Origin of the sequence: Chryseotalea sp. WA131a, from assembly GCA_025370075.1 — a bacterium.
GTDB lineage: Bacteria > Bacteroidota > Bacteroidia > Cytophagales > Cyclobacteriaceae > ELB16-189.
On the sequence record CP073016.1, the window covers coordinates 1787819 to 1903161 of the forward strand.

Annotated in this window: 100 protein-coding genes, 1 tRNA gene and 2 pseudogenes (2 of these 103 running past the window's edge); 45 read left to right on the forward strand and 58 right to left on the reverse strand. The window is 41.9% G+C overall.

Features of this window, described 5'->3' with window-relative positions:
* Positions 1-576: the 3' portion of a lipid-binding protein gene (locus KA713_08025; GenBank protein ID UXE68509.1), read on the forward strand. 54 nt of this gene lie to the left of the window's left edge; the window shows 576 of its 630 coding nt (coding positions 55-630); its start codon lies beyond the left edge, outside the window; its stop codon occupies positions 574-576.
* A 7-nt stretch (positions 577-583) separates the two neighbouring features.
* Here the strand turns inward: KA713_08025 and KA713_08030 are convergent, their stop codons facing one another.
* The 14 genes and pseudogenes from KA713_08030 to KA713_08095 form a co-directional block, all read right to left on the reverse strand.
* Positions 584-802 (reverse strand): DUF2132 domain-containing protein, encoded by a 219-nt coding sequence (locus tag KA713_08030; GenBank protein ID UXE68510.1) that lies wholly within the window; start codon positions 800-802, stop codon positions 584-586.
* Positions 803-931: 129 nt separating this feature from the next.
* Positions 932-1624 (reverse strand): HAD family hydrolase, encoded by a 693-nt coding sequence (locus KA713_08035; protein ID UXE68511.1) that lies wholly within the window; start codon positions 1622-1624, stop codon positions 932-934.
* A 66-nt stretch (positions 1625-1690) separates the two neighbouring features.
* Positions 1691-2674, reverse strand: a complete 984-nt coding sequence (locus KA713_08040; protein UXE69075.1) for a nitronate monooxygenase — start codon at positions 2672-2674, stop codon at positions 1691-1693.
* A 10-nt stretch (positions 2675-2684) separates the two neighbouring features.
* Positions 2685-3035: a hypothetical protein gene (locus tag KA713_08045; protein UXE68512.1), complete on the reverse strand. Its 351-nt coding sequence runs from the start codon at positions 3033-3035 to the stop codon at positions 2685-2687.
* A complete protein-coding gene (locus KA713_08050) occupies positions 3008-3268 on the reverse strand; it encodes a hypothetical protein (GenBank protein UXE68513.1) in 261 nt (86 codons plus the stop codon). The genes KA713_08045 and KA713_08050 overlap by 28 nt, the downstream gene beginning before the upstream one ends.
* 60 nt (positions 3269-3328) lie before the next feature.
* Positions 3329-4093 (reverse strand): S1/P1 nuclease, encoded by a 765-nt coding sequence (locus KA713_08055; protein UXE68514.1) that lies wholly within the window; start codon positions 4091-4093, stop codon positions 3329-3331.
* A gap of 173 nt (positions 4094-4266) precedes the next feature.
* On the reverse strand, positions 4267-5115 hold the full coding sequence (locus KA713_08060; GenBank protein UXE68515.1) for a universal stress protein: 849 nt from the start codon (positions 5113-5115) through the stop codon (positions 4267-4269).
* A 71-nt stretch (positions 5116-5186) separates the two neighbouring features.
* The gene (locus KA713_08065) at positions 5187-5864 is read right to left on the reverse strand and encodes a sulfite exporter TauE/SafE family protein (GenBank protein UXE68516.1); all 678 of its coding nucleotides are present in this window, start codon (positions 5862-5864) and stop codon (positions 5187-5189) included.
* Positions 5864-6283: a FixH family protein gene (locus KA713_08070; GenBank protein UXE68517.1), complete on the reverse strand. Its 420-nt coding sequence runs from the start codon at positions 6281-6283 to the stop codon at positions 5864-5866. The genes KA713_08065 and KA713_08070 overlap by 1 nt, the downstream gene beginning before the upstream one ends.
* Positions 6280-7716 carry a cytochrome c oxidase accessory protein CcoG gene (ccoG, locus tag KA713_08075; protein ID UXE68518.1) on the reverse strand — a complete coding sequence of 479 codons (1437 nt, stop codon included), beginning with the start codon at positions 7714-7716 and terminating at the stop codon, positions 6280-6282. The genes KA713_08070 and ccoG overlap by 4 nt, the downstream gene beginning before the upstream one ends.
* Before the next feature lie 28 nt (positions 7717-7744).
* The gene (locus tag KA713_08080) at positions 7745-8668 is read right to left on the reverse strand and encodes a c-type cytochrome (protein ID UXE68519.1); all 924 of its coding nucleotides are present in this window, start codon (positions 8666-8668) and stop codon (positions 7745-7747) included.
* Positions 8665-8859, reverse strand: coding sequence for a cbb3-type cytochrome c oxidase subunit 3 (locus KA713_08085; GenBank protein UXE68520.1), 195 nt, complete (start codon positions 8857-8859; stop codon positions 8665-8667). The genes KA713_08080 and KA713_08085 overlap by 4 nt, the downstream gene beginning before the upstream one ends.
* A gap of 31 nt (positions 8860-8890) precedes the next feature.
* Complete coding sequence (ccoN, locus tag KA713_08090; GenBank protein UXE68521.1) at positions 8891-11026, reverse strand: cytochrome-c oxidase, cbb3-type subunit I; 2136 nt, start codon at positions 11024-11026, stop codon at positions 8891-8893.
* Between the two features lie 675 nt (positions 11027-11701).
* Positions 11702-12922 (reverse strand): annotated as a pseudogene (locus KA713_08095) (ATP-binding protein).
* A 38-nt stretch (positions 12923-12960) separates the two neighbouring features.
* Here KA713_08095 and KA713_08100 point away from each other — a divergent pair.
* A complete protein-coding gene (locus KA713_08100) occupies positions 12961-13122 on the forward strand; it encodes a hypothetical protein (protein ID UXE68522.1) in 162 nt (53 codons plus the stop codon).
* Positions 13123-13276: 154 nt separating this feature from the next.
* On the opposite strand, the gene KA713_08105 is transcribed toward KA713_08100, so the two are convergent.
* The 10 genes from KA713_08105 to KA713_08150 form a co-directional block, all read right to left on the reverse strand.
* Complete coding sequence (locus tag KA713_08105; protein UXE68523.1) at positions 13277-13861, reverse strand: hypothetical protein; 585 nt, start codon at positions 13859-13861, stop codon at positions 13277-13279.
* A 266-nt stretch (positions 13862-14127) separates the two neighbouring features.
* Positions 14128-14700: a hypothetical protein gene (locus KA713_08110; protein UXE68524.1), complete on the reverse strand. Its 573-nt coding sequence runs from the start codon at positions 14698-14700 to the stop codon at positions 14128-14130.
* A 160-nt stretch (positions 14701-14860) separates the two neighbouring features.
* Complete coding sequence (locus tag KA713_08115; GenBank protein UXE68525.1) at positions 14861-15448, reverse strand: LON peptidase substrate-binding domain-containing protein; 588 nt, start codon at positions 15446-15448, stop codon at positions 14861-14863.
* 39 nt (positions 15449-15487) lie between these two features.
* A complete protein-coding gene (locus KA713_08120) occupies positions 15488-16732 on the reverse strand; it encodes a metallophosphoesterase (protein ID UXE68526.1) in 1245 nt (414 codons plus the stop codon).
* Positions 16733-16786: 54 nt separating this feature from the next.
* The gene (locus tag KA713_08125) at positions 16787-20188 is read right to left on the reverse strand and encodes an efflux RND transporter permease subunit (protein UXE68527.1); all 3402 of its coding nucleotides are present in this window, start codon (positions 20186-20188) and stop codon (positions 16787-16789) included.
* 87 nt (positions 20189-20275) lie between these two features.
* Positions 20276-21403, reverse strand: a complete 1128-nt coding sequence (locus KA713_08130; protein UXE68528.1) for an efflux RND transporter periplasmic adaptor subunit — start codon at positions 21401-21403, stop codon at positions 20276-20278.
* A gap of 19 nt (positions 21404-21422) precedes the next feature.
* The gene (locus tag KA713_08135) at positions 21423-22859 is read right to left on the reverse strand and encodes a TolC family protein (GenBank protein UXE68529.1); all 1437 of its coding nucleotides are present in this window, start codon (positions 22857-22859) and stop codon (positions 21423-21425) included.
* Entirely contained in the window at positions 22843-23502 is a 660-nt protein-coding gene (locus tag KA713_08140; GenBank protein UXE68530.1) for a TetR/AcrR family transcriptional regulator, read from the reverse strand. Before KA713_08140 ends, KA713_08135 begins: the two co-directional genes overlap by 17 nt.
* A 140-nt stretch (positions 23503-23642) precedes the next feature.
* A complete protein-coding gene (locus KA713_08145) occupies positions 23643-23990 on the reverse strand; it encodes a hypothetical protein (GenBank protein ID UXE68531.1) in 348 nt (115 codons plus the stop codon).
* A gap of 134 nt (positions 23991-24124) precedes the next feature.
* Positions 24125-24679: an RNA polymerase sigma factor gene (locus tag KA713_08150; GenBank protein UXE68532.1), complete on the reverse strand. Its 555-nt coding sequence runs from the start codon at positions 24677-24679 to the stop codon at positions 24125-24127.
* 279 nt (positions 24680-24958) lie between these two features.
* Here KA713_08150 and KA713_08155 point away from each other — a divergent pair, with 279 nt between their 5' ends.
* Positions 24959-25495 carry an ORF6N domain-containing protein gene (locus tag KA713_08155; GenBank protein ID UXE68533.1) on the forward strand — a complete coding sequence of 179 codons (537 nt, stop codon included), beginning with the start codon at positions 24959-24961 and terminating at the stop codon, positions 25493-25495.
* Positions 25495-26304, forward strand: coding sequence for an alpha/beta hydrolase (locus KA713_08160; protein UXE68534.1), 810 nt, complete (start codon positions 25495-25497; stop codon positions 26302-26304). The genes KA713_08155 and KA713_08160 overlap by 1 nt, the downstream gene beginning before the upstream one ends.
* On the opposite strand, the gene KA713_08165 is transcribed toward KA713_08160, so the two are convergent.
* Entirely contained in the window at positions 26276-27103 is an 828-nt protein-coding gene (locus tag KA713_08165) for a hypothetical protein (protein UXE68535.1), read from the reverse strand. The genes KA713_08160 and KA713_08165 overlap by 29 nt on opposite strands.
* Before the next feature lie 103 nt (positions 27104-27206).
* On the opposite strand from KA713_08165, the gene purL reads away from it, so the two are divergent.
* On the forward strand, positions 27207-30926 hold the full coding sequence (gene purL / locus KA713_08170) for a phosphoribosylformylglycinamidine synthase (protein UXE68536.1): 3720 nt from the start codon (positions 27207-27209) through the stop codon (positions 30924-30926).
* Between the two features lie 253 nt (positions 30927-31179).
* A complete protein-coding gene (locus KA713_08175) occupies positions 31180-31350 on the forward strand; it encodes a hypothetical protein (protein ID UXE68537.1) in 171 nt (56 codons plus the stop codon).
* On the opposite strand, the gene KA713_08180 is transcribed toward KA713_08175, so the two are convergent.
* Positions 31343-31624 carry a hypothetical protein gene (locus KA713_08180; GenBank protein UXE68538.1) on the reverse strand — a complete coding sequence of 94 codons (282 nt, stop codon included), beginning with the start codon at positions 31622-31624 and terminating at the stop codon, positions 31343-31345. The genes KA713_08175 and KA713_08180 overlap by 8 nt on opposite strands.
* An 18-nt stretch (positions 31625-31642) precedes the next feature.
* On the opposite strand from KA713_08180, the gene KA713_08185 reads away from it, so the two are divergent.
* Both KA713_08185 and KA713_08190 read left to right on the forward strand, forming a co-directional pair.
* Entirely contained in the window at positions 31643-32500 is an 858-nt protein-coding gene (locus tag KA713_08185) for a transposase (protein UXE68539.1), read from the forward strand.
* Positions 32457-32960, forward strand: coding sequence for a transposase (locus KA713_08190; protein ID UXE68540.1), 504 nt, complete (start codon positions 32457-32459; stop codon positions 32958-32960). Before KA713_08185 ends, KA713_08190 begins: the two co-directional genes overlap by 44 nt.
* Here KA713_08190 and KA713_08195 read toward each other — a convergent pair.
* Entirely contained in the window at positions 32943-33170 is a 228-nt protein-coding gene (locus KA713_08195) for a hypothetical protein (protein UXE68541.1), read from the reverse strand. The genes KA713_08190 and KA713_08195 overlap by 18 nt on opposite strands.
* Positions 33171-33429: 259 nt before the next feature.
* Between KA713_08195 and KA713_08200 the strand changes: the two genes are divergently transcribed.
* Positions 33430-34125: an energy transducer TonB gene (locus tag KA713_08200; GenBank protein UXE68542.1), complete on the forward strand. Its 696-nt coding sequence runs from the start codon at positions 33430-33432 to the stop codon at positions 34123-34125.
* 165 nt (positions 34126-34290) lie between these two features.
* Here KA713_08200 and KA713_08205 read toward each other — a convergent pair whose 3' ends face one another.
* The 5 genes from KA713_08205 to KA713_08225 all read right to left on the reverse strand — a co-directional run bounded on the left by KA713_08205 (position 34291) and on the right by KA713_08225 (position 45426).
* Entirely contained in the window at positions 34291-36549 is a 2259-nt protein-coding gene (locus KA713_08205) for a TonB-dependent receptor (GenBank protein ID UXE68543.1), read from the reverse strand.
* 22 nt (positions 36550-36571) lie between these two features.
* Entirely contained in the window at positions 36572-39364 is a 2793-nt protein-coding gene (locus tag KA713_08210) for a bifunctional YncE family protein/alkaline phosphatase family protein (GenBank protein ID UXE68544.1), read from the reverse strand.
* Positions 39365-39421: 57 nt separating this feature from the next.
* The gene (locus tag KA713_08215; GenBank protein UXE69076.1) at positions 39422-40495 is read right to left on the reverse strand and encodes an alkaline phosphatase family protein; all 1074 of its coding nucleotides are present in this window, start codon (positions 40493-40495) and stop codon (positions 39422-39424) included.
* A gap of 84 nt (positions 40496-40579) precedes the next feature.
* Positions 40580-42154: a SusD/RagB family nutrient-binding outer membrane lipoprotein gene (locus KA713_08220; GenBank protein UXE68545.1), complete on the reverse strand. Its 1575-nt coding sequence runs from the start codon at positions 42152-42154 to the stop codon at positions 40580-40582.
* Between the two features lie 29 nt (positions 42155-42183).
* Positions 42184-45426, reverse strand: a complete 3243-nt coding sequence (locus KA713_08225) for a SusC/RagA family TonB-linked outer membrane protein (GenBank protein ID UXE69077.1) — start codon at positions 45424-45426, stop codon at positions 42184-42186.
* Positions 45427-45725: 299 nt separating this feature from the next.
* Here KA713_08225 and KA713_08230 point away from each other — a divergent pair, with 299 nt between their 5' ends.
* Positions 45726-46319: a helix-turn-helix transcriptional regulator gene (locus KA713_08230; protein UXE68546.1), complete on the forward strand. Its 594-nt coding sequence runs from the start codon at positions 45726-45728 to the stop codon at positions 46317-46319.
* Positions 46320-46366: 47 nt separating this feature from the next.
* On the opposite strand, the gene KA713_08235 is transcribed toward KA713_08230, so the two are convergent.
* Complete coding sequence (locus KA713_08235; GenBank protein ID UXE68547.1) at positions 46367-47668, reverse strand: metallophosphoesterase family protein; 1302 nt, start codon at positions 47666-47668, stop codon at positions 46367-46369.
* 190 nt (positions 47669-47858) lie between these two features.
* On the opposite strand from KA713_08235, the gene KA713_08240 reads away from it, so the two are divergent.
* The 3 genes from KA713_08240 (at position 47859) to KA713_08250 (ending at position 51237) form a co-directional block, all read left to right on the forward strand.
* On the forward strand, positions 47859-49010 hold the full coding sequence (locus KA713_08240) for a TIGR03364 family FAD-dependent oxidoreductase (protein UXE68548.1): 1152 nt from the start codon (positions 47859-47861) through the stop codon (positions 49008-49010).
* Positions 49011-49102: 92 nt separating this feature from the next.
* On the forward strand, positions 49103-49948 hold the full coding sequence (locus KA713_08245) for a histidinol-phosphatase (protein ID UXE68549.1): 846 nt from the start codon (positions 49103-49105) through the stop codon (positions 49946-49948).
* A 14-nt stretch (positions 49949-49962) separates the two neighbouring features.
* On the forward strand, positions 49963-51237 hold the full coding sequence (locus tag KA713_08250; protein UXE69078.1) for a hypothetical protein: 1275 nt from the start codon (positions 49963-49965) through the stop codon (positions 51235-51237).
* Positions 51238-51370: 133 nt separating this feature from the next.
* Here the strand turns inward: KA713_08250 and KA713_08255 are convergent, their stop codons facing one another.
* On the reverse strand, positions 51371-52051 hold the full coding sequence (locus KA713_08255; protein ID UXE68550.1) for an HAD hydrolase-like protein: 681 nt from the start codon (positions 52049-52051) through the stop codon (positions 51371-51373).
* Positions 52052-52190: 139 nt separating this feature from the next.
* Here KA713_08255 and KA713_08260 point away from each other — a divergent pair, with 139 nt between their 5' ends.
* Positions 52191-52763, forward strand: a complete 573-nt coding sequence (locus KA713_08260; GenBank protein UXE68551.1) for an HDIG domain-containing protein — start codon at positions 52191-52193, stop codon at positions 52761-52763.
* 30 nt (positions 52764-52793) lie between these two features.
* Here the strand turns inward: KA713_08260 and KA713_08265 are convergent, their stop codons facing one another.
* The 3 genes from KA713_08265 to KA713_08275 all read right to left on the reverse strand — a co-directional run bounded on the left by KA713_08265 (position 52794) and on the right by KA713_08275 (position 55411).
* Complete coding sequence (locus KA713_08265) at positions 52794-53849, reverse strand: galactose oxidase (GenBank protein UXE68552.1); 1056 nt, start codon at positions 53847-53849, stop codon at positions 52794-52796.
* A 7-nt stretch (positions 53850-53856) separates the two neighbouring features.
* Positions 53857-55224, reverse strand: coding sequence for a DUF4270 family protein (locus tag KA713_08270; GenBank protein ID UXE68553.1), 1368 nt, complete (start codon positions 55222-55224; stop codon positions 53857-53859).
* A gap of 113 nt (positions 55225-55337) precedes the next feature.
* Positions 55338-55411: transfer RNA gene (locus KA713_08275), tRNA-Arg, on the reverse strand.
* A 192-nt stretch (positions 55412-55603) separates the two neighbouring features.
* Here KA713_08275 and KA713_08280 point away from each other — a divergent pair.
* On the forward strand, positions 55604-56326 hold the full coding sequence (locus KA713_08280) for a PorT family protein (protein ID UXE68554.1): 723 nt from the start codon (positions 55604-55606) through the stop codon (positions 56324-56326).
* Between the two features lie 18 nt (positions 56327-56344).
* Here the strand turns inward: KA713_08280 and KA713_08285 are convergent, their stop codons facing one another.
* Genes KA713_08285 through rpoN form a run of 3 tightly spaced genes read right to left on the reverse strand, consistent with a single transcriptional unit; the run spans position 56345 to position 59247 of the window.
* Positions 56345-57127 (reverse strand): enoyl-CoA hydratase/isomerase family protein, encoded by a 783-nt coding sequence (locus tag KA713_08285; GenBank protein ID UXE68555.1) that lies wholly within the window; start codon positions 57125-57127, stop codon positions 56345-56347.
* A gap of 27 nt (positions 57128-57154) precedes the next feature.
* Positions 57155-57772: a hypothetical protein gene (locus KA713_08290; GenBank protein ID UXE68556.1), complete on the reverse strand. Its 618-nt coding sequence runs from the start codon at positions 57770-57772 to the stop codon at positions 57155-57157.
* Positions 57772-59247, reverse strand: a complete 1476-nt coding sequence (rpoN, locus tag KA713_08295) for an RNA polymerase factor sigma-54 (protein ID UXE68557.1) — start codon at positions 59245-59247, stop codon at positions 57772-57774. Before rpoN ends, KA713_08290 begins: the two co-directional genes overlap by 1 nt.
* A 211-nt stretch (positions 59248-59458) precedes the next feature.
* Between rpoN and asnS the strand changes: the two genes are divergently transcribed.
* Together asnS and KA713_08305 are read left to right on the forward strand one after the other, a co-directional pair.
* Positions 59459-60895, forward strand: coding sequence for an asparagine--tRNA ligase (gene asnS / locus KA713_08300; GenBank protein ID UXE68558.1), 1437 nt, complete (start codon positions 59459-59461; stop codon positions 60893-60895).
* A 149-nt stretch (positions 60896-61044) separates the two neighbouring features.
* Positions 61045-61584 (forward strand): ferric reductase-like transmembrane domain-containing protein, encoded by a 540-nt coding sequence (locus tag KA713_08305; GenBank protein ID UXE68559.1) that lies wholly within the window; start codon positions 61045-61047, stop codon positions 61582-61584.
* Positions 61585-61640: 56 nt separating this feature from the next.
* Here KA713_08305 and KA713_08310 read toward each other — a convergent pair whose 3' ends face one another.
* Complete coding sequence (locus tag KA713_08310; GenBank protein ID UXE68560.1) at positions 61641-62471, reverse strand: universal stress protein; 831 nt, start codon at positions 62469-62471, stop codon at positions 61641-61643.
* 86 nt (positions 62472-62557) lie between these two features.
* Here KA713_08310 and KA713_08315 point away from each other — a divergent pair, with 86 nt between their 5' ends.
* From KA713_08315 to KA713_08325, 3 genes and pseudogenes are all read left to right on the forward strand, one after another.
* Positions 62558-63778: a M20/M25/M40 family metallo-hydrolase gene (locus KA713_08315; protein ID UXE68561.1), complete on the forward strand. Its 1221-nt coding sequence runs from the start codon at positions 62558-62560 to the stop codon at positions 63776-63778.
* An 81-nt stretch (positions 63779-63859) separates the two neighbouring features.
* A pseudogene (locus KA713_08320) lies at positions 63860-64376 on the forward strand (neutral zinc metallopeptidase).
* 58 nt (positions 64377-64434) lie between these two features.
* Entirely contained in the window at positions 64435-65142 is a 708-nt protein-coding gene (locus KA713_08325) for a YebC/PmpR family DNA-binding transcriptional regulator (protein UXE68562.1), read from the forward strand.
* A 68-nt stretch (positions 65143-65210) separates the two neighbouring features.
* On the opposite strand, the gene KA713_08330 is transcribed toward KA713_08325, so the two are convergent.
* From KA713_08330 to KA713_08350, 5 genes are all read right to left on the reverse strand, one after another.
* Positions 65211-67175: a sulfatase-like hydrolase/transferase gene (locus KA713_08330; protein ID UXE68563.1), complete on the reverse strand. Its 1965-nt coding sequence runs from the start codon at positions 67173-67175 to the stop codon at positions 65211-65213.
* A 158-nt stretch (positions 67176-67333) separates the two neighbouring features.
* Positions 67334-67564, reverse strand: a complete 231-nt coding sequence (locus tag KA713_08335; protein UXE68564.1) for a hypothetical protein — start codon at positions 67562-67564, stop codon at positions 67334-67336.
* A 14-nt stretch (positions 67565-67578) separates the two neighbouring features.
* Positions 67579-68016 carry a hypothetical protein gene (locus KA713_08340; GenBank protein UXE68565.1) on the reverse strand — a complete coding sequence of 146 codons (438 nt, stop codon included), beginning with the start codon at positions 68014-68016 and terminating at the stop codon, positions 67579-67581.
* 52 nt (positions 68017-68068) lie between these two features.
* Positions 68069-69124, reverse strand: coding sequence for an aminoglycoside phosphotransferase family protein (locus KA713_08345; protein UXE68566.1), 1056 nt, complete (start codon positions 69122-69124; stop codon positions 68069-68071).
* A 78-nt stretch (positions 69125-69202) separates the two neighbouring features.
* On the reverse strand, positions 69203-72652 hold the full coding sequence (locus KA713_08350; protein UXE68567.1) for a leucine--tRNA ligase: 3450 nt from the start codon (positions 72650-72652) through the stop codon (positions 69203-69205).
* A 288-nt stretch (positions 72653-72940) separates the two neighbouring features.
* Between KA713_08350 and KA713_08355 the strand changes: the two genes are divergently transcribed.
* Positions 72941-73165, forward strand: a complete 225-nt coding sequence (locus KA713_08355) for a hypothetical protein (GenBank protein UXE68568.1) — start codon at positions 72941-72943, stop codon at positions 73163-73165.
* A 64-nt stretch (positions 73166-73229) separates the two neighbouring features.
* Here KA713_08355 and KA713_08360 read toward each other — a convergent pair whose 3' ends face one another.
* Both KA713_08360 and crtI read right to left on the reverse strand, forming a co-directional pair.
* Complete coding sequence (locus tag KA713_08360; protein ID UXE68569.1) at positions 73230-73859, reverse strand: carotenoid biosynthesis protein; 630 nt, start codon at positions 73857-73859, stop codon at positions 73230-73232.
* Between the two features lie 136 nt (positions 73860-73995).
* Positions 73996-75468, reverse strand: a complete 1473-nt coding sequence (gene crtI, locus KA713_08365; protein ID UXE68570.1) for a phytoene desaturase — start codon at positions 75466-75468, stop codon at positions 73996-73998.
* Between the two features lie 539 nt (positions 75469-76007).
* Here crtI and KA713_08370 point away from each other — a divergent pair.
* The 9 genes from KA713_08370 (at position 76008) to KA713_08410 (ending at position 85321) form a co-directional block, all read left to right on the forward strand.
* Positions 76008-78452 (forward strand): DNA translocase FtsK 4TM domain-containing protein, encoded by a 2445-nt coding sequence (locus tag KA713_08370; GenBank protein UXE68571.1) that lies wholly within the window; start codon positions 76008-76010, stop codon positions 78450-78452.
* Between the two features lie 65 nt (positions 78453-78517).
* A complete protein-coding gene (locus tag KA713_08375) occupies positions 78518-79114 on the forward strand; it encodes an outer membrane lipoprotein carrier protein LolA (GenBank protein UXE69079.1) in 597 nt (198 codons plus the stop codon).
* Positions 79115-79220: 106 nt separating this feature from the next.
* Positions 79221-80033 (forward strand): orotidine-5'-phosphate decarboxylase, encoded by an 813-nt coding sequence (pyrF, locus tag KA713_08380; GenBank protein ID UXE68572.1) that lies wholly within the window; start codon positions 79221-79223, stop codon positions 80031-80033.
* A 252-nt stretch (positions 80034-80285) separates the two neighbouring features.
* Entirely contained in the window at positions 80286-81572 is a 1287-nt protein-coding gene (locus KA713_08385) for a DUF2851 family protein (GenBank protein ID UXE69080.1), read from the forward strand.
* The gene (locus KA713_08390; GenBank protein UXE68573.1) at positions 81569-82828 is read left to right on the forward strand and encodes a hypothetical protein; all 1260 of its coding nucleotides are present in this window, start codon (positions 81569-81571) and stop codon (positions 82826-82828) included. The genes KA713_08385 and KA713_08390 overlap by 4 nt, the downstream gene beginning before the upstream one ends.
* A 67-nt stretch (positions 82829-82895) precedes the next feature.
* Positions 82896-83531 (forward strand): NeuD/PglB/VioB family sugar acetyltransferase, encoded by a 636-nt coding sequence (locus KA713_08395; GenBank protein UXE68574.1) that lies wholly within the window; start codon positions 82896-82898, stop codon positions 83529-83531.
* 63 nt (positions 83532-83594) lie between these two features.
* A complete protein-coding gene (locus tag KA713_08400; GenBank protein ID UXE68575.1) occupies positions 83595-84452 on the forward strand; it encodes a nucleoside phosphorylase in 858 nt (285 codons plus the stop codon).
* A 20-nt stretch (positions 84453-84472) separates the two neighbouring features.
* On the forward strand, positions 84473-84850 hold the full coding sequence (locus KA713_08405; protein ID UXE68576.1) for a hypothetical protein: 378 nt from the start codon (positions 84473-84475) through the stop codon (positions 84848-84850).
* Positions 84851-84868: 18 nt separating this feature from the next.
* Positions 84869-85321 carry a hypothetical protein gene (locus KA713_08410; GenBank protein UXE68577.1) on the forward strand — a complete coding sequence of 151 codons (453 nt, stop codon included), beginning with the start codon at positions 84869-84871 and terminating at the stop codon, positions 85319-85321.
* 66 nt (positions 85322-85387) lie between these two features.
* Here KA713_08410 and KA713_08415 read toward each other — a convergent pair whose 3' ends face one another.
* Complete coding sequence (locus tag KA713_08415; protein ID UXE68578.1) at positions 85388-88378, reverse strand: hypothetical protein; 2991 nt, start codon at positions 88376-88378, stop codon at positions 85388-85390.
* 253 nt (positions 88379-88631) lie between these two features.
* Between KA713_08415 and KA713_08420 the strand changes: the two genes are divergently transcribed.
* The gene (locus tag KA713_08420; GenBank protein UXE68579.1) at positions 88632-89405 is read left to right on the forward strand and encodes a hypothetical protein; all 774 of its coding nucleotides are present in this window, start codon (positions 88632-88634) and stop codon (positions 89403-89405) included.
* 2 nt (positions 89406-89407) lie between these two features.
* Here KA713_08420 and KA713_08425 read toward each other — a convergent pair whose 3' ends face one another.
* Complete coding sequence (locus KA713_08425) at positions 89408-89824, reverse strand: DoxX family protein (GenBank protein UXE68580.1); 417 nt, start codon at positions 89822-89824, stop codon at positions 89408-89410.
* Positions 89825-89917: 93 nt separating this feature from the next.
* On the opposite strand from KA713_08425, the gene KA713_08430 reads away from it, so the two are divergent.
* The 8 genes from KA713_08430 (at position 89918) to lepB (ending at position 99859) form a co-directional block, all read left to right on the forward strand.
* Entirely contained in the window at positions 89918-91000 is a 1083-nt protein-coding gene (locus KA713_08430; protein ID UXE68581.1) for an aromatic ring-hydroxylating dioxygenase subunit alpha, read from the forward strand.
* 449 nt (positions 91001-91449) lie between these two features.
* Positions 91450-93075: a CTP synthase gene (locus KA713_08435; protein UXE68582.1), complete on the forward strand. Its 1626-nt coding sequence runs from the start codon at positions 91450-91452 to the stop codon at positions 93073-93075.
* A 91-nt stretch (positions 93076-93166) separates the two neighbouring features.
* Positions 93167-94963, forward strand: coding sequence for a membrane protein insertase YidC (yidC, locus tag KA713_08440; GenBank protein UXE68583.1), 1797 nt, complete (start codon positions 93167-93169; stop codon positions 94961-94963).
* 288 nt (positions 94964-95251) lie between these two features.
* The gene (locus KA713_08445) at positions 95252-96025 is read left to right on the forward strand and encodes a ParA family protein (protein UXE68584.1); all 774 of its coding nucleotides are present in this window, start codon (positions 95252-95254) and stop codon (positions 96023-96025) included.
* Positions 96022-96930, forward strand: coding sequence for a ParB/RepB/Spo0J family partition protein (locus KA713_08450; protein ID UXE68585.1), 909 nt, complete (start codon positions 96022-96024; stop codon positions 96928-96930). Before KA713_08445 ends, KA713_08450 begins: the two co-directional genes overlap by 4 nt.
* Positions 96931-96955: 25 nt before the next feature.
* On the forward strand, positions 96956-97576 hold the full coding sequence (locus KA713_08455; protein ID UXE68586.1) for a hypothetical protein: 621 nt from the start codon (positions 96956-96958) through the stop codon (positions 97574-97576).
* Between the two features lie 27 nt (positions 97577-97603).
* Complete coding sequence (gene dapB / locus KA713_08460) at positions 97604-98323, forward strand: 4-hydroxy-tetrahydrodipicolinate reductase (protein UXE68587.1); 720 nt, start codon at positions 97604-97606, stop codon at positions 98321-98323.
* Between the two features lie 234 nt (positions 98324-98557).
* Positions 98558-99859 (forward strand): signal peptidase I, encoded by a 1302-nt coding sequence (gene lepB / locus KA713_08465; GenBank protein ID UXE69081.1) that lies wholly within the window; start codon positions 98558-98560, stop codon positions 99857-99859.
* A 98-nt stretch (positions 99860-99957) separates the two neighbouring features.
* Here the strand turns inward: lepB and KA713_08470 are convergent, their stop codons facing one another.
* Both KA713_08470 and KA713_08475 read right to left on the reverse strand, forming a co-directional pair.
* A complete protein-coding gene (locus tag KA713_08470; protein UXE69082.1) occupies positions 99958-100335 on the reverse strand; it encodes a DUF2452 domain-containing protein in 378 nt (125 codons plus the stop codon).
* Positions 100336-100821: 486 nt separating this feature from the next.
* Positions 100822-101622, reverse strand: a complete 801-nt coding sequence (locus tag KA713_08475) for a M48 family metallopeptidase (protein UXE68588.1) — start codon at positions 101620-101622, stop codon at positions 100822-100824.
* A 139-nt stretch (positions 101623-101761) separates the two neighbouring features.
* Here KA713_08475 and KA713_08480 point away from each other — a divergent pair, with 139 nt between their 5' ends.
* The 3 genes from KA713_08480 to bcp all read left to right on the forward strand — a co-directional run bounded on the left by KA713_08480 (position 101762) and on the right by bcp (position 105153).
* On the forward strand, positions 101762-102376 hold the full coding sequence (locus KA713_08480) for a fumarylacetoacetate hydrolase family protein (GenBank protein UXE68589.1): 615 nt from the start codon (positions 101762-101764) through the stop codon (positions 102374-102376).
* Positions 102345-104438 carry a M23 family metallopeptidase gene (locus KA713_08485; protein UXE68590.1) on the forward strand — a complete coding sequence of 698 codons (2094 nt, stop codon included), beginning with the start codon at positions 102345-102347 and terminating at the stop codon, positions 104436-104438. Before KA713_08480 ends, KA713_08485 begins: the two co-directional genes overlap by 32 nt.
* A 142-nt stretch (positions 104439-104580) precedes the next feature.
* Positions 104581-105153 carry a thioredoxin-dependent thiol peroxidase gene (gene bcp / locus KA713_08490; GenBank protein UXE68591.1) on the forward strand — a complete coding sequence of 191 codons (573 nt, stop codon included), beginning with the start codon at positions 104581-104583 and terminating at the stop codon, positions 105151-105153.
* A 76-nt stretch (positions 105154-105229) separates the two neighbouring features.
* Here the strand turns inward: bcp and KA713_08495 are convergent, their stop codons facing one another.
* The 4 genes from KA713_08495 to KA713_08510 all read right to left on the reverse strand — a co-directional run bounded on the left by KA713_08495 (position 105230) and on the right by KA713_08510 (position 108517).
* Positions 105230-105595, reverse strand: a complete 366-nt coding sequence (locus KA713_08495) for a CoA-binding protein (protein ID UXE68592.1) — start codon at positions 105593-105595, stop codon at positions 105230-105232.
* A gap of 38 nt (positions 105596-105633) precedes the next feature.
* Positions 105634-107217: an FAD-dependent monooxygenase gene (locus tag KA713_08500; GenBank protein ID UXE68593.1), complete on the reverse strand. Its 1584-nt coding sequence runs from the start codon at positions 107215-107217 to the stop codon at positions 105634-105636.
* A gap of 87 nt (positions 107218-107304) precedes the next feature.
* Complete coding sequence (locus KA713_08505) at positions 107305-107583, reverse strand: cation transporter (GenBank protein ID UXE68594.1); 279 nt, start codon at positions 107581-107583, stop codon at positions 107305-107307.
* Positions 107570-108517 carry a tryptophan 2,3-dioxygenase gene (locus KA713_08510; GenBank protein ID UXE68595.1) on the reverse strand — a complete coding sequence of 316 codons (948 nt, stop codon included), beginning with the start codon at positions 108515-108517 and terminating at the stop codon, positions 107570-107572. Before KA713_08510 ends, KA713_08505 begins: the two co-directional genes overlap by 14 nt.
* A 90-nt stretch (positions 108518-108607) precedes the next feature.
* Between KA713_08510 and KA713_08515 the strand changes: the two genes are divergently transcribed.
* The 3 genes from KA713_08515 to wecB are packed head-to-tail and all read left to right on the forward strand — an operon-like array spanning position 108608 to position 111773.
* Positions 108608-109831, forward strand: a complete 1224-nt coding sequence (locus KA713_08515; protein UXE68596.1) for an acyl-CoA dehydrogenase family protein — start codon at positions 108608-108610, stop codon at positions 109829-109831.
* A 38-nt stretch (positions 109832-109869) separates the two neighbouring features.
* Complete coding sequence (locus KA713_08520) at positions 109870-110682, forward strand: Fic family protein (protein ID UXE68597.1); 813 nt, start codon at positions 109870-109872, stop codon at positions 110680-110682.
* A 14-nt stretch (positions 110683-110696) separates the two neighbouring features.
* Complete coding sequence (gene wecB, locus KA713_08525) at positions 110697-111773, forward strand: UDP-N-acetylglucosamine 2-epimerase (non-hydrolyzing) (protein ID UXE68598.1); 1077 nt, start codon at positions 110697-110699, stop codon at positions 111771-111773.
* A 50-nt stretch (positions 111774-111823) separates the two neighbouring features.
* Here the strand turns inward: wecB and KA713_08530 are convergent, their stop codons facing one another.
* A complete protein-coding gene (locus KA713_08530) occupies positions 111824-112825 on the reverse strand; it encodes a type IX secretion system membrane protein PorP/SprF (GenBank protein ID UXE68599.1) in 1002 nt (333 codons plus the stop codon).
* A gap of 66 nt (positions 112826-112891) precedes the next feature.
* Positions 112892-115343, reverse strand: partial view of a gliding motility-associated C-terminal domain-containing protein gene (locus tag KA713_08535; protein ID UXE68600.1) — the 3' portion only. 4664 nt of this gene lie beyond the right edge of the window; 2452 of the gene's 7116 nt are visible here — the last part of the coding sequence; its start codon lies beyond the right edge, outside the window; the stop codon is at positions 112892-112894.

Sequence of the window (115343 nt, forward strand, 5' to 3'; positions counted from 1 at the left end):
GGAAATTGCAAATTGCAAACCGACAAGGACAGTATCAAAGTTTATACTTGCCCAGTTAAGGAATCAAAATACAAAGCCATAAAAGTAGAGTTTCCTTTAACCGCTACTTATTCGCAAGCAGTAGCTATGATACTGGATATTGACCGATTGCATCGCTGGCAATACAAAACCGTAAGTGCAAAACTATTGAAACAAATTAACGAAAAAGAACTGATCTATCACACCGAAGTGCAAACACCATCGGTAACCAACAATCGTGATTTTGTAATCGACTTATCCATCGAACAAATTGCGAGCACAAAAGAGTTGGTAGTGAAAGCTATTAGCAAACCTGACTATATTCCCACCAAGAAAAAAGTGGTTCGCGTGCCTTTCTCAGAAGCGATTTGGCACATTAAATCCGTTGGCAAGAATAAGTTGTGGGTAGTGTATGAAATCAAAATTGACTTTGGTGGTGAAGTGCCAGCGTGGGTGGTGAACATGGCCGCACCGTTAGCACCTTATGAAACATTCAAAGCCATGCGCGCTGAAATCGTTGACTACCGAAACAAAAAGGTTAGTTTTATTGTAGATTGAATTAGTTCTATCGCAACGAGTTAAGATACAATTCTTCAACTTTTTTTCTGGCCCACTCTGTTTTCCGTAAGAATGCCAAACTCGATTTGATACTGGGGTCATAGCGAAAGCAATTGATGCGGATTAGTTCGCCCAAATCTTCCCAGCCATACATTTCCACCAAATGACGTAAAATCATCTCAAGGGTTTTTCCGTGTAGCGGGTTGTTAGGTTGCTCTTCTTTCATTATTCAAACAATTTGCCGCGAAGGCACAAAGACACAAAGGAAAGTAAATCTTCATAATTTTAAAGACCGTGGTAAAAAATATATAAAATTTAGAAAAAGTAAAGACAAATCTTAGTGACTTCGTGGCAACTATAAATATTCCAAAATCTCTGTCAACTTCTTAAACTCCTTAAAATTACGATGCTCAATTGTCTTTTCAATCTTTTCGTGCCCCCATGTGATGTGATAGGGAACATGAAAGCCATGACCACCAATGGAAATGACGGGCAGCACATCTGACTTCAGCGAATTGCCAACCATTAAAAACTCCGAAGGCTGAATATCCAGATGCTTAATCAATTTTACATAATCTGCTTCTGCCTTCTCTGACATAATTTCGGTGTGATGAAAATAATGCTCCAGTCCGGATTTTTTCAGTTTACGTTCTTGGTCGAGCAGGTCGCCCTTGGTGGCTACCACCAATCTGTATTTTCCTTTTAATGAAAGCAATACTTCATCAACGCCTTCCAACTTTTCAATTGGCTTGTCAAGCATTTCTTTTCCCAATTCAATAATTCTTTCAATCACCGTTACGCGAATGGTACTATCCGAAATGCGAATAGCCGTTTCAATCATGGAGAGCATAAAGGCCTTGATGCCATAGCCATACAAGGAAATGTTATCAATCTCCGTCTTCAACAACTCGCGCTCTACCGTGTGCTGCGGAAGGTATTCTTCAAGCAAAGCGCAAAATTTATGTTCTACTTCTTGAAAATAAGATTCATTGTGCCAGAGTGTGTCATCTGCATCAAAGGCAACAACTTTTATATTTTTTAAACTCATAAGCTAGATACTGGATGCTTGATACTGGTTAACGATAACCAATTAACCAACACCAACCACCACTTACTACCTACCAACAACACCCATCGCCTCTTCAAACTCCTTCGTCAGCGTCTGCACTATCTCCGCCATGGGGCGAATGCTAAGTACATGTTCAATGGCAGGGCCAGCACACCAGACGGTTTTGTACGTGGCGCCAAAGGCCGCTTTCTCCACCGCCTTCATACCCTTAAAGGCAATAATCATTTTTGCATACTTCTTCAATGTCTTGTTGTTGTTCAATATCCACTCCAGCCAATTGGCCTTTGTGCCCAGTTGTTGAACATAGGGAGTATTGATAACGGTGAGTGCTGAACCCGAAAGCTTGGTTGTGCGAACAATATCTTTCTCTCCATAGTCGACCATCGCTTGTTTGTATTCTTGCGAAATCGGTGCCTCATCGCACGCAATAAAAATCGTACCTACCGAAACACCTGCCGCGCCCCAATCCAATGCTTGCTTCACATCTTTGCCATGCGCCACACCACCTGCAGAAATAATAGGCAAGCCACAATTTTCTTTCAATTGCTTGATTAAATCTTGCGGAGAAATATTTCCAGCATGACCACCTGCGCGGGAGTTTACTGCAATGACCGCATCTGCACCAAGCGACTCGACTTTTTTAGCATAGGCCAAATCCACCACATCACAAAAAACCTTAATGCCGAGTGGCTTGCATTTTTCAATCACCTCTTGCGGACTGCCCAACGAAGTGATGATATAGGCAGGCTTCATTTCCAAGAGAACGGACAGCTGTCCTTTGTATTTCGGGTTCGATTTGTTAACAATTAAATTAACACCATAAGGTTTGTCTGAAAACTTCCTAATATCCTCCATCGCAGCCCGAAGCTCTGCATCGGTACGATAATTAAGCGCAGGAAACGCAGCCGACACACCATTGGCCAGTGCAGCCCTTATCATTTTGGTGTTGCTGATCAAAAACATGGGCGCTACAATGATGGGGTAGCGAATGCCTAAAATTTTGTCGATTGTCATTTTGATTTTTTTTATCTTTTCTTACCTATCGTACATTTCGAGCGCCCAAAGCTTTTACATCCATAGAAGTGGGAAAAAAATCAGTTATGTAAACAACACTATCTTTCTTGTCCATGAAATAAATAATTTTTATTACTGCTTTTGACGTACTCTTGAAAAGTATGAATCTGTATTCTCGTTTTAGGCCTTGAAGAGTTGGCTCAATACTTCCTCTGTCAGGAAGTTTAATTAAAGTCAAGGCTAACGAGTAAAGAGCATCTGCTTTACGTTCTGCACTTACCAAAGAACCATATTGGTAGAAATACTCAAGAACCTCAAGAAAATAGATTTTAGCTTTGGAAGTAAGCTCTACTTGATACGTCTTTTGGTCTTCCACGTGTCAATTTCCTTTTTAAAATCTTCGATTTTTGTCGTCCGTCCATATTTGATATCTTCTTCGGAAGCAAGGGTTCTGTCAATCAAATCTTGTGAACTATATTTCGAGAACAGTTTCTTTGAAACTGCGTCATTTTTATCCGCTTGAACCATCCCATAGACAATCTTTACAAAACGATCGTCCGCCTCAATTAAATATTGATAAATTTCATCCTTTAAAGCACTTACGCTCATATCTTTAATTCAATAAATTTAAAGTTAAAGAAATTGTTTGAAAACTCATTGTAAAAAAGATTACTTAAAAACCTCATTTAACACCCCTGCCAATCGTATGCCCGCTTGCAACAATCGATTCTCCACGGTATCTAAATTTTTGAAAGAATACTTATAACCTAAATTGCCATCACCAATGGCATACACTTGCTTTCGATAGCTCATTGACTCGCGCGCCCAATCGCGTACGGTTGCTTTTTGCCATTGGGCCACTGTCGCCTTATCAGGCTGACCCAATGCATCCGCCAACTCCGTGTAACTCAATTTAGTTTCATCAATTATGCTGCTGTCCCACACACTGTGCAGATTGGTTTCGTTTCTTGCCCATTTTACTTTTACGCTGTTGCCACCCCGGTCGTCACAACAGCCTACGTGTAATGGCTGGTGGATATCGCCAACCAAATGCACCAACATCTTTAAATATTCAGCTTGTCTCTTCTCATCTAGTTTATCAGACTTTAGTTCCGCCACCAATCGCTCGATAGTCATGATCACATCGCCATTCGGATTTTTGGGCGACTCTTCATAGGTCTTGCCTGTTTCAACCGTTACCCAATGCCAATCGGCCGTGTAGTTGTAGGTAGAGTCCGAGCGAATTTCATCCATCCACGTACTCACCATTGCAAGCGATTGCTGACCCAACAATTTTTTGATTTTCTTTTTAGCTTTAGCGGTTAGGTAGCGCTCGGCAATCAAACCGGAAGCCCGGTGGCCGGTAACGCCCCAAGCGAGAGAAGATACGTTTATAAAGCATAGAGCTAAAAACAAAAGGGCAATTTTTTTCATAAGAGATTGAAACATTAGATACTCAAAGATGTGAATTTTAAAGGGGAAGCAAATGATTTGGCTAGAAAAAATGGATTGACAGAAAACCGTATTGGTAACGCTGATTTAACACATAATCAAAAAAAAATCGCCCTCTTCTCAAAAGGCGATTGTAAATTTCAAGCGTCAACGTTCTATTTCTTCACCACATACGTAAGCACAGGCCGGCTGGCCATTTTTACCACACTTTCTGCAATGCTGCCAGCAAGTACGTGCGCAAAGCCTGTTCGGCCATGGGTGGCCATGGCAATCATATCAGCATCAATGGAGTCAGCGAAATATTGAATGCCTTCTTCCTCTGTAAGGTCGTTGTACACATTAATGGTATAATTCTTCAACTGCAACGATTTGGCGAATTTGAACATATAGTCTTTCACTATTTTATCGCGCTGAAAATCTCCGGGTGTATTTACACGCACTAAATGGATAGTAGAGTCATAGTATCGTTGAGTTTTCTTTACAATACGCGAAAATATCTCCTCGTCTTTTGACATGGCAGTGGCGTACACGATATTTTTAAAATCAGTAGAAGCAGGTTTTTTGTGCACCGTTAAAATTGGGCAACTTGAGTTACGAACTACTCGCTCCGTATTAGTGCCAATCAACATCGTCTCTAAATTGGTTACCCCGCGTGTGCCCATCACCACTAAGTCTACCTTCTGTTCAGCAATAATGGAGTTCATACCGTGGAAAGGATTTCCCAAACGCAGCTCGCCAATCATCTTCACTGCATCATACTTGGCGTCTTGAACTACCTTAGTTAACTGGTTTTCGGCTCTTTCCAACAACTTATAAATGAATAGTTTTTCTTCCCAGTCTGCTTTCTGCCATTCTCCTGTGATGCGGGTAGAATCTTTTCCTGCTTCTTCCACAACATTGAGCAGGAAAATGCTCGCGCCAGATTTTTTTGCAATGTCAAAAGCTACATCTAACGCTGTAAGCGAGGTTTTAGAAAAATCGGTAGGAACAAGTATTTTCTTCATATGGTGTTTATTTATTTCTAATTTCGATTTTGTGATAAGTAAAAGTACAGATTCAATTGGATTTAAAAAAGCTATTTGCAATCGATCGCCTCTACTTTTTGAGTAGTGAGGCTACTTTGGTGATGGTGGGTAAGAAAAGCGTGCCCCATCAACAACATGCCAGAAAAGACGAATGCCAAAGCAGTAACATTGCTTACCTTAAGGTTTATCTTCTTCACCATCAATTGAATGGTGTAACTAAAGCCAAACATTACTGGCCAGGTGCCCAGCCCAAACATGACCATAAAGAAAAAACCATCGTAAAAATTTGGCAAAATAAAGCAATAAGTAAGTGCCAAGTAGGTAAGCCCGCAGGGCAAGAAGCCATTGGCTAATCCCAAAACAAAAATAGCCCCCGCTCCTCCTTGTTTCAAAAATTTGTTAAAAACAGATTTTAGCCTATTCGAAAAGAATTGAAACGGTCTTTGTAAAAATGGTACTGAAAGATGCCACTGCCCTATGCCTGCGAACAATAACAGCGCACCCAACCCAACCGATAGATAAAATTGATAATCTGAAAGCCCCGCCACACTACCCACAGTGGCGGCCACCATACCCATACTTCCATAGGCAAGAATACGGGCACTATTGTAAATTACTTTTGTAATGGCGAAAGGATTCTGCCCAGACACAGCAGCCAATAGTGGACTGCACATACCTGCACAATGCAGGCTGCCCACTACCCCCAACACGAGTGCTGTCCAAACCATTACAATACAATTGTTTTTTCAACCAAGTATTCCTTGTCGCTCATCTTCCACGAAATGCTGATCCGGTATAAACCTTTCTTCGTGTGTGCCAAGTTAAACGAATGATGGGTGCCCAATTGTTTATCAAATACAAAAGCTTGATCCAAATCGCTATCCGATGGGCGGGTGAGTTTGATCAAACCGCTTTCAACACTCGGCATTTGTTCATACATAATGTTCAATTGATGATCCGCCAACGATACCGCAGGCAATACCTCTAGTTGATCGGCATTTTGTCTGCGGGTTTGTTTTTTTTCGTACTGCAAATCGTCTTCATAATACGTGGCAGACACCAGCGATATGTTTTGATTCACACAAATGGTGACCAACGTTCCGATAAATAGTGCGAAGGCCACAAAAGAAAAAACGATATATTTCATAAGTTAGTTGTTTTGGTAGATATAGGGCCTATAAATTTTGCTTTCGCTGATTGAATTTTTTTTCCGTTTTGATAGATTCCTATTACGACCGTTGTTTTTAGACCGCTGAGGGATTGCTCCGGCAGTTTCACCATAATCATACCTTTCAACAAACTTTCTTTTGGCACTTCTATGTTAGGGTCTCCAATTTTGGTAAGCACTGCATTGGCGGGTAATTCTACTTTCAGGGTAAGGGGTACATCTTCTAATGTTTTGTTAACAAATTCGATGGAATATAAATTGGTAATCAACCCATCATCCGTTTTGGTGTACAGTGTACCCGGCACTTTCAAAATTGTAGTCTCAATATCAGCTCGCGTGAAAATGAAGTACCCCAACACAATAATCAATGCCGTAAGCACCACCGAATAACCAATGACGCGTGGTGTTATCAATTTTTGTTTGCCTTGCTGAATAGCATTGAAGGAAGAATAGCGAATCAGTCCTTTTGGTTTTTCTATTTTAACCATTACCTCATCGCATGCATCAATGCAAGCGGTACAATTCACACATTCTAGTTGGGTGCCATTGCGAATGTCAATGCCCGTTGGACAAACATGAACACATAATTTGCAATCGATGCAATCTCCTTGCTTTTCGGTGATTTTTCGCTGGTCTTTTTTCAGCTTGCCGCGCGGCTCACCGCGCAGCCAATCGTAAGCAACCACAATAGAATTTTTGACTAGCAGCACACTTTGCAATCGACCATAGGGGCACACCACCGTGCATGCTTGCTCACGAAACCAGGCAAACACTCCATAAAATATAAATGTAAAAACAACCAATCCAATAAAACCAGCTAAGTGATCCGCAGGTGGTTGTAACACAATTTTCTTCACCTCCTCAATTCCGATTAGGTACGACATGGCCACGTGAGCGATCAGCACCGAAATCAGCAGAAAAATAAATTGTTTGACTGCCTTTTTGAAAATCTTACCGAGAGTCCACGGTAAGTTGTTGAGTCTTCTTTGCTGGTTGGCATCCCCTTCAATCCAATACTCTATTTTCCTAAATACCATTTCCATAAACAACGTTTGGGGGCAAGCCCAGCCGCACCAAATACGGCCAAACACCACCGTAAACAAAATCACAAATACAAAAAAGGTAATGAGCGTGATGGCCAATAGGAAAAAATCTTGTGGCCAAAATATTTGTCCAAACAAAATGAACTTGCGTTCGAAAATATTGAAAAGCATTAATGGCTTTCCATGCCATGTGATGAAAGGCCCCGCAAAAAAAATGGCCAACAACAAAAAACTTACGATTACGCGCTGTGTATGAAACGAACCTCGAGGTTTTTTTGCGTACACCCATACGCGCTTACCATGTGCATCTACGGTTGCGAGGCTATCGCGAAACTCTTCGTCATATAAATAAAAATTGCTATCGGCCATAATCTTCCCTCCTATTTATCATCACAAATCACAAACTTGCCTGTGTCTTTACCGTATCTGCTTTTACTTCGGGTTTTGTTTCAGGTTTTACTAGATCACCTTCAGGCTTTTTAGGATTGGCTGGGTTTGTGCCGCGCAACGTGAGCACATAGCTAGAAACATTTTTCATTTTTTCAGGACTAATCACACCTTCCCATGCAATCATATTGGTGCCTTGCACACCGTGGCGAACGGTTTTGAAAATATCCTTAATAGTGCCACCGTGCTTCCAATAGTCATCGGTCAAATTAGGACCAATATCCCCACCACCATCTTTGCGATGGCAGGAAGCACACGTGTTTAAAAAAATCTGTTTGCCCTCGGCCAATGCCAGCGCATCGGTGGTGGCCTCTAAATTGGTTTCATCGATGGCAGCCACTGGGTTGGCCGCCTGTAATTTTTTCAATTGCTCTTGGGCAATGGCCACTTCAGTATCGTATTCTGCTTGCTGCGAAGGCAGTGTATTAAAAACGTGATAAAACAATAAGTATACAATTGCGAATGCAATAGTGCCCAAAAAAAGACCTGTCCACCATGGCGGTAAATGATTGTCCAATTCTTTGATGCCATCGTAATTGTGATCAAGCGTAATCGAAGCTTCTTTCTCTACCGGCACAAAGTCGTTTGACTGTTGCCATAGTTTTTCCCAGAAGGTAGGTTCTGGGACATACGGAATGCCGAGCCGCTCCGCTCGCTCTTGAGCCGCTTGCTGGTTCATGTAATTCAACACGCGTAGCATGTATACGGCTACCAATAGCACGAGTATCGCCAACATGAAAATGAAACCCACCACTACATAAAAGGTGAGCAGGGGGTCGTCCCAAATGCTGGTGCTAGCTTCCGCTACGGACTGAGCAAACAAACGGGTGATTGAACCCAACAACATCAAAGGTATAATGAAAAAGTATTTCATGGTTGAGGATTTAATGAGTTAGAAGAAAGTGATTCATCTTGCAGGGGTTTACGTTTCATTTCGTCAATGAATTTTTTATCGGCCGAAAAAGTCCACCACAGTAAGCCGATGAAAAAGGAAAAGAAAATCACAAACGAAATGATGGGCCATATTTCGATGTTGTCGATGGACCGAAGAACTTCTTTGTACATAACTTTTTTGGTTAATTTTTTTTTACCGATACTATTGGTTTTCCGCCATTTTCTCGCCCTTTATATCGATGCCCAAACGTTGCAGGTAGGCAATCAAAGCCACAATTTCTGCTTCGGGTTGTGTTTCATAGCCCTCGGTTTTCAAGCTTGCCGCAATTTTCAGAGCTTGTTTATCCAACTCTTCGTTGGCAACTTCTTCGTATCCATCCGCATAGGGCACTCCAACGGTGCGCAGGGCTTTTATTTTTCCAGCCGTTAGGGACTTGTCAATCAATTGCTCATACAGCCATGGGTATGCTGGCATGATGGATCCAGTGCTTACTTCTTGTGGAGTGAGCATGTGGCGATAGTGCCAACTATCGGCATACTTTCCACCAATTCGGTGTAAATCGGGCCCTGTGCGCTTAGATCCCCACAGGAAAGGATGGTCATACACATACTCACCCGATTTTGAATACTCGCCATTCTTCGGGTCGTAGCGCAGCACCTCGCTGCGGAACGGGCGAATGAGTTGTGAGTGACAGTTCACGCAGCCTTCGCGGATATAAATATCACGCCCATGAATTTCGAGGGGCGTATAGGGTTTCACTGAAGTGATGGTGGGCACATTTGATTTGATTAAAAACGTTGGCACTAATTCAATAATGCCGCCAATTAAAATCGCAATCAACGCAAGGGTAGTAAAGAGTACCGGTTTGTTTTCCAATGCATGGTGCCAGTAGCCATCGTTGTGAGCTACCTTTATCCGAGGTGCAACCATCACTTCTTCGTTGGGTACAAATTTGCCAGCAGCCGCGGTTTTCAAAAGGTTATATACCATAATGAAGACGCCCACTAAGTAAAGCCCACCGCCCACTGCCCGCATCATGTACATCGGCAAAATTTTAGTGGTGGTTTCCAAAAAGTTTTGGTAAGTAAGAAAACCATCTGGATTAAACTCTTTCCACATTAGGCTTTGTACCACACCGGAGACATACATGGGCAATGCGTAAATGACGATGCCCAAAGTGCCTAGCCAAAAGTGGGTGTTTGCCAATTGTACAGAATACAACTTGGTGTTCCACATTTTAGGAACCATCCAATACACAATCCCAAAAATCAGGAAGCCATTCCAACCCAAACCACCCACGTGAACGTGTGCGATAACCCAATCGGTAAAGTGTGCAATGGCGTTTACGTTTTTCAAACTCAAGAGCGGGCCTTCCAGGGTTGCCATACCATAGGCAGTGACGGCCACTACCATAAATTTCAAAACAGGGTCTTCGCGTACACGGTCCCATGCACCACGCAGTGTTAATAATCCATTGAGCATACCGCCCCAGCTTGGCGCGATGAGCATGATGGAGAAAACGACACCCAGTGATTGAGCCCAGTCGGGCAAGGTGCTATATAATAAGTGGTGAGGGCCTGCCCAGATGTAAATGAAAATCAATGACCAAAAGTGAATAATGGACAATCGATACGAATACACTGGGCGGTTGGCGGCTTTAGGCAAGAAGTAATACATGATGCCCAAGTAAGGAGTGGTTAAGAAAAATGCCACCGCATTGTGACCGTACCACCATTGCACCAAGGCATCTTGCACGCCTGCATACCACGAGTAGCTCTTAAAAAAAGTAACGGGCATTTCAAACGAGTTGACAATGTGCAACACTGCTACGGTGACAAACGTGGCGATGTAAAACCAAACCGCCACATACATGTGTTCTTCTCTGCGTTTGATAATGGTTCCAATCATGTTCACGCCAAACATGACCCACACCAACGCAATGGCGATATCAATTGGCCATTCCAACTCAGCATATTCCTTTCCTGAGGAAATGCCCAAGGGCAGTGTGATGGCGGCCGCTAAAATGATCAACTGCCATCCCCAAAAATGCGCCCAACTTAACGTATCGCTAAAAAGGCGGGCCTTTAGCAATCGTTGCAGGCTGTAATACACCCCGGCAAACATGGCATTGCCCACAAAAGCAAAAATCACTGCATTGGTATGCAACGGCCGGATGCGCCCAAACGTGGTGTACTGAAAATCAAAATTGAACGTAGGATAAAATAATTGAATCGCTATCAGCAACCCAACCGTCATCCCCACAATGCCGAAGATAACAGTGGCGATGATAAACGCTTTAACAATCTTGTTGTCGTAGTGTATTTTTTCTAGTTCCATAGCACAGGTTTAGCTTTATTTTATGCCCTAAAAGTAGTCGGCCAAAAAAAAGTTGGGCATGATAGCTATTAGGCCATTACATGATTTTTGTCAGGAATTTTGAATAGGTGAGACAGTAAGCACCACCCTTGGCAATGGCGTAGCCTGCCTTCATCACGAAAGATTGCTATGGAGATGATAAGTATAGAGAGCTTATATAAAGTCTAATAATTATTTTAGGATTCCATACGGGCTCATGTCTTAATCTGTTTTTTTTCCTTGATGATTGAAAAATTTTTAGGGTTGAGTACAAATCTTTCACTCAGGGATATTCGGTCTCTTGTCTGGAGCATAACGGAAACCCACGTACAGGACAAACTCACCAAAGAAATATTTACGTTCCGTTCGCCCACAAAAGATATGATGGAAAGCCCTCTTAGAAAATAGGTGAAAAAATGGAATCTGCTACCGCACTAATTGTCAGAACTCAGGAGTGATTTTTATGTGTTCTAAAATCACCCTTATGGTTAATCTTCCTATAGAATATTCGGATAAGCAAGTGACCCCTTTTGGTGGTATGAGCTTAATGAAACGTTTTTTGGATCAAACCAATATCAGCAGTTTTTTTCAATTGAAGCAAACCGCATTCTTACTCCAAAATTTGCGTAACCCTCCTAAAATGACCGGCCATCCACCTCACCGACTTCCAATAATCGCTTTGGCAATCGACTCCAGATGCTCGTTAAATGAATTCAGCTGCGCTAGCATTTGACCGGAGGAATCTCTTTCGCTCAGCCCCCCGAATTTATTGTTCTTCACAAAGATTTCCTTGATTTGGTTCCACCGTTCCGTTTGCTGTTGAGTAAGGAAACCTGCAATCTCTTTGAGGCGCAGCAAATTTGCCTCTGCATCGGATGTCAACGTTTGTGATTCACCTTCATAATGCGAAAGAATTAAAGTGTTCACTTCTTCCGGAATCATCAGCGGCACCACTTTGCCAGCCATCTTGCTCATGTTTCTGTAGGACCCTTGTAATTTGAACGGAGGCTCGGTACGATAGGCATCTTTCATAGCCGCACTCGCAATGTATTGCTGGTTCACCAGCATGACCACATCCCGAATCCGTATGATGCTACGCAGTACCGCCATAGCATCATCTACTTCCTGCTGGTTATAATTTCCTTCCAACTCCGGCAGCAGTTCTGCCTTGGTCTCGATGTAATTGATGAGTTTATACAAATCTTCAAAACTGCGATTACTGATTTGCTGGAGATAGCGATTTTAAGCAACACAATTTTCAATCAGACTGAGTTTGAATAACTGATCTGAACTACCAATCACATCTCCTAGGTTGTAAACATCCGCACGATTGGCCAACATATCCGGAATCTTAAATTGCTCGCCACTTTCGGTATGGGGATTTCCGGCCATTACTACGCAGAATCGCTTTCCACGCAAATCATAGGTTTTGCTTTCTCCTTCGAAAATACCGTCCATTTTCCGCTGACCATCGGCCAGTGAAATAAACTTCTGCAAAAACTCCGCGCTGCAATGCTGAATATCGTCCACATACAACATCACATTGTCGGCCATTTCAAAAGAAAGATTTATCTTCTTAAGCTCAGCCCTTGCTCCTGACGTGGTGGCTTCGTGTGGGTCAATCGATGTGATGATATGGCCGATGGTTGGCCCATTGATTTTCACAAAGTGAAGCCCCATCGTCTTCGCCAGGTATTCCATTAATGTTGTTTTGCCATAGCCCGGAGGGGAAACCAGCAGCAACATTCCCATTCGGGCCGTACGTTTATCGTCACCGGCTGCACCAATTTGTTTCGAAAGATTGGCACCAATCAATGGAAAGTAAACTTCATTGATCAGGCGATTTCGAACAAATGAACTGAGTACCTTAGGCTCCAGTACGACTCATAAGACTCATTGCAAGCCGATCTTGATCAATGGATCAAGTGGTACAACGAGCAGAGAACGCATACTTGAAAATACTGCTACGGAAGTACCTCGTGGGAAACATTCACTACTTCGAAAGAATTAGCGTTTGCCAAAATGGTGTATCAAAACTATTGGCCAGCATGAACATCCCTTTTGATTTCTCCTCTTAGGCCACTTGCAGCCGCAAGCGAAAAAAAAGTCAAGGGAGGATTGGGATCAGCGGTTAATCGCGCGCGGCCAATCTCGCAGCCCTTGACTTTTTTGGAGATATAACTACCCTTGCCTGTAGGGAAGAAATGCTAAACTTTTAGCTTACAGTTTGGATTACTTTTTTAATACTGTAGTTGCACCTGCATTGTCAGTCACTTCAAAAGTAGGGTTACCAATTACTTGCTCTAAGTTGTAAATCATACCGTAGCTTCCATTGATGTTTCTGCTTTCGCTGTGCACTAAGTTATTAGCACCATCAAAAATGCGGATGTTGATTCTCTGTTTTCCTTCGTTGTTAACAGAGAACAAATACTTTGAGTTATTTGTCATTTTAGCAACGTGAACTCCCTTTACTGCACCTGTTGCAGCAACTACTTCTGCTTTTTTTGCAGCGGCATAATCTATCGTCTGTGATTTTTTACCGTTTTTTCCAGTAATCTCAACTTTATATTCACCATAAGGCAAGCCAGTAAAGTTAACGGGTAACATAAAACCATTTTGTCCTTTAATGGTTTCCGCAAAAACGACTTCACCTGATTGGTTATAAATTTTCAAGCGCACATTCTCGGTAGCTTCAGAACGGTAGATTACTTTTACCACGTTCTCTTTGCTGTTAACCACAGCCAAGCTAGGGTCAGCAGCAAAAGAAGCGCTTGCAACTACTAAACTTAATACAGTTACTAAAGTTGTTGTTTTCATTTTATTTTTTGTTTAATTCATGATGCAAATATACGGGCATCAACTACGCAAGGACGAAACTTGTAAGCAAACTTGATTTTTAAAATAGAAAATCGTTTGCGTTAGTAGCAAAAGAAAAGACAGCATTATCATCGAAGAAAAAAGCCCTTCTACCATCAATTTTAAGACACGCATAAAATCAATCTACCTACAACGATTGCACTGTGAGTAAACAAAAAAGTCTCAATCGCTTGAGACTTTTTTCATTTCGTGCTATTGAGGTAGTGCTAAAATGACTTCGATCCGATTAGACCACTTGCATCGTGTACTTCAATTGTATAGTGAGCCAAATCCTTTAGGTTGTATAGTCTTCCAAACCCACCTTGTACAAATTGCGATTCCTCAAAAACCGTTTCTTTTGCTTCGTTTAATACCTTGATGATAACCTCCCCTTTTCGCAATGAGTATACCGTGAGTGCAACTTTGTTTCGTTCTGTATCGACAGCACTAATTCGAACAGATTTTTTAGAATTGACTTCTTCATGAGAAATGATTTCTGTCCTTACAGAAACCCCATTATCAATTGTCACTGAATAATTACCTTTAGGCAATGATGAAAAATTGTAAGGTCTTGTAAAACCATCCGTATCCTTAATCAATTCTTTAAAGATCAATTCACCCTGGTCATTTTTAATGCTAATCTTAACGGTACTTTTTTCATCACCCTGGTACATTACTTTAAAAACAGATTCTTTCGCTTGTGATTTTACCACAGCAAAATCCGATTCATTCGTTCCCTTCGCAGACGCAACAGTTGCTACTCCCAACAACACAATTGCCATTACAAAATTTTTGGTCATGGTTTTATTTTTTTTTGTTAGACGTACCAACAACCCATGAAGTTTCAACTTTTTTGTTATTAAAATGTAAAATGATTTTCTGTATTGTTACCGAACAGTGTTCGTATAGAAGTGAACACTTTTTACTCGTCTCTAAAAATAATTAGTGCAGTGTGCGAAACTAATTGAGATGAAATACGTGCTTAGACTTTTCAGTCTTTTCCAGAAGTTGCAATTGGTAATTTAATTGACTAAGCAAGAAGGCTTCTTTCTTCTCATCGGCTTGATTTACAAATTTCAATTTCCCTTCTAAGTCCATGTTTAATTCGTTCGCAATATCGAACGGTGAGATTCGTTTCGGCACGTTCGAAACATTTACATGATGCAGGTACTCTTTGTATTTTTCAAGCAAAGGCGCAGTCGCCTGATTGGTCATATCTACTTCCAATAAATATACATCGGCTCCTGGATATAGTTTATCGCGATGGGTACGATACAAGGCTTCTAACTTGAATAGATCATGGCACTTCACAATAATGTCAGATTCACCCGTTGGGTAGCGCTTGATCACACTCTCCAACTTTACGACCGATCCGAACTTTTGAACATTCGATATATGATTGAAGTAGATACCAAATGATATATCTCGTGTCTCTGCGTCTTGGAGCAATTGCCTGTATCGTGGTTCAAAAATATGAAGCGGAACCATCTCTCCCGGTAACGGGAAAATGGACAGCGGAAACATAGGGATGGAAACCAATTCGCTCATTTGGGTCTTTAACACACAATAACACCAAAAGGTTATTGACTAGGCTCTTTTCAGCTCAAAAATCGTAATCTCTGGCGGCATACCCACCCGCCCGGGGTAGCCAATGTAGCCAAAACCTCTGTTTACATACAAGTATTGATTGTCTTCTTGATAGAGGCCGCCCCATTGTTTGTAGGCATATTGGGCGGGCGTCCAAGTATAATCGCCAATGCTAACCCCGAATTGCGTGCCGTGAGTGTGGCCTGCAAACATCACATCTATGTCTTTAAAAGCAGGCCGAACTTGTGCATCCCAATGGGTGGGGTCATGCGAAAGCAAAAGTCTTACGGCTGCCTCTTCGCTGCCTTTGTATGCTTTCTCAAGATCTCCATGTTTGGAAAAACGTGTTCCCCAATTTTCAACTCCAATTAAAGCGAGCTTCTCTCCTCCTTGTGTGATGATTCGGTTTTCATTTAACATCAAATCATAACCCAATAGGCGATGCGCTTGTATGAGATCATTAAAGTTCTGTTGTTTTTCTTGTTCTGATTTCCATGGTTTGTAATCACCGTAGTCGTGATTGCCCGTAATGGAAAAAACACCAAGCGGTGCACGAACTTTATTGAAGACATCAATGAAGCCATTTACTTCTTTGGTTTCGTTGTTTACCAAATCTCCCGTAAAGAAAATCAAATCTGGTTTTTGTTTGAGGAGCATCTCAATACCCCCCTTCACCGCTGTCTTGTTCCAAAAACTTCCCGAATGAATATCGGAAATCTGACCAATGGTCAATCCATCAAACGATTTTGGAAGATTCGGAAGTTTGATGGCCACTTTGCGAATGCGGTAATCGTGCGCACCAGAAATAACACCCCATGTAAAGGCCGTGAACGGAACAGCCGAGGCCACCAATGCTGCCTTGGACAAAAATTCAGAGCGCGAAATGGCTTCACCAGGCAAGGAAGATGGTTTACTTTGAAATTGAGAAACAATCCATCGCACGCCTCTTTGTAAATCATCTACGAATAAAAACAGAATTCCTACCACTTTTGAAAAGTAAGTGGCGATGATACCCGTAATAATCCAGTTGCGAAAATTTGCACTGTAACGATAAGGGTCATCAAACATCCACCAAAGCAATGCGAGTACACACAATGCAGTAGGAACCCAAAATCCGTAGCGAATAACTGACCGCCCAAGTGGTGACCAGTTCTTACTCACAACCAAAATCCCCTGAAAGAAATAATAGTCAATCAGTAAAAAGAGGAGGATGAAAATGAATACCGTCATAAGCCTGTTTCTCATAAAAAAACTAAGTCGTCCTTTTGAGAGACGACTTAGAGTGATTTTTATTTTAGTTTAACTCAAAACTACTTCTTGCTCCTCGGTCGACAACGGTTTGGGTCTGCTTTTAAATATGCGCTGCTTTAGTTTCGCAACCAGCAGATACATGACCGGTACCAAAAACAAGGTTAAGAATGTACCGAATATCAATCCGAAAATCATTGTCCATGACAAGGGTCCCCAGAAGGCCACGTTATCGCCACCAAAATAAATGTGTGGGTTAAGTTCCGTGAACAAGGTTACAAAGTCGATGTTCAAACCAACGGCCAACGGAATTAATCCGAGTGTGGCCGCCATCGCAGTCAACAATACGGGTGTCATACGCGTCTTCGCTGCTTCGGCAATTGCCTCCCGAAGTTCCATTCCCTGTGCCACTAACAAATCGGTAAACTCCACCAACAAAATACCATTGCGCACCACAATTCCCGCCAAGGCCATGATACCTACACCCGACATCACAATGGAAATCTTCATCATAAACAACGAAAAACCAATCAGCACGCCAATGATACTAAAAAGAATTTCAGCCATGATGATGATGGGCTTACTGGTGGAATTAAACTGCGTTACTAAAATCATAAAGATTAATCCGAACGCAATTAAAAATGCCACTCCCAAAAATGCAGAAGTTTCTGCTTGGTCTTCCTGCTCGCCCGTCATTTTTACGGTTACACCATCGGGTGTAGAGAAGCCAGAAAGTTTATCTTGAATATCAGCCACTACGTTATTGGCATTGTAATCACCCAAAACATTCGAAGAAAGAGTGATCACACGCTTTTGATTGATCCTGCGGATACCCGCGTAGCTATTCGAGTATTCTGTTTTCGCTACTGCCGACATTGGCACTTGGCGCACTTGGCCGCCCATGCTCATATCGCGGTAGGTCAAGGGCAAGTTCATTAACGTGTTGATGTCGTTTCTATATTTTTCATCCACGCGCAAGGTAATTTCGTAATCATCGTTTTCATCGCGGAACTTAGAAACTTCACGGCCGTTGATGGCGGTGTTCAATGCCAGACCTATTTGCGCTGTGGAGATACCTTCGCGGTTGGCTTTTTCACGATCAATCGAAACAATAATTTCGGGTTTATCACTTTGGAAATCTGATTTTAATTCTTCCACACCCGGCACTTGCAGCGAATCTAAATAACGCTTTAATCGGTCAGCAGTAGAAACAAGGACACCAAAATCCTCTGCCGCAACTTCAATATTCACAGGCTTTCCAGTCGGTGGTCCGTTTGCCTCTTGATTAACCGAAATCTCGGCTCCTTTCACACCTTTTACAGCCTCACGAATTTTATCCAAATATATTTTAGTCGATTGGCTATTTCGCTTGGCGAAATTCACGAAGGCCACTGATACTTTCCCCAAATGAGGTTGTGGGTTGGTGCCAGCAAATTGATCTTCAGATGCGCCAATAGAAACATTCGAAATAATTGACTCGACTATAGGATTGTTTCTGCCGACCACACTCACCACCTTCTCCTCTACAATGTTAGTCACCGAATCCGTAACTTTTTGGTCGGTGCCGATTGGCAACGTTACATACGCGAAAATAAAATTAGGGTCGCCTTGCGGGAAAAATACTACGGGTGGTTTTCTCCAAGCGGTAAAACCGATTGAAAGAAAAAACAATGCAATTACTGCTACAACCACCCAAATAGGGCGATAGGCAATCAAAAACTTGCTAACAATTTTCTTGTAGCCTTCTTGCACGCCAGGCCAAAAATCAGTTTGGAAATGAGAAATCACACGTACCAAGTAAAAATGATACAACGCATACACACCAAACATAAAGATGGTGAAGTTGCCCATGCCAAACCAACCCACTACATAACTCATCAGAGCCAAAGAACCCATAACAATGGCTGTCACTTTAAAACCACGGGTGATCTTGCTTTTGTTTTCATGATCGTGATTGTGCTCCGTCATAAAATCTGCCGCAAAAACTGGGTTGATGATATAGGCCACTAGCAACGAAGCCAACAAAGCCACAATCAAGGTGATGGGTAAGTACACCATGAACTTACCAATAACGCCCGGCCAAAAGGCCAGCGGAATAAAAGGTGCCAACACAACCAAGGTACCCGACAATACAGGCAAGAACACTTCACCTGCAGCAATTTTAGCTGCTTTGCGAATGGGCACTTTTCCATTATCAAACACACGGTGCGTGTTTTCAATCACCACAATGGCATCATCCACAACAATTCCCAAAGCCAACAAGAATGAGAACAACGTCATCAAGTTAAATGTGTAGTCCAGAACGGGAAATACCAAAAAAGCAATAAAGCTAGAAATCGGAACCGACATAGCAACGAAGAACGCGTTAGTAGCACCCATGAAGAACATCAAAATAATGACGACCAGCACGAAACCAATGATGATGGTATTGATCAAGTCATGCAAGGTGGTGCGTGTGTTATCTGATTGATCGGCTGTAATCGTAATATCCGTGCCGGGAGGCAAAATATTTGCTCTGAAATTTTCAACAATCGCATTGATTTGATCAGACGCAATAATCAGGTTCTCACCGCTTCTTTTGATTACGTTCAACGTGATTACGTTCTTCTCATCTAAACGTGCATAGCTGTCTTGCTCCTTGTGCGAATCAATTACATCTGCTATATCTTTCAAATAAATTTTACCGCCCTTGGTAGAGCCAACCACGATGTTAGCCAATTGTTCGGCTGATTTAAACTCACCATTTACAGTAAGTGAGCGTTTCATGCCATCGACCGAAAGCTGACCACCCGGAATAATGACGTTCTCACTAGCCACTGCTTGCTGCACGTCATCTAAGCTGACGCCAGCACTGGCCAGCTTAAACATATCGATGTTGATTTGAATCTCGCGAGTTAAAGCTCCAACAATGTCCACTCTTCTGATTTCACGAATGCCTTCGATCGCATCTTGCAGTTGCTCGGCATACTTTTTCAGTGTGGTCAAATCATAATCGCCAGAAAGATTGACGTTCATGATCGGGGCTTGCGAAATATCGATTTCAATTACTTGCGGATCGTCTTTCAAATCAGATGGTAAATTGGGCTTGGCGCGATCGACCGCATCTTTTACTTCTTGCTTCGCTTTGGGTACATCAATATCCGTCTCAAACTCGATAATCACATTTGAAAAACTTTGTACGGAATTGCTTTTTATTTTCTTTACCCCGGAAATCGACTTTACTTCTTTCTCGATTTCTTTCGAAATCAAATTCTCAATATCCGATGGGGAAGCACCCGGATAGATGGTAGCCACAAAAATTTGCGGAAACACTACTTCGGGAAAATTCTCTTTCGGCAAACTTACGTAGGTAAACATACCCGCCAAGCAAACAATGACGGTGGCCACGTAAATGCTCACTTTGTTATCAATCGCCCAACTGGTGGGGCCAAATTCTTTTTCGATGTCTTTCATAAATTCAAGAAGTTAGAAGTTAGAATTTAGAAGTCAGAATTACTCATCAGAAATTCTATATCCTGACTACTGACTTCTATATTCTTTTTAGATTTTAATCAATTCACCATCGTTCAAACCTTGGTAGCCAACGGTAATAATTTTGTCGCCAGCTTTCAAGGTATTCACTTGAGCCAAGTTGCCATAGACACCTACCACCTCTACCACATTTTTCTTAGCCACCAGTTTGCCATCCATGGTTTCAGCGGTGTACACAACTTTTTGTCCGTTGATGTCTTGCACCACGTTAACAGGCACCACAATCGCTGCTGCTTCAGAATGAAATATTACTTTCAACTCTCCCGACATATTGGGCCTAAAATCATTGCTGCTGATCAAAGCTACCTCTACGGGAAACGTGCGCGACAATTGGTTGATGGCTTTGCCAACAAATGTCACTTGCCCACCAACTGTTTTCTTTAAATCGCTAAAGGCGATTTGCACTTTGTTCCCTTTCTTCACTTCGGTAACATACGCTTCAGAAACATTGGCAATAAACTTTAAGCGATCGTTGCTCACCACCCGAAATGCAGGAGCACCGGGAGCCGTGTTTTGGCCAATTTTAACTTCCACTGCATCTACCGAGCCATTGATGGGTGATTTGATGCGCGCCATGTCCAACTGCTCATTGAGCGTGGCCAATCTTCTCTCCAAACTTTCTTTATTGTTTTTTGCTTGCAGGTATTGCACCTCCGTTCCAATTTTTTGGTCCCACAGATTTTTTTGGCGATTGTACACCGTGGTTGCCAAATCTAAACTTGATTTAAGTTCTTCAATTCCACGAAGCGTGAGCGAATTATCGATTTGCGCCAAGGTTTGTCCTTTGGTAACTACATCTCCCTCGCGCACAAATACCTGCACGATAATGCCCATCGTTTTGGCACTCACCATAATGTTATCGACCGCCTCGATGGCACCTTGTGTTTGAATGTAGTGATCAAACGGACGAGGCTGAAGCTCTGCTACGGCCACGTCTTTTGATTTTGCAGTGGATGCCTCCGGATTTGACTTTGAAACTTCTGCTTCAAGGGTTTTAATTTCTTTAGCAAGTTCTGTTTGCTTGGCTTTTAGTTCTTTTAGCAATGCTGCTTTATCATTTGACTTTCCACCACAGGCTGCCAGTATTATAGCAAGGGATGTTCCTAAAATTAGAGTTGAGTATATTTTTGGTTTCATATTGTTGGGATTCTGATTTTTATTTTTGTTGGGGTAATAATTTTCCGAAGGCTTTATCAAGATCTACTTTGGCTACCATGGCATCAAATAGCGCTGAGTAATAATTTGTTTGAGCTTGGCGTAAACTATTTTCAGCATCTACAACCTCTAAGTTAGAGCCAACGCCTTGTTCGTACTTTATCTTAGTTATTCTAGCAATGTTGCTGGCCAATTCCATATTCTCACTCTGCGAGTTCAATGAGGTGATTGCATTTTCAAAACTAATGGAAGCTTGCTTGGTCTGTAGATCAATTCCCTGTTTGAGGCTTTTAAATCCGTTATCAATCTTTTGAAGAGTTAACTTTTCTTGCTGGATTTTAAATTGACGTTGAAAACCTGTGAATATATTCATACTGAGTGTCACTCCGAATAATGAATATCCATACCATTTATCTGGGCCAATCGAGCCATTGTCCTTAACATTTGTATTTGTTGTAAAAATTCCACCAATACCGTTTGATTGAGTGAAGTATCCTAAATTGGCAAATCCAGAGATAGTTGGTAAAGCGCCAGCATATTGATTCTTAATGTTCAATTGCTGAAGGCGTTGGTTTGCTTCAAGGATTTTGTAATCAGGCCTTTGCTTGTAGTCCCATCCATCACGATAATTTACTAGATCCGAATCAATTTTAACTTCTTCTATTTTCCCAATGATGTCAATAGGTTTATCGATTGGATAATTCATTTGGAATTTCAGTAGTTCAGTGCTAAGACTATTTAGCTTTGAAAACTTATCTCGCTCAGACTTTAAATTATTATAGGCCACACGAATTCGATCAACATCTATTCCCTCAGCAAATCCGTTTTTATTAAGTGCGATAGTATTTCTTAGTAAAGAATCAAACCTTGCAAGATTGCTATCGAATAAATCTGTTCTCTCACGATTAATTAGAACAGAATAATAAGCTTTTGTTACTTGTTCTACTATCTGCTCTCTGGTTTGGTTTGCGGTTTTAAAAGATAAATCTTTATAAGCCTTTGATGCTTGCAAGCCCACTAAATAATTTCCACTAAAGATTAATTGATTGATTGTAATACCTGCATCACCAGAGCTTTGAAGCTGAAAGGGACTTTGCTGTGCTAAAATATCTCCATCATTGGCACCTGAGGTTGGAGGAAAAAAACTAAAACCAGTTGTGGAGGTTGAATATCTACCAAAAAATCTTCTCAACTGTTCATTGTGCTGAATCGCAACACTACCACTCACTTGAGGTAAGCCTAAACCAACGGTTTCTCTTACCCTGGCAATGGCTATTTGCTGATCAATCTCCGCATTCTGTGCATTAATAGAGTTCTTCAACGCATACTCAATGCATTGCTCTAATGTAAACGAGGCACTCGCTTGCTCTTGCGAATAGGAGCTAGTTACTGCTCCCCAACTAATGGTAAAAATTACTAATCTATAAAATCGTTTCATGTTTGGGTTGATTTATTTTGGTGTTGTTGATATAATTTTCTTTGTATTTCAAATAAAGTTTCTTTCCTTTTTCGGTGGTCAATCCATATACAAAATGCTCAAACAATTGAGTCTGTACTTCTGCCAAGTTGAATTTTGCCGAAGGGAAAACACGTTCATCAAATGACATTTCAATGACGCCCAACCTTTTGGCCGCCAAGATGTGCGGGTTGATCTCAGGTCGAAAATGCCCGTCTGCAATACCTTGTTTGATATTGCGCACCACCGAATTATAGATATAGCCTGATTTGTATTCTTCCCAAATGGCCCAGGCTTTTGGGTGAAACTTTTGAATATCGTGCAAGAGCGTTGGATTCATGGCCTCCATGTCGCGCTTTAGGCAAATAGCAATCTTGTGCAATTCATCAATAGCGTTCTCGGCATTTTTCGTGATTTCCTCATACTCGCATTTATCGGCTGCCATGTGCGATTTTGAAACCGTGGTTACCAATTCCTCTTTGTCGGCAAAGTATTGGTACAGCGTTTTCTTTGATACCGACAAGTGTCGGGCAATGTCATCCATCGAAATGCTACGAACACCATACTTCATAAAAAGCAGCTCTGCCCCTTTCAATATCTTCTCGCGTGTCTCTTTTTCTTCCATACTAATTTCCAGTAAGCGGGCGTAAAACTATGGAAACTTTTATTATCACAAAAGTTTCCACGGTTTTTTAGTACGGAATTTCAATCGTTAGGTTTCGTGACGCGGGTTATTTTTTTAAGAATTAATCAGCGAAATTGAATTCAACCGATTGTGGAGCCATCTTTCTGCGAAGGCTCGCGATAACACCACTTGTCTTTCATCTTTTGTTTGAACCGTTCACGGTCTTCGGCAGACATGTTTTGCCATTTCTCTTTCCAATGACCACGCCACCTGTGTGGTGCGTGGCCTTTTCCTCCAAAACCAGAGAAAAGAATTTTACTCAATACCAACAATCCAAGTGTTTGCCAGAAAGATATCACCGGTCCGTTAAAGAGCACGGGCACCAACCAATTCCACAAATACATGGTAACCAATGTAAACGCTGCCACTGCAACTATCCCCAACGCTACCATCATCAACACTTTTGCAATCCATTTTCCACGTTTCATAAAATTTCTATTTTAGCTTTTCAATAAATTTAAACATTCATTTTTTCAATCTTCTTGGTCTTGGGGCTTAGGTCTTGGGACTTGGGTACCCAACCACTCCCAATACCTAAGTCCTAAGTCCCAAGTCCAAATCCCTAAGTCCCAACTACATCATCATAAAATTTCTGCAACCTCTTTCTGAGTGCCAGTATCGCATACCGTTTTCGCGAAAGCAAGGTGTTGATGGACACACCTGTCTCTTCGGCTATTTCTCTAAATCCCTTTTCTTCAATTTCATTTTGAATAAAAATCTCGCGCTGATCGGCTGGCAATTCGGCCAATGCATCGGTGATTTCGTCCCAAATGGCTTCGCGCAAAAGAGTGGATTCGGGAGAGTTATCCAAATCAGGTAAAATATCTTGAAGCGTTAGTGGTGCATCTTCATCCTTGCCCGATACCAGTTCAAAATCCGTCTGCTTGGGTCGGCTCGCATCGCGCCTATAGCGGTCAATGATCTTATTGCGCGCCACACTATACAACCACGAGGTCACGCGGTCCAAGGATTCAATTGTTTCGTAGCCTGCCACAAATTGGTAAAACACATCCTGAAGTATATCCTCCGCCTCTTCCAACGTAGACACACGGTTGCGGATAAACCCCAACAGCTTGTCTTTCTCCTTCAGGAATGTGTTTTCTTTTATTTGCTGCATCGCCAAGTCCATCTGCTGCCCCAATTTCCATCATAGACGGGAGTGGGTATGGATTTATTTTACAAAGCTGAAGAAAAAAGTTGGCAGTCCTCCTTCGTTGAAGCCACGGAGGATAAATAGGCAGTAAAGCGGAAAAGCATTTCCCTAAGGTCACAATTTGTGTCCTTAGAAAATTTGAAAGCGCCTAAATCTTGAGGTCACAAATTGTGACCTCAAGACTGGTTAAACAACAAAAGAACTCTTAGAAATTGCTACTTTTAATCGAGTAAACAGAACGTGATGAAGAAGGATTCTCTTTTACCAGAAGAAAGGATTTTAAGAAAAATCATAATTCTTCGTGATCAAAAAGTAATTTTAGATAGTGACTTAGCTGAGTTGTACGGTGTGCCAACGAAAGTACTGAAGCAAGCTGTAAGAAGAAATATGGATCGGTTTCCCAAAGACTTTTTGTTTGAGTTAAATGAATCTGAAACAAGATCTCTAAGGTCACAAATTGTGACCTTAGAGACAGGCAGAGGAAAGTACTCAAAATATAGAGCCTTTGCTTTTACAGAACAGGGGGTCGCCATGTTGTCCAGTGTATTGAATAGCCCAACTGCTGTTTCAGTAAATATTCAAATAATGAGGGTATTCGTAAGAATGAGGCAACTTGTCACTTCGTATAAAACCTTATTAGAAAAGATAGAAAAACTCGAAGCTTCCGATAATGACAAAAACAAGCACATCAGGAATATTTACGGAATTATAAAAGAGCTTTTAGAGCCTGCCATAAAAACAAGAAGGCCAATCGGTTTTAAAACATCAAAATCGAAGTGATGGCCGAGTCTATTTTCTATCAAGATAGTCAGCTACTATTTCATCGCTATGGAACTGGAAAAAAAATACTCTTGCTCTTCCACGGCTTCGGACAAGATAATCGGGTATTTCAATCTTGGGAAGAGATCTTAAAGGAGGACTACATCCTATATGCATTCGATTTGTATTTTCATGGGCAGAGTTATTGGGGGAGCCGAAAGCCGTTGGAAAAATGGGATTGGAAAAATATACTCGAACAATTTATTCGTCAAGAACAACTCACTCGTTTTGAAGTGGCGGGTTTTAGCATGGGCGGCAAATTTGCATTAGCTACACTAGAACTCTTTCCAGAGCGAATAGAAAAAATATACTTGTTGGCACCCGATGGGATTAAAACCAGTTTTTGGTATAGCCTGGCCACCTACCCTATTGCTACACGCTATTTTTTCAAAAGTATGATTTTGCACCCCAGTCGATTACATTCATTGGCCAAATTACTTCGAGCCTTTCGGTTGGTTGATAACGGATTGTTGCGGTTTGCCGAAAACCAAATGAACACCGAAGCGAAACGCAGACAAGTTTATTACACATGGGTGTACTTTAGGCATTTGAAATTTGATTTAGATAAGATTGCTTCGGTCTTGAATCAAAAAGAAATACCCCTCACCATGATTGTGGGAAAATTTGACAAAGTAATTCAACCTAAAAACATGGAAGGCTTTCTATCCAAAATAAGAATCAAGAAGTTCAAAGTTTTAGAAGCCGGGCACAATGATTTGATAGCCAAAAGCGCGGAGGCAATCAAAAAGCAAAATGATAGCCTATGCTAAAGGCTACAGGTAGCAAAGGATTATCTATCCGAACGCCAGGAGTAGATTTCAATACATTATAATAATCAGTAGCCTCTTTAGATCGAAAGGGAACCAATAACTCAAATGCCCAAAATGCGTTTGTGTTTCTTCGTTGCTTCACCATTACTCCCGCACCAACAGACATACCATAGAAGAACTTGTTTAACTGCGATGCCCCAGAAATAGCATAAGCCGCATTGTAACCATACATAACGTTTAAGATAAAAGATGCACGTTTGTCCGGAGTCGCCCGGAAATTTAAACCCGCATTGTAGCCAAACCCGGCAAAGGCATAACCCCCACCAAAAAACACGCCTAAATTTTTAGATGGCAGCAGAGTCAGTCTGCCTCCTATGCCGCCATAGTCTAGGCCTATTCCAATTCCGAAATCGCCCGTAACTGCAGTACTGGCGAAATCAGTATTTGGTCTGTTTGAATATTCATTTATGGTTGTCTTAGCGACTGGCTCAGGTAGCTTCTTTTGTTGATCCAAATTACTGAGGCGTTCGCCTGCGCGGTAAACAGCTATTGGATAGGTACGCAAAATGTTAGCAAACACTTCTTTTTTATCGTACTCTTCCTTGCTTTCAAATCGAATCGAATAAATCTCACTCATATTAAAACTACCAGCTTTTGAAAAAAGTAAATTATCGGATATAGCCGTAATTTCGGTTTTTACCTTCGTGCTATCGTTTAAGGTAATGAGTGTGTTTTGAGCTAAACCATCTAACGTCAAAAATAGATTTAGCAGGATTGAAAGAATGCAAAAGCGTATCATGTAACGGATTAATTATATGGTTCAAATTTAAGAAAATCAAGTACAAATTCTCTCCATTTATTACAAAATACTCCTTACTTTTACAGCTCACTTCTACACTTCCATGATTCTATTTTTTCGCGCAGAATCCAACCTTATCTACGGGGTTGGCACGACACATTTATTTTCCGTTGAAGATATTGAAAAACTGATGTGGCTCTTTGGCGGGGCGAAGCCGCTAGAAGACAAAACGCTGACAGGTCTATTTATTGGCCCGCGAAAAGAAATGATTACTCCTTGGAGTACGAATGCCGTAGAGATCACCCAAACCATGGGCATCAACGGCATCCAACGCATCGAAGAATTTTTTTCGGTAGTGGGTGAACCTCATTACGATCGGATGTTGCAGCATCTTTATAAAAATCTCGATCAAGATCTTTATACCATTCACCTCACGCCTGCACCTATTTTAGAAATTGACGACATCAAAAAATACAGTGACGAAGAAGGACTTGCGCTGAGCGAAGAAGAGATAAAATATCTCACAGATGTAAGTTGGAAGCTAGGCAGAAAACTAACCGACAGCGAAGTATTTGGGTTTAGTCAGGTGAACTCCGAACATTGCCGCCATAAAATTTTTAACGGCACGTTTATCATTGATGGTGTGGAGAAAGAGATGACGCTCTTTCAATTGATTAAAAAAACCTCTAAACAAAACCCCAATCAAATTGTATCTGCCTACAAAGATAACGTTGCCTTCATCAAAGGACCACGTGTAGAACAGTTTGCGCCCACGAAACAAGATGTCCCTGATTTTTTTGCGATAGAAGATTTCGATTCGGTGATTTCGTTAAAAGCGGAAACGCACAACTTCCCGACTACTGTTGAGCCGTTCAATGGTGCCGCTACAGGTTCAGGTGGAGAAATCAGAGATCGGCTTGCAGGTGGCAAAGGCTCGCTGCCCTTGGCGGGAACAGCCGTGTATATGACTTCGTACCCGCGTTTAGAAAAAGGCAAAGCATGGGAAGGAAACGATCCCCGCAAGTGGCTCTATCAAACACCTGCTGAAATTCTGATCAAAGCATCAGATGGAGCGAGTGATTTTGGAAACAAGTTTGGTCAGCCGTTGATCAGTGGAAGCTTGTTCACCTTTGAGCATGAAGAGCAAAAAAAGAAATTCGGTTTCGACAAAGTGATCATGCTGGCGGGCGGCATTGGGTTCGGGAAAGAGAAAGACAGTCAGAAAGAACACCTGCAAGCGGGCGATCAAATCATCATGATGGGTGGCGACAACTACCGCATCGGGATGGGTGGCGCAGCCGTATCATCTGTGACTACTGGCGAATTTGCAAATGCCTTGGAACTTAATGCCATTCAACGCTCGAATCCAGAAATGCAAAAGCGTGTGATGAATGCCATCCGTGCTATGGTGGAGTCGAGTGAAAACCCCATTGTTTCCATTCACGATCACGGAGCGGGTGGTCATTTGAATTGCTTCTCAGAATTGTTAGAAGAAACAGGTGGCACAATAGAAGTGGAGAAAATTCCGGTAGGCGACCCTACCCTATCGGCCAAAGAAATCATCAGCAATGAATCGCAAGAGCGAATGGGCTTGGCGCTCCATAAAAAAGATATTGACACACTGCAACGCGTGGCCGATCGCGAGCGCGCACCCATGTATGTAGTAGGCGAGGCTACAGGCGATAAAAAATTTACGTTCAAAGGGGCGAAGGGTTCTATGAATCCCGTAGAACTTGAAATGAATCATTTGTTTGGTTCATCACCGAAGACCATTTTAAAAGACCAGTCGCAGAAAACAACTTATAAAGACGTAACATACGATGTATGGCAATTGCAATCGTATATCGAGCAAGTGTTGCAATTAGAATCGGTGGCATGCAAAGATTGGTTGACCAACAAAGTAGACCGCTCGGTTTCCGGTAAAGTAGCCACGCAGCAAACGTGTGGCGAAATACAATTGCCATTGAACAATGTGGCCGTGATGGCGATTGATTTTTTGAGCAACAAAGGAATTGCTACTTCCATCGGTCACGCACCTGTGGCCGCCTTGGTGAATCCGGCTAACGGAAGCAAGCTTGCCATTGCCGAAGCGCTCACCAACTTGGTGTGGGCACCACTCACCCACGGACTAAAAGGAGTTTCTTTAAGTGCCAACTGGATGTGGCCGGCAAAAAATGAAGGCGAGAATGCACGACTCTATCACGCTGTTGAGGCCGTGAGTGATTTTGCATGTGCGTTGGGAATCAATATCCCTACTGGCAAAGACTCCCTCTCAATGACACAAAAATATCCGAATGGAGAAGTAGTGTATTCACCCGGCACTGTAATTATTTCGGCTGTGGGCGAAAGCAGTGATATTCGCAAAACAGTCTCACCCGATTTGAAGCACGTAGTTGGCTCAACATTGTTGTATATCGATTTCTCGAAAGATGAGTTGAAATTGGGCGGAAGCAGTTTAAGCCAGGTGTTGAGCACATTGGGCAACGATGCACCAACCGTTACTGACGCAAATTACTTTGCGAAAGCGTTTACAACTATTCAAGAACTGGTCAATCAAAATCTAATCTTGGCAGGTCACGATATTTCTTCGGGTGGGTTGATCACTACTCTATTGGAGATGTGTTTCCCGTCTCAACAAATAGGAATCGATGCGACCTTAGACTTAGGAAAAGATCCGATCAAAACATTGTTTGCTGAAAATCCGGGAGTGGTGATACAAGTGAGCAATGTGAATGCGGTGATAGATGAGCTGAATAAGAATGGCATTGCTTTTAAAGAATTAGGAAAAGTTACTTCTGATAGCGTGTTAAGGCTGCAAGCCTCAGGCAGCAAGCCACAAGCCATGAGCGGCACGGACCAACTTGAGGCTTGGAGCTTGAAGCTTGAGGCTTTGCGCGAAAAATGGTTTCGCACCTCGTACTTGCTCGACAAAATCCAGCGGCCAAAGGGTCATGCGGAAAAACGAAAAGAAAATTTTACCCAACAACCCCTAGTCTATCAATTCCCCATTCACTTTGACGGAACGTTTAAATCGTTGGGCATCGATGCAAAACGCAGAACGCCTTCCGGAATAAAAGCGGCCATCATCCGCGAGAAGGGTGTGAACGGAGATCGCGAAATGGCGTACGCGCTTTATCTCGCGGGCTTTGATGTGAAAGATGTGCACATGACCGACTTGGTTTCGGGGCGTGAAGATTTGACTGGAGTGAACATGATTGTGTTTGTTGGAGGATTTTCCAACTCCGATGTACTGGGTTCTGCCAAAGGTTGGGCAGGCGCATTCTTGTACAATCCAAAAGCCAAAGGAGCGTTGGATAATTTTTATGCACGTCCTGACACGCTGAGCTTAGGTGTTTGCAACGGATGTCAATTAATGATGGAACTTGGTTTGGTTTATCGCGAGATACCAATGCCAGACCATCCAAAAATGCACCATAACGGTTCTGGTAAATTTGAATCGACCTTCATCACCATCGACATTCCCAAAAACAATTCAGTGATGATGAGTTCGCTGGCAGGATCGCGTTTAGGTGTGTGGCTGGCGCATGGCGAAGGAAAATTTGTGTTGGGCAGTTTAGACAATTACCAAGTGGCAGCTACTTATTCCTATCAGCAATATCCGGGCAACCCCAACGATTCTGAGTTTGCAGTCGCCTCGCTCTGCTCAAAAGACGGAAGACACTTGGCGATCATGCCGCACATCGAGCGCACATTGTTCCCGTGGAACTGGCCGCACTACACACGCAACAAACAGCAAGACGAAATTGGGCCGTGGATGGAGGCGTTTGTGAATGCAAGGGAGTGGGTGAAGAAAAGAAGTTAAAAGTTCGAAGTTGTTTGATTACGCCTATACCAGGGGAGGCGGTTCTATTAAAATCTGAGCAAAAGTTTGGGGAGTGGTGGAAAGTGGTTGAATAACTTTCTTGATGCGCAAAACTGTCAGTATAAAAAATTGATGCGGTCAGAATGTTAGATTAATAGAAGGCATCTTAAAAATATGAAATCGAATTAATTATCAGATGATCAGCTTGATGTTTATCTTTGGGTAATCTGTTTTCCAATTTTTTTGCAGATCGATGGATATCAATTATGAACAATGGGAAGTGATTTCAGAAATCCTTCCACGCCATAGGAGTGGGTTGCCGCACGTTATCCCTAACTGCTTCCACTGCACAATGGGTGCTCTTCAATGGACGATGACCATACGAACCGGAATGAACTTTGCTTCCAATCTTGGCTCTATGTAGGTTCATCTCCCTTCAACGTCAACAAAAGCGAGGGAAGTTGAGCCGAAAGATCATCCGTGGTAGTGTCGTACGTTAGCTCATCATGCAGTAACTGCACCATCCGCTCATCAATTGACACCGAGCGGGTGCGATTGGTTTTGCGGAAGAACTCGTTGCACTCGTTCATGGCAATTCGGAACAACCAGGCCGAAAATGGCACACCCCTAAACTGAAACTTACTTAGCGCAAGCAGTGCCTTTAACCCAGATTTTGCAGTAGAATGAAATAGTGACAAGGTGTCTTATATTTGAATATGGAACACCACTATACCGATAAATTAGTAACAGCGTGGGGCGGGATGAAAGAGATGAAAATATTGATTGACCAAACTGGGATCAGCAAGAAGTTGGCCGAGCTTGGTTTGCCTGAGAGCAAGAGTAACAACCGGATAGATGCCGTGGGAATAATAGAGAGTTTTTGGGTGGGCATCTGGATTGGTTGCTTTCGTTTTAGTCACACAGCGGTGGTGCGGGTTGATGAAGTGTTGCGCCAGATATTTGGATGGAAGCGGGTTGCTTCGGGAACCACCTTCGGGCGTTTCTTTAAAAAGTTTACCCCCTCAATGAACCACCAAATTTTCATTGAACTGTACACGTGGTTTTTTGAGCAGATCCAATTTGACAATTACACGTTGGATATGGACAGCAGTGTGATCACCCGCTACGGGGAACAGGAAGGCAGCAAAAAAGGGTACAACCCCAAGAAGCCTGGCCGTGGCAGCCATCATCCCTTGTTTGCTTTTGTCAATGACATACGCATGGTGGCCAATTGCTGGAACCGTAGCGGCAATACAGGGAGCAACAGCAACTGCATCCATTTTTTGGAAGAGACCTTTGCCATCCTCAAAAACAAAACAGTAGGGTTGTTCAGGGCCGATAGTGGGTTTTGTACCGGTACAGTCTTGGATTTCATTGAGCAGAGAAATATCCCCTACGTCATTGCCTGTAAGCTGTATGCCAATTTACAAGCCAGCATTTATGGTATCACCCAATGGAATGCGATAGGCGAAGGCTTATGGGTATCGGAAATAAACTACCAGCAAGGCGGCTGGGGCAAAGCCCGTAGGATTGTGGTCATCAAACAAAGAAATCAGGGCCAGGGCAACGGGTAAGAAGCTCAAGACATTATTCAGCAGCGTGGGCATAGCGGACGAAAAAGTGTACCGCAAAAGGTACCATGCCTTTGTCACTAACCAAGCCCTGCCGGCAACAGAAATATGGGAACAATATAAGCGCAGGGGTGATGCCGAAAACAGGATCAAGGAGTTGAAAGAAGATTTCGGTACAGAAGGCTTTTGCATGGATAGTTTTTGTGCTACTGAAACAGCTATGCGCTTTGTGATGGTAGCCTATAATTTGATGAGCCTATTCCGGCAAATAACCCATCAAAAACAGCCACAGCCCAAGCTTTCCACATTAAGGTTCAACTGCTTTGCAGTTGGAAGTTGGGTGGAGCAGGAAGCCCAAAAATGGGTACTGAAAATGTCCGTCCCACTCAAAAGAAGGCAATGGTATGATGGATTATTCTCAAATGTCCAAAAAATAAACCTGCCACTAAGTCTGACTGGATAGTTCTACTGCAAAATCTGGGTTTAAGAACACCTGTTGGGTGATATCGCCCGCCAGTTCCCGATCAGTTGTTCTGCGATACAAGAAGAGGTACACCTTCTTAAAGTACTTCTCATAAATAGGCCTAAACGCTTGGGCGTCAACTTGAGATTGACGCAAAATAGCTTCCTCGTCTAGGTCGTAATTTGAAGTAACTTGTGCGTGGTCTTCCAAAGCTTTCTGGTTATTACTGCATCTATAAATGCAAGGGTTTGCAAAAGATACATGCAAATGGAATAAAAAACATAAAAAAGATTACGCAAAACGATTTGTCCGATCAATTGCCGAACAATTTAGAATCTCACTAAATTAATTCTCCCGATCGGTGTCTTTCTGAAAGACCATGGCTTATAGGTGTAGAAGCGCTTCTTCTCGACTAAAAAAAATAGTTGAGACATAAATCTTAATTCGTAAATCTTAAATCCTTTTGTTTATGGAAACCAAGAAGAATGCTAACAAAGACCTGCCCTTGCAGCGCAAAAAGTTTTTCATGATCGGACTAAGCATTGCACTTGCATTAGTAATTACTGCTTTTGAATGGAAAACCGAAAAGAAAAAGCCTACTGGCTGTCATCTACCTTACCCTAAAATTGAAGACGTTCAAATCATTTCAGAAGTAAGAACGATTGATTATCCCAAGCCGCCAGCCTTAAAGATGGAAAAAATTAAACTAGAGCCTAAACCAGTCAATCCTATAGAATTTATTCCTGTTGATAATGATAAGCTAGTAGCAGACCCCACGCCTTCTATCGATCAAGATCTTGGAGCCGACACGGGAGCTGTGGTCTTTGCAGATAAGCCAGAACCCGTAGACTCTATTTTTGTAATCGCAGAATTCAATCCTGAGCCGCGAAATGGATATGCTAATTTTTATAAAGACCTTGGTAAAAGTATAAAATATCCGATGCAAGCTCAGCGCACAGGAACAGAGGGCAAAGTGTTTGTACAATTTGTAGTGAGCAAAACAGGTGAACCCACCGATCTAAAAATAACCAAAGGAATTGGGGCAGGCTGTGATGAAGAAGCCATGCGCATAATTGGTAAAACCAAATGGGAACCAGGCAGGCAAAGAGGGCAGCCCGTTCGTGTACGGATGACATTGCCAGTCTATTTCCAATTATCAAATTGAACGCTGCAGATTACTAAAAGCCATCTCAAAAAAAATGAATCGCTGTCAAGTTGAGCTTGGAGAGACCTGTCATTAGTAGTACAAATAGACTTCGCTAGGCTCAAGCTGACATCTGGAAAGTATTTTTGAGATAGGCTTCTAGTATTTAGGACGATGGCCGAGCGGCTAAAACCTAACGCTGACCGAGGCCGTCATGCACCGTCCATAGCCATCAATACCAGAAGCATAGACGCGATAGGCTTTGTCAAATATATTTTGAGCCGAGATTTGGACATTCATAAACTTGTATGAATAACCAGCATATAGATTTATAATATCCCATGCAGGCATGGCTTCATCGATCAATCGGATTTTGATTCGTACGTCTGACTTGTCGCCAGCAGCCAATCGGTCTTGTTTTCCAGCCATCGCCCATTCGGTGCGCACCCAAATGCCGCTCGGGTGCGTATATCGCAAACCAACCTTGCCAAACAAGGGAGGAATCCTTCGCATGGGCTCCTTTTTTGTTTCATTTTCTCCGATGGTGTAAGTGATGCTTCCAAAAATTGAAATAGACTTTATAACCACAGCTTCCCATTCCCCTTCTATTCCTTTCACCAATGCCTCGCCTACATTTTGCTTCTGGTAAACAGTTCTTCCTTCAAAGGTGGGAGAGCCATTGTAGGTAGCCGGCATTCTGTCAATCAAATCAGACAAGTTGGTTTGATAGGCCGCCAGTGCCCACGATAACTTAGAGCTACTGAACTTGATTCCTGTCTCTACGGTGTGTGAACGTTCCGGTGAAAGACCTTCACTTGGAATTTCAAACACGTTTGCTTCTACTGCCCCAAACTTGCTCATATCATCGACATTGGGTGCGCGAAAGCCCGTATTGACCAATCCGATCAATCGCAGTTTGGAGTTAATCTTATACATGATTCCTCCGTTGGCTACCAATGCAGTTGGATTAATTTGTTGATTGCCAAACGTGTTGTCGGTAATGGAAACCGTTACCTGATTGAATCGCGCCCCAGCAGAAAATTGAAATTTGTGAATGTCCAGTTGGTGATTGGTGAAAAGAGCCAAGTTTGATACGTTGGAGCCATCGGCATAGGAGCCGCGCTGAGCAGTTTCTTCGGCTGTAACTGTATTTAGTAAGGTAGCCTTGCTGCTTACATAGTCTGCATAATATTCAATTCCTGATTGAACATGCCAGTTGGGCGTTGGATTTGATTGCACCTCTCCTATTATACCAAGCGTATTTGCTTCATCCAATTGCTTTTTCAGGTCTGCTGAATTATTCTTCTGCGAATTCGTCCCTTCTGACGAGTGGCTCAATGAACCCGTCAATCGGACGGACTGAATCCAAGGGCTCTTGGTTGAAAACTCATAACGTAAATAACTTAGCTGACGCGTTTGCGGTTCGAATTCGTATAAACTGAATCCTCCTTGCACTACTTGATCGTATCGCGGCACGTGACGCTGGGTTGTTTGTTGGAAAGCGGCCGTCAGCACTCCATTCGATCCTGTTCGCAATAATAGCTTGGCATCACCAGATCGTTCAGAATACCCCGTTGGTTTTAACACCCCCAACTCTCCGCCCGCCAAAATATCACCAAAGTTACGAATTGAAAAGCCTCCTAAAAAAGCTACCCGCTTTCCACTTGCCTCAATCTCTGGTCGAATACTCTGCTCCATGCCCGCGCTCATCCATTTTGCCTGAACGCGTCCCTTAACCTTTAACTCTGCGGATGAAAAAGAAGGAGTGGCCGATATCACTTGCACAACACCTCCGAGCGCATCGCTTCCGTACAACACGGATCCACTTCCTCGGTTCACTTCAATCCGATCAATTATACCCGGGTCAACGGTGGAAAGATATTGATTGGGACCATATCGATAAGTAGCGTTATTTAATCGGATGCCATCTACCATTACTAATATTTGATTGCCCACAAGCCCTCTGATAATGGGTGAACCACCACCATGATTTGTTTTTTGAACCCAAACCCCTGTTTCATTCATTAACGATTCGGGGGTTGAGCGCGCGGCCAGCTCCTTCAGTTGTAAAGCATTTACAGTGGAGGTGGATGCAGCTACATCAAAGGACAATCGCTCGCTACGCTGTGCAGTAACGGTGACTGCATTGTTAAGCAGAATGGTAGACGGAGCCAATTGGATAGGACCCGGTTTCCCTTTTACGATTTTATACTCCAGTGTAGCATACCCTACTACGCTAATCCGGATGTTGACGGAATCAGATGACCAATTGTCTAAATTGAAATTGCCGTCATAATCAGTCACCGTGCCGAGGGGCGAGTTGATGATAGATACATGAGCATCAGCAATGGGTTGCTTGGTCACTTGATCAATGACGGTGCCACTAAATTGCGAGTAGGCTAATTGATGGATCAACCCACTAATGATCAGTATATACCACCTCATACAAAATCGAAACAATGGAACATTAGTGGTTCACCTTTGTCCTTCCATCATCTTTCTTCTTGATTTCTTTCTTTATTTCCTCCGGGTCATCTAACTCAGGTGAATCGCGAAAGGCTTTCCAATCAAATTTTTCATCTAATGGAGACATGGCTTTGGTTGGATCGAAAATTCTTGGATCAACACGGAGCGCATTGTACGGAGTGAAGTCAGGCTTGTCGGTAAAACAATCGCCCAAATCGTTCACACCAAAATCATATTGGTTTAGATACGAAGCGCCTAGCACATTCCAAAATGTTTTAAAAATACTACCAAAACTATAATGTTGGTGACTGTTGAAATTCTTTTTTGCGTAGGGAGACATCACCATCAAAATACTACGGTGTGCATCAATATGATCGCGGCCACCTTGCGCATCGTCTTCGGTCACCACAATCATCATGTTTTTCCAATATTCAGTATGGCTCAAAAATTCAACTACTCTACCTAGCGCCAAGTCATTATCGGCCATATAACTTTCGTTAAACGGAAATCCTGCATTCGCACGCTCACCTGCCCCGTGGTCGTTCAGCAATTGGAGTGTTAGCACCGATGGCAATCCCTTCTTGGTATTGATATATTTTTCAGTGATCTCTTTGATGAAAATATCCGCACGAAACTGATCGGGTATGGCCATGTTAAAAGTCGGAAACTGCCGAGACGTACGATTATACAACGGGCCGGGCAATGGATAATTGACTAAGTAACGGACGCCACCGTATTTAAATGTTGAATCAGAAAACCCGCCCGCATCAAACTCGACCCCAAAACCAAAATTATAAAATTCGATTCCATGTCGTTCAAAATTCTCCCACATACTACCGGCTTGGTTGTAACTCTCCGGGAAAATCGCTCCAGCTGCGCCTGTCATACCAAATTTGCCCGGTGCTTTTGATTCTTCTTTCTGCCCACGTTTGCCACCGTATGATGCTGGATGATGTGTCTCCATCCATTGAGTGGGATAGGTATTGGTAAGCCACACATGCCCATCGGCCGAAACATCAGAATCCACATAAAAATTGTCGCTGATAGTAAACTGCTCGGCCAATGCCAAGTGGTTAGGCATCACTGTTGCCTTCTCCACTTTCATCGTTTTCTTGTTGTTGGTAAACGAAACATCTGCTGCATAGTGCGCTAAAGTGGAATCGCCCTCACCACTCTTCAATTGACCAAAAATTTCATCGTACGTTCGGTTTTCTTTAGAGATAAAAACAATGTACTTGATAGGTGATTCCTTTGACATCGGAAAAGTAGGAATCGGACTTTCACTTTTAGAAGAAACAACTTCCTTAAAATTAAAATTGTTAGCGATTACTTTTTCCGTCAATGCCGCAAACTCTTCATCAGCAGGAATATCGATGATGGAAACCGAACCAAACATCAATGCGCCAATGTAGCTTGCATATGGATGATCAAATGGAGGCTTGAAATCCTTGCCCCCATTCGGACCACTTCCGTATCCTTTGGCATTCGAAACAATTAATTGCTTTCCATCGGGTGTTACTTTCAACTTAGAAGGAAACCAGCCCGTAGGGATGTGCCCCAAAACTTTTTTGGTTTCTAAGTCGATCACGCCCACTGCATTTATGCCCGCTTCCGCCACATACAATCTTTTTTGATCTGGCGAAATAGCCAAGCCGAAAGGAATGATGCCTTTTAAATTTTTTAGTCGCATGTCTAATTTCAATTCGATGCTCTCTACTACTTTATTTTGTTGCGCATCAATCACGGATAGGTTGTCGTTGCTTCCATTGCTGACGTATACAAATTGATCGGTAGCAACCATTGAGTTGGGGCTCGATCCGCCCACAGCCGAAATTCCATCAATCTCCTCTCCTACTAACACACCTGTTTTTACTTTCGAAATTACTGTTGGCTTTTCTTTGTTCACATCAATACCCCACACCGAAAAAGATTCCGGTGCGTTAGGGTCGCCCAAGCCAGCAAATTCAATGGAGTCATTTTTCACCCCCTCTTTCATTTCTTTGGATCCATAGGAAGAAGTTGGGTACTTCGCTGCTGTTTCGCTCAGTTTCTTCTTATCAAGACTTTTGATATAAGAATATTCAAACATGCCCACGTTGGCCACATAAACGGTTTTGTTATCTGGCGAAAGTGAAACGCCAAAAGGATAACGGCCTGTCTTTACATTGTGAATTACTTGATTACTCTTTGTATCTATCACCATCATGCGAAAACCAATTTGATCAACAGCATAAAGTTTTGATCCATCATTGCTCAACACCATATCGCCAATGTAGCCATCGCTGTAGTCTGTTCCGTCAAATGATTTGTTGCAATTGATCTCTGTCAATTTTTTATTGGTCTTCAAATCGAAAACATAAATCCTATTCTGCTGTCCTCCCGCCACGAATACTTTTTCATTGTCAGGCGAGATGGCCAAACCCATAAAGGTTGCTTCCAAAAGTCCTTTCTCAGGTGTTAATGTTTCTGGTATTTGTTTTATAATGGGTGAAGCTGAGTTGTAATCGCTGATGATTGAAATTGAAAACGGCCCTACGCCCGAGTTGGCAGTGATGATTGTTTTTCCATCAGGGCTTAAGGTTAAACCAAATGGATGTGGCGCAATTGTGATTTGCTTTCCGATTGGTGTAAGAATGCGACCATTGGGCAAAACCGTTTCGCCATTGCGATCAATTTTTGCATATCGATCGCCTGCTGGGGCAGAAGCCATCCAAATCTTTTCCGTATCCTGTTTATTTTTGGTGGAACAAGAAACCAACAAACAAACATAAAGCGACAAAATGACGTATTTCATAGATTTTTGATTTTGTATACAAGTCTAAGGTAGCGTTGAGTGGCTTACTGCCCAAAACTATTTTGTGAAGGCTGTTGAAACAATGCCTCCAACTTGTTTTTCATTTTTATAGTCAACGCCCAAAAAGGCTGCGAGGCTTTTTGCTACCTGGTTTTGATAAAGCTGCTGTTCCGACTTGATCTCGCCCAAAGCCGAAGTATCTGGCCCTAAAAATGCAAACCAAATTTCATCGGCAAATGGCATCTTGGCTCCGTGGTGTTTCCAGTCCTCATCGTTTACTTTTCCACGACCATGATCGGTGGTGATGATTATCGTAGTTTTATTCTTGTACTGCGGTTGTGATTGAAGCCATTCCCAAAGGGTTTTGATAAATCCATCGGTGTAGTTTGCGGCATGCAGGTATTTGTCATACTCACCTTCATGTGCCCAATGATCGGTTTCATCAAAAGAAAGGAAAAGTACTTTAGGTCTATTTTTCTTGAGGTATTCAAAGGCATAATGGAAAGTCAACGCATCTACCCGCGTTCCGCCAGTGTTGTTGGGAAGTTGAAACATGAGTTCGTCCAATAGCTTTTCAGATTCATTTGGGTTTTGAGATTTGGTTAAACCAGAATTGACCGGAATGCCGTTGCGCTTGGTATTGATGATCCACGGAAATGTTTCCCATGATGTGTAAGCTGCAATTCTCCCTTTAAAATCTTTCTGTTCGTTGAGAAACTCCAGCACATTTTTATTGGGGTTGTCATTGGCATCGTTACTGTTGATTTTTTCATCGTCTGCGAAACCGCAAAGAATTTCATTGTAGCCCGGATAGGAGAACCACATTTTGTTAGCCGTATTCACTTTGCTTCCCAGATTTCTATTTCCGTACAATTGACCTTGCTTGGCAATGGTATTCCAAAAGAAGGGCATCAATTTTTCACGCCTTGCTTCGAGTGTTGTTGCCCAATAAGTATTTACAATACCAGCAGAATCTTTGGCAAACTTCTTTTTAATCAATCGTTGCTCAGCGCCAGAAAAGACTTCTTGCCAACGCATGCCGTCAAGGGTAATCAGGATAACGTTTTCTGTTTTTGTCTTCTGCGCATGGCTGGCCAAACTTATGACAACACTAAGCAGTGTTAGAACAATTCTATTTTTCATTGTTGGTTGGGTTAAAAAAATTCCAGAGGCGGTGAAGCACTCCGGAAAATTTTGACTAAAAACACTGGCAAATTACTTATTGGTCCAAAGATCAGTATTGATGTTTTCGGAAGTGCCTCCAAACTGAGAAGTCAAAGCAGCGTTGTAGTTTGCGGTATTATATTGCTTTTCAGATGTTGGATAATTCCACCTCTTAGGAATACGAGAGCCATTTCCATTACCCGCTAAATCCTTATAGAATGTTGGAACTCCAGTTCTACGTTGGTTATAGAATGCCTCCCATCCAGAATTCTGGAAAAATGCCAGATATTTTTGCATAAGTATCTGATTTAATCCTACTGCATTGTTACCAGCATATTTCACTTTGGCTTGATTATAGTAAGTATCTAAATCAACTGCAACAGTATAAGATTGGTAAGTCCCTAAAGCGTCCCCCTCCTTCAAATAAGTTGCCGTCATAGAACCCGTTTTAATATTATAGAAATCCATGGAAGCAAGAATGCCATTCTTATAAGAAACTTCTGCATCACTAGCCAACTTACCAGAAACCCAGCCTCTGTTGTATGCTTCCGCTATATTGAAACACAACTCAGGATATCCTATTTGAATGGTATTTTCGGCTGTATAGCCATCATAGTACCGTTTGCGGTTTTGGAACGAGTATTTACCTTGTTGGGCTTTGGTAGACATATCTGCTAAATCTTCATCAGGCCTGGCTCCAGCAAAAGAACCAAAATCGCTCAATGTAGCACCAGCTTTTACCTTTTCAATAGTAGGCTCTGCTACTACAAAGATTCTCGGATCATTTAAATCAATCAAAGGATCCATATAAGTTGAAGACATATTTTCGCGCAATGCGTTGAATCCATAGTTATCCTTGTTACGCCCATATTTATTAAAAGCTGCGTTGTAAACATATGACATGTTATCTGAGTTGGATGTCATTACTGGATACTTGCTTGGATTGTTTATCACATCGGAAAACTTTTGTTTGATTGCAAGGTCTGCATCTGTTTCCTTATTACTCAAACTGATCAACACCCGTAGTTTAAATGTATTAACTACTTTTTGCCAAGCTCTTAAGCTGTTATTGGTAGTGTAAATATCTCCTGAAAGCGTGTTATCACCCTTTTTAATCAATGATTCAAGATCAGAATTAGAATCTTCCAACAATTGGAGTGAACGGATATAAACCTCTTTTTGGCTATTATATTTTGGCTTAGTGTTTTCGGAACCAAGAAGAGCTTCATCAACAGGAATATCACCAACCCTAGTGCTCATTTTCACAAAGAAATACGCGCGTAAAAACTTGCCAATGGCACTGTAAGGGTTCACTTTTTCTGCGCCTCTTTTGATGGCTTCCTGCTCCATTTTCACTACATTCTTTAGCGTAGTATAATTCCAAGTAGTGCTGGCCCAATTGTATTCATTGTTAGCATAATAATTATAATTACTGCAATAAAATTGATTCCAGCGCATTACGTCATTCCAAGTAAAATCAGCCAAATCATTCAATACACCATTGAAAACTAGTGATTGATCTACTGAAGTTGGCCTATTAGGGTCTTTTTCTAGCTCTTCAAAGTCTTTGCAGCTAAACGCGGAAATAGACATGACGAACGTAAGGAGTATTGTTAATTTTTTCATTTTTATTCTCATTATTGTTTGATTAATGATTAGAAAGTAACATTAATGTTTACACCGTATCTGCGAGTGGTAGGCGTTTGCAAATCAGCGGAACCTTGACGGGTAGCAAACTGATCGATATCCATATCTTTGCTTTCCGCAAAATACAATAAGTTACGAGCAACAAGCGATACGTTAAAGTTCTTCACCTTATTTCCAAACCAACTTGTTGGAAGGCTATACCCAAGAGTAACTTCTCTCAATTTTACAAAGCTGCGGCTCATCATGTTTCCTTCGAGTGTATTGTAGTAATAGCTGATGTAATCTTGCGCAAACTGTTTAGTTGTATTGGGTGCAAAAGTTAATTCATTGTAATTTGTAATGGCACCGTCAACGTCATAATTGATTTTACCTCCTGTCAATACTACGCCCTCACCAACGTACGACTTTACTCCAATTACATCGTTCGCTCTAGCCGCTCCGTATGCTCCCTCCACAGTACCTATATGGCGTCCTCCACGATATGCCTGACGTTGGATTTGGTTCTCAATAACACCGCCTACTCGGCCATCAAATTGAAAGCTGAATGTAATTCCTTTATACGAAAACTTATTGTTGATACCAAATACGTAGTCAGGGTCAACAAAGCCCAAAAAGCGGGCGTTTGATGTACGTGTAGCCTTGCCTGTATTGTCATGTATAATGTTGCCATTCGGATCCCTTGCAAAAGCCGAGGCGTAGAAGCCATCCACTCTGTCACCTACTTTTATATATCGATTACTAGAGCTACCCGATACAAAATAACTCGTTGGCCATTGTGTTATCGAAGCATCAGGTCCATAAATTTCTTTTAACGTTTCTCTGTAAGAAGACCAGTTAACAAGAACATCCCAATTAAAACCATCAGAGTTTTTAATTGGAGAACCAGATATAGATACTTCCCACCCTTTGCGCTGTGTCCGAATACCGTTTTGCTTGGCAGCAGTATAACCCGTAGACTCTGATTGTGTAAGATCGAAAATCTGAGGTCCAAGATCAGATTGATAGTAGGTTATATCTAAACCTACTCTGTTTTGAATAAATTTTGCGTCCAACCCAACTTCATAGGAAGAATTATAGGAAGGCTGTAAATTAGACTTTGGAAGGGTATTCGTGTATGAAGCTGCCGGAGTATTGTTATAGCGTAAGGAAGTTGTGTACACGCCAGCGTTGCCATAGCTAGGGCCATCATAGGAAGAATTATATTGTTGACCATAATTTAAAAAATAGCTGGCTCCTGGCGTGGCACCAATTGTTGACAATGTCAATGCGTCACCAACCGAAGCATAAGATCCCCTTACCTTCAAGAACGATATTGGCTCTGGTATTTTAATATAATCTGAAATAACTGTGCTTGCAGAAACCGAAGGATAAAAGAAAGTATTCTCTCCTGACGGAAGAGTTGAAAGTTTATCAACCCTACCGGTGGTAGATAGGGTAACAAAATTCTTAAACGAAAAATCAGCAGAGTAATAAACACTACCTACCTGCATTTCTGAATTGAAGCTCGAAGCTCTGATAGGATTTCTTGAGTTACTAAAAGAGAAACCAGCAGGGTTTAATGAAGACGCTGGCACATTCAAATAGTCTGTTGTGGTGTAACTAGAATTGTAGCTTAACGTTCTTAGGCTTCCACCAGCAATGGCCTGAATACTAAAATCAGGTGTTATCTTTTTATCAAACTTTACCAAAATATCTGTAATGTTTTGAAAAAGACCTCTTCTATCTTCTCTATAATCACCTCTAGTTTCTTCACGACTGTAAGATGTTGCAGATGTTGGCATTCGTTCAGGTCTAAATATACCATACGTTGTCACATTTGAGCGCATTGTCACATCTAAGTAGTCTGTAATCTTATAATTCAATGATGCAAAGCCATACACATTCGAGTTATAATGCCCACGCAACCACTCGTAAGTACTAAAGTATGGATTGTTGTAACGCTGATACTCTGCGTAAATCTGTTGCGTGCCTTCCCTACCTTTTTGCCAATAATTTCTCATATCATCAATGTTCCAATCTGCGGCACCCCAAATAATGATGTTATAAATCATACTATTTGGGCCATAATTCACATCTGGGAAGTTTGGGGTAGTTTGGTAATTATAATTTATGTTTGATTCAAATTTTAACTTATCTGTGAACTTATAGCCAATAGATGAATTGAAGTTAAAAATGTCAAGTTTTGTATTAGGAACAAGCCCTCGTTGGTTGGTGTGCGATATTGAAAAACGTATATCTGACTTTTCGGTTGATGAACCTACGCTGATATTGTTAGTCAACAATATTCCATCTTGAAGAAATCTCTTTAAATTGTCCTTACCCCTGTTTGTAAACGGAGTAGGAATCCTTTTTCCAGTTACAGGATCGATCGGGCTGTCGTATTGTGGCAACAACCTACCATCCAAGGGTGGTCCCCAGATATCATAATCATTATCATTTTTTCCACTACCCTTGCCGTCCACGAATTCATAAATACCGTGGTCGCCAGGGCCGTAGCTATCCTGTACTTTAGGAATTGCTAAGAAGCCACTTTCCACCATAGAGCTGGAGTTGAAGCTAGCAGAAAATCCTCTCTTATCTCTCGAACCTTTCTTAGTGGTTAGAAGTATAGCCCCATTTCTGCCCTGAAATCCATAAAGAGCAGAAGCATTAGGTCCCTTTAATATAGTGTAGGTATCAATGTCGTCCGAACTAATATTCCAAGTATCAGAAATTACGGGAATGCCATCGACTACGTACAATATATCAGCGTTACCTCTAAGTAGAATATTTGGCTTGCGCAACAATTCTGCACTAGCACCAATTTGTAAACCAGCAATTTTACCTGCCAAAGAATTGATGGGGTTGGGTTCTCTAGCTTTTGTCAACTCTGAACCTTGAACTTTTTGTTGAGAATAACCCAATTTAGCCACATCCTTCTCAATACCCAAAGCAGTCACTACCACCTCACTCAATTGCTTCGCATCCGTTGCTAACACTACATTGAGACCTGTCTGGTTATTGATGGCCACTTCCTGCGTTAAGAATCCAACAAATGAAAATACCAACACGTCATTGGCAGAATTTGCATTGATGCTAAATGCACCATCTGCATCTGTAATCGTTCCGTTGGTGGTTCCTTTCACCAAAATGTTTACACCCGGCAGCGGGCTTTGATCTTCTCCGGAAGTCACCTTGCCGGATACCGTGTACTGTGCCATGGCCGAAGAAAACGCCATAAAGACAAAAAGTAATGCGCCTAATTTTTGCATCACCATTTGCCTGTTCAATTTTTGTTGTAAAAATTTAAACATAAGATTTTGTTTGGTTTAGTATCGCTAACAATCAATACCTGATTATTTGCTTGCTCAAATATTGATTTAACGTTTGATGTTGAGTGCAAGAAGAAATTATTTAACCGTTAAGATTGAGAGGCTTATTGGATAAAATTTTAACGCGCACGTAAACTCGAAGTAAGTAAAGTGGGTGAATGATTGTTGAAACCGTAAGTTTCTAATAACAATTAGGTAACAATTGGAAATTAGCTTGCATTGTCAACCAAAAGTTGACAATGAGTAAACTAGCTATTATGATACAAGAAGAACAAATCACACTCATTGCAAAAAGGATCAAGAAGTTACGCGTAGAAAAAGGTCTTACGCTGCAATCTCTAAGTGAGCGAACAAACCTTACCAAAGGACTCATTTCAAAAATCGAGAACTCTCGAACGATTCCGTCCTTACCTGTTTTTCTGTCGTTGATAAATGCGTTGGATGTAAGCCCCAATACATTCTTTGAGGATGTCTCTATTTCCGCAAGTAAAAACTATTTCCACATGAAGCGGAGGGAATACAAACACATAAAAAAAGAAAATCGGCCTGGGTTTGATTATCGTTTTATTCTGGCTCAAACCCTTCCAACGTGCACGATGGAAACAGTGGTATTGTCCATTAAGCCAAAAGCCAAAAGCAAGCCAACGGTTACAGATGGTTACGAGTTTAAGTATATCATCTCAGGTGATTGTGATTACTTTATTCAAGATGAAAAAATACAATTACAAGAGGGTGACAGTATCTTCTTTGATGCTTCCAAACCGCACTATCCTCTCAATACAACTAAACGAAAAGTAGTTATGCTAGTGATCTATTTTTTAACCATCAAATAAATTTCTCAAAAATAGCTGCTGAGCACGACCTACTGACCTCACTAAAATTATTTTTCCTTCGTGATCGAGAAACGATCTCTTACTTGTCCGTCAGCACAAATCCATTTTGCCTCCAATCGGTTGTCGTTGAAATCTAGCAGCAAGGAACCACCAACGGTTGTGTTGTAATAAGTGGCAGCCCGTAACGGATAACCTTCGGCTTGACCACCCACTTGCCCACCTGAACCACTAACAATATAGATGACGCCCTGCCCTCCCTTACCAACAAGGTAGTGGTTCGGTGAAGTCGTTCTTTCCACCACATGCTTCTTCGGATCAAAGGAGTTTGCTTCACCATAATGACCACGAAGTGGATGGGTGCGTTCATACACGTGGCTATGACCCGTTAATACCATATCTACCTTATAACGCTCCAGGATAACGAGCAAATTTTCACGAATCTTTACTAGCTCAGCTTCTCGGTCTGAATCGTGCGAGCCTTTCGTGTAAGGCGGGTGATGAAAGTACACAATTGTCCAAGGCAATTTATTAGCGCTCAAATCTTTCTTCAGCCATGTAATTTGCTGGCTCAGGGTATCATAAATTCGAAATCCGCCATCCAACTCCCCTTGCGAGTCAAGCGAAATTAAATGAACGTTTCCATAGTCAACGGAATAGTAAGATTCAGATCCGGAGGGTATCCCTCCTGCCTCGCCATTAGTAGGCATTGTAAAAATTTTAAAGTAGGAGATATCGGTCGGATTGCGTTTGGCTTTACCATAGTCGTGGTTTCCGGGAGCTGGATAAAGATTTGTATTCTTAAAAAAACTTTCCTGATACACCCTAAAGACATGTCGTTGATACTCGTCATCTAAACCCAGGTTATACGCATTATCACCAAGCCAAATCCAAGCATCCGGCCGATGATCATATGTCTCTTTAATGATAGCATCGCGGCATTTTAGTTGATTGGTTGAACCATCGCCAAAATCACCCAACGCCCAAATACGAAGCGGTGAAATAGATCCAACAGTGGGAGCGGTAATCACAAATTGCTCTGGATACATCTTGGCAATGGCACCCGTATCGCCCACCGAATAATAGTACTTGGTGGCAGGTAAAAGACCCGATATTTTTATTTCATGATCGGTCATCAAGTTGGAATCTGATACTTTCGTGTGGTTGGAGTGCTTCTGAAGGTCAATTGAAAGAGTAACTTTACTGGTGGTTGGTTGTTGCGTTCTCCATTTAATGACAGCGGAAGTAGACGTTACGCTGTTCAAATAAGGACCTCGGATGATGTCAGACGATTGGGCATTTGACCTAATTGCCACAGATAACAAAAGAAGGATTACAATTGACTTATTCATGGAATTAGATGATAGGTTTGGTAAAAATATTTTTTCTGCAATTCTAACCAATTCGTCACCAAATCGATAGTGATCTTCTGAATATTAGTATCACCTTCCCCTTGGATTTGAGGTGCATAAAAATATTTTTATTAACCATAACATTCTATTAACACCAAATAACCAAATTGAAAACTTAAAAGTAACTTAAATGCCAAATCAATTCGATGTAGTGGTTGTTGGTGCGGGTGTGCTCGGCACTTTCCATGCCTATCATGCCGCTCGACTGGGAAAAAAAGTGCTACTGGTTGAAAAAGATAATTACCCAGTGCAAGCTACGGTTCGGAATTTTGGGCAAGTAGTGCCCTCTGGCATGGGTAAAGAGTGGTTTGATTATGGCGTGCGAGGAACCGAAATTTATAAAACTATTCAACACGAATTTGATCTTTCGATTCGCTCGAATGGCACCGTGTACATTGCTTCTGATCCTGACGAACAGCAATTGATTCATGAATTAAAATCAAGCATGGATGCACGCGCTTATCCGTCTGTATTGATGACATCCGAACAATGCGTAGCCAAATGGCCCGCATTAAAAAAATCCTATTGCAAAGAAGGATTGTTTTTTGCCCAAGAAGTAAGTGCGGAGCCCGACCGCATGATACATCAGTTGTTAAAATATTGTACAGATAAGTTTAGTAGCCTCCTGTACAAACCGAACACAGCAGTGATCGATTGCCAGGTTACGGGCAGTAGTGTAAAAATAGTTTCTACCGCAAAAGAAGAATTCACATCCGACAAAGTAATTATTTGCAATGGGGGAGAATTTAAACTTCTCTTTCCAGATTTATTCCGCACGAGTGGAATTGTAATCAGTAAATTGCAAATGTTAAAGACACTACCGATGAAAGAAGTTAATTTGGAAGGCAATATTTTAACTGGTCTTACCATCAGGCGCTATGAGTCATTTCAAGAGTGCCCCTACTACTCTACCATTCAAACTCCCGAACATTTAAAAGAGTTAAAGAAGTGGGGGGTCCACATTTTGTTCAAGAAAGCCGCGGATGGTGCTATTATCATTGGCGACTCGCACGAATACGCGGACGTAAGCCAGATCGATGATTTAGGTTTCTCTCAAAATGAATACATTAACCAATTGATGTTACAAGAGGCACAACGGATCGTAAATTTTGATATCACTAAAATAGCAACTACTTGGTCGGGGTTCTATCCACAACATAATGAAAAGGGAATCGTAGAGATTGACATCGAAGATAGAATTCACATCCGCACCGCCATCGGTGGCAAAGGCATGACCACTTCGGCTGGGTATTCAGAACAGAGTATTAAAAAGCTAATTTGAAGATTGCTCAATTTGAAAATTTGAAAATGTCCAAGTTTCATTCAATAGCATCTCATTTTCAAATTAGCTAATTTTCAAATCTTCAAATTGATATGTGGTCCAATTTCCATACTCACAGCACCTATTGCGATGGCAAAAGCACATTGGAAGAACACATTATTAGAGCACAACAACTTGGAATAAAGAGTCTGGGATTTTCGTCTCACGCGCCAATACCATTCGATTGCAAATGGTGCATGGAAAAAGAAGAGTTGGAAAACTACCTGCAATCCATTCAATCGTTAAAAGAAAAAACCTCACTACCACTGTATAGAGGGCTTGAAGTAGATTTTATCCCCAAGATTATCGGCCTAACAGATTTTTCGAAGCAACTGGATTATACCATTGGCTCTGTTCATTTTGTAGATACTTTCAAAGAGGGTGAACACTGGGAAATCGATGGGCTTCATGCCGTATTTTTAAACGGTCTTGAGAAGATATTCCAGAATGATTTTAAAGCAGCATTCATCCGCTATTTTGAACTGACGAGAGAGATGTTGCGTAACTCCCCTCCCACCATTGTTGGCCATCTAGACAAAATGAAAATCCAAAACCCTGAAAACAAATTCTTTGCAGAAACAGAAGACTGGTACCGACATGAAGTAAAGAAAACAATTCTAACAATTAAAGATTCAGGAGCAATTATGGAAGTGAATACGCGCGGACTCTACCAGCGAAAATCCACCACCACCTACCCTAGCCCTTGGATACTGGAATTGATTCATGAACAAAATATCCCCATCACCATCAGCTCCGATGCACACCATGCCGATGACTTGATCAATCAATTTGAGTCCACCGCCCAACTATTGAATAAAATCGGTTTCAAAAAAATCCACATTCTATACGATGGTGAATGGAAACCTTATAACTTTAACGAAAAAGGAATTGAATTTTGAAACCTATTCACCCCATTTCTAAGTGGCTCAGTAATACCCACGGCATTTGGTTTACGATTTATGCCTCGCTCGCAGCTTTTTTGTTGTACACCTGTGTGTATGCTTTCCGCAAAACATTTGCAGCCGCTACATTTGAAGGATTGGTCTTTGCAGGAATCAGCTACAAGGTTTGGTTGGTGACTTTTCAAGTAGTGGGCTACGCGCTTTCAAAATTCATTGGCATTAAAATTATTTCAGAGCTAAAAGCACACTCTCGTTCCTTAGGAATTTTGTTGATGGTAAGTATTGCAGGCATTTCTTGGCTGCTATTTGCGCTAGTGCCACCTCCTTACAATTTCATTTTCCTGTTTACGAATGGCCTTCCACTGGGCATGGTGTGGGGCATGGTGTTTGGCTATTTGGAAGGAAGACGAATGACCGAAGTATTGGGCGCATCGTTGGCCGTGAGTTTTATTTTTTCGGCCGGCTTGTGCCGATCTGTGGGAGCTTACATCATGCGCGACTGGGGCACATCTGAATATTGGATGCCTTTTGTGGCAAGTTGTCTTTTTTTTCTACCACTCTTATTGTTTCTGTACTTGCTCGATAAACTGCCCCCGCCATCTAATCTGGATGAACAACTCCGCACCAAGCGTGCACCTATGAATGCCGAGGAGCGGAAAAAATTTACGTCAACATTTTTACCAGGCATTATTCTATTTGTCCTCTCGTATGTTTTGCTTACTGCCTTTCGCGATTTTAGGGATAACTTCTCCGCTGAAATTTGGAAATCAATGGGTTTAGGAAATGATCCTTCCATTTATACCTCTACGGAAGTGCCCGTTTCATTTGCTGTGCTAATTTGCATGGGAAGTTTAATGCTCATCAAAAACAATAAGCTTGCTTTAATGGTAAACCATATCATCATTGCTTTCGGCATGCTTTTGATTGGTGTGGCTAATTATTTATTCCAGCAACAAATCATCGAACCCAAAATATGGATGGTGTTGATTGGATTGGGTTTGTACCTGGGTTACATTCCTTTCAACAGTATTTTCTTCGATCGATTGATTGCAGCATTCAAATACACCGGCACCGTTGGTTTTATCATGTACGTGGCCGACTCGTTTGGATACTTAGGAAGTGTAGGTGTTCTATTCTTCAAAGAATTTGGATATACCAAACTTAGCTGGCTTAGCTTCTTTATCAGCGGTGGATATTTTCTATCCATCACAGGAACTATTTTGATTTTAAGCTCCATGATTTACTTCCATTACAAACACAAGAGTTGGAAGCATACTAACGCATAACCACGGCCTCCCAGCATAATAGATGTTGAACTTTGTTTTGCCTGATTTATAAACTACAGCAGCAAAGGTTGGCCGCAGAACATGAAATCAACAGATAGATAATATTAAAGAAACATTGAGCGGGGATTTATTTCTAGAAATCTAAAATCGGTAGGATTTCCGGAATCTGATCAATCAGATGGGTATGAGAAACAAGAGCTAATTGTGATTTTGAAAAAGCCCCTGAGGCAATGCCAATCACCCAACCGCAGCCAGCAGCTTGCCCTTCTTGCAAGTCAGAAATAGTATCACCTACTTTGGCAACTGTTTTAACATCCAGAACATCGGTTATTTCCATTGCACGGTATATCAAATCGGGGTAAGGCCTGCCGTGCGCCACTTCATCACTGGTGACGCTTCCATCCATCAAACCATTCGCACTCCATCCCATCCGGTTTAACAGGGCATCTACAATGGGTCGATCAAAACCAGTATCAACCACTACCTTCACTCCTTGTTGCTTTAACTTTTTAAATGTCTCGGTCACACCTACATTCTCTTGTACGGATTGATCATGCTCATAAAAACGGATCATGTCCGTAACAAAGTCGGCATGTATGGTTCGTATGATCTCATCGTTGATAGAATCGTGCTTCACTTGCTCTAACAGTTGACGAATAGCCACTGGCTTAGGAATGCCCATCACTTTGTTTGCTTGCTCGATGGTAATTTCAAGTCTCGCTTTGCCAAATGCGTTTTTTAATATTCGCTGAACATCAAAATTTTCTTTTACGGTAGTCCCCGCCAAATCAAAAACCACTAGTTGAACGCTCATTGTATAGCCATTTAGAAACGAAAGGTAAACGAACTTCAAGTAAGAATCCAACCCACACAAACAAATTAATCATTTGATAACTTCAGTTTCTGTTAAAGAAAATATTCTTCTACTATCTTTCATTTAAATTAGAATAAAAATGAATGCCCAGCAAAAGCAGAATTCAATTGATGAAATCTTTGGAATGTACAAGCAGTTTGGAGTCTCCGAATATGTAGGTGAACCCGTTTCATTGATCGAGCACATGTCGCAATCAGCGCAATTGGCCATGCAGGCGGGCTTCGATGAGGAAATAATACTCGCAGCATTTTTTCATGACATTGGCCATATGTGCGTTTTAAAAAGTGAAGAAAACTCGATGGGCATTTACGGTGCTAAAAGCCATGAAAAGATTGGCGCAGATTATTTGCGCTCAAAAGGCTTTTCAGAAAGGATGGCCAAATTGGTAGAGAACCACGTGCAAGCAAAACGATACCTTACATTCAAACATCCAGAATATTTTAGCAATCTATCAGAGGCAAGCAAAAAAACGTTGGAGTATCAAGGAGGAAGTATGAATGCAGAAGAAGCTGCCCAATTTGAAAGCGATCCGCTTTTTGAAATCAGCATATTAATGCGCAGATGGGATGAAGAAGCGAAGCTAACGGAGATACCTTTGGTCGATCTAGAAAAAATTAAGTCCAGCGCCTTGAAAGCACTGGACTTTGCATAAGTCAGAAAGTAAAATTTATATTCCCTATATCTAGTTGTTGTTCGCTCCGGCCGGATCAAACTTCCAAGTATCGTCAAACCTGAAACCACCCGAGCGGCCAGTTGTAATGTAACCAACATTTCCTATACCAAAACCAACAGCCGCATCGCGTGCGCTACCCCTTATTACTGTGGGTGAAGTGTAAGAGTAATACTGTGTCCAAGTATCAGTAGCAGGATCATATCCCCACGTATCACTTAAAGGAGTTAAATTGAATGATCCACTTGAAATAAACCCGAGAGATCCAATAGTAAATGTACTTGCAAAATCGCGTGGATCGGGTTGGGCAATAGTATTACCATTTTTATCTTTCTTAGTCAATTGTTGCTTTTGAGTCCACACATCATTCACTGGATCATACTGCTCAACCGTTCTGGTGGGTTGTTGATTGTTGGTGCCGAATACTACATAAGCAAAATTATCAATTGTAAAGGCTGCACCATTTACTCGCTTGCCTGAAAGGCCAGCGCGTACAACCCATGTGTTGCTTCCAGGCACATATTCGTACACATCATTTAATTCATTAGAGCCATTAAAACCTGCCCCAACGTAGCCTCTATTTGCCACAGAGAAGGCAACTGCACCATTTCGCCCTTTGGTTCCAGGTAAATCAAGTATTTGCTTCCAAGAACCTAAGCCGCCATTTCCAGCAGGGTCAAACTCCCAAAAATCTTTTAAGTAAACATTGTTTGCCGCCAAGCCAGTACCTACATATCCTTTTGAGCCAATAGCAAAACCAATCGCCCCTGATCGTTCTATGCCGGGAAATTTTGTTTGCTCTGCCCAAGTATCTTTTACGGGATCATATTGATAAACATCTACAACACGAGTGTTAAGCGCATCAAAACCTCCTACCACATAAGCTTTTCCGTTGATCACAAACGAAGCTGCGCCACTTCTTTTACTTCCACTAAAGTCAGCTACCTTATCCCAAGAACCAGGCTTGGCAGTGGTAGTAGTGTTGCTGCTTCCGCCACAGGATGCTAAATAGAGCGTTATGCAACTCAAAACAAAAATTGATGCGAGGGTATTAAAAAACTTATTCATATAGGTATTAATTCGTAACATAAGAATAGAAAATTTTAAGTTTAGTGCTGTTGGGGTTTCCTAGTTTAGAAGTGATGGCAACCCTATTTACTTCTCCAACCAAAGTGGCAGTAGGTGGCGCTACCAGTACTGGAGATAGCTCACCATTGGTAGATAGCAATTCGTTGTTGATGTAGTTGGTCATTGGAAACACATATTTCGTTTCGCGCTGATATTCACGATCATAGCTAATATTTGCCAAAATCGGGGAATTACCTCCTATTTGAAAAATAGGTACGTTAGATGCATCCGTTGCATAAAACTGCAGCGTGCGGGGCGGCCTTACATTATCAACTAGAGCGCTTTGATTGGGATACAATTCCAAAATTGCATCAAGCAAAATTATGTTCTTGTTTTGTAAAAAACCTTTTAAGCGAGGAAACTCCAATTTTGTAACCAAGCCCCCGCCTGATTGAATGAAAGAATTGTTGCCAGTTTCACTAGAACGAAGTTCTTTTCGAGGTGCTAGGTTTGCAAATTGAGTACCCGATCGGTCGTTAACAATATTATTGAAGGCAAGGGTTGTAAGCGGAAAATCGAGAGATGCTGTATCATAACGTGCTTCGGCAAGATTAAGTGCACGATAATAAAATTTCACCCTTGCTCTGTTCGATCTAAACCCAACAATGCTTGCATTCGCAGAGTTGATGGCTAAATGAATGCCCTTGAATAGATTGGTTTGGAACCCACTAAGATTTGATGAGAAATATTGAAGTGTATCTTTTTGAATCCACCTAAACCACTTTTGCCCTAATGATGTAGGGAACTTCAATCGCAAGTTATCTCTACTGATCGGATTAAAAAGCACAGGCTTTGAGAAGATTGGGATTGGGTTGAAATCTGAAGTGTTAGAGTTATAAAAAGAATTCTCGCTATAAAACATAGAGACCCTATCGTCTGTAGGGTATCGATAAGGAACCCTGAAGATAGGTGTCTTTGTCAATTCGTGAACGTTTACATTCACAACGGTTGTTGTATCGCCATACCAATACTTACTGTAAGGAAGAATGAGAGCCACTGAATCAAGAATACGTGTTGTGTCCACCAGTACTGACCTTTGCGGCCCAATTTGGAAATAGTTGGAGGCTGTAACCCTGCCCAATAAATTATCGGTGTAAGATCCCAGCAAAATGGGCGAATTGGTTGAAGGAAGAGAATCTAGTTGAACAGTAGAACTAACAATAGAAAATGTATCGCTAAATACAGTTTTGAGATTGCTACGAATGAAAGATTTGTCAGCCCTCAAAATGCCTGTATCTTCGCAAGAAAGAAGAAAAGTAACAGAAGTAATGGAAGCAACGAACGCAGCCATTTTCCATTTTTTTGCCCCACTCATACCAAAAGAAAAATTGTTCACGCTCTTTGGACTAAAAAAATGACCAGAAAGTTTTATGATTCTAAACTTATTTAACTCCGGCCAATCAAAATTATTGTCCAGCTACTTTAAAGTGGGCTTGGAGGGATTCAAACCCCCAACCTTCTGATCCGTAGTCAGATGCTCTATTCAGTTAAGCTACAGGCCCATATCGTACTTATACTTCAGTTTCGGAATAAAAAAATCAAACTTTTATTCAAAAACCTTCATCCAAGAAGCAAACGTTTTTGCGCTCAAGATGAAACAGCCCGCAAATTTAAGAGAATAATTTCTTTGGCCAAATACTGTTTTTGGCCAATGAGCACTAAAAATGTACTTTTGCCGTTCAAATTTTAAAACCATGATTCAAAAGGCCTTTGCATTTCTCGTTTGTTTGTCAATTTCACTTTCGGCAGTTAGCCAGGAAACAAAAAAAGCGAAGCGGCCCGACCTTCCTGGTTCTTTTATTATTGAATTTGGATTCAACACCGCACAAGGCTCTACTCCCGCTAACTTTGATCAAGGGGTGTGGGGTTCGCGCACACTTAACCTTTATTATCAATACCCGATTCGGTTATGGAAAACGAAATTCAGTTTTAACCCAGCACTGGGCTTAAGTCTTGAACGTTACAAGTTCTCAAACAATTATACGCTCCCCTCGGTGCCTGAACCAAATGGGCAATATGATTTGAAGAGGATAATTGACATCTATCCCAACTCAAGTCCATCAAAAAGTATGTTGATCATGAATTACTTCGACTTTATGCCTGTTGAATTACGCTTTGATACTAAGCCTGAAGACTTGGCCCGAAGTATTCATATTTCGGCAGGCTTACGCGTGGGGTTATTGTTCGACTCACACACCAAAGTTGTATTTGACCAAGGTGGAGAAGAGAAAACGATAAAAGAAAAACAAAAATTTGGGTTGAACACGTTCCGTTATGGATTGTATGGTCGCGTTGGCATTGGTAATTTTAATCTTTTCTATAATTACAACATTACACCCGTATTTGATGCCGCTACAGCTCCTTCTGGATCTCAAATGAATACAGCCACCGTTGGTATTTCGCTCAGTGGGTTTTGAGGTAATTGGTGTTTAGATTTATTTACCTTGAAAAGCAGGCTTACGTTTTTCTAAAAACGCTTGCACACCCTCTTTGTGATCGTGTGTGTCGCCCGCAATCTCTTGCGAATACGCCTCATATTCCAGCATTTCTTCCAATGTTGAGGTACCCGATTTGTTCAACATCTTTTTAATCAAGCCAATGGCTTTGGTAGGCGCTTTTGCGTAATAATCTGTATAACTTTTTACCGCGCTGTCAAGTTCTACCATGGGAACAACTTTATTTACCAAACCAATTTTAAGTGCTTCTGAAGCCAACACTTTGCTGCCCATGCTGCACAATTCAAAAGATTTTGCCATACCCACCAAGCGAGGCAAAAAATAAGCAGAGCCAGAATCCGGCACGAGTCCGATATTGATGAACACTTCAATCAACGTTGACTCTTCTGCTGCCACGATAACATCGCATGCCAATGCCATGGAGCAACCTGCACCGGCCGCTACTCCATTCAATCGGCACACAATGGGCTTGGGCAATTGCCGCATGGCCGTGATGATGGGGTTATAGCGCCTATGCAAAGAATCCAAGAAAGATCGCTTGCCTTGGCTTGCACTGTCCTTTAAATCTTGCCCCGAGCAGAAAGCTTTACCCGCGCCTGTAAGCACAACTACACGCACGGCCTCGTCTTTGGCTACTGCTTTCCACGCATCTTGCAACTCGTAGGTGATGCCGTCATTCAATGCGTTGTACACTTCTGGTCTGTTAAGCGTGATGGTGGCCACGCCATCTGCCACTTGGTAGGTAATGAATTTGAAATCCATATCAATCAAATTTAGTAAGACAACAACTTAAAAAAGCAACATAATACCACTAAACCCAATCACAAAACCAACCAATGCACCATGCAGCACTTCGCGCAACGTGTGGGCACCCAAAACCAATCTGGCTGACATAACCAATCCGGCCAACGCAATCAAAACTACGGTAGGTAGTAACAGCGTGGGCTCATCCTGTGCTTTGTTTAGCGGCAACAATATGCCTACACCACCCGCCATGGCAATGCTGTGTATGCTGATCTTGGAAAAAAAAGTAAAAATGAGCGAGGCCAACACCAACACGAAAATGATGAACATCAACTTATTGAAATCGTTGCTGAAGGGTAACTTGTAATAAAAAAGAAATGCGACCAGTCCATAAATAATGGTGATCAGTGTAAATGGAAACAACCGTTCTTCGCGCGAGTCGAGTGTAAGCGACCGAATGGTTTTGAACGAACGAAGCATAATCAAATTAATAACCGGCATGAGAAATGTAAACACAAATACAAATGCTGCTACATACGTCAATTTTCGTTGATCAATTTTTAACATGCCCGGAAGAAAATATCCCAGCACTAAAACCAAATAAGTTGAAAGCAATAAGGGATGAAAAACGATTGAAACAACTTGTGCTGCACGTTTCACCATCAGATTTCTTTTCTAAGTCTCGCCACCGGTATGTTCAATTGTTCGCGGTATTTGGCCACGGTGCGCCTAGCAATGTTGTACCCTTTCTCGTTGAGCAAGTCTTCTAGCTTATCATCTGGAAAAGGTTTGCTTTTGTCTTCACTCTCAATCAAGTCTTTGATAATCTGTTTCACCTCGCGGCTACTTACTTCTTCTCCCGAATCGGTGGCAATGCCTTCTGAGAAAAAATATTTCAGCGGATAAATACCGAAATCGGTTTGCACGGTTTTGCTGCTGGCCACACGACTCACAGTCGAGATATCCATGCCAATGATTTGCGCAATGTCTTTCAGGATCATCGGCCTAAGTTTCGTTTCATCGCCTTCCAAAAAATAATCGTATTGAAAATCAATGATGGCGCGCATGGTTCGGAGCAAGGTGTGCTGGCGTTGCTTGATAGCATCGATAAACCACTTGGCTGAATCTAACTTCTGCTTCACAAAGGATACAGCTTCTTTGAGCTTGCGATCTTTCTTGTCGCTCTTTTCATAGGCTTGCATCATATTCGAATACGAGCGGCTGATGCGAAGCTCTGGTGCATTTCTTGAGTTTAGCGAAAGCTCGAGTTTGCCGTTGTTGTTCACCAAAATAAAATCTGGAATAACGTATTGGTTTTTCACCATCCCGGACGTCATCTCTCCGCCTGGCTTGGGGTTTAGCCGAACAATCAATTCAATGGCATCTTTAATGTAGTCCTCATCATCCAAATCCAATTTCTTCAAAATTTTTGAATAATGTTTTTTGGTGAACTCTTCGTAGCATTCGCTTAACACACGCTTGGCCACTATTACATCCACATCTTGCCCATCGTCCATCCGCTCCAACTGAAGCAACAAGCACTCTTGCAAGTTGCGAGCCGCAATACCCGATGGATCAAAGGATTGTATTTTTTTTAAAATCCCTTCTACTTCCTCTAATGTGGTTTCAATGCCTTGAGAAAAGGCTAAGTCATTTACAATTGATTCTAACTCTCTGCGGATGTAGCCATCACCTTCAATGCTGCCCACCAACTGTTTGCCGATAATGGTTTGCCGCTCATCCAATCCCAAAAAACCGAGCTGTGTAAGCAAGGTTTCGTGCAATGAGGTGCCCATGGCCATCGGCATTTCGCGCTCTTCCTCATCATCATGTTCCACTTGCGTTTTATAACTGGCATAGTCATCGTCACGCAAATAATCATCAATATCAAGCTCTTCGTTCTTGTCTTCTTTCTCAGGTTCGGGTTCGTCTGTGGTTGGCTCTTCTTGCTCTACCTCAGTGGGTGTTTCATCAGGCCCTTCCTCCTCTTCGCCCTGCTCCAATACGGGGTTTAACTCCAACTCTTCCTCAATTCGTGCTTCTAGCTCAGCGGTGGGCACTTGCAATAGCTTAATAAACTGTATCTGCTGAGGAGATAGTTTTTGTTGTAATGACTGATTTAGTCCGAGACGCTGCATGCTATTGGTTTGACCCTCAAATTTACATCATTGAAGTCGTAAGCAAAATCGCAGCCAGAAAAAAGAGAAAGATTTTAAATTTTAGATTTGGGATTTTAGATTTTAGATTTGCAGGCATTGTGATCAGTCAATAGGCGATGGTAATGCGTTAATTGACCAATGACTAAAGAACTATTGACTATTAACTAATTTCAACTGATTAAAGACCAAGATGAAACGAACAAAGATAAAAGAACTGCTTTCTGCCTTGCCCAGCGGCCAAATTGTAAAAGCCCAGGGTTGGGTGCGCACTTTTCGCAACAATCAGTTTATTTCCATAAATGATGGTTCTACTATCAATAATTTACAAGCTGTTGTCGGATTGAATAGCCTTGAGGAATCAAACTTAAAAAGAATAACTTCAGGAGCTTGCATTTCCATCGTTGGAGAATTGATTCCTTCATTAGGCAAAGGTCAAGCTATAGAAGTAAAAGTTACTCAACTTGATATTTTAGGAGATAGCGATCCTGAAAAGTATCCTTTGCAATTAAAAAATAAACCAAGTCTAGAATATCTGCGCGAAATTGCCCACTTGCGAGGCCGCACCAATACCATCAGTGCGGTGATGCGTGTGCGCCATGCGATGGCGTTTGCCATTCATCAATTCTTTAATGACCGTGGGTTTACTTATATCCATACCCCTATTATCACCGGCTCGGATGCCGAAGGTGCTGGCGATATGTTTCGTGTAACCACGCTTGATGTCAACAACCCTCCTCGCAATGAGCAAGGTCACATCAACCACAAAGAAGATTTTTTTGGAAAGGAAACGAACTTGACTGTTTCCGGGCAATTGGAGGGTGAAACCTATGCCTTGGCGTTGGGAGATATTTACACGTTTGGGCCAACCTTTCGTGCCGAAAATTCTAACACTACACGCCACTTGGCGGAGTTTTGGATGATTGAGCCAGAGATGGCTTTTTACGATATTCAAGACAACATGCAGTTGGCCACCGATCTATTGCAATACTTGGTTCGCTATGCACTCACCAACTGCGTGGATGACTTAGAGTTTTTAAACAAACGTGCGTTGGAAGAAGACGCCACCAAACCGCAAGAGCAACGCAACGAATTGAGTTTATTGGACCGATTAAAGTTTGTGGTCGAAAATGATTTCCAGCGGCTAAGCTACACCGAAGCCATCGACATTCTAAAAAACTCAAACCCCAACAAGAAAAAGAAGTTTCAATACCTGGTGGAGCAATGGGGCGTTGATTTGCAATCGGAGCACGAGCGCTACTTGGTGGAGAAACATTTTAAGAAGCCTGTTATTCTCTACAACTATCCGAAAGACATCAAAGCCTTTTACATGCGCCAAAACGATGATGGAAAAACCGTTGCCGCAATGGATGTTCTCTTTCCTGGAATTGGAGAAATCATAGGCGGCTCGCAGCGCGAAGAGCGATACGATAACTTATTGAAACGTGTGCAAGAAATGAATCTGCCCGAAAAAGATTTGTGGTGGTATTTGGAGTTGCGCAAGTTTGGTTCTGCACCACACGCAGGTTTTGGATTGGGCTTCGAGCGATTGATTTTGTTTGTAACCGGCATGACCAACATCCGCGATGTGATTCCCTTCCCAAGGTTCCCGAAGAGTGCGGAGTTTTGACTTTGATTCAATGATTTCTATGATGTAATTGATTGGTTATTGTGCCCAGAAGAAATCATAAGAATCAAATAAATCACAAACTAATTAGTGCGTAGACTTTAACAACCCTCGCAAATATTAATTCGAATTACCATCAAAGTTCTGACAATATGGAAACCATTGAACTTTCAGGCATTATTGGAATGATTGCATTGGCTGCGCTGGCAGCTAACTTTTTTGTAGGGATTTTTATTTGGTCGAAGCAAGAATTTAAACTGCCTTACGGGATTTCTTTTTTACAACTCCATAAGTTCACGGGCTATTCGGCCGCCATCGCGATTTTGTTGCACATTGTGTTGATTCCCCTCGACCCCAAATCAGGCTTTACATGGGGAGATTTATTGTTGCCCGCTTGGACCAAACACCAACCGTTGGCAAACACCTTTGGCTCTGTTGCTTTCTATTTGATTGGTGTGGTAGTGATCAGTTCGTACTACAAAGACAAAATAAAATCTAAAATGTGGCGCACGCTCCATTTCTTGAGCTACTTCGCTGTCATCCCACTTGTTCTTCACAGCGTTATCACAGATCCCAAACTTGAAGATCGGCCTATCGATTGGTTTGATGCAGAGAAGTTGTTTGTAATTGCGTGTTGTGTTGCGATTGTTGGATTATCGACCTATCGATTTTTTGTTGTCAAGAAAAATTGAAAAGTTTCCAGTTTTTTGTAGCAAGTTGTCAGTGCCAACCAAAAAAGACAAACCAATTACTTCCTCTTAATCGCCAACAACGGGATTGTGCCCAGGTAAGCTAGCGTGCGTGTCACGCTTTTAGCAAAAAGTTTTTCTTCCAAACTTAATTTATGCGTGAACGTGGTGAGCAAGTCAGCCTTGGTTTCTTTAATGTAAGAATCGATAGCGGTTGGAATATCTTCTTCCAAAATCAATTTGAAATCGATCTTACCATAATTGGATTTTTTGATCATCGCCTCCACAGATAATTTTGAGGCCTCTACCCTCTTGTCCATGGCGCCCACCACGTGAATCATGTGTACGTGTGAATCATAGATTTTGGCAAACTCTAAAACAATGTCCAACTCCTTTTGCGTATCCTTCAAATCAGAAGCATAAACGATCTTTTCTAAGTTTTTAAATTTTGCAAATTCGGGAATAGCCAACACAGGCACCGGGCTATCGTCAATCACCGAAACGGTAGTGCCACCCAAGCGGGCTTTCTTCATTGCCGAAGCACCGCGCGAACCCATGGCCACAATATTGGTTTTATTTTTTTCGGTATATCGTTTCACCATATCGGCTACGGTATGCGCTCGAATGGCTTTAAATTCAATTGCATAGTCGCCTTTTATTATGCTTTTGAGTTCTGAAATCAAGGCCGCCCCTTCTTCTTCAGAAACCTGAACCAATGCTTTTTCTATTTGCTTCATGCGCAAATTAGCTTTGGGCACTCCATCAAATCGGATGATATTCAATATGGTAAACTCGGCCTTTACGGTGGTGCCCAATCGAATAGCGTATTCGATGGCCACTTTTGATAAAGGAGTAAAATCGGTAAGCAACACAATTTTGGGTACTGACATAGCGGTATAGAGTTATTTTCAAAAATAAACCATTCGCAAGCAGTAAAAAAGTGATTAAGGATGTAAATTTCGGGATGCTTAACTCCATGAAAAATAGCCTAATTCTTACCCTACTTCTATTGACCGCCAGCGTAACACTTTGCGCACAAGCCTCTTCTAAAAATATCATTACCCACATTAGGGTATTGGCCAACGACTCGCTGGAAGGTAGAGGCACTGGCACGGCAGGCGAAAGACTAGCGATGGCCTATATTCAATCGCAATGGAAAGAAATGAAATTGATTCCCAAAGGGGATGGAAAAAGCTATTCGCAAAAATTCAGTTTCAAATCTGGCACACACGGCACAGGTAAAGAAGGCACGAGCTACAACTTAGTTGGCTACATCGATAACCGAGCTGTCAATACCATTATCATTGGTGCACACTACGATCACTTGGGGTTGGGTATGGAGAGTGGTTCGCTGGACGCCAACCCACAAAACAAAATCCATAACGGTGCAGATGACAATGCTTCGGGTGTTGCAGGGGTTTTGGAATTGGCTCGCCATTTTCAAACAAATAGAATTAAAGAGGCTTACAATTTTTTGTTTCTATGTTTTAGTGGTGAGGAGTTGGGTTTGTACGGCTCCAAGTATTTTACCGAAAACCCAACCATCGATTTAAGAAAGGCAAACTTTATGATAAATTTAGACATGGTTGGACGCTTAAATCCCGATTCTAAAAATCTAACCGTAAGCGGATCGGGCACCAGTGCTGCGTTTGAGCCTTTGTTAAAAAGTTTATCAAACGATAAAGTCCAAATTAAAACTGATTCATCGGGCATGGGTCCCTCCGACCATACTTCATTTTATCTAAAAAACATTCCGGTACTTCATTTCTTCACAGGTTCGCATAGCGATTACCACAAACCGACTGACGACTGGGACAAGATTAATGCAGAGGGCGAAAAAGAATTGCTGAATGTTATCATTCGGTTAGTTGAAAAATTGGAGAAGCAGCCCAAGCTTTCTTTCTTACCTACCAAAAATAAATCGATGAGCTCTTCACGCTCTTTTAAAGTTACCATGGGGGTGATGCCAAGCTATTCTTCATCCGAAGAAGGATTGAAAGTAGATGGTGTAAGTGAAGGCAAGCCAGCGCAAAAGGCCGGGATACAAACAGGAGATTTAATCATGCAAATTGGCGATTTTAAAATCAAAGACATACAAGCTTATATGGACGCTTTGGGTAAATTTGAAAAAGGACAAACTGTGCCAGTGAAGTTGAAGCGGGGAAATGAGATGGTAGTGGTGAATGTTACTTTTTAAATATGGTAAGTATGGTTGGTAAGTAGTAAGTGGTATTCTGTATTCAATCTCCCAAATCCTATCTCCCAAATTCTTTTAATTATGAAATAGGAAGGAAGAAGAGAAATTGATAACGTATATGATCAACGGGGAGGCGGTCGTGGTTTTGGAGGTTTTCCCAGAGGACTATTGACCAAGAATGGACTCGGCACAATCGTCATAGTATTAGTGATCAGTTGGCTTACGGGCACCAACCCATTATCGCTGTTAAAGCAAACAGAGGTATTTTCGACCGACCAAACTCGTTATGCACCCGTTACGGGCACACCCGAAGAAGAGGAATTAATAATCTTTGTTGCGGTACTACTGGCTTCAACAGAAGATGTATGGCATCAACTAAAAAGCGATTACCGCGATCCGAAGCTTACGATTTTCAGAGGGCAAACCACAATCCAGTTGCGGAAGTGCTTCTTCATGTCTTCAGAAACAATTTCAAGGCATGGTAAACACAGAATCATTTACGCACGGCACATCCGAGCAACGCGTGCGCTGGTTCAAAAAAGGATATTTGGCTGGAGATACAAAAGAAGGGGATACGTTTAGTGCTACTGAGCTTTAGTATTTTGGAAATCCATTTCAACTCTTATTTTTGTCTCCGCTAAAACTAACCAGAACTTATGGGACGCGTATTTGAAAAAAGAAAACATACCATGTTCGCGCGCTTTGACAAAATGGCCAAGGCTTTCACACGAATTGGAAAGGACATCGCCATGGCCGTAAAAGCCAATGGCCCTAATCCTGATAATAATCCGAAGTTGCGCATGGCCATACGCAATGCCAAAGGCGCAAACATGCCTAAAGACCGTGTAGATGCGGCCATCAAACGTGCTTCCTCAAAAGACGAAAAAGATTTTCAAGAAATCATCTATGAAGGATATGCTCCACATGGCATACCTGTGATTGTAGAATGTGCGACTGACAATCCCACTCGCACCGTTGCCAATATTCGATTGCATTTTTCAAAGAACGATGGAAGCATGGGCAACTCGGGTTCAGTATCATTTATGTTTGAGCATAAAGGCGTTTTTAAATTCGAACCAAGTAAGTTGAATTTAGATGAACTGGAGTTGGATTTGATTGATGCTGGCGCGGAAGACATTCAACGCGATGAAGAAGAAACTATCATCTACACCAAGTTTACTGAATTTGGTCACATGGTAAAATTTTTGGAGTCTAAAAAATTGGAAGCAAAAAGCTCTGAACTTCAATACATACCAACCACTACCAAAGAACTGAATGAAGCCCAACAAGATGATGTTTTAAAATGCATTGCCGCCCTGGAAGAAGATGATGACGTGCAGAACGTGTATCATAATTTGGCATAAGAAAAAGAATGTAGGAGTTAGGAGACCGACTACCGAACACTGACCAATCACCTCTTACCAACTACCACTCACTGAAAACCTTCAACCGTCAGCTTATCATCCACCATTCGATTATTGTATTGCTGAATAAACGCCTTCAGGCGAAGTTCCATTTTGCCGACTACTTCTGGACGGGAATCAAGTAAGTTATTGCTGATGGTTTTGTCTGTTTTAAAATTGTAAAGTCCGATTGACTTCGTGCCATCAAACTGTAAGAAGTAATCGCCCATAAAAGCTTGGTAGGTATTATTGAGGTAATTGAAGACAAAGGGCTCTTCGTCACCAAATACATTACGCCCAAACGAAAAATAGGGTTCATTAAAATGTAAATTACCCAACACCGTTGGCAAAATATCAGCTTGCTGAACGATTTCGTTTTTCATTGGCAATGGGCTACTTCCTGGCTCATAAAAAATAATGGGTACAGCAAAATAACCACTCGGTGAATTGTATTCTTGAAACTGAATTTCGGCAGAAGCGTGATCGGCCGTTAGAACAAAAAGAGTATTGTTGAACCAAGGCATTTTGGAGGCCTTTGCAAAAAACTTTCGCAATGCCATGTCGGTATACTGGATGGTGCGGTGAACGAGCTTGGGACCGCCCTTAAAAACATTTTCATATTCGCTGGGCAAATTGTAAGGGTGATGAGAAGAAACTGTAAATACCGTGGTATAAAATGGCTGCTTAAACGAATTCATCTTCGTAGCAAAGTATTGCAAAAACTTTTCGTCCCATATTCCCCAAATGCCGTCAAAGTCATCGGTAGCGCGATAGGTGTCTTCATATTCATCTTTGCCAAAATACCCATCAAAGCCACTTAAGTTTGCAAAGGCATCAAAGCCCATGCTGCCATTGGGTGCCCCATGAAAGAAGGCACTGTAATATCCTTTGTTGCGCAGCAGCGATGGCAGACTGTTGATCTTATTTCCCGAATAATGCGAAAGTACATAGGGCACTTCAATAGAGGGAATGCTGCAAATAACAGAGGGCATGGCGTCAATCGATTTTCTTCCATTGGCCATGGAATATTGAAATGCATGGCTCACACCAATGAGCGAATCTAAAAATGGTGCATATCCTTTGTACTTTCCTCCTTCTAATTCTTTGTTGTACGCTCCAATAAATTCTTTGGAGAAACTTTCCAAAATTAGCACCACTACATTTTTCCTTCGAAAAGGAAGTGTATCGCGTGGAATCTTGACCGGATTGAATACTTTGTTAAGTTCTTCCTCAGAAGAAAAATAATTCACTTTAGAAATCACATTTGCTTTGGCCGTGCGCATCAACGCAAAGGGGGTATTGAGCACCAAATTTATTTCGCGGGGTTCTTTGACGTACGAGGCTGCGTTGCTTAGCGTGATCGGACGGGTGCTTTCGCGAAAGCCTCCACGCGCACCACCAATAAATAGTCCAATACAAAGGGCAAAGGCAACTACTCCGTAACCGTAAAATTTCCATTTGTTTGGCTGCTGAGGGCCATCGTAGCTGATTCGATTAAAAGCAATCACCAATAGCGTTACCAAAAAAACAAAAAATAAAGTTGCGTACCAGTAGTCAAACACAAATTGAAATAACAATTTCCCTAAGTTAGTTTCGTTTTCAAACTGATTTAAAAAACTGAGTGTTGTTCTGCGCAGCGTAAATCGATAATAAATGAAATCAGCCGTGTTGGCGGCAAAAGCAATTGAATTGGTGATGATAAAGATCCATTTCACCATGCTTTTGTACCCATTCCTAAATCGGAAAGTGAAAGGCAAAATCATCAATAAAATGAAAAGTGAATTGGAATACAGCGTTGCGGAAAGGTCAAACCTAAGCCCACCGCCCATGATGATGACAAAGCGCTGGAAGGTTAAATTGGGGAAAAAGGAAGTGTTAAAAAGATAAAACCCAATTCTGCTTACGGAATACAATACCATCACCACCACCAAACTTCGCACCAATGCCCAATAGATGTTTCGGTTCCAATTGCCTGATAGGTATTTAGTTAACATTTTGATAGATTAGAGATAATGTTCTCGCAAAATAAGTCAAAACCAAACGGATTAAGCTCACCTTCCTATCAGTAATTCTTTTATGCTTTGTTATTTGAAAAGTTCTAAAAACCTGATTTTTTAGGATTTTTTTGCTACTAAATCCCTATCGAATGAGGCTACAGGAGGCTACTGTTTGCAGTTGCTTTGAGTTTTGTTGCGATTACTGTCAACGGCCAAAATGTAGATGCTTTGGCATCTTTGGTCGTTTCAACTTTCCCATTGCGCTTGATGAAGGTCTTCAAAAAGATAATCAATAATTTGGAAAGTTCACCATACGCAGTACGCCTATCGGATTTTCGTACGGTTACTTTATAATAAGGTATGATATGATTATGTGATTGCTCCAAGTTTACGTTCGGACTTAGGCAATCAACCGAGCCGCCCGCTTCATTGCTTCAACGTGGCTTTGGCCATTCTCAATATTTCCCTGAATGGTTTCGATTAACTCTTTAATATACTCGCGGTTGTAGCCAAATTTTACAGCAAAAATCTGCGATAGCCTTTGTTCTTCAGCATGAATATCTTTATCAATGCTCATCATGTGCACGAGGTCGTATAGTTGATGAAATTTTTCTGTTGGGTCTTTGGGCACATCAAATACCACACGGTCTGGATTCTGCTTTATTTCATTTAGTTGTGATTCGGAAATATTATTGCGTTTGGCAATCGACTTTAAGAGATCGTATTCTACTGAATCAAAATTGCCATCTACAGCAGCCATTTCAATCAGGTTCTTCATGTGGCTTTTGGCGGTGGCCTTTCCTTGAGAAACAAGCCCGAGTAATTCTTTAAAGTTCATACGGAATCAGTTGAGGTGGTTAAAATTAATGAGTTTAGGTGAAATTAAAAACTCATTCTATTGAATGAAGTATGGATTTTAATAGGTCGTCTTTGTCCGTCATACTTTGGAGTAGTATAAATTGATTTTTTGCTCGATTAAGATTATGGTCTGGATAGGCTGCACCATAGTATTGATCATTGCTAAAGTAATCGGTAAGAAACCGTAACGCCTGCATATAGGTGATCCAATAACCAGCTTTGCATAACGAATTCCGCTCGTGCGCGGTTAGCTCGCTTCCCATGGCCGCCAAATAACCAGAAGCAATTGCTTTAAAGAATTCCTCTCGAACAATTATATTAGTAAAGTCCAGTTCTTCTTCGTTCGCAGGCGAAAGATAGGTGCGCATCATATCGCCTACATCGCTAAAAAAATAGCCGGACATCACTGTATCCAAGTCAATTACGCAAATGCCTTTATCTTGTTGGTTAAACAGTACATTGCTGATTTTGGTATCGTGATGGGTGACCCGAAGTTTAGATTGTGGATGATTTGTAAATTCTTTGTATTCCGCGACTAAATATGAGAATGACTTTAGCTGTTGAATCACTTGCTGGCACTCCCCTACTCGCTCTTGACTGCCGAAGCGAATGCTCTCCTCAAATTGCTGATAGCGCAACGCCAGATCATGAAAATCAGGAATGGTTGTTTTTAATGCGCGTGTGTTAAACTCCTCAAACATTTTGGTGAACAACCCAAACTGATAGGCCGCCTCGTAGGCTTGTGAGGGATTTTGCACCACCAAAATAGTGTGCGAATCTTTAACGAAAGGCAAAAGCCGAAAACAGCCTTCTTTATTTTTAAAAAGAGTGTCTCCAACTACCGTGGGTATTTCCGAAACAAAAGGATAATCGGGCTGATAGTGCTTTAAATATTTTGAAAGTTGGCAATGGTTTTCTGCAATAGCCTCGGGGCTCTTAAATACTTGGGTGTTAATTTTTTGTAGAATGAATTCTCTTTCACTATCCGTTACTTTCCAAGTAGCATTGATGAGTCCTCCACTGATTTTATTTACAATAGCATCTTCATTTACACCAAAGGCCGTAAGAATTGGTTTCAGATTGTCCATGTCTATATAAAAGGCCTTAGGTTTCAAGGCACACGCCACAAGCTTGTGGCCTGTCGCGTGTGGCATGAGGAAATGAATTTACATCACCACATTTACAATTCTTCCTTGCACCACAATTACTTTCTTTGGCGGTTGTCCTTCCGTCCATTTTTGCACGGTCTCCGAAGCCAACACTAATTTCTCGATATCCTCTTTCGGCATATCCAACGCAAAGTTCATTTTTGCGCGCACTTTTCCATTGATGGAAATCGGGTACTCAAAAGAATTTTCTTTCAAGTATTCTTCTTTAAAAATGGGGTAAGTGGCGTTCAAAATAGAATCTTGGTGGCCTAACTTCTCCCACAACTCCTCGGTAATGTGCGGAGCAAAAGGCGAAAGCACAATGGCGAGCGGTTCTAAAATAGCGCGCTTGTTGCACTTCATCGAACTCAATTCGTTGGCACAAATCATAAACTCGCTCACCGAAGTATTGAATGAATAGTTTTCAATATCAAGTTCTACTTTTTTGATGAGCTTATGCAATACTTTAAACTCTTCTCGGGTTGGTTCTGCATCCGATACATGGAAATTGCCTTGGGCATCATGGAACAGGTTCCAAACCCTGCGCAAAAACTTAAACACGCCATCAATGCCTTGTGTGCTCCACGGCTTCGATGCTTCCAGAGGCCCCAAGAACATTTCATACATTCGAAGAGTATCCGCTCCGTAGTTGTTGATGATTTCATCTGGGTTGACTACGTTGTAGTACGACTTGCTCATTTTTTCGATTGCAGAGCCACAGATGTATTTTCCAAAGCTAGAATCAAATGTTGGATTGCTGTCTGTATCCTCAAACAAAAACTTCGCTTCGCTGAAATCAACCTTCCAATTTCTGAATCTTGAAACATCTAATTCGAATCCATCAACTAAAGAAATATCCACATGTAGTCCTTCTCTCAATGAATCGGGTCTTGCTGTGATAACTCCTTCGAAATCGCCACCAATATTCAAAAACTTCAATATCTCCTCGGATATCATTCGAAATGACTCTCCATTTAACATTCTATCTCGAATACCTTTTGAAACAAAAAGCTGAGGTAGCTGATCATTCGTAAAACCAGTAAGAGAATATGAAAGTCTATAAGCAAATCTCGAATCCCCCGTGATCTTCCCCTGATTAATCAACTTCTTAAACGGTTCATCAAAATTTAAGTAGCCTAAGTCGTGCAGCACTTTTGTCCAAAGTCTGGCATAAAGCAAATGTGCCACGGCATGTTCAGAGCCACCGATGTAAACATCCACTTGGTTCCAATAATCCAACGCCTTCTTATCTGCAAAAGCATTTTTGTTGTGTGGGTCCATGTAGCGCAAAAAGTACCAAGCTGCCCCCGCGTGCGTGGGCATGGTGTTGCTGTCGCGCTTTTGGTTGGGCGCAAAATTGATCCAGTCAGTAAGGTTTGCCAACGGCCCTTCTCCTTTGCCTGAGGGCTTAAAATTATTGGAAGCAGGAAGTTCTAATGGCAATTCACTTTCATTCATTGCATACGGCATATCGTCCTTGAACACTACCGGAAACGGTTCGCCCCAATAGCGCTGTCGGCTCCAGCCCGCATCGCGCATTTTGTAATTGACCTGTCGCTTGCCAATGCCGCGCTTTTCAATTTCGGCAATCGACACATCAATGGCATTGCGCATCACCATGCCATTCAAGAAGCCCGAGTTTTCCAGAACAGCTTCTTTGGTTGGATTCGCCTCGTTGCCATTGTAGTGGACACCAATAATATTGGTAATAGGGATATTAAAATGCTTGGCAAACTTGTGGTCGCGTTCATCACCACACGGCACAGCCATAATCGCGCCTGTGCCATAGCCGGCCAACACGTACTCGCTAATCCAAACAGGAATTTGTTTTCCATCAAAGGGATTGACAGCATACGCCCCCGTGAATGCTCCCGTAATCTTCTTCACTTCGGCCATCCGCTCTACTTCCGAGCGACTCTCCACATACTTCAAATATTTTTCAATTTCTTCGCGCTGCTCTCCGGTAGTAATCTGCTTCACCAAGTGATGTTCAGGTGCCAGCACCATGAAGTCAACCCCAAAAATGGTATCGGGGCGAGTGGTGAAAACTTTGATGAACTTACTTAATGAATTATTGAGAGGGGATTGCTTCGATTTTAAGACCTCACCCCCCGACCCCCTCTCCACAGGAGAGGGGGAGGTGAGTTCTGATTTAACTCTTTGCAAAACTTCTGAAAGCGAATTTAGAACTTGCTCATTGGCGAAACGAATCACTCGAAAACCTTCTCCTTCAATAAATTTTGTTCTCTCTTCGTCCTCACGTTTTTGCTTATTGTGTATAGGGCCATCCAACTCAACGACCAATTTCTTATCAATGCAGACAAAGTCAACGATGAAACTACCAATCGCATGTTGCCTTCTGAATTTTACACCAAGACCATTATTGCGAACTGCCTGCCAAAATTTGTCTTCGGCCTCCGTTGGCTCTTTCCTGTTTTCTCTCGCATATTCCTTTATCGCATTCCAAGTTTTAGCATCTGAAGTGAAAATAAAATCTTGCGCATGCACTTCTTGCTTAGAGTTATCGACAACTTCATTCGGTGTGTCACCCCTCTCCTGTGGAGAGGGGCCGGGGGAGAGGTCAAACTTTAACTCCGCTCCCACACTCTTCCCAATCCAGTTACGCTGAATTTCCTTCATGCTTTCGCTAAAGTCAATTTCTTCTAAGCCTTTCAATAATCGGTCGGCATACTCGGTTATGCGCAAACTCCATTGGCGCATTTGGCGCTTCACCACAGGGAAGCCCCCACGATAACTCACACCATTAATCACTTCATCGTTGGCCAGCACCGTGCCCAACGCCTCGCACCAATTCACATCCGTGTAGGCCAAGTACGCCAAGCGATACTCCATCAAAATTTCTTGCTGTTGCTTTTCAGCGTAACCTTTCCACTCGGAAGCTGAAAAATTCTGGATTTTGAATTTTGCATTCGGAACAGCGTGGCTGGCGTTTCCCTCCTTCTCAAAAATCTTCACCAACTCGCTGATTCGCTCCGCCTTCTGTTTGGCTCTGTTGAACCAGCTATCGAAAATCTCTAAGAAAATCCATTGCGTCCATCGGTAGTATTCCGGATCACAGGTCTGCACCTCACGACTCCAATCATAACTAAAACCAATTTGACCAAGTTGTCTTTTAAAGTTTTGAATATTGTCTTGCGTGCTTTTGGCAGGGTGCACGCCATGTTCAATGGCATATTGTTCGGCCGGTAACCCAAATGCGTCAAAGCCCATGGGATGCAACACATTAAAACCTTTGATGCGTTTGAAGCGCGCCACAATATCGCTGGCAATGTAGCCCAGCGGATGCCCCACATGCAGCCCCGCACCCGATGGGTAGGGAAACATATCCAACACATAATACTTGGGCTTAGAAGAATCGTTACTTACACGGTACACACTCTTCTCTTCCCACGCTTTGCGCCACTTATCCTCAATGCGCTTAATCTCTTCTTTGCTATAATCGGCCATTGCTGTCAAAAAATTCAAGATATTAGAACCGCAAAAGTAATGGTTATGGTTGAACTTTGCCCATTGCCGACAGCCGATTGCCTACTTTTTTGGCGTCCTGCTTCGGTTGCCACCTCCGCGAAAACGCTCCGACTGTCAAACTCGCACCGGGCTGCCTCTACTCCTTGCCCCACCGCTCATTGCCCGCTGCTGGGTATCCACTTCCATCCCTGGCCGGAAATACTCACAATGAAAATTGTCAAATGAAACTTTAAATTAATATCTTCACAGACTAATACCCGAAACCCTATGAAGACCTCCTCCTATAACCCCAGCCCGCTAGAGATTGATTTTGCTAATGCCTTATTCATTTTGCAAAAGGAGTTGGAAAAACATTTGCAAGGCAACCAAATCATACATGTAGAGAGCAACATCAAGCGCGATAACCCCATGGTGAAGTTTAACCTACTCGACAAAGATGGCGACCCACACGAAATAGTGGTGCGGATTGTTCAAATACCAGATAAGTTTTAAAACTTAAGCTACAGATTTATTAATGGCAGAATTGATTTAATCTGTGGTAATTTTTTTATAGAATCTAAAACCTAGAAGTTGCATTTAGCACCAAAAAGAAAACCGACTCAATTATTAAAAACGGCAAAGCAAATCGGTTAGGCTTCGCCACATTTAATCGGTTGAAAAGGGTAAACAAGATAGCCGACACTACAAACCAACCGATGTAATTACTCAGCGGCACTTGTCCACCTTGCCAGCTCCAAAAATCATAGTGAATGGCTACGGGCTCCATCAGCCAATCTAAAAACACAGCCGTCATGGCGCAAGCAAAAACAAATCGAGTTGCCGAAACCCGACCAGTAAAAACAGTAGCGATGGAATAAATGGTGATAAACCAGTTGACGCCAATCATCAACGGGATATTATAAAGTTTGATGCCAAGGGTGTTTCCGTATTGATAGTAGCCAAAAATCAAATGATGGTTAACGCCTAAATATTCTACACCAAAACCAACCGCAAAAGCAATAATCGCAAAAAGATAAAAAGACGATGTCCGCTCCGAGTGGTTCCATGCCAACAAAAAGGCGCTTACTAAAAGTGTAATGGGCGTTGCTTGCTGAAATAGGCTTTTGTATGGAGAGAGCAAACCAACGATGCCAACCGCATAAAGCAATAAAGTAATACCAAAAGAAATCTTTAATCTTTTTTCCACAAACTTTTAACTATCGACTTTTATACTTTAAAACTTTAAACTTTAAACCTTGAACTTTAAACTTCCAACTTTAAACTTTGAACTTTCAACTTTGAACTTTAAACTTTAAACTTTTTTAAACCTTGAACTCAGACAACTAAACTTTAAACTTCTCCCCAACCAACTCCCCCACTATTTTCCCAGACAGCAAGCACAGCGGAATACCCCCTCCTGGATGCACGCTGCCTCCGCAAAAAAACAAATTATCAAACTGCGAAGAAAAGTTTTTATGCCTAAGAAAGGCTGCAAAGGGATTATTGGAACTTGTTCCATACAACGACCCTTGGTAAGATGAAGTTTTCAAATCGATGGAACGCGGGTCGAGAATTTCTTCTACCTCAATCAATGCAGCAATATCCATTTTTAAAAGTCGACTTAATTTAGCAATAACGTTTTGCCGGGTTTGTGAAATGATAGTCTCCCACTCCTGCCCTACATTCGCTGGCACGTTTACCATAACAAACCAATTTTCCTTTCCGTTGGGTGCATCAGCCAGTTCGTACTTACTCGTAATATTGAGGTACACGGTAGGGTCATTATATACCGACTTCAGTTCAAATATATGTTGAAACTCCTTTTCGTACTCGCTGCTGAAAAATATATTATGCAGATCCAATTCTAGAAAAGAGTGATTGATTCCCCAATAAAAAATAAGCGCAGAGCTAGAGCGTTCTTGCTTTAGAATTCGTTCAGGAGCTTTTACTGTCGGCATCAATTTTCGGTACGCATAATACGCATCCATGTTGCAAACCACCACATCCGCAAAAACAAATTGCTTGTGCACCTCTACACCGGTTACACGATTATTACTATTCCCAATTTTTGTAATCTGCTGATCAAAGGAAAACCTCACACCCAAATTAACAGCCAGTTTATAAAGCGCCAACGTAATGGCGTGCATCCCTCCTTTCGGCAAATACGTGCCGATGGAAAATTCCAAGTGAGGAATAGAAGTTAAAATGCCGGGCGCTTGGTAGGGATTGGAACCGTTGTAGGTGGCATAGCGATTGAACAACTGAACAAGCTTGGGGTGTTGTAGCCGTTTTTCATTCAGCTTGTTCATGGTGGTGAAAATTCCGTAGCGATGGATTTTTGACAATGACTTTGCAACCGGCCAAGTAAGCCAAGTAGAAAGTTTGTGCAGCGAGTTCTCTAAGAATATCTTTCCAGCAGATTGGTATGTTGCTCCACTTTGTTCGAGATAATCATTGACGGTCTTAGGTGAAACTCCAAATTTCCGTTCAATTTCTTCTGCCAATTTTTTCCGGTCAGCAAAGGCTGTGAGTTGCGTTCCGTCTTCATAAAAATATTTACAGCAAACTTCCATGCGTTGATAGTTGAAATAATCGCGGGGGTTTTTGCCCGCGAGCTTAAATAAATCATCTACTAAATAAGGAAGGGTAAACAAAGATGGTCCGGCATCAAAGCGATAGCCATCTAAACTAAACTCACTCAACTTACCGCCTGGGTAAGCATTGGCTTCAAAGACATGAACCTCCAACCCTTGGCACCTCAAACGGATGGCTGATGCCAAACCCGCCACACCTGATCCAATAACAACTGCTTTCATTATTTTAAGCTAAGAACAAGTTAATATTAGTATGGTTTTGCTTTTTTGCAAACTTACTATCAAAAGTGAGAAGCTATGGAAAGTGTATCAATTGTGGGCAGCCTGTGAGTAATAAGTTTTGCGGCAATTCTGACTAATGTTTCACAAGTTGTTGATATTCAATTGGGTCAACAGTATCTCACACATGGAATTTATCGTGTGCGGTTGCGCATCCGCAGTAATGCTACGGGCTGTGAATCGGTGGATGAATAAAAGTGAAAATTTTAAAAATCCGGTACTGCATTTTCTGTCTGACTTGCCTTTAGCCAGTGGGAACGCAAAAACCAACCGATGTTGGGTTTGCCAATACGTTCAATCTACAAATTTTTGAATGGCACATCCCTCACAAAATTATGCGATGTTAGGCTGCCAGTGGTAGCCCACGCTTTACCTACCTCCGCCCAGGGAACACACACCAGTAAATGATTTTCATCGCTTCATCGCTCAACAAAGCCATTCGATTTTACCATATTTTGGCTTAGATTTGCGGTAAATACGCGATGGCCGAAAACACCTACAAGTCCAATACATTTAAGAAACCTGAGAAAGAAAAGAAAGGGAAGTCGCCTAAATCGAAGTTCAAGTTCAGTTTTTCTTTTTTTCAAGATGCGCGCTTTATTCTGGCCAGCGGTTTTTTCTTTATCATTATTGCGCTTTACCTTTTTACTGCATTTATATCCTACCTATTTACCGGCAAGGCCGACCAAAGTGTAGTAGAGGCTATGTGGAATACCAATTTGCTTGAATCCGGACGAGAAGCAGAAAACTGGCTAGGTCTTTACGGAGCGATTACTTCGCACTATCTCATGTTTAAATGGTTGGGCATCTCTGCCTTTGCCATTCCGCCTCTGTTGTTTTTGGTGGGATTCAAGATGGTTTTCAAGCGTGAATTATTATCGATTTTTTCAGTTTTTATTTTTTCCGTCTTCGCGGGATTATGGCTTTGTTTGTTGTTAGGCTATTTAACCCACACGTTGGCTGGTGTGAATGAAATCAGTTTTCTCAGTGGAGGTCTTGGCTACGAATTGGCCAAAGTTTCGGATGGATTGCTCGGGTGGGGAACATTTATGGTGTTGATACTGTCGCTGTTTATCTTCATCATTTATTTCTATAACGTTACAGCCATCAATGCCTTTCAAGTAAAAAACCCTAAACCAATCGGCAACGATGCATTCTTGCCAGAAGAAGACATCATCAAGCCGACCTATACCGATGAACGAGATAACTGGCCGGATAAAAAAGAAGATGATGGTGAATTGCTTTTGATGAAGCAACCAACCGAGCCAACAAAAATCCCTGAAATAAAATTGGAGGTTGAGGCCGAGAAAGTAGAAATCAAAGAAAAAATTGAACCCCTCTTTACAATAGAAGACCCAATTGTAGAAAGTGATGCGGTAGCCGAAAAATTAGTAGAGGCAAAAGGTCTCTATGACCCCACTCTTGATTTAAGTAGTTATAAATTTCCGCCCATTGAGTTGTTGAATGAGTACGAAGTAGGAAAGGTGCAAGTATCGCAAGAGGAACTGAATCAAAACAAAGACAAAATTGTTGCTACACTTACCAATTTTAAAATTGGTATTCAAAGCATTAAGGCCACCATTGGCCCAACGGTTACCCTTTATGAAATCGTACCCGATGCGGGTATCAAAATTTCACGCATCAAAAATTTGGAAGATGATATCGCCTTGAGCCTTGCAGCGCTGGGTATTCGGATTATCGCACCCATCCCCGGCAAGGGCACCATTGGTATTGAAGTGCCAAACAAAAACCGAGAGATGGTAAGCATACGTTCGGTGTTGGCTTCTGAGCGTTTTCAAAAATCGGATAAGGACTTACCCATTGCCATTGGCAAAACCATCTCAAATGAATTATTGGTAATTGATTTGGCCAAGATGCCACACTTGTTGGTGGCAGGTGCTACAGGCCAAGGTAAGTCGGTGGGGCTGAATGTGATTTTAACTTCACTACTTTACAAACTTCACCCGAGCCAATTAAAGTTTGTGTTGGTCGACCCGAAGAAAGTGGAGATGTCGCTCTTCAGTAAAATAGAAAGACATTACTTGGCCAAGCTCCCCAATAGCGAAGAGGCCATAATTACCGATACCAAAAAAGTAGTGTACACCCTCAATTCGCTTTGCATTGAAATGGAGAACCGTTACGAAATTTTGAAAGATGCGGGTGCGCGAAACCTGAAGGAGTACAACGCTAAATTTGTTGGACGAAAGCTAAATCCAAAAGAAGGACATCGCTTTTTACCCTACATCGTTTTAGTGATTGATGAGTTGGCCGATTTGATGATGACAGCCGGTAAAGAAGTAGAAACCCCAATTGCCCGATTAGCACAATTGGCTCGCGCTATTGGCATACACTTAGTGGTTGCTACACAACGACCTTCTGTTAATGTAATCACCGGTGTTATCAAAGCAAACTTCCCGGCAAGGCTTTCTTTCCGAGTAACTTCGAAAGTCGATTCGCGCACGATTTTAGATTCAGGCGGAGCCGATCAATTGGTGGGCATGGGCGATATGCTGTTGTCATTGGGTTCAGATGTGATCCGTTTGCAAAGTCCGTTTGTAGATACACCAGAGATTGAAAAAGTCTGCGATTACATTGGTGCGCAGCGAGGGTACGATTCAGCTTACCTGTTGCCTGAGTTTGAAGGTGAAGACGAGGGTGGGGCAAATGCGGTAGATTTATCGGAGCGCGATGGGTTGTTTGAAGAAGCCGCAAAATTAATCGTCATGCACCAGCAAGGAAGCACGTCCCTTATCCAACGAAAGTTGAAACTTGGATATAACCGAGCTGGTCGATTAATTGATCAATTGGAAGCAGCTAAAATTGTAGGCCCTTTCGAGGGTTCGAAAGCACGGGAGGTTTTGATTAAAGACGAAACTAGTTTGGAACAATTATTGACTGATTTAAAAGATAAACACAGTAAACCATAATGTAGATTTTAACCAATTCGATGAAAAAGTTTGTTTCAGTGGCCATTTTAACGTTTGCAGGTAAGATGTTGATGGCTCAATACGACCCCAAGGCATTAGAGATTCTAGAAGCCATGAGCAAAAAATACAAAGCCATTCCCACTTTTGAGGCAAACATTACCTCGGCCATGACCAACGAGACCGATGGCGTAAAGGAAGAATTCAAAGGAAAAATCACCGTAAAGGGCGATAAATTCAAGTTGATTTTGGATGATCAGGAGATTACTAATAACGGTGCTACGGTATGGACCTACCTGCCATCGGCCAAAGAAGTGAGCATCGATAACTTTGACCCAAAGTCGGATGAGATCAATCCAGTAAAAATATTTGAGATTTATAAAAAAGGTTTTAAATACGTACACTTGGGTGAAAAAACAGAGGCGGGTGTTGTAGTAGATGAAGTTGACTTGGTGCCCGAGAAGAAAAACGCGCAGTATTTTAAAATCAAGATGATGATTTCTAAAAAGGACAAAAGCATCCATAGCTGGACAATGTTTGATCGCTCTGGTAATCGCTATCGATATTCCATTACCAAGTTTACTCCTAATCTAAAATTAGATGATGCCTTCTTTACTTTTGATGTGAAAAAATATCCTGGTGTGGAAGTAAATGATTTGAGGTAGTTCTTTTTTCAAGAAAATAGTAAGTCGGTGAGAGCCGACTTTTTTTTGTTTAGTCATTTCGGTTTTTTACAAATAGAATTACCGCAAGTTTCTTTATTTTTATACAATGAACCGCCAAGAGCTATTTGAGCAAATCAAAAAAAAGAGATCGTATCTATGTGTGGGGCTCGATACCGATTTGGACAAAATACCCAAACATTTGCTGAAAACAGACGACCCCGTTTTTGAATTTAATAAGCAAATTATTGACGCAACCCACGAGTATTGCGTAGCCTACAAACCCAACATCGCATTTTACGAGGCACTCGGCCCTAAGGGTTGGGAGAGTTTGCAAAAGACCTTGGATTATTTACCTACTGATTGCTTTACCATTGCTGATGCCAAACGTGGCGACATTGGTAATACCAGTGCCTTGTATGCCAAAGCTTTTTTTGAACGGATGAATTTTGATTCCATTACCGTTGCTCCTTATATGGGTGAAGATTCCGTCAAACCATTTTTAGAATTCAGCGGCAAGTGGGTCATACTGTTGGTTCATACTTCCAATTCGGGCAGTCGTGATTTTCAATTGCTGGAATCCAACGATGGTCACTTCCTTTTTCAACATGTGATTTTTGCTTCGCAGCAATGGGCCACACCCGACCAAATGATGTATGTAGTGGGTGCAACCCACGCAGAAAAGATTGGTGCCATACGCGCATTAGCCCCTGAGCATTTTTTTCTTGTGCCAGGCGTTGGTGCACAAGGGGGAGATTTAGGAGCTGTTTCGAAAGCCGGATTGAATAGTCAGTGTGGCTTATTGGTCAATTCTTCAAGAGCAATTATCTATGCATCAAGCAAGGAGGATTTTGCAGAAGTGGCCAGGAGGGAAGCGATGAAGACTCAAAAAGAAATGGAAGTCTACTTACAGCACTTGTAGTTATGGATGTTGTGGGAGTCTTGATTACATTCATACTTTATCCATTCAGGTTCATTATTGGTTTGTGTAAGATTTGGCTTGAGAACGGAAGAAGAAAAACCTTTGGTCAAATTTTAACAGAAAGTGAAACGAGAGAAATAGTCTCACACGGTACAATATCGATTCTGAATTTGATTGCTGGAATCGGGGCTATCATGATGATGATTTTTGTGATAATGGTTATCGTAGGAATTTTTAAGAATGGACTCAGTCATGCATGAATCCTTTCTCCATTATATCTGGCAGTGCCAATACTTTAATCGGGAAGGTTTAAAGACTACCAATGGAGAACTTCTCTCTATTTTCAAAAACGGAGTTCACAATACAGATGCGGGTCCAGACTTTTCGAATGCTAAAATAAAGATTGGCGATATTGATTGGGCCGGCCATGTGGAGATACATATCAATTCATCGGATTGGAACCAACACCGACACCATTTGGATGCCGCGTATGATAATGTGATTTTACATGTAGTATGGAAACACGATTTGCCCATCATTCGAAAGGACGGTTCAGTCATCCCCACATTGGCGTTAGCGGATCGTGTTGACTCTACTCTTGTTAAATTATACCAAAAACTTGTTAACAGTGCTTTTTCAATTCCTTGTGCTAAATCGTTTGCAAAGATGGAGGACTTGATTAAACTATCAATGCTGGATAAAGCCTTGATGCAGCGGTTAAATAGCAAATCTGCTTTGGTATTAGCCGCCCATGCTGCAAACAAAGGCGATTGGGAAGAAACATTGTATCAGCAATTGGCCAAAAACTTTGGCTTTAAGGTGAATGCTGAACCATTTTTGCGATTGGCATCAACCATTCCGTTTCGGATGCTGAAAAAGCAAAGCAACAGCTTGTTGCAAATAGAAGCCTTGCTATTGGGTGGGGCGGGTATGTTGGAAACAAAAACCAAAGATGAGTATGTGGCCTCGCTTTACAGAGAATATCAGTTGTTGAAGACAAAGTATACGCTTGGCAATGTTCAATTGCATGCGGCTCAATGGAAATTTCTACGTTTGCGCCCCGCCAATTTTCCCACCTTACGAATAGCCCAATTTGCTTCTTTGCTCTATCACAACCGTAATTTTTTCTCGCAGATAGTAGAGACTGAATCACTTCACGATGTTTACAAATTGTTTGAAGTGAACCAATCCGATTATTGGCAAAATCATTACCGTTTTGGTAGCAAGTCGCAGAAAAAAGTGGCAGCACTTGGTGAAAGTAGCATTCAAAATATAATCATCAATTCGATTGTGCCGGTGCTGGTGAGCTATGGACAGACTATAGACGATAATCGATATGTCGAGCGGGCTATCCAGTGGTTAGAAAATTTACCTACGGAAAAAAATAAAATTACCCGCGTGTGGGAAGATATTGGTATGAAGGTAAAATCATCTTTTGATTCGCAAGCCCTGATAGAGCAATATAACAACATGTGTCAAAAAAGGAATTGCCTGAATTGTGTGATTGGCTCAACGTTGCTTAAGCCCTCTTCCTTGTGAATTTTCTTCAATACGTATTTAGCTTTTTGCTGCTTTCAATCATTACGGTTGTGCTTTACAAAAGATTTCAGCCCGTTAATCCTTGGTTGTTTTGGTCGTCCTGGTTAATGCGATTTGTTTGTGCTATTGCCCTTGGTTTGGTTTACAAAAATTACTATGCAGTAGGTGACACGTGGAATTTTTTTTCAGATGCTGTTCAACTTAGCCAATTGGCAAAAACTGATTTTGTGAGTTACATCCGTTTTTTATGGAGCGAAGATTTGCATCCCGAAATTTTTAATCAACTGATTTCATCAGACCGTTCAGTATTATTGGTAAAGTTTGCTAGCGTATTCGCGTTACTGTCAAACGACAATTACTGGATAGCTTGTCTTTATTTTTCAATGATTTCGTTTGCATCGGCTTGGTTTTTGTTTTTCACCATCCGTCAATTATTTCCAGCGTTATCATCGGCTGCTGCTGGTGCCATTTTATTTTTTCCATCAGTTGTTTTTTGGTCTTCTGGATTGATTAAAGAAACGATTGCTTTGGCAGCTCTTTACCTGATTACGGCCACACTTGTTCGATACCTGGTTTCTCAAAACCTAAATTTTTGGGAAACATTATTTTCATTAATAGCTTTTTATTTTTTGTGGCAACTGAAATATTATTGGGCAGCTCTCTATGCTGCTGTAGTAATCACCACGATAGCCACATTTTTTATCAAGAATAAATCAGCAATGAAACCAATCTCTCTTCACGGCATTTGGTTGTTGATTTTTGTTTTTATTCTTGCCTTGGTTACTCTCACCCATCCAAATTTTTATATTCATCGGCTGTTGGAAGTGGTGTTTGAGAACAATCAGCAATTCGTAAACCTTTCGAAGCACGGAAACTGTATTGAATATATTGGTTTAAATGAAACGTGGTGGAGTTTTTGCCTCAACACTCCTATCGCACTTTTCTCAGGGTTGTTTCGGCCATTTGTGTGGGAGGCCCACGGACTGATGGGCTGGTTCGCAGCCATGGAGAATTTATTCTTGCTAATTCTGTTTGTATGGTGGATAATGACCCGAAGGAAACTACCAGGGGAGGTTCTCCTTCCCATTTTTACTTATTCTATTTTGTTAACAGTTTTTTTGGCTCTGTCATCTCCTAACTTCGGCACCTTATCGCGTTACCGAATTGGGTTTCTGCCTTTTTTTGTTTTTGCGTTATCTGCCTATCATCCCGCTATTAATCATTTGTTTCGCAGCGGACCCGATTTACCTAAATAGTTTAATCTGCTTCTGTAGATTCAATCGAGAATTACCAGTAAATTTGCCGTTCAGATTAGATTGATAAATGAAAAACCCAGTTATTATTTTAGGAGCGAATGCCGTTGGCCGCGCAGCCAAGGAAATCTTTGAGAGGAATGAAGTAGTGATCTATGGTTTTTTAGATGATGATAAGAAATTACACAAAACTGAAATAGATGAAGCAACCGTTTACGGAGTTACCGATGACGATGGCTTTTTGAAGTTGATTGGGAAAAAGTGCGAAGCTTTTGTGGCAGTAGATGAAACCAAAGTGCGCAAGGCATTGGTGAAAATGCTACAGGAAGTACGGCATGTGCAACCTGTCAATGCGGTGCATCCTCAATCGATGGTATCATTGAAAGCCGAGATCGGTCATGGAAACTTTATCGATTATGGATGTTATTTAGCACCCTCTGCAAAGGTTGGCAACCACTGTTTGATTCAAGCCAATGCCACCATCGGGGTAGAGACTAAGTTGGGCGATTTTGTGCAAGTGGGGGCAGGTTCTACAATCAATCAGAACGTAACCATAGAAGATGAAGTATTCATCGGCTCAGGTGTTACGATTGTAGCGGGCATAAAAGTTGGCAAAGGAGCTCGAATTGGTGCTGGCTCGGTGGTGATTGCTCCTGTAAAGGCCGGTGATACGGTTTTTGGAAACCCTGCGCAGGTGGTAAAGTGATTTAATTTAGATACGAGATGCTTGAAGCCTGCATCCATAATCTAGTAACCAGTCTCTAAACAAATGGCAAAAATTTCTGAAACCGATTTAATACTCAATTCCGATGGCAGTGTCTATCACCTAAGTTTATTGCCAAAAAATATCTCCGACACGATCATTACTGTGGGTGACCCCAGTCGGGTGTATATGGTAAGTCAGTTTTTTGATGAGGTGGAGTTTGAAATGAACAAGCGTGAGTTTATTACGCATGTTGGAAAATTCAATAATAAACGCATCACGGTTATCAGCACCGGCATTGGCACCGACAACATTGAAATTTTCTTTAATGAGTTAGATGCATTGGTGAATATAGATTTGAAAACGCGTGAGCCGAAGCCTCGAAAAAAGAAACTAAAAATTGTCCGCATCGGTACATCGGGTGCGTTGCAGGAAGATATCCCGGTGGGAAGTCATTTGGTTTCTGATTATGCGGTTGGGTTGGATAACCTGATGAATTTTTATGATCTGCCCATGGACGATTTTGAAACCGGTGTGGCACACGATATTCAAAAAAAAACTGGACTTCCATTTATGCCGTATGTTGTGCGGGGTTCTGAGTCATTACGAGAATCTATCGGTAATGGAATGTTGGTAGGCAACACCGTTACTTGTCCAGGTTTTTATGCGCCACAAGGAAGAGAACTTCGGTTGCCCATTCGTTTCCCTAAGTTGCTAGAAGATTTGAACTACTACCACAAAGGAGAATTCTGGCTCACCAATTTTGAAATGGAGACATCTGGTTACTATGCCATGGGACGTTTGCTGGGGCACGATGTATTGAGTGCTAATGCCATCATTGCCAATCGTATTAAGAACAAGTTCTCTAAGAATCCCAACAAAGTGATTGAATCATTGATTGAGAAAGTGTTGGAGAGGATTTGATTTTTTAAACGAAAAATTTGATGTTAACAAAAGATAACTTGATCGAGATGATGCAGAATGAGAATCTGACCCTCGTATCAACCCATGACAGGTTGTGTTTCCCAATCATAGAAAGGATTGCAAAAAAGATGTCTATCGGTTTAGTATTCTCTAGCATTAGTGTTGATGGAAATCTAATTGTAAACGGACATCATCGGTACCTGGCCTCCTTGTTAGTGGGGTATAAATTAGACCAAGCAGCTTGCCCAAGAACTATCGCAAAAGAACCTATTGATTGGAAATCAGTTAAATTAGTTGATGAAGATTGGGATACAGACGCCAAAATAAAGATGTTAACCGAAGAGGATGCCAGGTATAATGACTTGACTTTAGAAGACCTTATGAAAAAGCTAAAATAACTTTCGTACTTTTGTTCCATGTTGATTTTTTTAGACATAGACGGTGTAATGGTTCAAGCTGCCGGATGGAAAGCCCCTCCAAATTTGGTGGATGGCATTCCTACGTTTAATCAAAAAGCAATTAGCGCACTAAAGAGTTTGATTTCTAATGACACGACTGTAGTTCTTACTACCTCACATCGGGCTAGATTTACAATTGACATGTGGAAAAAAATTTTTGAAAGACGAGGGCTTAAAATTGATAAATTATTAACGCTAAGCGTAAATCATGATTTCAAAAAAAGAAAGGACGAAATTTTAGAATGGTTAAATACTCATGACATTGAAACAGATTTTGTAATTATTGATGATGATACAAGTCTCAATTCCCTCCCTAAAGATTTAAAAGAACATCTAATTATTACAAGCCCCTTGGTTGGGCTTACTCCTGAGCATATTTCTAACTTTAGAAAAAGGACTCACTTAGCTTAGGTGAGTCTCTTTTTTGTCAAATTTTCCTTGATCAAAATTTGTATTTTCATATTTCTAAACTGTTAGTTAGAAATTAAACGTTCCAATTAGCAATTCAAAAAGCGATATTGATGGCTTGAGACCAATTGAATAGCGAAAGCCAATATCAAATTGAGGGAGTAAACGCATTACGTTTAAGTCTAGCTTTACCTCTACCCCGGTTGAAACAAACGTCTCGGAATCATTGAATTTTGGACTGCTTCCGTATCCATAATCAAAAAAACCGTTTGCTCTAATTCGTTGAAGATTAACAAGGGGGCCAAATGCCATATCTGGATACCATATTGGCATAGTATAGTTAATTGACATAGAATAAAAATCTTGAGAGCGATATAAACCTAGTCCACCTCTGGGTAGTGGTATTTGATTACGGAACAAATACGTGCTATTGTCAATTAATGTTGTTCGTTTTTTGTCTGCGAAATAGAGGAATTCAAGTTGAGTTTTTTGATACGCGAAATATCCCCAAATGGAATGGTGTTTGAATAGTCCAGGAAAATACATGATACCATAAACCGAGAATTGTGAGCCAATAAAATCACCACCGTAAGGAGTGTTATAAGCATTTAAGTATACAGATTGACCCCACTTACTATTTATATCTCTTCTACTTTGCTTAATCAAGCGATAAGCCGAAATGCTAAACTTATTGTAATGTAAATTGCCGTTAGAAGCTATATCATTTCCAAAATAGAAATCTCGAATGCTATCATTTACAATCTTTTTGGGAATGATTCTTTGATTGTTAAATGAGTTTCCAAAATCTGATATTTGAGTAAATCCAATTGAATTGCTGAATGTGATACCGCTAACAAACCGTGAGGTTGTAGTTATCAGTGGAATACGTAAACCAGCTTCAATATTTTTTTCTTTCCAGTTAATAATTAAATCTTTAGTGTTTTTAGTTTCTGTCCGCTGGCCGTTAAATGGGCCTGTTATCGTAGTTACAGTTAATGCACCTCTATTGATTTTTCTATCACCCTGACTTACTGAAAAATCAATAATTGGAAAAAGTCCTTGATAGCTGACAGTGGCTTTCCAAGCACCTGTCCTTTCATTCAAATCATATAAATATCCTGCATTGATAGTGGTGGTGCTCAATAAATCACGGGAAGTAATTCCAAGATTTACCTGTGTCAAATCATTTGTAAAATACCCACCCCAACTATACGGATTAATAATTCCCTTCAACCTTGAATATTTTTTCACCTTCAAGTTTTCTTGCGGGATGTTCTTTAGCAAATCAGGATGACCCTCTTGCTCCACCAAGTGCGCAAACGAATAGGAGGGCTGCGCCTTTTTCGTCCACGGTTTCCATAGCGTGGGGTCAAAGTTTATTTTTACCACATCCATTCCATCTTTGCCTTGGTTGTTGTAGTAAATGGTTTTTCCATCTTTGGATATACATGGATTGTAAGCCGCATACTTACTGCACGTAATTTGGTAGCGCTGATTGGATTCCATATCCAACGCATAGATGTTATCAATACCGCTAATGGGCGAGTTGTATAAAATGTATTTTCCAACAGGCACAGGATATCCGTAATTCTCGTCCGAGAAATCAGTCAAATCTGCCGACTGCCCCGTTTGCGTATCGAACTTGCTAATGGCTTTGCCTTGCTTGTTTGTCTTTAGTGCAATGATGGTTTTGCCATCTTCGCTCCAGTGCGGCATGGAAATAAAATCGTTGTTCGGATTACTAAACTCTATAAGAACTTTCCCAGTGAAATAATCCAATACTACTAAGTTTGTCAAGTAATCGGTGGTGGTTTCAACCGTGGCCACTTTGTATCCATCGGGCGAAAGTGCAGCAGCAGCATATCTTCCTTTGTTCGCAATCACTCGCTTCCGTTTTGTATCAACATCATACCCCACAATGGAGGAGTAATTCTTTACACGCCACCGTGGATCAAACCGGTATTCGTTCCACACCACGCGGTTGTTGGCTGTTGACATCATGGCCGTGGTATTGATGGGGCCTTGCACGAATGCTTTTTTCTCCACACCGTTTTTAAGAATTATCAATGTTTCAATATCACCGATGCCCGATTTTTGTGCGAGGATACTTCCATCCGATAATACCTGCGGAAATTTGTAATCGGTATACGCTTTGGTGGTTCGTGGATTCACTTGCTCAAAAGTGGTGAGTTGCAATGTATCCAGTTGTGCTTGCCAATCTTTTTTCAATTGTGCAGCCATATCACGATAAAGCCCTGTCACATACGTGCCACTTTCTTTTTTCAACGCATTTGAAAATGCAAAAGGAATAAACGGAATGTTCCACGAACGTCTGGTTACATTTTCCCACACTTCGGCATTGCCTGTTTTCTTGCGCAAGTACGAAATCATTTGATAACCCAGCACGTAGTGATCGGGTATGTTGTGCTTATACGAGCGCAGATACTGTTTATGGTAGTTAAATGTTCGGCCTTCCATTAAGTTGGTGCGGAACAGCAATTCAAAATTCGGTATTCTTCCTCGACCGCTTGAGGTAAAGGCTGTCTCTGTAGCCACGGCATCGCCTTCCCAAAACCATTCGGGGGCGGCTACATAGCTCATGCCTGCCAATACATTTGCACCAAAGGTGTAGTATAATAATTTATTAAAGCCACGCGTGGCATGTTGAAACTGCACCATGTGGCGGTATTCGTGACTGGCCAATAAATCTAGCCAATCGTTATTGCCCAGAAAATTATAATTCTGTGAGGGCATTGCATAAAACTCTGACCTACGCGGTGTAATCGATACAAACCCATTTGAAACGGCCGATTGATTTTGAAGTATCACCGATATTTTGCGCGGACTAGCCCCCATAGTTTTTGATTCGGGACCGTGAATGTGCTCTAGGGTATTGGCCATCCGTTGCGCTTGTACATCAAAGCCTTGCGGAAACAATACCCGGAAGTGGGGGGTGTTTACCTGAAACCATTTTAAAGAGGGGGGGTTGTTTTCGTTGATGATTTCTTGAGCAAACAAAAATGAAGGAAGAAGGAGTAAAAGCAGGAAGATTTTACGCATAATCATTCGGAATTGAAAGCTAAAGTACAATGGATTTTAAAATAATCACGGTAGGCTAGGCTATATTTACACAACGAAATAAGACAATCGATATGCTGAAGGGTTTAAAAGAGATGTACGATAAATACAAGCCCTATGTGCGGGTGGATTTGGTGATGTATGGGGTTATGATTTTGTTGATCATCTTGTATTTTATTTATTCGGTGGTTTTTGAATGATTCCTGAGCTATTTTGCGGATTGAATTAAACTAGTATGAAGCAAATAATATACTTGATTTCTTTTGTTCTTATGGCGGTAGAAACGCTAGCTCAAACCGACTACGCTATCACCTCCAAAGGCGATACGCTAAAAGGGGAGGTGAAAATTTTGGCCTACGACCTAAATGATCAGGTGCAGCTACACGTCAACAAGAAAAAGAAGGTCTACACCAGCACGGAAATACTTACCGTATTTGACGAAGGTGTTTTATTTAAAACTGTCAAATTCGATGGTCGTTTCAAATACATGCAGCTTTTGAAGTCTGGCTTTTTAAGCTTGTATGGTTTTAGGATGCCCAACCAAACGGGTTATGACGGTCGTTATCTTTTGATGCGCGATGGTAGAGGCTTGGAGATGCCCAACCTTACTTTTAAGAAGAGCCTTTCAAAATTCTTGGAGGATTGCCCTACGGTAAGCGAACGTGTTAAAAATGGTGATTTGGGAAGGAAAGAGATTGACAAGATTATTGATGAGTTTAATAGTTGCCTTCAGTTTAAGACCGAAAAACGCAATACAGAGATACCGGCTTCAACTGTAATTTTAGATAATACTAAATCTGTAGATGAATTTATCAAACAAATAGAGGCTGCTCCCGATTTCGCAACTAAAAAGGATGCGATTGATTTGCTAAAAGACTTAAGTGGAAAGGTTTACCGCGATGAGATTCCGCCAAATTATTTGATTAAGGAATTGCGCGCATCCTTTAAAGATTTGCCAACCTTTGCAGAAGAACTTGAAAAGATTTTGGCCAAAACCAAAAAAAAGTAACTCTACTTTACATTTATAATTGATTTCAAGAACAAAGGCCACGTGTTCCGGCTCATCCAAAATGCAATGGCACAGCATAGCAACGTGATGATGGCGTAAGCGAACAATTGACCACCATCTCCATGCACACCATCTACCTTTACATCGATGCCGAGGATGGCGATGTGTGTCATAATCGCTCCACCCATAGAGCCCATTCCTAAAATAGCCCCAATCCATACAGTTGAAGGGATCAAAAGTAGGATAGAAGCGATCAACTCCATTACACCCGTACCAATTCTGCCCCACGGTTCAATGCCCACTTGGGTAAAAATATAAATGGATTCTTCCGCACCTGTAAATTTAAAGAACAGGGTTTGAAGCATGATGAAAGCAGCAATGATGCGGACGGCCCAATAAACAATGTTTTGTGTTTTCATGAGGGATTGATTTTGTTTGCTAGTACGGTCATGTTACTGATAAAGTTTGTCGGTAAAATGACGTTTGCTAACTTAACCCTAAATTACTGTTTTATGGCATCATTCAACATTCATCCTGAAATTGCCCAAGCAAAGACCATCACCACCGATTTTTACTTGGATCGGAATTACTTTAAAGAGTCCAAGGAAAAGATTTTTGCACATAGTTGGCATTTGGTTGGTGATGCAGATCAAGTAAAAGATAGTGGTTGGGTTACTCCGGTGAATTTGCTGGACGGTTTTCTCAATGAGCCACTTTTACTTTCGCGCGACAAGCAAGGCAAGCTGCATTGCCTTTCAAATGTTTGTACGCACCGAGGCAATTTGTTGGTAGAGAAGCCTTGCAAGTTAAATGACATCCGATGCAAATATCATGGGCGCAGGTTTCATCTCAATGGAGACTTTTTGTCGATGCCGGAGTTCAAGGAAGTAAAGGGTTTTCCTACAGAAGTAGATAATCTGACCAGCTTGCCAATTCATCAATGGGGAAAGTTATTGTTTTCTACTCTGAGCAATAAAATTCCAGCGGAAGCTTTTTTTGGTGACATGGCCAAGCGGGTAGGATGGATGCCGCTCAACGAATTCGTGTTCCATCCAGAACTTTCTAAAGATTATGTGATTGACGCGCATTGGGCATTGTATTGCGAAAATTACCTGGAGGGTTTTCATATTCCTTTTGTCCATGCAGGTTTAAACTCCATCATCGATTATGGAAACTACCATGTGGAGCTTTTTAAGTATTCGAATTTGCAATTGGGCGTGGCCAAAGGAGGCGAGCTGGTTTTTGATTTGCCTGCATCTTCTCCCGATTACGGAAAAAATATTGCCGGCTATTACTTTTGGGTATTTCCCAATATGATGTTCAATTTCTATCCGTGGGGTTTATCGGTCAACATCATCAAACCTATTTCTATTCACAAAACAAAAGTGTCGTTTCTTTCTTATGTGTGGGACGAAAGCAAACTGCGCCAAGGTGCGGGTGCCGACTTGCACAAAGTAGAACTAGAAGATGAAGACGTAGTCCAAAACGTGCAGAAAGGAGTGAGGTCTAGGTTTTATAAGTATGGAAGATATTCGGTTACCCGCGAAATGGGTACGCATCACTTTCATCGGTTGATATCGGAGTTTATGGGGTGATTGAGCTGTTTTAATATTATTGTCATGGTTAACCAACCCTGAACATCTCTGTGAGTGTAGAAAAACGAATATGGCTGGAACGGACTATTTGATATTATCGGGCAAAAAAGTCAAAGACTTGACTTCTGTAAATGCAAATCTCGGTTTAATGTATTTCTAGTGGCAGGTTATAACCTAGTGATAAGTTAAATGTATTATGACGTCATTTAAAAAGTAGGCAGTAGGCAGTCACCAGTAGGCAGTCACCGCCAGTCCTATAATGCACACCGTATCCTGCCCACTGCCGACTTTATAGCCCCGTACGCCAAAGTACAGTTAACATAACACTAGCATTACTTAAAACCATTTTCAAACACACCCTTTATTTTTCAAAAAACGAAATAATTACTGTAGCTATCCCACCTTTTTGCTAAATCCAGCTACCTTTACGGCCAAATTTTTAGGCTTACATGTCTGTTCACACTAAGTATATATTCGTTACCGGAGGGGTAACTTCTTCGCTGGGTAAGGGTATTATTTCCGCCTCACTCGGAAAGCTCTTACAGTCAAGGGGTTTCTCGGTCACCATTCAAAAGTTTGATCCGTACATTAACATCGACCCAGGAACGTTGAACCCCTACGAGCATGGCGAGTGCTATGTAACGGATGACGGTGGCGAGACGGATTTAGATTTAGGCCACTACGAGCGATTCTTGAACATCCGCACATCACGTGCTAACAATATTACCACAGGTCGGATTTATAATAATGTCATCACCAAAGAACGTCATGGTGAGTATTTGGGCAAAACCGTGCAAGTGGTGCCGCACATCACAGACGAAATCAAGCGTAATATTTTTCAATTGGGTGAAACAGGGCAATACGATTTTATCATCACTGAAATTGGTGGATCCGTTGGTGATATTGAATCCCTTCCATTTGTGGAGGCCGTTCGGCAGGTGCGGTGGGATTTAGGAGCTAACAGCGCATTGGTAATTCACCTTACACTTATCCCCTATCTAAAAGCTGCCAAGGAATTAAAGACTAAACCTACACAACACTCCGTAAAGGAACTACTCTCGTACGGTGTGCAACCCGACATATTGGTTTGCCGCACCGAACATCCATTATCGATGGAGATACGAAAAAAGTTGGCCCTGTTTTGCAACGTCAACCTCAATTCGGTCATTGAGGCGATGGACGCTGATACCATTTATGATGTGCCGCTGTTGATGAAGAAAGAGAAACTGGACGAGCGTGTACTGGCCAAGTTAAAAGTGACCACCAAGCACGAGCCCGAACTGGAACAATGGAAAACATTTTTAGGCAAACTAAAAAATCCACTTAATGAAGTGACCATTGGATTGGTGGGCAAGTACGTTTCATTGCCGGATGCCTACAAATCCATTGCGGAGGCATTTATCCACGCAGGTGCGCAAAACGACTGCAAGGTTTATCTGAAATGGATTTCTTCGGAAGATATCAATCAAGAAACGGTTCAAGAAATTTTAAGAGGATTGGATGCCGTGTTGGTTGCCCCTGGGTTTGGCGAACGAGGTTTAGAAGGGAAGATCCAAGCAATCAAATATGTGCGAGAAAACAAAATTCCTTTTTTAGGAATTTGCTTGGGCATGCAATGCTCGGTGGTGGAGTTTGCCCGCAATGTGTTGGGATTGGATGCCAGCTCTACGGAATTGAATCCAAAATCAAAACACCCAGTCATTGACATGATGGAGGAGCAAAAGAAAATTACCACCAAAGGAGGAACGATGCGTTTGGGAGCTTATGCTTGCAAAATCAAAAAAGGATCGAAGGCAAATCAAATCTATGGCGAGACGATGATTCATGAACGCCATCGCCATCGCTACGAATTCAACAATAAATATTTGGAGCAAATAGAAGAGGCTGGCTTAAAAGCAACGGGTGTAAACCCTGACTCGGGCTTGGTAGAAATTGTAGAACTGAAAGATCACCCGTGGTTTGTGGGTGTTCAGTTCCATCCAGAATTGAGAAGCACCGTTGTAAATCCGCACCCCTTGTTTGTGAAATTTGTGGAAGCAGCTATGGAGAATAAGGCCGTGGTAAGTGGTAAGTAGTTAATTCGGTGGTAGTTTTGTTATAAATTTTGACTTCAAAATTCTTTCGATCAAATCATAAATCTAAAATCACAAAATCTAAAATTTAAAAATGGATAGGAACTCGGCCATTGGGATGGTATTGATTGCAGCACTTTTAATGTTGTATTTTTATTTATCTCCCTCCCCCACCCCACAACCGCCCAAGGTGATGGATACTACTCAGGTAGTCCCCTCTCAAAAATCGGCAGAAGCCGAAGTTACCAAAGTTGACAGTGCGGTAGTTAAGTCATACGGAAATTTGGGGAGTTACTTGAATGGCACAGAAGAAACTCTGGCTATTGAGAATGCTGATCTGCGCCTTCACTTCTCCAGCCACGCCATTTTAAAAAATGTGGAGTTAAAGAATTTCAAAACGTATTCACAACAACCCTTGTACTTAATCAACAATGGTAACAATTCGTTTGCATTGCGCACTCAATACGAAGGCCAGCCCGTAAATTTATATCAGCTTTTCTACCAAGTTGATCAAACGAAAAAAGCGGATACCACCGTTGTCACTTTTACCGCGCAACTGGGTGGCGATACCTTTTTAAAGCACATTTATTCCATCCCCGCCAAGGGTTTTGAAATTGGCTATAAACTACAAACCAAAGGCGTAACATTCGGAGGCAACAACCTTTCGCTACAATGGCAAGACCCCATTGCGCTGCAAGAAAAAGATCTTAAAGACAGCCGAACTAAAACGACCATCAACTATTATTTTGTTGATGAAAAGCACGACTACCTAAGTGAAACGGCCGACCAAGCAGAGCAAGTATTAGCTGAGCCTGTGAAGTGGGTTACCATTAAGCAAAAATTTTTCATCAGTGGCATCATTGCACAAAACTCTTTCTCAGGTGGAGAATTAAAGCAACAAACCAATGAGGCCAACACCCAGGTGGTTAAAAATGCCAGTGTTGAATTGTTTGTGCCCACGGCCGATGTTCAAAACAACAAAGCCAATTTCACCTATTACTTTGGCCCCAACGACTACAAAATCATTTCGGAAGTAACACCCGGCTTTTCTAAAAATCTTTCATTGGGCTGGCCTCCGATGTTGTGGGTAAACAAGTTTATGGTTATCCCAGCTTTTAAGTTTCTAGAGAGCTTCATCGGTAACTACGGTCTCATCATTGTTTTGTTGGTGTTGATGGTGAAGTTGTTGTTGTTGCCACTCTCCTACAGCTCGTATTTGGGCATGGCCAAAATGCGTTTGCTAAAGCCAGAAACAGATGCCATTAAAGAAAAAAATGGCGATAACATGGCGCAGGCACAACAAGATACCATGAAGCTCTATAAGCAAGTAGGTGTGAACCCGTTCAGTGGTTGTATTCCATTGCTGGTTCAAATGCCATTTTTGTTTGCACTGTTTTACTTCTTCCCTATCTCCATAGAATTGAGACAAAAAGCATTTTTGTGGGCAGAAGATTTATCTACTTATGATTCAATTTTGAATTTGCCATTTGAGATTCCATTCTATGGAGCGCACGTAAGTTTATTTGTATTGTTGATGACGGCCTCTACCATCATCTATACTTGGCAGAATAATCAAATGACGGCTGTGACGGGTCCGATGAAAACAATGGGTTACATTATGCCCGTTGTTTTTCTTTTCGTATTGAATTCATTTGCAGCGGGGTTGAGCTTCTATTACTTCGTATCCAACTTGGTAACTTTCAGTCAACAGGCCATCATCAAGCGATTTGTGGATGAGGATAAGATCAAGGCGATCATGGAGGAAAATCGCAAAAAAGCGGCCACTAGCGGTGGCACCGGTTCGAAATCTAAATTTATGGCGAAGTTGGAAGAAGCCATGAAAGCAAGTGAAGAAGCCAAAAAAGCTGCGCAGGCTAAGAAGAAAAAATAATTTGAAGATTTGAAAATGAGCTAATTTAAAACGATTAGTGAGGTAAGCATTTCTAAATCTTCAAATTGTCGCATTTTCAAATTGTTCAATTCTTGTTGACAGTACGTGGATAAGTAATGTTCCACGAACGTTCCACGATTGCCCCCGCCCCCTATATTTGCTAACTCAATTTGAAGATTTGAAATTAGTCAATTTGAAAACGCCATGCCTTTAACTGTCAACATCGCATTTTTAAACTGCCGAATTAACGAATTTTCAAATTAGCGAATTTTCAAATTGATTGAATTTATGGGCAAAATCATTGCGATTGCAAATCAAAAAGGTGGTGTGGGCAAAACCACTACGGCCATTAACCTAGCGGCCAGCTTGGCTGTATTGGAATACAAAACGCTGTTGGTCGATGCCGATCCGCAAGCTAATTCCACATCGGGCTTGGGTTTAAATCCGAAGGAAATAAAAAAGAGCATTTATGAATGCATGGTAGACGGACTCGCTCCAGCCGATGCCATCGTAAAAAATGATTTAAAATTTCTCGATATACTGCCCTCTCACATTGACTTAGTAGGTGCCGAAGTAGAGATGGTAAACATTGAGCACCGCGAAGAAAAAATGCGTAACAGTTTAACGAAAATCAAAAACGATTACGACTTCATTATTATTGACTGCTCTCCTTCGTTGGGCTTGATTACCATCAACTCGCTCACGGCTGCTGATTCAGTTTTGATACCCGTTCAGTGCGAATACTTTGCCTTGGAAGGTTTGGGAAAATTGTTGAATACTATTAAAATCATTCAAACCCGGTTGAATCCAAAATTGGAGATAGAAGGAATTCTATTGACACTCTATGATTCCCGTACCTCACTCGGCAACCAAGTGGTAGAAGAAGTGCGAACGCATTTTAAAAATATTGCCTTCAACACTATTATTCCACGAAATGTAAAATTGAGCGAATCGCCAAGTTTTGGATTGCCTGCGATTGTACACGATGCCGAAAGCAAAGGTGCCATCAGTTACCTGAACTTAGCACATGAAATATTGAGCAAAAACGGAATATCGAAATGAGCAAGAAAGTAGCATTAGGTAGAGGATTAAGTGCGCTCTTGAGCGATACGCCCACAGAAGAAAAACTAGAAGTGGAAGTGGCGAGCCACAATGCCCTTAACGAAAGTGCGAATGGCACGAGCGGGATCAACGAAATTTCCGTAGAGGAAATTGAAACCAATCCGTTTCAGCCGCGTCAATATTTTGATGAAGAGGCACTCAACGAATTGGCCGAGTCCATTAAAGTGCATGGTATCATACAGCCCATTACCGTACGCAGGCTGGCCCGGCATCAGTATCAATTAATCTCGGGCGAACGTAGGTTTCAAGCCTCCAAGCGAGCCGGCTTAAAGGCCATGCCTGCTTATGTGCGCACAGCAGACGACCAGCAGATGCTGGAAATGGCCTTGATCGAAAACATTCAGCGCGAGAATCTCAACCCGGTGGAAATTGCGCTGAGCTACCAGCGGTTAATTTCGGAATGCAATCTCAAGCAAGAAGAATTGGGCGAGCGTGTAGGTAAAAACCGATCTACTGTTACGAACTACCTGCGCTTATTAAAACTTCCTCCCGATATTCAAATAGCCTTACGGGATAACAAAATAAGCATGGGCCATGCGCGGGCCATCATCAATGTAGACAATGCCGACTCCCAACTTTACATCTTTAAGAAAACGCTGCAAGAAGATCTATCGGTGCGCAAAGTAGAAGAATTGGCGCGCGAGCTGATGACCAACCATAAGGAACTATCTAAAAACAACGAGCCTGCACCAGCCAATAAAGAAGTTCATCAATTACAAACCCGTCTGTCATCGCACTTTGGCACGAAAGTTTCTGTAAAGAGCGATGGTAAAAAAGGCGATATTCGCATTCCGTTCTTATCGATTGAAGATTTGAACCGGATTTTAGAAATACTGAGACTGTAACGTGATCGATTTAAGTAAAACTTCTTTGCAAACAATTTGGCACAAGAGAACACTCTTCTTTTGTGCTTTTGTTTTATGCGCCACTTCGCTGTGGGCGCAAGAAACCCCTACCGACTCAACCAATCAAGTTAAAACAGACACCATTCAAGTGCTGCCGTCTGATTCCATTATTCGCAGGGGCAAAAAAATATCCGTGCAAGCCTATACTGCACGCTTTAATCCGCGAAAAGCATTGTTGTACTCAGCTATTTTGCCAGGCGCTGGGCAGGTGTACAATCGAAAATATTGGAAGGTACCATTGGTATATGGTGGAGTTATTGGATTAGGATTGGTTGTTGATTTTTACAGTCAAACAGGGAACAAATACAGAAATGAGTTATTCACTTTACTGAATACAGGCGCTAGCCCATCAGGCAGAGACGAGACTACCCTTCGGAACATTGTCGATCAGGCCAGGCGGCAGCGAGATTACTTCATGATATTTACCGGATTCTTTTACATCCTTCAACTGATCGATGCCCATGTGGATGCTCACCTGAAAGAGTTTGATGTGAACCCTCGGCTGAAAGCCAGTATTGAGCCCGCGATGCAAAACAGTTACCTGACAGGGTCAACCGTGGGCATGTCAATCGTGCTCAAATTTTGATTAACAAAAAGTATAAAACTTCTGGGTATGAATATTTTATTGATTGGCTATGGCAAAATGGGCAAAGCGATTGAAGCAATTGCCCTGCAGCGCGGCCATCACATTATTGGCAAAGTAGATAACCAAGAAGAGCTGTTCCAATTCAATCAACTGGCGGATGTAGCCATTGAGTTTACGCAACCCGAGTCAGCAATCCAAAATTTAAAATTCTGCTTCGAAAAAAAAATACCCGTGGTATGTGGCACAACGGGCTGGTTGCAGCATGCAAAAGAAATAGAAAACGAATGCCTTCAAAAAGAAGGTGCTTTGTTGTATTCCTCCAACTTTAGTTTGGGCGTCAATCTGTTTTTTAAATTGAATGAGCAATTAGCCAAGTTGATGAAGCCGTATTCGGAGTATAAGGCTTCCATTGACGAAACACACCACACGCAAAAAAAAGATGCTCCCAGTGGGACAGCCATTACCCTGGCAGAAGGTATTATCAAAAATATACCGCTCAAAAAAAAATGGGAGCTAAACAAACCCGAAATCGTAACCCATTCACCTGATTCGATCGTTATCAATTCATTCCGGGTTGACCCGGCACCCGGCACACATACGGTAAAATATCAATCGGTGGTGGATGATATTGAAATCACCCATACGGCCCACTCCCGTCAAGGCTTTGCATGGGGTGCTGTAGTGGTGGCCGAGTGGATGAAAGGAAAAAAAGGGGTTTTTAAAATGGATGATTTTTTGGGGTTCTGACTTAAGATATTTTTAGCTTTCTTTGCACACGAAATTTTATAACATTACTTATTCATGGATGAATTAAATGATTTTTTCATTGTTATTGCTTTGTTGCCTCTTCTTGCACCTCTTTATCTTGGTTTATGGAAGTTATTCGAAAAAGCAGGTGAAAATGGCTGGAAAGCCTTAATTCCTTTTTACAATTTTTCAGTGATGCTCAAAATCACAGGCCGGCCTTCTTGGTGGCTTTTTATGCTCTTTATACCAGTCGTTAACGTTTTTTATGGGATTGGAGTGCAAGTCGATCTGCTTAGATCCTTTGGTAAAGAGAAATTTTATCAAATCGCTGCATCAATACTGGTTCCATTTATTTACTTCCCATTAATCGGCCTCGATAAGAAGGTCAAATATCTTGGAAAAACATCTGAACTTCCAGTTGGCAAAAAATCTGTTGCCAGAGAATGGGCAGATGCTATTGTATTTGCTGTAGTGGCTGCCACCCTTATCCGCTGGTTGATCATGGAGGCCTACACCATCCCTACACCTTCTATGGAAAATTCATTATTGGTGGGCGACTTCCTTTTTGTGAGCAAGTTTCACTATGGCACACGCACACCTCGCACCCCACTTCAAATTCCGCTCACGCATCAAAAAATTTGGTTCACCGAAATACCCTCCTACTTAAAATGGGTTCAGCTACCTTCTTACCGTTTGCCGGGAATTACTAAAGTAAAGAATGGCGATGTAGTGGTGTTCAATGTTCCACGCATTGATGAAAATAATTATGGCAATTATGATAAGTCAAGTTGGGTTGACTATCCAGTTGATTTAAAAACAAATTACATTAAACGATGTGTTGGCATTGGTGGCGATGTGTTGGAAATCAAAAACAAAGAAGTTTTTATTAATGGAAAAGCAGTAGAGGCCGCACCAGAACAAAGGTTCGAATATCGAGTAGTAGCAAAGGATAAAATCAATCCTCGCAATATTGAAAATATGGGGTTGGATGGAGACGATTTTCGTGAGTTAGGATTTCAGGATGCGAGTAATCCTGGCTACTATTACTACCACATGTACTTGCCATCACACAAAGTGGCGGAAATAAAATCATTGCCTTACATTGTTTCAATTGAAGTAGAATCGCAAGGTGCGGAGACAGAACGCTTTCCTTTTTCAAAATACACTTCTTCATGGACAGGTTTCAATTACGGGCCGCTCACCATCCCCAAAGAGGGCATGAAAATTCAAATCAACGATTCAACACTTTCCATTTACGGAACCACCATCCGCGATTATGAAGATTTGAAAGATGTAAAATTGGATAGCAACAAATTAGTCATTGCAGGCAAAGAGGTGACGGAGTACACTTTCCGTCAAGATTATTATTGGATGATGGGTGACAACCGCGATAACTCACTTGACTCCCGTTATTGGGGATTTGTGCCAGGCGACCACATTGTTGGCAAAGGATTCTTCATCTGGCTATCGCTTGATAAGTACGGAACTTTCTTTGATAAAATCAGATGGAAGAGGTTCTTTAAGTTGATTGAGTAAGTTCAAAGTTGAAAGTTTAAAGTTGAAATTGTAAACAACAAATAGCTTTGAACTTTTCACTTTATACTTTCAACTTTATACTTCATACTTTAATCACGCTATACCTCCTTCCACGTATGGTCTGCCAATAACTTAACCGCGGCTATAAAAGTTTTGAACGGAATCTTTTTGCCCCATTCCTTTGGCCCGACCATCGAAAGCAAGTGACTGCCATCTTCATTTTCGTAGAGGTAGTAAACCTGATTGATCACAGGATTCAGCGTCAGCTTGGCATTATAAATCAACATCGATAACTCTTTGCGCTGTTGAATTTCTTTTGCTTGAATGGCGAGCAATTCTATCTGCTGACGGATTTGCACTAACTGCATATTCGTTTGCTCCTCCATGGCGGTAAGCGCGTGATGGCGAATCATGCCCGCTTCGTTTGGCTTGATGACGGCACCTGACACAGACGATGAATACGGAAGCACGCTCATCTGCTTGTGATAAATCTCTGTATTAATCAAAGTTGACCCATCCGATTGCTTCCGCTCCTGCGTTACTTTTAAATACCCTTTGGGCGTTATGTCGTGCTTGACAATCAGCGCCTCTATTCCCTCTTTAAAAAAATGGGTTTCAAAATTGCCGCTGTCAACAAAAAAGCATTTAATGGTATCGGCAATGTCGGGCGTTTCAAAAGGTTGCAGCTCGCCATTGGGAAAAACTTGATAGCTCGAACTGTAACCTTGGTCTTCTATCGAGACCCAGTTCATGGAAATATAAAGTTGATTCGAGTTATCGCCTAACTCTATTTTATAAAAACCAGACTTCGGTCTGTTACCAAATTCATACGTTCCTTTTTCAGGAAAGAGTTGCCAAGAGGCAAGAAAGTTATAGGCTTCTACCATTCACTAGGACTTAGGCATTAGGGATTAGAACTTGAGACATTACCCAACTATAAACTCCCTATTGCCTAGTTTTGTTTAATTCGGTTTATAATATTGCATCGCTTCAGGCATCCAACCATTTAGCTGACTAATGCGGGTTTCATCCGATGGGTGAGTGGACATAAATTCTGGCGGTTTTTGGCCATTGGCTCCGGCCGTCATGCGCTCCCAAAACTTAGGGGCTTGTTGCGGGTCATAACCAGCAATGGCCATAAAAATCAAACCAATATGGTCAGCTTCCGACTCGTGTTGACGAGAGAAGCTGAGCATTCCTAAATTAGAGCCCATGCCCATAGCTTGCAACAAGAGCTCTTTAGTAGCAGTAGGATTTTGGCCCATGGCAGCACCCAAAGTACTCAAGCCAAATTGTTGAATCAATCCTTGGCTCATGCGCTCACGCCCGTGATTGGCAATGGCATGAGCAACTTCGTGACCCATTACCACTGCAATGCCCGTCTCGTCTTTGCATATTGGTAAAATAGCGGTATAAAAAGCTACCTTTCCTCCCGGCATACACCAAGCGTTCACGGTCTTATCATCTTGTATCAAATTAAATTCCCACGCAAAGCCCGCCAGTTGGTCAGTTGCGCCTTTGCTGGCCATATATTGTTCCACCGCTTTTTGAATTCGGGTCCCCACTCGTTTAATCATCGCTACTTGCTCTTGATTAGTGGAGAGTGGCCCTTGTTTGATCACTTCCGAATATTGCCCCGCGGCCATTGAGTTAATCTCAGAACTGTTTACCAAACTCAACTGCCTGCGGCCTGTAACGGGCACATTGGCACATGAATACACAATCAACAATAGAGCAACAATAGATATACTTCTATTAATCATGGCTAATTTGATTTACTCACCCAAAGATATAACCGTTGACAATAAAAAAAATGAAAAATCAAACCAAATATGCCATTCAGGCTTTTAATTGTAGTTAACTTTGCCCAACCAATAAACAGCATCTAGAATCTTGCATCCTATGAGAATTTTTGCAATCGGAAGAAACTACGTAGAACACATTCAAGAGCTGAACAACGAGCGGCCAGATGAGCCCGTTATTTTCACCAAGCCAGACACGGCCGTTCTACGAAATAATGCTCCGTTTTATTATCCATCCTTCTCAAAAGATGTACACCACGAAGTCGAGTTGGTGTTGCGTATTTGTAAAGAAGGCAAAAATATTGAAGAGAAATTTGCTAACAAATATTACGATGCCGTTGGTGTAGGCATCGATTTTACTGCCCGCGATTTGCAAACCAAGCTGAAAGAAAAAAGTTTGCCGTGGGACATTGCCAAAGGTTTCAATGGCTCGGCCCCCATCTCCGACAAATTTATCCCTGTATCTGAATTCAAAGACATCAAAAACATCAACTTCAAATTAGAAGTAGACGGAAAACAAAAACAGTTGGGCAATACTAGCCTGCTGTTGTTTTCGTTTAATTACATCATAAGTTACCTGTCGAAATTTTTTACACTGCGCACGGGCGATTTAATTTTTACAGGCACGCCAAAAGGCGTTGGTCCTGTTACTGTTGGCAATAAACTTACTGCATACATTGAAGATGAGAAGCTGTTGGAATTTGAAGTTAAGTAACATCGTTTTGTTATTTGGGTGCTTCCCTGCCACTACACAACCCACCGCACACGGGTCGGGCTATACGCTACAAGTCCGTCATCGCGCAAAGCCATCGCACTTCGGGCTTTTCGCTTCTATCCCTTGCCCTTCGTTATCTATTCAAGTGAGCTCCGCACTCATAACATTGTTCATTTTATTTCTTTCAATACAATCATTTGCTCAATTCAAACTGAGTGACGAATTAAAGCATTCAAAATCAACTGAAGTAACAGGCACCTACCAGTTTCCGGTAAACCCAGGCCAGCCTAATTTTTTGGCAGGCACCATGGGCGAACTGCGCAACACACACTTCCACGCAGGCATTGATGTGCGCACCAATAACATGGTGGGCATGCCTATTTTGGCCACTCAAAGCGGGTATGTCTCACGAATCATTGTAGGCACAGGTGGCTATGGCCATGCGATGATGATAACACATCCTGATGGAAATACTTCGCTCTACGGCCACCTCGACCAGTTTAAAGGGCCAATCGCAAAGCATATTTTAGAAGAACATTACAGCCGAAAATCATTCGATTTGGACTTGAGTTTTACTCCTACTCAATACCCCATCACCAAAGGCGATACCATTGGACTTTCGGGAAACACAGGAGGCTCATCGGGACCGCATCTGCATTTTGAAATCCGAAACTCCAACAACGAGGCCCTTAATCCACTTGCATTTGGTTTCACAGAAATAGAAGACAAAATTGCGCCCCTTGCTTTTCGGATCGCCTTAAAAACAATGGACGTAAATGCACGCGTCAATGATAAATTCGGGCGATTTGAATTTGGGTTAGTTCGTAGTGGCAATACCGCGCGCTTGGCCGCTCCTATTTTTGCCCACGGAAAAATTGGGATTGAAATATTGGCGCACGACAAACTCGATCGCTCGCAGTTCCGCACTGGTATTTCAAAAATAGAAGTGTATGTGGATAGTGTTCTCACATTTCAACAGCAAATTGATAAAATAGATTTCAATACCAGCCGCGATATTGTAACGCTGATGGATTATAAATCACTGAAAACAAAAGGTGTTCATTTCAACAAACTTTACATCGAAGATGGCAACCCCTTGCAATTCTATCCCAGTAAAAATCCAGGCTTTGTGCAAGTGAATGAAGGGACAAAAAAAATAAAAATTGTTTTGCGGGATTTTGCAGGCAATGAAAGCACGGCTAATTTCTCGCTCAAATACGATCCACACACCAATGAAGTGCCGTTCTTGGAAAACTTACTCAAGCCCCTTGAATATGAAGTAGCGGAAAATACATTGGTGATTCATTCCAAACCGTGCGGAGCAAAAGAAAAACCAATTCTATTATTTGAGAAAGGAAAAAAGGTAGAAGTCAACACAAGCTATCGAAGCATTAATCACCTGGTGTACCTCATTGATTTAAAAAAATCGTTGCCCGATTCGATTGTCAATTGCCAAGGTTCAATTGTACTCAACTACAAAGATGTGGTGCCTTCAAAAACCGATTACACCCATTACAGCAACCACATCGATATTCAATTTCCAAATGGTGCATTGTACGATACACTTTATTTAAGCTTATACGAGGCTCAGAAAAACAACCGAACAATTTACTCAATTGGAAATCTGTTGACACCCATTCACGGAAGTGTAACCATTACGTTGAAAGAAACAGGCATTGACGGCAACAAAAAAATTGCGGCCTATCACCTGGAAGCCAATCGCTACGAATATGTTGGAGGAGCTTGGAGCAACGACCGCATTACCTTTAACACAACCGAATTGGGTGATTTTGTTTTGTTAACTGATAGTGTGGCTCCAACTATCACCAGAATTTCATGCACCACACTTTCTGCCCGTTTTCGCATTCGCGATAATCTTTCAGGGATTGAGAAATATGAAGCAAACATTAATGGCGAATGGCTGTTAATGAAATATGATTATAAGACTGGAATTCTGCAATCTGAACGATTGGATAAACAGAAATTCTTGAAAGGGGATTTTGAACTGAAAGTGACGGACAGAGCAGGAAATGAGCGGGTTTACAGGCAGAGGATTTTATAGTGGTTGGTGGATGGTAAGTGGTGAGTGGTGGTTGGTAAGTGGTAATCAGTATTCGGTACTAATGCCTAAGTCCTAACACTCAAGCACCTAATGCCCAATGACAATTGACAAATAAAAAATTCAAACCTAAAACCATAAACGTATGTCTCTACCAATCGGCACCCAAGCCCCCAACTTCACAACCAAAGACCAAGACGGAAAAACCATTAGCCTTTCAGATTTTAAAGGCAAAAAAGTAGTTCTGTATTTTTATCCAAAAGATATGACGCCCGGTTGCACTGCAGAGGCTTGCAGCTTGCGCGACAATTATAAAGCACTCCAAAAAGCTGGCTATGAAGTGTTGGGCATTAGCTCGGACGATGAGAAGATGCACAAAAAATTTATCGCCAAAGAAAAACTTCCATTCCGACTATTGGCCGATACTGATAAATCTGTTCATCACCTTTTCGGCACATGGATTGAGAAATCGATGTACGGAAGAAAGTATATGGGCACTGCACGCGTCACTTACATCATTGACGAAAGTGGAAAAATTGCCGAAGTAATTGAAAAGGTAGATACTAAAAATCACGCACAACAGATCTTAGGTGGGGGGTCTCCCACACCTACCAAATCTGCGAAGCCTGCCAAGAAAGTAACACCTAAGAAGGCGGTAAAGAAAGTAGCAAAGAAGGCAGGAAAGAAAGTTGCAAAGAAGGCTGGGAAGAGAAAATAATCAAATAGTGGATGCTGGATTCTGGATACTAGATTCTGGTACAACCAGCAACTAGTATCCAGCAACCTGTATCAATTCAATACTGCCTTGAACGCAGCATCACCAACGTGCAGGCTTCAATGGCTTCGGCACCGGATTGCTCTACCATTTTTTCGAATTCATCATTCTCCGTACCCGGATTGAAAATAATGCGTTTTGGCTTTAAGCTCAAAATGTATTGGTAATGCTCAGGTTGATGTTGTGAGCCAATGTATAGCGTTACCGTATCAACATCTTCTACCTTGGGTCTTGTGTTGATATCCAGTATTGAATTTCCAAACACATCTCCTTTCTTTATCCCAATCGGTACAATCTCGTGGCTGTATTCAGTAAGCATTTCTGCTGCGAGATAAGCATAGCGGTCTTTGTTGGTGGTAGCTCCAATAATTACTGTTTTCTTCATTGTCTGATAATCAATAAATCTAAATCAAAACTCGCTATTCACAAATCACCCTTACCAAAATAAATCCTCGCCACCGCCTCCGCACATCGCTCACCATCCATTGCAGCCGAAACAATCCCACCTGCATAACCCGCTCCTTCCGCACAAGGAAACAATCTTTTTATTTGCGGATGTTCTAGCGAGTCTTTGTCTCTTGGAATGCGAACAGGAGATGAGGTGCGGCTCTCCACTCCTACTATTTGGGCTTCATTGGAGAGATAGCCTTTAATCTTTGTTCCAAAATTTTTGAAGCCTTGTCGCAAGCCATCCAAAATAAATGATGGTAGTACCTCCTCCATACCTACCGATAACAAGCCCGGCTGATAAGAAGTTTCCAGCAAAGAAGAGGATGTCTTCTTGCTTACAAAATCGGCAAGTAACTGAGCGGGCGCAGTTTGCTTTCCCCCTGCCACTTCGCAGGCACGCTGTTCAATAGATGCTTGGAAATACATTCCCGCCAAGGGGCCGTATTTTTCAAATGACTTGTAGTCGCCTTCTTCAACCGACATGACAATGCCTGAGTTGGCGTACTTCGAATCTCTTCGTGATGGACTCATGCCATTCGTCACCACCTCACCTGAACTCGTTGCAGCCGGAACGATAAAACCACCCGGACACATACAAAACGAAAACACACCTCGCTCCTTTCCATTACTCTTTGCTTGATGCACCAATGCGTAGGAAGATGCAGGCAAATAATTTCCTCTATCAGTAGCACAGTGATATTGCGAACGGTCGATTAGATTTTGCGAATGCTCGACACGAACACCCAGGGCAAATGGTTTGGCTTCAATCAGTATTTTCCGCTTGGAAAGCAATTCAAAGATATCTCTGGCTGAATGGCCGGTGGCTAAAATCACACTGACCGCTTCGTGCGTTGCACCATCTTGGGTGATAACGCCTTTGATTTCGTTTTCCTTCAAAATAAAATCGGTGACTTTGGTATTGAAATGAATTTCGCCACCAGCATTCAAAATAGATTTTCGCAATTCGGCTACAAGTAATGGTAATTTATTGGTGCCAATGTGTGGATGTGCATCAAACAAAATTTCTTCTTTTGCTCCGTGCGCCACCAGTATTTCCATAATGCGCTTGATGTCGCCACGCTTTTTAGAGCGCGTGTAAAGCTTACCATCCGAATATGTTCCTGCTCCACCTTCCCCAAAACAATAGTTCGATTCCGGATTGACGATATGTTCTTTGTTGATGGCAGCAATGTCGCGCCTGCGTGCTTGCACGTCTTTGCCACGCTCAAATAAAATGGGTTTGATTCCCAACTCCATCAGCCGAATGGCAGCAAATAAACCAGCCGGGCCCGCACCCACAATGATGACAGCCTGTGATTTGGATACATCTGGATAGTTTTTGTTGTACGATATCAGGGATTGGTTGGAATCTTTCGAAACCAACTCCACTTGAAGTTTAACAATCACTTTTCTTCCGCGCGCGTCAATGGATCTACGCAATGGACGAACAAATAATTCGGGTTGGTGGATGTTTAACTTTTTGAAAACGGTAACTTCAAATGCGGTATCATCAAATGCCTCTTCGGGCGAAAGGTCAATTTCGTATATCTTGTTCAAAATGAAAGGGATTTAGCCTTTAAATTTTAATGAATGCAAATATAAGCGAAAGGAGCATCCACTCAACACGTCTGGCTTTCGCATGGTTCATTTTCCATTTCTATTTCCAAGCGTGATGTGTTGAATGCCTCTGTGCTGGAGTTCATGCTTTAACCCGCAGATAATTTTCTTTTGTTGTTCGTGGTCAATATTCTTTTCTAAAACCACATGAGCAGTAAGGGTATTTTCTGTTGTGCAGATAGCCCAGATAAGGATGTGATAAAAATCTCTTATACCCATCACTTGCAAAGCTGTTTTGCCCACATCATCAAAATCGATGGAATGAGGAACACCATCCAGTGAAAGCCGAACGCTATCGCGAAGCAACCTCCACCGCTACCTTCCCCCACTCTTCTTTTTCTTGCTCGGTCCACAATTCAGGAAAGAAGATAATTTTTTGAAAACGTGGAGGTAAATATTTCTGCCAGTTGGTGCCGCCCGTAGCTTTTATATCTTCGGGATTTCGCTGCAAATAATGGCCAGCCGACTTCAAATGTGCCAATGGCCAAAGTACGTTTGCCAACTGATCAAACTCGCGTAAACATTTTTTTAAATCTGCCGATTGGGGAAATTTATTCGTAAACAACTTCCAAAGATTCTTGTCGCGATACTTCATGCCTGTTTCTTTGAAGAGCTTTAAATATTTCTCTTCAAATTGTTGAAGTGTCAGCGTTTTTTTACCGGATGCCAATTCTGTTGCTCCGCTTCTCCAATAAAGTTTTTCAATTTGCTGATCGATATCGCTGTATTCTTTCAAAGCTTCTCGATCTTGCGCACTCACTAAGTTGATGGTATCCGTTGAACAGATTTCAATCAATCGGTATTGAGCAGACTGAAATCCGGAGGCGGGTAACAACGACATCCTGAATTTCAAAAACTGCTCTCGTTCCATTCCATTTACCATCACGCCAAACGAATTCTCTAACTGTTGGAAATAGGTAATCACACGATTCATCCGCTCCACAAAAAACTTTTCGGTCAATGATTCATGGTAGGCAATCTGCTCAATCTCCCACAAAATCAAGTTAAAGTACAGTTCCGTAATCTGATGATAGACGATAAAAATCTTTTCGTCCGGGAGTTGAGTTTTGGGATTCTGCAAACTTAACAAGGTATCGAGGTGAATGTAATCCCAATAAGTGAGGTAATCGGCATACAAAAGACCATCCAGATAAGAGGAAAGGTCTTGCCCCATAACCGCATACTTTTGTTGAAGTTTTTTTACTTGCTCAACTAAGTTAGAATCGAGTGAATTTTCCATTTTTTTAATCATTGAAAGCTGAAAGTTGAACCCTTAACTTTGAAGTTTTGTGTGTAAATTTGGGGCTTTCAAACGCAATAACAAAAAGCCATGAATAGCCACACCTCCTCCGCTTCTGCAACTGCCAAAAAATCTTTAAAGCAAGATCGGTACGATCAACCCGATTTCTATGCCATCGATGATTTGCTGACCGAAGAACACAAGCTCATCCGCAGCTCGGTTCGCGATTTCGTGAAGCGCGAAATCAGCCCATATATAGAAGATTGGGCGCAAAACGCGCACTTTCCTTATGAAATGGTGAAAAAGTTTGGAGAGATTGGTGCGTTTGGTCCTACCCTTCCCACAGAATATGGCTGCGGTGGATTGGATTATATTTCCTATGGCATCATCATGCAAGAGATTGAGCGTGGAGATTCAGGCATGCGCTCAACTGCATCTGTACAGGGTTCGCTAGTAATGTACCCGATTTATAAATTTGGCAGCGAGGCCCAGCGTAAAAAATATTTGCCCAAATTAGCAAGCGGTGAGTGGCTAGGTTGTTTTGGGTTGACGGAACCAGATCACGGCTCAAACCCCAGCGGCATGGTCACCAACTTCAAAGATATGGGTGATCATTATTTGTTGAATGGTGCGAAGATGTGGATCTCGAATTCACCCAAGGCCGATGTAGCCGTGGTATGGGCAAAAAATGAAGCGGGAAGAATCCATGGATTAATTGTTGAACGTGGTATGCCAGGGTTCTCCACACCTGAAACGCATGGCAAATGGAGTTTGCGCGCCAGCACTACTGGCGAGCTGGTGTTTCAAGATGTGAAGGTGCCAAAAGAAAATTTATTGCCTGGAAAAAATGGTTTAGGAGCACCGATGATGTGTTTAGATTCTGCGCGGTACGGTATTGCCTGGGGCGCGATTGGTGCAGCCATGGATTGCTACGACTCTGCAAAAAGATATGCGATTGAACGCATTCAATTTGGTAAACCAATTGGTTCCTTTCAGTTGATACAAAAAAAATTAGCGGAGATGCTGACTGAAATCACCAAAGCACAATTATTGAATTGGCGATTGGGTACGTTGATGAACGAAGGTAAGGCAACCACTCCACAAATTTCATTGGCCAAACGTAATAGTGTGCATACTGCATTAGAGATTGCTCGAGAAGCACGCCAAATTCACGGAGGCATGGGCATTACGGGAGAATACCCCATCATGCGCCACATGATGAATTTGGAAAGTGTAGTTACTTATGAAGGAACACATGACATTCATTTGTTGATTTTAGGAAATCACATTACTGGGATTCCGGCTTTTGCTTAAATGAAATAAGAATTTTGGATTTACAATAGCAGAAGGAGGTGAAAACAATTTGGAAAGATATTGATGCTATTACCAAACGGTACAAAGAGACTGCTGGCATTGCCATTAACGCAGAGCAATTCAATTTATATTCGATCACTCACCACTCAACAAAAATTGAAGGCTCTACCTTAACCCAAGAAGAAACAAACACACTTCTTGAAAAAGGAATATCTATTGGTGGAAAACCTATCGAACACCAAAATATGGTGCTTGACCATTATGCCGCGCTTGTCTTCATATTGGAAGAAGCAAAAAAAAAGAGGCCTATCACAGTTTCATTTATTCAGGAGATTGCCGCCAAGGTGATGCGCAGGACAGGTAAGGAAGTAACCTCTGTACTGGGGACTACCGATGAAAAAAAAGGGGACTTCCGCAAAGTGACCGTTACTGCTGGAGGGCATTATTTCGTAGATGCGAGCAAAGTACTCAGCATGACTAAATCACTTGTTAAGGCAATTGATAATGAGATTAAGAAAGTGAAAGGCACAGAGAAAATATTGACTCTGTCTTTCTTAGCGCATTTCGATTTAGTTAGCATCCATCCATTCACAGATGGCAATGGACGTACTTCAAGATTGTTAATGAACTACATACAAGCTTACCACAATCTTCCATTAACTCTTGTCAATGCAGCGGACAAGTCAGCATACATCAAAGCTTTGAATGAATCTAGGAAGACAGAAAACAAAAATGCCATCGTAACATTTATGGCGAAACAGCATTTAAAGGAATTGAAATCGAGGATGGCTGCATATGATGGTTCAAAAGACGTCAAGACAAAAAGCAAGGGTTACTCACTGATATTTTAACTCCCGAAAACACAATGAAGATTGTAACTGTCCTTGGCGCTCGCCCTCAGTTTGTTAAAGCGGCTACCGTTTCACGCGAATTAAAAAAGCAAGGAATTGAAGAAATCATTGTGCATACTGGCCAGCACTTTGATGCCAACATGAGCCAAGTTTTTTTTGATGAGATGGATATCCCGCATCCACATTACAACTTAGAAGTAAGCGGACTTCAACATGGCGCCATGACCGGCAGAATGTTGGAAAAAGTAGAAGAAGTTCTTTTGAAGGAACATCCAAACTATGTGTTAGTGTATGGCGACACCAACTCTACGTTAGCGGGGGCTTTGGCGGCCGCTAAACTGCATATTCCGGTGGCACACATCGAGGCGGGCCTTCGCAGTTTTGAAATGAAAATGCCGGAGGAAATCAATCGCATTCTCACCGACCGCATCAGCGATACCCTCTTCTGCCCAACCCAAACAGCTGTGGACAATCTTCATCAAGAAGGTTTTCAGAAATTTCATTGCCAAATCAAAAAAGTGGGCGATGTGATGTTGGATGCCGTGATGTTTTATAGGGAAAAATCAAAATCAGTCTCAAAAATATTGGCTACCGAAAACCTAGGAAACACAAAGTTTGTGTTGGCCACCCTTCACCGGGCAGAGAATACAAATGACCCGAATCGGCTAAAATCCATCTGCGAAGCTCTGAACGAAATCAATAAAAACGTTACGGTCGTTTTACCCCTTCACCCACGGACCAAAAATTACTTGCAGGCCAATAACATACCACTTCAAGCTCACCTCATCGACCCCGTTGGTTACTTTGATATGCTTCAACTGCTCCACCATTGTGAACTGGTACTGACCGACAGTGGTGGCTTACAAAAAGAGGCTTACTTCTTCAGTAAATATTGCATTACCCTGCGCGACCAAACCGAGTGGGTGGAGCTTGTGCAAGAAGAGGCCAACAGCATTGCAGGGGCTGACCGCAATACCATTCTCAGGGATTACGAATTGGCCAAACACAAGAAGGTGTCGTTCAACCCATCGCTTTACGGAAGTGGTGATGCTTCCAAAAAAATTGCAGAGGCACTGCGATTCCATTCGTAGATAATCCAACAAAAACCGTGGACCATCCAACGCAACAAAAACAATTTTCACTACCAAAAATCAGAAGGATTATGTGTTTTTGGCCTATTTTTTAAACGCAAGCCAACTACGATTTCATGTGTGCCTCTGCTGTAGCTTTGAATGGCTGAATTGGTAATATCGTAAGAATAGCTAACGTCTATGTTACCATTCAAAGTAAAGCCTGCCATCAAAATAACCGCATCATCTTTTCGATACGATGCAGCGCCCCATAGTAAGTCTTTAAATTTTATTTTGCTGTTGATGTCAAAGGAAGTGGGCACTGGGTTTACCATGCGAACGAGAACAGATGGCACCCAATACCATTCATTTGAAAGCCGTACGTTCACGCCTGCTGTAAAAAAATAATGGCGCTGCAAGGCATCGCCACCCTCTGCATTGTTAAAAACATCTAGACTGTTTCCCATCACTTGATGGATAGAGGCTCCGAGGTAAAATTTATTGCTGTACATCCACAATCCCAGTGATGCATCCGGCACTATTTCGCTTTGGCCAGCTTGGAGCGGGTCGTTGGGGTCAAAAAATTGCAGCCTGCTTCCATCCACCCTAAATTGCTTTAAACCCACGTAAGCCCCGAGCGATGCTCTCAGCGAATTGGCCAGTGCAATGTTGTACGCATAAGCCCCATACAACGCGCTGCGCGAAATAGGCCCTGTGGCATCGTGGTAGATGTAGCCACCTAGGCTGTGGTACCCATGCGGATTAAACTGCTTCACATATTTTTTGCTCTTGTGCTTGGTAATATCTGATGAATTGACGCGGTTGAGCGCACCCTGAATGGTAAAATAACCTGTCTTCGGGGCGCCTTCAAAGCCAGCCCATTGGCTTCGTAAACCCACTTTGATTTCAGTATTTTCGCCCGTGCCGGCCACTCCTGGGTTGAGGGTAAAATAGTTGACCATGTACTGACTGTATTGTGCTTCTTGTTGGGCTTGCAGATTAGCTGGGCAGTAAAATCCGAACGCTACCAAGGTGACAACTGAAAATTTTAAAATCGGATAAAGTAATTTCATGAGTGACGAATAGCAGTGAAAGGACTGTTAGAGTAAATGCTTCAGTTAAGTTTCAAAATCTATTTATCAATTGTTATCATACAAGATACTAAGAGAACCTTTGCGCGGCTCCTCATCATCTAGCACAATGATGTAGTAGTAAGTACCTGAAGCCAGCTTCTTACCGCTTACCGTTCCATCCCAAGGTGAATCGTAGCTCGTCTTATCATAGACTAAACTTCCCCATCTGTTAAATACTTTTACGCTGATGTTGGTATAGTTCTTCAATCCACTTATTTGCCATACCTCATTGCTTCCGTCATTGTTGGGGCTGAACGCATTGGGAACAAAAACCTCGCACTCTCCTTTCGGGTCGGTGTTGAGGGTAATGGGCAAGCAAACCGGTTCGCCTTCGCCACAAGTGCCCACGGCACGAACACATAAGTCACCGGACAGTTCTCGCTTTACGCGCAACGTAATCGTGTTTGTATTTGTCGCCCCCGAGGCCGTTGCCCCAACGGGTAGTGTCCATCGGTATTCAATCGCATTTTTGATGGGCTCAATGCGATAATCGGTTTGTGATTCTTTGCAAACAAAATTGTTTCCGTCAATGAAGGAGGGTGAGCCAATTGGTTCTGGCACTGTAATAGGTAAGCTGAGTAAAATCGGGGCACCGCATTCCATGGTGGCCATTACGTCAATTTTTGAAGACTGAATAAGTGCACCAAAATCAATTAGGATAAATGAGCCCGTGCTTGAACCTACAGCATGCAGCGGCAATGCCCAAGTGTAATTGAGAACATTCGAAATGCCTTCAACGGCATATCGAACTTGCGTAGTGTTAGGGCAAATGATTGTTTCTCCCACCAGCTTGGTTTTTGAATTATCTCCATTCGCTATCACAATAGGCAATGTACTCACCGTGGTAAATCCACAACCCGTCACGCCCTTCACCGAAAGGTCTCCACTTTGGGCAGCAGAAAAATCGATGTTGATAATGGAGGAGGTAGATGTGCCCACTGCACCTTGGGGCAACGTCCAAATATATTGGGTAACACCTTCTAAAGGTTCAACAGTGTAGGATTCATTCGCGGCTTGCGGACAAAGGCGCCCTTTGCCACTGATGTTGCCCAATAGCGGAGTACTTTCCAACAATGCAATGGCAAGAGTAGCTGGCGCACCTACGCCACAGGCATAAACGCCCGATACGCTTAAGCTGCCAGCTAGGGTGGTGCCAAAGTCAACAGTTATTGCGTTGCTGGTTGAGCTGCCTGTTGCACCCTCTGGCAATGTCCAGCGATATTCATTGGTATCGGGTGTTACTTCATACACTACTCCGGTTTGACTTGGACAAACAGCCGCAGGCCCCAAGATATCTGGCGGTGTTGAATTTCCTTCCTCCACCGTGATGGGCAATTCAACCGAGGAACTTGCTCCGCAGGTGAGTACTGCCGAAACACTTATTTTTCCAGTAAGCGGATTGGCAAAGTTGACTGCGATGGTATTTGTGGTGGATGAGCCGCTGGCACCGCTGGGCAATACCCAGTTGTAGGTGGTGGCACCAACGACAGGCGGAATGCTATAACTCACTTGCGTAGTGCCTGCACAAATCAATTCAGGACCTGCGATAGATGTGTTCAAGATGGCCGAACCAGGTAAAACCGTAACATCTATCGTGGCCGCAGCACTTTCGGTGCATCCATTGCTGGCTTTCACGCTAATGCTTTTTACACCTGCACTCGTAAAGTCGAGGGAGATTACATGGGTGGTGGAGGTACCCGTTACGCCTGAACTCATTTGCCATATATAGCTCGTTGCATCTTTTACCACGGGTATTTCATACGTAATGCCCATTGCATTTGCGCAGACCTCTATTGGCCCGACAATGGGCTTTGGATTTTCCGTTAGGGAATTCAACTGTACATAATAGGAACTTTGAGGGCCTGGGCCGCATTGGTTCACGCCTGCTACGGAAACATATCCACTTGCAGCGGCCGTAAAATCAACATCAATGATAGTGGTGGTAGAGCTGCCAGTGGCACCGGTGGGCAACTTCCAAAGATACTTGTCGGCATCGGCATATTGCACGGCAGAAATACTGAAATTAACGGTACTTGAATTGCCGCACGCAATGGCATTGCCCGAACTTTGTATAATCGATGGCAAGAGAGGCTTAGGCGATACCGTTATGTATTCGACTTTTGTTTCTTTATTTTCAAATGAGGTGCCTTCATTGATGATGAGCGTTACCGTTTTTAAACCGGGTGTAGTGTAAATCACTGACGGTGGTGTTTTGGCAGCGCCAAACCCACTAATGCTTGCTGGCACAGCGCCATCACCAAAATTCCACGTCCATGATGTTGCCCCAACGGAAGCATCGGTAAACGTAACGGGTGTATTTGTGCAAACCGTAGTAGTTGAACTAAAATCAGCATCGGCCAAATTGCAATCTGGGTTGATAGTAACGGTTAGGCTTTGTGCCTCGCTTTCGCCACATGCGCCTATTGCCTTTACGCTTAGCGTAACAGTGCCTGTGCCA

What these genes read in the sequence shown, in the direction of transcription:
- KA713_08030 (UXE68510.1), bottom strand. Translation starts at nt 802, where the DNA reads ATGAAAGAAGAGCAACCTAACAACCCGCTACACGGAAAAACCCTTGAG.
- KA713_08035 (UXE68511.1), bottom strand. Translation starts at nt 1,624, where the DNA reads ATGAGTTTAAAAAATATAAAAGTTGTTGCCTTTGATGCAGATGACACA.
- KA713_08050 (UXE68513.1), bottom strand. Translation starts at nt 3,268, where the DNA reads ATGAGCGTAAGTGCTTTAAAGGATGAAATTTATCAATATTTAATTGAG.
- KA713_08055 (UXE68514.1), bottom strand. Translation starts at nt 4,093, where the DNA reads ATGAAAAAAATTGCCCTTTTGTTTTTAGCTCTATGCTTTATAAACGTA.
- KA713_08060 (UXE68515.1), bottom strand. Translation starts at nt 5,115, where the DNA reads ATGAAGAAAATACTTGTTCCTACCGATTTTTCTAAAACCTCGCTTACA.
- KA713_08065 (UXE68516.1), bottom strand. Translation starts at nt 5,864, where the DNA reads ATGGTTTGGACAGCACTCGTGTTGGGGGTAGTGGGCAGCCTGCATTGT.
- KA713_08070 (UXE68517.1), bottom strand. Translation starts at nt 6,283, where the DNA reads ATGAAATATATCGTTTTTTCTTTTGTGGCCTTCGCACTATTTATCGGA.
- ccoG (UXE68518.1), bottom strand. Translation starts at nt 7,716, where the DNA reads ATGGCCGATAGCAATTTTTATTTATATGACGAAGAGTTTCGCGATAGC.
- KA713_08080 (UXE68519.1), bottom strand. Translation starts at nt 8,668, where the DNA reads ATGAAATACTTTTTCATTATACCTTTGATGTTGTTGGGTTCAATCACC.
- KA713_08085 (UXE68520.1), bottom strand. Translation starts at nt 8,859, where the DNA reads ATGTACAAAGAAGTTCTTCGGTCCATCGACAACATCGAAATATGGCCC.
- ccoN (UXE68521.1), bottom strand. Translation starts at nt 11,026, where the DNA reads ATGGAACTAGAAAAAATACACTACGACAACAAGATTGTTAAAGCGTTT.
- KA713_08100 (UXE68522.1), top strand. Translation starts at nt 12,961, where the DNA reads ATGGATCAAGTGGTACAACGAGCAGAGAACGCATACTTGAAAATACTG.
- KA713_08105 (UXE68523.1), bottom strand. Translation starts at nt 13,861, where the DNA reads ATGAAAACAACAACTTTAGTAACTGTATTAAGTTTAGTAGTTGCAAGC.
- KA713_08110 (UXE68524.1), bottom strand. Translation starts at nt 14,700, where the DNA reads ATGACCAAAAATTTTGTAATGGCAATTGTGTTGTTGGGAGTAGCAACT.
- KA713_08115 (UXE68525.1), bottom strand. Translation starts at nt 15,448, where the DNA reads ATGAGCGAATTGGTTTCCATCCCTATGTTTCCGCTGTCCATTTTCCCG.
- KA713_08120 (UXE68526.1), bottom strand. Translation starts at nt 16,732, where the DNA reads ATGAGAAACAGGCTTATGACGGTATTCATTTTCATCCTCCTCTTTTTA.
- KA713_08125 (UXE68527.1), bottom strand. Translation starts at nt 20,188, where the DNA reads ATGAAAGACATCGAAAAAGAATTTGGCCCCACCAGTTGGGCGATTGAT.
- KA713_08130 (UXE68528.1), bottom strand. Translation starts at nt 21,403, where the DNA reads ATGAAACCAAAAATATACTCAACTCTAATTTTAGGAACATCCCTTGCT.
- KA713_08135 (UXE68529.1), bottom strand. Translation starts at nt 22,859, where the DNA reads ATGAAACGATTTTATAGATTAGTAATTTTTACCATTAGTTGGGGAGCA.
- KA713_08140 (UXE68530.1), bottom strand. Translation starts at nt 23,502, where the DNA reads ATGGAAGAAAAAGAGACACGCGAGAAGATATTGAAAGGGGCAGAGCTG.
- KA713_08145 (UXE68531.1), bottom strand. Translation starts at nt 23,990, where the DNA reads ATGAAACGTGGAAAATGGATTGCAAAAGTGTTGATGATGGTAGCGTTG.
- KA713_08150 (UXE68532.1), bottom strand. Translation starts at nt 24,679, where the DNA reads ATGCAGCAAATAAAAGAAAACACATTCCTGAAGGAGAAAGACAAGCTG.
- KA713_08155 (UXE68533.1), top strand. Translation starts at nt 24,959, where the DNA reads ATGAAGAAGGATTCTCTTTTACCAGAAGAAAGGATTTTAAGAAAAATC.
- KA713_08160 (UXE68534.1), top strand. Translation starts at nt 25,495, where the DNA reads ATGGCCGAGTCTATTTTCTATCAAGATAGTCAGCTACTATTTCATCGC.
- KA713_08165 (UXE68535.1), bottom strand. Translation starts at nt 27,103, where the DNA reads ATGATACGCTTTTGCATTCTTTCAATCCTGCTAAATCTATTTTTGACG.
- purL (UXE68536.1), top strand. Translation starts at nt 27,207, where the DNA reads ATGATTCTATTTTTTCGCGCAGAATCCAACCTTATCTACGGGGTTGGC.
- KA713_08175 (UXE68537.1), top strand. Translation starts at nt 31,180, where the DNA reads ATGGATATCAATTATGAACAATGGGAAGTGATTTCAGAAATCCTTCCA.
- KA713_08185 (UXE68539.1), top strand. Translation starts at nt 31,643, where the DNA reads ATGGAACACCACTATACCGATAAATTAGTAACAGCGTGGGGCGGGATG.
- KA713_08200 (UXE68542.1), top strand. Translation starts at nt 33,430, where the DNA reads ATGGAAACCAAGAAGAATGCTAACAAAGACCTGCCCTTGCAGCGCAAA.
- KA713_08205 (UXE68543.1), bottom strand. Translation starts at nt 36,549, where the DNA reads ATGAGGTGGTATATACTGATCATTAGTGGGTTGATCCATCAATTAGCC.
- KA713_08210 (UXE68544.1), bottom strand. Translation starts at nt 39,364, where the DNA reads ATGAAATACGTCATTTTGTCGCTTTATGTTTGTTTGTTGGTTTCTTGT.
- KA713_08220 (UXE68545.1), bottom strand. Translation starts at nt 42,154, where the DNA reads ATGAAAAAATTAACAATACTCCTTACGTTCGTCATGTCTATTTCCGCG.
- KA713_08225 (UXE69077.1), bottom strand. Translation starts at nt 45,426, where the DNA reads ATGCAAAAATTAGGCGCATTACTTTTTGTCTTTATGGCGTTTTCTTCG.
- KA713_08230 (UXE68546.1), top strand. Translation starts at nt 45,726, where the DNA reads ATGAGTAAACTAGCTATTATGATACAAGAAGAACAAATCACACTCATT.
- KA713_08235 (UXE68547.1), bottom strand. Translation starts at nt 47,668, where the DNA reads ATGAATAAGTCAATTGTAATCCTTCTTTTGTTATCTGTGGCAATTAGG.
- KA713_08240 (UXE68548.1), top strand. Translation starts at nt 47,859, where the DNA reads ATGCCAAATCAATTCGATGTAGTGGTTGTTGGTGCGGGTGTGCTCGGC.
- KA713_08245 (UXE68549.1), top strand. Translation starts at nt 49,103, where the DNA reads ATGTGGTCCAATTTCCATACTCACAGCACCTATTGCGATGGCAAAAGC.
- KA713_08255 (UXE68550.1), bottom strand. Translation starts at nt 52,051, where the DNA reads ATGAGCGTTCAACTAGTGGTTTTTGATTTGGCGGGGACTACCGTAAAA.
- KA713_08260 (UXE68551.1), top strand. Translation starts at nt 52,191, where the DNA reads ATGAATGCCCAGCAAAAGCAGAATTCAATTGATGAAATCTTTGGAATG.
- KA713_08265 (UXE68552.1), bottom strand. Translation starts at nt 53,849, where the DNA reads ATGAATAAGTTTTTTAATACCCTCGCATCAATTTTTGTTTTGAGTTGC.
- KA713_08270 (UXE68553.1), bottom strand. Translation starts at nt 55,224, where the DNA reads ATGAGTGGGGCAAAAAAATGGAAAATGGCTGCGTTCGTTGCTTCCATT.
- KA713_08280 (UXE68554.1), top strand. Translation starts at nt 55,604, where the DNA reads ATGATTCAAAAGGCCTTTGCATTTCTCGTTTGTTTGTCAATTTCACTT.
- KA713_08285 (UXE68555.1), bottom strand. Translation starts at nt 57,127, where the DNA reads ATGGATTTCAAATTCATTACCTACCAAGTGGCAGATGGCGTGGCCACC.
- KA713_08290 (UXE68556.1), bottom strand. Translation starts at nt 57,772, where the DNA reads ATGGTGAAACGTGCAGCACAAGTTGTTTCAATCGTTTTTCATCCCTTA.
- rpoN (UXE68557.1), bottom strand. Translation starts at nt 59,247, where the DNA reads ATGCAGCGTCTCGGACTAAATCAGTCATTACAACAAAAACTATCTCCT.
- asnS (UXE68558.1), top strand. Translation starts at nt 59,459, where the DNA reads ATGAAACGAACAAAGATAAAAGAACTGCTTTCTGCCTTGCCCAGCGGC.
- KA713_08305 (UXE68559.1), top strand. Translation starts at nt 61,045, where the DNA reads ATGGAAACCATTGAACTTTCAGGCATTATTGGAATGATTGCATTGGCT.
- KA713_08310 (UXE68560.1), bottom strand. Translation starts at nt 62,471, where the DNA reads ATGTCAGTACCCAAAATTGTGTTGCTTACCGATTTTACTCCTTTATCA.
- KA713_08315 (UXE68561.1), top strand. Translation starts at nt 62,558, where the DNA reads ATGAAAAATAGCCTAATTCTTACCCTACTTCTATTGACCGCCAGCGTA.
- KA713_08325 (UXE68562.1), top strand. Translation starts at nt 64,435, where the DNA reads ATGGGACGCGTATTTGAAAAAAGAAAACATACCATGTTCGCGCGCTTT.
- KA713_08330 (UXE68563.1), bottom strand. Translation starts at nt 67,175, where the DNA reads ATGTTAACTAAATACCTATCAGGCAATTGGAACCGAAACATCTATTGG.
- KA713_08340 (UXE68565.1), bottom strand. Translation starts at nt 68,016, where the DNA reads ATGAACTTTAAAGAATTACTCGGGCTTGTTTCTCAAGGAAAGGCCACC.
- KA713_08345 (UXE68566.1), bottom strand. Translation starts at nt 69,124, where the DNA reads ATGGACAATCTGAAACCAATTCTTACGGCCTTTGGTGTAAATGAAGAT.
- KA713_08350 (UXE68567.1), bottom strand. Translation starts at nt 72,652, where the DNA reads ATGGCCGATTATAGCAAAGAAGAGATTAAGCGCATTGAGGATAAGTGG.
- KA713_08355 (UXE68568.1), top strand. Translation starts at nt 72,941, where the DNA reads ATGAAGACCTCCTCCTATAACCCCAGCCCGCTAGAGATTGATTTTGCT.
- crtI (UXE68570.1), bottom strand. Translation starts at nt 75,468, where the DNA reads ATGAAAGCAGTTGTTATTGGATCAGGTGTGGCGGGTTTGGCATCAGCC.
- KA713_08370 (UXE68571.1), top strand. Translation starts at nt 76,008, where the DNA reads ATGGCCGAAAACACCTACAAGTCCAATACATTTAAGAAACCTGAGAAA.
- KA713_08375 (UXE69079.1), top strand. Translation starts at nt 78,518, where the DNA reads ATGTTGATGGCTCAATACGACCCCAAGGCATTAGAGATTCTAGAAGCC.
- pyrF (UXE68572.1), top strand. Translation starts at nt 79,221, where the DNA reads ATGAACCGCCAAGAGCTATTTGAGCAAATCAAAAAAAAGAGATCGTAT.
- KA713_08385 (UXE69080.1), top strand. Translation starts at nt 80,286, where the DNA reads ATGCATGAATCCTTTCTCCATTATATCTGGCAGTGCCAATACTTTAAT.
- KA713_08395 (UXE68574.1), top strand. Translation starts at nt 82,896, where the DNA reads ATGAAAAACCCAGTTATTATTTTAGGAGCGAATGCCGTTGGCCGCGCA.
- KA713_08400 (UXE68575.1), top strand. Translation starts at nt 83,595, where the DNA reads ATGGCAAAAATTTCTGAAACCGATTTAATACTCAATTCCGATGGCAGT.
- KA713_08405 (UXE68576.1), top strand. Translation starts at nt 84,473, where the DNA reads ATGTTAACAAAAGATAACTTGATCGAGATGATGCAGAATGAGAATCTG.
- KA713_08410 (UXE68577.1), top strand. Translation starts at nt 84,869, where the DNA reads ATGTTGATTTTTTTAGACATAGACGGTGTAATGGTTCAAGCTGCCGGA.
- KA713_08415 (UXE68578.1), bottom strand. Translation starts at nt 88,378, where the DNA reads ATGCGTAAAATCTTCCTGCTTTTACTCCTTCTTCCTTCATTTTTGTTT.
- KA713_08420 (UXE68579.1), top strand. Translation starts at nt 88,632, where the DNA reads ATGAAGCAAATAATATACTTGATTTCTTTTGTTCTTATGGCGGTAGAA.
- KA713_08425 (UXE68580.1), bottom strand. Translation starts at nt 89,824, where the DNA reads ATGAAAACACAAAACATTGTTTATTGGGCCGTCCGCATCATTGCTGCT.
- KA713_08430 (UXE68581.1), top strand. Translation starts at nt 89,918, where the DNA reads ATGGCATCATTCAACATTCATCCTGAAATTGCCCAAGCAAAGACCATC.
- KA713_08435 (UXE68582.1), top strand. Translation starts at nt 91,450, where the DNA reads ATGTCTGTTCACACTAAGTATATATTCGTTACCGGAGGGGTAACTTCT.
- yidC (UXE68583.1), top strand. Translation starts at nt 93,167, where the DNA reads ATGGATAGGAACTCGGCCATTGGGATGGTATTGATTGCAGCACTTTTA.
- KA713_08445 (UXE68584.1), top strand. Translation starts at nt 95,252, where the DNA reads ATGGGCAAAATCATTGCGATTGCAAATCAAAAAGGTGGTGTGGGCAAA.
- KA713_08450 (UXE68585.1), top strand. Translation starts at nt 96,022, where the DNA reads ATGAGCAAGAAAGTAGCATTAGGTAGAGGATTAAGTGCGCTCTTGAGC.
- dapB (UXE68587.1), top strand. Translation starts at nt 97,604, where the DNA reads ATGAATATTTTATTGATTGGCTATGGCAAAATGGGCAAAGCGATTGAA.
- lepB (UXE69081.1), top strand. Translation starts at nt 98,558, where the DNA reads ATGCTCTTTATACCAGTCGTTAACGTTTTTTATGGGATTGGAGTGCAA.
- KA713_08470 (UXE69082.1), bottom strand. Translation starts at nt 100,335, where the DNA reads ATGAGCGTGCTTCCGTATTCATCGTCTGTGTCAGGTGCCGTCATCAAG.
- KA713_08475 (UXE68588.1), bottom strand. Translation starts at nt 101,622, where the DNA reads ATGATTAATAGAAGTATATCTATTGTTGCTCTATTGTTGATTGTGTAT.
- KA713_08480 (UXE68589.1), top strand. Translation starts at nt 101,762, where the DNA reads ATGAGAATTTTTGCAATCGGAAGAAACTACGTAGAACACATTCAAGAG.
- KA713_08485 (UXE68590.1), top strand. Translation starts at nt 102,345, where the DNA reads ATGAGAAGCTGTTGGAATTTGAAGTTAAGTAACATCGTTTTGTTATTT.
- bcp (UXE68591.1), top strand. Translation starts at nt 104,581, where the DNA reads ATGTCTCTACCAATCGGCACCCAAGCCCCCAACTTCACAACCAAAGAC.
- KA713_08495 (UXE68592.1), bottom strand. Translation starts at nt 105,595, where the DNA reads ATGAAGAAAACAGTAATTATTGGAGCTACCACCAACAAAGACCGCTAT.
- KA713_08510 (UXE68595.1), bottom strand. Translation starts at nt 108,517, where the DNA reads ATGGAAAATTCACTCGATTCTAACTTAGTTGAGCAAGTAAAAAAACTT.
- KA713_08515 (UXE68596.1), top strand. Translation starts at nt 108,608, where the DNA reads ATGAATAGCCACACCTCCTCCGCTTCTGCAACTGCCAAAAAATCTTTA.
- wecB (UXE68598.1), top strand. Translation starts at nt 110,697, where the DNA reads ATGAAGATTGTAACTGTCCTTGGCGCTCGCCCTCAGTTTGTTAAAGCG.
- KA713_08530 (UXE68599.1), bottom strand. Translation starts at nt 112,825, where the DNA reads ATGAAATTACTTTATCCGATTTTAAAATTTTCAGTTGTCACCTTGGTA.